Origin of the sequence: Bradyrhizobium huanghuaihaiense (assembly GCF_025200885.1) — a bacterium.
Taxonomy (GTDB): domain Bacteria; phylum Pseudomonadota; class Alphaproteobacteria; order Rhizobiales; family Xanthobacteraceae; genus Bradyrhizobium; species Bradyrhizobium huanghuaihaiense.
In genome coordinates this window covers 8,413,737-8,529,079 of sequence record NZ_CP104172.1, presented here as the reverse complement: position 1 = coordinate 8,529,079, position 115,343 = coordinate 8,413,737, and the positions used below count along the sequence as shown (strand labels likewise).

Here is a 115,343-nt window from a genome sequence, read left to right as displayed (position 1 = left end):
GTTGCAGATAGGACCGTGCTCGTGACCGGTGCGGGTGGAGGCATTGGCTCAGCCATTGCCAATGCTTTCCGTCAAGGCGGCGCGAACGTCCTGGCAACCGACGCAAATGTGGAAAACCTCCGGGACATTCTGACGCGATTGCGGTACGGCAACGGCATCCTGCCGATGAGCATGGATGTGTCACGAGAAGACGATGTCGGCAGGGTGCTTGATGAGATCGCCAAGCGCTTCGGTAGGCTCGATGTCCTGATCAACAACGCTGGGATAAAATCGGCTCAGCCGCTTCTGACCGGCAATGCCGATCGAATCGAGAAAACCATTCAGATCAATTCCGTCGCAGTGCTTCGTTGTGCCAAGCTGGCGATCGAGCGCTTCATGAAGAGCAAGGGTGGCCGCATCGTCAATGTCGGGTCCTCGTTGTCATCTCAAGGCGCGGTTTTCAACTACCAGGCTGGCGGTGCCGACTATTGCTTGTCAAAAGCCATCGTGCACGATGTGACAAAGCTGCTCGCTTATGAATGTGCTCCGCTCAAGATCAACGTCAATGCAATTGCACCCGGGATTATCGACACGCCCATGCATGGGCGTCCACGGGAGGAGACCGAAGCGCGCCATAGTGGCCGAATTCCACTCGGTCGGGTCGGATCGCCGGAGGATATCGCAGGCCTCGCGGTGTTCCTGGCGAGCCCCGCAGCCTCCTACATGACCGGGCAGATTGTCCATGTGAATGGCGGGATGCTGATGAATGGCTAGCACCGGCGCCAACATCAACTGGCCGCCAATAGAAGGAATCATCTCCGACCTGGATGGCGTCGTTTATCGTGGCAGCACCGCCATTGCGGATGCCATAGAAGCGTTCACGCGATGGCAGAAGGCCGGCGTGCCGTTCTGTTTTGTGACGAATAATTCCACACATACCCCTGAGGACGTCGTCCTAAAACTGACTGGATTTGGGCTTGCAATCGCGCCGTCACAGGTCGTAACAAGCGCCGTCACGGCTGCAGAACTCATTCGAACGAATTATCCGCAATTGACGCGAGTCTTTGTCGTCGGCGCTCCGTCGCTTGTCACGGCCATGCGCGATGTCGGGCTCGAGGTCACTGAGCGAACCCCCGAAGTTGTTGTGATGGGGCTTGACCGGGATATCACGCACGAGAAGATGAAAATTGCCGTTGAGGCGATCCTCAATGGCGCTGTCTTCATCGGAACTAATCCCGATCTTCTGTTACCGACGGCCAGCGGGTTCGAACCCGGGGCTGGTGCGACGATTGCAGCTGTGGCTGCCGCGACTCAAGTACAGCCTTCGATCGTCGGAAAGCCGCAAGTGCCCATGATCGAGACAGCGCTCTCACGCCTCGGTACGAACCGCGCTTCGACGATTATGATTGGAGACCAGGTTCCTACGGATATTCAGGCCGGAAAGAGGGCGGGGCTCGTTACGGTGCTTGTTACAACCGGCGTGCCGATGCGTCAGGACCCGTCCCTGATGGCCCCCGACTTCATCGTATCGAGCTTGCGCGACGTTGAGGTAAGTGCCGCTCGCGCGGCTCGCCCGCACCAGAGGAGGGCATAATGGCCGATGTTCGCCTGGAAGGTCTGAAGAAGGCCTATGGGACGATCGAGATCCTGCGCAATATCGACCTTGCGATTGATCACGGCGAATTTGTCGTCTTTGTCGGTCCATCCGGGTCAGGCAAATCCACGCTTTTGCGCATGATTGGCGGGCTTGAGCCCATCAGCGGTGGGCGGCTCCTCATCGACAATGAGCTCGTCAACGACATTGATGCGGCCGATCGCAACCTCGGCATGGTCTTTCAAAGCTACGCTCTCTATCCGCATATGACGGTCAGGGAGAATCTGGCCTTTCCGCTGCGCATGGCGAAAGCCTCGAAAGCTGAGATCGCCGCCAAGGTAGCCAAAACAGCGTCGCTCTTGCAGATCGACCATCTATTGGATCGCAAGCCTCGACAGCTTTCAGGCGGGCAACGCCAGCGCGTCGCAATCGGGCGCGCCATCATGCGAGAACCAAAAGTGTTCCTGTTCGATGAGCCCCTGTCCAATCTGGACACCGACTTGCGCGTGCAAATGCGGGTTCAGATCGCCAAGCTCCACAAGCAGCTCGGAAATACCATGATCTACGTGACGCATGACCAGGTCGAGGCGATGACCATGGCTGACAAGATCGTCGTGCTCAAGGACGGCAACATCGAACAGGTCGGCAGCCCGCACGATCTCTATCACAATCCCGCCTCGCGCTTTGTGGCAGGATTCATCGGCTCGCCCAAGATGAACTTCCTGGGCGGCAGCGTCGAGGCAGCTCATCAACATGGCATGGACGTCCGCTTGGACGCCGGTCCTACGATCTCCGTTCCGATCCAGCCGGACCAGATGCTGGTTGGCAAGCCGGTCACTGTTGGAATTCGCCCGGATGACTTCTCCTCGTCAAGGCCCGGGCAGCAGGAGATCTCGATTGAACTTGGAGTCGATTTCGTCGAGCATCTCGGCAGCGTCACGTACATCTACGGTAATGCCGGAAACGAAGCTCTCGTCGCCAGGGCGCCACAATCCGGTTGGCCCAAAGGCGCCTCCAAGCTCACCCTCACCGCCGCTCCAGCCGATTGCCACTTGTTCATGAGCAATGGAAAGGCGGTACGGCGGTTGCACGCACCGGCGAGTTGGAGCTAGTCTTCACGTAGAGCCGTGCGATGATGCGCGGCCCAGGATTGACAGGCGGACGGCTGAGGTGAAGGGAGCCGGTATCAGGCAGTTCTTCCGCAATTCCCGTTCGTTTGTCCTTGGTGCGGGGATCGGGTCGGGCATGACCGCCAGGGCCGCCGAGCGGGCGGGGGCCGATTTTGTGCTCGCGCTCAATGCGGGCCGTTTTCGAGCCATGGGTGGGGCCTCACCTGCCTCGATCCTCCCAATCCGCAACAGTAACGAATTCGTGGCAAGCTTCGGACGGACCGAAATCCTGCCCAGCACGAAGCTGCCGGTCTTCTTCGGCGCGTGTACCTTCGACCCCGAGCTCGATCTTGATCGTTGGCTCGATCGGATCATCAAATGGGGATTTGCCGGTGTGACCAACTTCCCATCGGTCATTCACATCGACGATGAGCGCCGGTCATTGCTCGAGAAGTGTGGTCTTGGTTACTCCAGGGAAATCGAGTTCCTCGTGAAAGCTGCTAAACGCGGCCTGATGACGATTGCCTATACGCGCAGTCAATCCGAGGCGCGTCGAATGGTCGAAGCGGGCGCCGAGGCCATTTGCATCAACTTCAATCTAAACCGCGCGGTTGAAAGCGAGTCCGAGCCGTCGATCAGCCTGTCTGAACTTGCAGCCCGTACGAATGCCGTTGCGCGCGTTGCTCAATCCGTCAACAAGAGCACCATCTGCCTGCTTGGTGGGGGCCCGATCACAAAGCCGGACGAACTCCTCGACATCTGTCGCGAGACCGGAATCCAGGGATTCATAGGAGGCTCTTCGCTGGACCGCGTGCCTCTGGAGATGTCGGTCCTCGAGGTGACGTCGGGCTTCAAGACCATCCACCTGCTGCGCGAAAAGGTGGATCTACTCGAACGGCAGCTGCAGTTGAGTGGTTTCAGGCACGGCGTGATCGCGCAGTCCTCGGCAATGAAGCGCATCCTCGAGATCACCAAACGCGTTGCGGCGACCCCCCGCCCGGTCCTCATCTGGGGAGAGGCTGGCTCTGGCAAGCGTAGAATAGCAACCCTGGTTCACGCGTTTAGCGACCGCAGGCACGCCAAGGCGGCGTTGTTTCATTGCCGCCCTGGTCCGGCGATGGATATACTTGGCCCGTTGTTCGGTGCCGAGCGTCTTGAGAGCGGCAGACGGCAATTGTCACTCCTGGAGGCGTCGAGTGAAGGTGCCGTCGTACTATTGCATGTCGAGCAACTTTCGCGCGATGGACAGGAGCGCCTTGCCGATTACCTCGAGACAGGCGGATTTACCCCTCTGAACGGGGTAACTGTCATGCGTTCCAATGCCCGGATCATTGCGACCGCGACCGTGGCCCGAGGCGCAGGCCTTGAAACGGTTCTGTGCGCGCGGCTTCTCGACCTTTTTACCGGGCTGGATGTCCAATTACCTTCGCTACCCGACAGGCTTGAAGATCTGCCGCAACTCGTTCAACACTTCACCGTCGAAGCCAAAGGAGATTCCAGCGCCCAGACGCTCACGATAGAAAACTCTGCATTCCTTGCGCTCGCCGGGCACGATTGGCCAGGCAATTTGCGCGAGTTGCGGCAGGTCGTGAACCAGCTCGTGACGCTGCCATCAAGTCACATCACCGGTGAGGTGCTAAAGCCGTTGTTGGAGCCACCTTCAGGCGCACGGCCCGCGGCCTCGCTGTCCGAGCGAGACTGGATTATCGAGGGCCTGAAGAGAAACCGGCTTCACCGCGGCAAGACTGCTCGCTCTCTCGGGCTTTCGCGCAAAACCCTCTACAACAAAATCAAGAAACTGCGGATCCTCGAATAAGGCCTCATGCCCGTCGGAGCGGCTGCTTGGCCGTGGCGGCATGCTCCAGGGAGAACTTCGGTACCGACGACGATCCCTGAGAGCCAAGGCTTACGAGCCCGATGTCCGATCCAATCGGCAGCGCAAGCGCCTCGGGTCGCAGATAGACGGACCCATCCAGTTGTGAACCTAGCCGTTGCTCGGCTGCTGTCATCCTTGCCTCGTCCGCCGCGACAAACAGGACTTTGAACCCTCGCCTTGCAAACCACTCCATACGGCGAAGCTCGAGCTCCTGACCGCGCTCGAGCGGCACTCCTGCCGGTGTCCGTTCGATCATGCAGGCAGGCGGAAAGTTCGTCACTCCGGTCATCCTTGCATCTTCCAACAAATCACCGAGATCTTCCCAGCATGCAAACGGGTCGATCATGACGATCGCCGCATAGCAGGAAGGGGGCACTTTGGGCCTCGCTTGCAAGTCTCGCAGGAGACAGTCATTCCAGTCGATGACGGGAAGCGTGGCCATGACCAGCATGGCGTTCGGTGGAAGGGTCCGCAGTGACGGCGCATAGATCGTCATCTGATCACCGCGAGACGAGCAGAGGCTTGCGGCAAGGCGACCTAAGACATTGGCTCTCACGGTTTCTACCCAACCCTACCCAATTGATGCTTCCGCCGATCTTACACGCCGCTTCATCCAGGTCTAGACCACGACGTCGATCGTTATCGTAGCACCGTCATGCTTTCTTTGGCGCAGGAGCCAGGTTCGGCTAGGAAGGGATGGTCGTCGGCGCCGTTTCCTCCTGGCTGCTTAACTGGGCTCTCCGCGCTCGTCCTGAGTGCCGGATGCGATTTGCTGCAGGATACTGAGCGAGCTCCGCTCGCGATGAAGAGGGCCCGTGAAGCGTCTCGGGTATGAAAATTTCGGGGCGAGCTTTCTGCGCCCTACGGATCCGCTAGCAGACCGGCTCGTCTGCTTCCTCCCTGACTGGCGCCGCTGCTGGAAAACTCCGGCAGCGGCATCTTTTTGACTCTTAGCGCGCCTCGCCGGGCGGTCGGGAACTGGTGTCGCGGAATTGGACGGCTCGCGATCATGCGCGAGCCCAAATCCATCAAAGATCCGCCAGCTACGCTTGCCCCAGTCGGTTCAAACGGCGAGGCGGCTTCCAATCCACACGGTTGCACTCAATCACCTCGTTTCGGAACTGCTGTACCACATCGGGCGCCTTCATCGAAACACAGAGGGCCCCGTCAGGTCGCTCCATTGCGAGCGATCCTTTCGATGATGCGGCAGCACCCGGCACACTCTTGGCTGGCTAAGGACCTCGGACGCTAATATCCCCCAGTGAACCTACCATGTGTGTAAGTTCAATGGCGTTAGATGCAGGAGGAGCACCTCCGCCTTGACGTAGCCATTTAGCGGACCTTGGGCCGTTCCGTACCAGGAGATGCCCGCTCATGGGCTATCGCCGGCTCAGTTGGAAGAAGACCGCCGACAGCTCGCTGAAGACCTCGGGGACATTCGTGAATACCTCGCACTGGGCGACATATCCGCTGCTGAGGACCACATCCTCGAAGCGCTGGATGCGTTTCAGATTGAGCTAGACCGGCAGAGCACTGCGTACTCCAGAGCCGTCCGACTGCATTGGTAGTGCTTGCTGTTATCGCCGCGGCAAAGCTGGTCCGATTCCAGGGCGTCGATGCCCCACAGCCGAATCCGCTGGCCATGTATCTCGATCATGTCGCCGTCGATGACAGAGGCCTTGCCGACAATATCAGATGCAGAAGCCGGCATGATCGAGCAAGCCAGTATCGCCGACAGCAGGAGCGCTCGCATTGCCCCTGACAGACCTTCACAGATATTCGCCATTTGTTTGCGGGGGCGAGACGCCCGACTGCTCAGCCAGATCATGGCGCTTGCGACGGGTTATGCAAGGCCCGAGCTAGCGTCCTTTTCTACACAGAAACGTCAGATAAAACGTCCAACAAGCACTCGGACATTCTTTGATGGCAACGCGAAGTTTGACATTTAATAAATCAATGAAGTTGTGCAGAAAAATCGCTACTCTCTTTGACGTTGGAATACTAACCAGAGGCTCCTAGGGAGTGCCATTCAGCGAAAACGACGTTGATCTTTTGAGCAAAATCATCGTTTTTGTCCCACCGCTCAGTTCAGTGGGACACCGTTTGCTCCCCATGCGTCCTATTCAATAGTGCGCAGCAATTCGCGGCCTAGCGGTGTGATCCTCACAAACCGCCTCTCGTTGGCGTAATCACAAAGGCGAAGACGCTCGAGATTGGTGACGGAGACTGCCACCTGGTCGGCCCGCAACCCAACAGTTTGCGCAAGTTGATCGTAATCTCCCGTGTTCAGCGGCCCTTTGGCGGGAAAGCCCTTGAGGACGACAGCGTCTAACGGGTCCATCGCCTTCACGGCCTCGATAAACACGATGCGAAATGCTCGGTTGCGGCCGGGATCAGCAGCAGCAGCTAGCAGCGCCGCCCATAAATCTTGAAGCTCGTCTCGACTTTCGTCGCCCGCGGCTATCATGATTGGAATCGCCAATGATGGCGGTGCGTCGGCATTTTCGACGTTACGGTCGGCAAGCCGCTTTTTGGCTTTCTCAGTCATCTTAACGATGTTTTCCGCACGCCTGACTTTCAGATAATCGCCACCGAGCATGCCCACAATGTCTTGAGGCAACGTCCCAAATGTTGATTGGAGAAAGCCGCCAATCCCCTGCAACGTTTTTAGCGCTTCCCGAATTGCCTTGGCCTGCTCATCCGAGATCGGAACGAGATTCCCATCAGTCATTAACACTCCTCAATTTCTTCATCGCGGAATCTGCTGTTTTCCTTCTGCGCTCTGCCTTGGTGTAGCGCTCCACCTCTTCCCAACGTTTGATGGCCCGTGATCGCCGTGATTTCGTGCGGTGTTGCACCGGCCTCGGCGAGTGCCGTCGAGGTGGCTTGCCTCCCACCTACCGGTGAGGGCGTCGGGACCTACCGGGGAATCCACGCATACGCATGCATTCACCTCAAGGAGGCCGAAGCGCTTCGCTTTTCGACGGTCGCTCGGGTAGCGCGCGGTCGGACGATTCATTGATCGCTCTTCCCTCACAGAAGATCGGTTGAAAGCCAGATCTTAGGCCGCTTTGCGGTTCTGCAAACGCCAATGGGCTTCGAGTTTCTCGCATAATTGCTGCTGGCGGGCCTCAACGATGGTAGGCGTCCAATCGTTGTGTTCGAGAACCTGCGTCGTGAGCACGAATGGCGATACGCCATCTTTTGAGAAGTATGCTTTCTTCTTGCGGTCGAAATCCCAGTTGCTGGCGGAGGCATTTTTCTTTCTCGTCAGAAGCGCGAGGTTGCCGAGAGAGTGGACAACTTCGACGCGCTTTTGTGCATCGGGAAACCATTCAGCCCACTTGCTGTCCGCTTTGGGATTCTGTGGCAGCACGTGTTCAACCGTGATTGTGTCGTAGTCGTAGCTTGCTCCACCGCCAGAGATCAGCGCGTCCAGGCGAAGAATGACAGCCGTTCGGGCGCGAGCGGCCAGAGTGTCGTACAAAGGTCCACTCAACACCTTGTACGTTGCTGCCTGTTCAGCCTGCGAAAGCTGCAAGGCCGATTTTGCGCTGGTCAGATCATCGCCGCTTTCGATTTCCTTGGTAAGCCGCGAGAACTTGTCTATGCGGTCATTGATGCTGCTCTTGCGGATTAACATTGAATACGCGAGGCGCTCCAAATCCCGGAAGAACGTCTCCATCTTCTTAGGCTGACTGCGATGGCGGACTGCAAAAGCCATGGCGGGCGGAAGCCAGTCGTTGAATTCGAGGCGATTGAGCCATTTTAGGTGCTCATTGACGATTTCCGCTTTCTCCGAACTAACGTAAGCGGAGTCGGTTAATTCGGCGAATACCTCGCCGATGGGAACGATAACATCGTCGATGAGTTGCTGGGGCTTGTAAGCCTGAGCGACGTGCTCTTTGAATTCCTTGAGAACCGTGCCCTTTGGTTTGGCCTTGCGATAGATCATGCGGATGAGGCTCAGGAGCTCGCTGAACTGATCGCGTCCCAGAGACTCTTCCAAATCCTCCCATTTCTTGGTGTAGGCGTCGCGCTGGCTGTCCTCTATGGCGCCGACAATCTCGGCCTTTAATATGTCGCCGGGCGCAAGCGGCAAGCCTCTGCTATTGAGGATGGAGAAGATACGATAAGCCGAATCAAGATCAGGGGTCGAGACAACGACGAGAAAGCATCGTGTCACTATGAATTGCGCGAGGTTCACGCGCTCAGCGACGGTCATCTCGCTTAAGCGTTCGTTGAAATAGAAAGCATTTCTACGCAAATTCTGTCGGCTGTCTGAATTCTGCTCGCCTAATGCGACGAGCTTGGCAAAGCCGCCCTCACGCTGAACATAGGTCTGAAAAAAATCGAGGTCGCGCGATCGCAGGGCCAGTCGAAACCGATCCTGTGTGCCGAGGATTTGGCTGCCCTTCTCGTAGATGAGTTGCGTTATATCTCGGCCTTCGTCGGCGGACAGGTTCGCCCGGATAGCCGAAAGAAGGAGAGTAATCGTCGTTAGCCTCTGCTGGCCGTCTACGACCTGGCAGTCGGGGACATTTTCAGGCTTGATGAGGACGATACTTCCTAGGAAGTAGGGCGAATACTCTTCCCCAGGGTCTTTGGACTTGGCGGCATCCCAAAGGTCGTCCAAGAGGTCGCGTGCCTGCTCAACCGTCCATGCGTAGGGACGTTGAAAACCGGGAATTTCAAAAACATAATCGCCGCCAAATATTTTAGAGACCGGTTGTTCGTGTGCTGAAAGTGGTGAAGCCATTATTTCCTCTCCCCAAATCGAGAAAACATGACACCCAGACCCCGGGGTTGTCGAGACTCATTTCCACAATTTTTCAGGTTTGCGATCTATCATGCTTTGCCTCTGGTCATCTCCCTGAGAATCATCAGGCGCGAAGAAATCGACTAATTGGCAGCGTAATGCGACTGCCAGTCGGGCGAGATCGGCGGCCGCTATCCGGCTAAGGCCGTTTTCATATTTCTGAATTTGCTGAAACGTCACCGGGGCGACGTAGCGGTCAGTGAAACGCGGCATCGCATTCCGGCTCCGGGGTTCGGCGCGCGGTTTCCCCCGGGGAAACTTTTGCACCAAGGCTTGTTCGTTCCTGTTCTGTTTAAGACAAGCCTAGAGGCAGCGGCAATTAAAGGGACAGTTAGATCAATGGGCCACATGGATCGCCTTGGACAAGCCCAGACAGTCTCAGAATCTAAATTTTGGGGATTTCGAGTCCTCCGCGAAGCGGCTGGCCGCTTGGCGGCTACCCAACTTTACCCAGTCGCGCTCGTATCCGGGCTTATGAGCCATTTCACTCCGATCTAGACCTCCAAGTGTCCAGAAACGTCCAGGAGGAAGATCGTGTCTCACCATTGCGCGGACGACCAGAGGTCGGTCCGGGATGGTCACCCGTCCGATCTTGCCGGCAAGGTCGCGATCGTCGCAACCCTGGACACAAAGGGCCGCGAGACCGCTTATCTCGCACGAGTGATCGAACAGTGGGGCCGCAAGACTCTTACGATAGATGTAGGCACTTCAAACAGGAGGGGCAGAAGCGAGCCGGACGGCAGGGATGCACGGGTGGCTGCACCTGCCGAGCTCTTACGGGAAATAGCTGCAAGCGCGCGTGAAGAAGTCAAGGAGCTGCTGCGATCAGGTTCGATCGACGCCATCGTAGGAGTAGCGGGCGGCAAGGGCAGCGCAGTCTTCGGTGAAGTTGTTTCGGAGTTGCCGTATGGCTTTCCGAAGCTGCTGGTGAGCAGCGCGAGGCCAGCCCTTCTGGCCGAACTCGCCCTCCACAATGACATCATCCTCTATCCGACCCTGGTCGATCTTTTCGGGATCAACGCGTTCACCGAACGCGTTCTCGATAATGCCGGGCGGGCCATTGCGGCGATGCGCCATGTGCCTGCTCGTGAGCGGCGGAAGAGGAGGACAGTTTCGATAACGGCCTTTGGGGTCACGACGCCGGCGGCAAATCGCTGTGTCGCGCGGCTGGCAGAGGCAGGTATCGACGCGATTGTCTTTCCGGCCAATGGTGCCGGTGGACGCAAGATGGAGCAACTCGTGTCCGCCGGCGAGTTCGATGCGGTGCTCGATCTGACCACAACCGAACTCGCTGACGAGCTTGTCGGGGGCACCGCCAGTGCAGGTCCGGATCGGCTCAAGGCAGCTTCTCACCGCATGATTCCGCAGCTTATAGCCCCGGGGGCCGTCGATATGGTGAATTTTGGCCCTCCCGCGAGCGTGCCTGCCGAATTCAAGGGGCGCCAATTCTATTCGCATACTCCCTTCACGACGCTCATGCGCACGACCGTCTCGGAGAACGAGCGCATAGGCAGGCTCACAGCCGAGCGCCTTTCGCAAGCAAAGGCGCCCGCCCTTGTTTTGTGGCCGGCCAAGGGAGTGTCTGACTATGACCGGGACGGCGGCATCTTTCGAAATCCTGAAGCCGACAGGGCCTGGTTCGACGCGGTCAGGCGACACCTGCCGCGCTCGATCATCGCCCGCGAGTTGGACTGTCACATCAATGATCCGGAATTTGCGGAGGCGGCCGCATCGTGGATCGTCGAACAATTGACACCAGGAGGTTCATCCCGTGCGAATGTTTGATCGGGCCGAAATACTCGCAAAGATCTCAGCTCAAGTTGCTGCTGGAAGGGCGGTGCTTGCCGCGGCGAGCAGTTGCGGCCTCGTCGCAAAATGCGCAGCTCTCGGCGGCGCCGACATGCTTGTGGTCTACAGCACCGGACTATCGCGGTTGATGGGGCTGCCGACGAGCCGGATCGGCGATTCCAATGCGCGCACGCTCGAACTCGCGGCGGAGATCCGCAACGTCGTCTCCTCCGTTCCTGTTATAGGCGGTGTCGAGGCTTGGGATCCCGTCCGGCTCGACCTCGATGATCTCTTGGACAAGTTCTGGGCTGCCGGATTCTCCGGCGTGATCAATTACCCGACTATTTCAACGATGGGTGAGAAATGGCGCGATCGTCGAGGCCGCGTCGGGCTCGGGTTTGAGCGTGAGGTCGAGATGGTCGCGGCGGCCCGCAAGAAGAACATCTTCTCGCTCGCCTATGTCGCAAGCGCGCAGGATGCCAAAGCGATGGCAACCGCGGGAGCCGACTGCATTGTCCCACATGTCGGCGCAACGCGCGGCGGAATTGTTGGTCATGAGGAGGGACAGTCGATCGAAGAGGCCATCAGGCGCATCAACGAGATCAATGCTGCGGCTCAGGCCGTCCGCCCGGATGTGATCCCTCTCTGCCATGGCGGGGCAATCGCTGAGCCTCAGGATACCTCGGAAGTCTACCGATCGACCGGATGTGTCGGTTTCGTTGGCGCCTCCTCCATCGAACGGATCCCGATTGAGCGGGCGGTGAAGGCTGCAGCCGAAAAATTCAAAGCCGTTCCGCTCCCGCGAAAGCGTCAGCATTCACTGCAGACTCTGCGCCGAGGCACGAATGAATAGCCCAATCACCAAATTGAAACCCAATTCCGCTTCCTTCTCCAAAGCGAGCAAGCCAACGCACGATTGCGATACTGACGTGCTCGTGATCGGCAGCGGCGCGGCTGGACTGTCCGCAGCGCTCTATGCGGCAAAGGCCGGACTTCGCGTGACGGTGTGCGAGAAATCTGACCGGCTCGGTGGCACGACTGCCCTGTCGAACGGCATGATCTGGATTCCATGCTCAATGCAGGCCCGAGCGGCGAAAATCGATGATTCGATTGCGAATGCGAAGATCTATCTGCAACACGAACTTGGCAACTACTATCGCCCCGAGTTCGTGGACGCCTATCTTGAAGACGGCCCAACGGCGCTCGCCAGCTTGGAGAATGGGAGTGAAGTCAAGTTCACACTGGCCTCCGCTCCGGATTATCATTCCAGCCAAATCGGCGGGATCGACAAGGGCCGGGCGCTGAGCCCCGCACCTTACGACGGACGGCTTCTAGGCAAGGATTTCGACCTGATAGGTGATCCGATTCGCGTCGTGCTCGGCGGCATGATGATTTCGTCCGGCGAGGTAAGAAGCTTCCTCAATCCATTCCAGTCGCCTGCCTCGCTAAAGCATGTCCTGCGCCGGGTCAGCCGCTACGCACGCGACCGGCTGCGCTACAGGCGGGGCACTGAACTCAGTGGCGGCAATGCTCTGATCGCGCGGTTATTGGTAAGCCTTCGCAGATATGGCATTGAAATCTGGCCAAGCTGCCCAGCGGTTGATCTGACGAGGGAGCGCGGGAGAGTCACTGGCGCAATCGTCAAGCGTGATGGCGCCGATTCCCGCATCCGCGCCTCTCATGGGGTGATCCTGGCAACTGGTGGCTTTGCGCGGAACGCTCAATTGCGAGCCCAGCTCAGCCGAGCCCACCAGCACAATGATACGCTGGCCCACAGCGATGTCACTGGAGACGGCATTGCGCTCGCAAGTAAGCTCGGAGCTGCGATCGATAATGACGTTGCATCGAGTGGATTCTGGACGCCCGTGTCGATTCTCAGGAACGGCCGCGCCTCGCAAGTGGTCCCGTATGGCTGGCTCGATCGTGGCCGTCCAGGTGTCATCGCGGTGGGGCCAAATGCCAAGCGCTTCGTCAATGAATCCAATTCGTATCATGATATCTGCCTTGCCATGTTCAACAACGGTTATCCGGCGGACAAGCGGTTTTATTTCATCTGCGACAAGGAATTCGTCCGCCTCAGGGGGATGGGACACTTGCTCCCCTGGCCATGGACATTGAGTATCAAGAAGTATGCTCGGTTGGGCTACATCGAAATTGGCCGGACGATTGCGGAGCTTGCGGCGGAATTGGACCTCGACCCGCAAGAGCTCCAAAAGACCGTTGAAGAACATAACGCCCACGCAGCTGAAGGACGCGATCCGCTTTTCAAACGCGGTGAATCGGCTTTCAACCGAACCCTGGGAGATCCCGCGGTCGGAAAGAAAAACCCGAACCTTGGAGCTATCAAAAACGGGCCATTCATTGCGCTTCCGATTGTCCCGGCGACCCTTGGAACTGCGACTGGCCTGTCAACGGATCCTGGCGGTAGGGTCCTAAATGGAAATGGCGTGCCGATCGCAGGTCTTTATGCCTGCGGCAACGACATGACCTCACCGATGCGTGGGATCTACCCTGGGGCAGGCATTACGATCGGACCAGCCATCGTGTTCGCCTACCGCGCGGTGAACAGCATCGTACAATCCATCCATCAGGGTCAGACGGCGGCAGCATCCGGAGCTTATTTCGGGGGCTGATACTTTCAGGCTAAACTTCTGCCACGGGACCCATGACGACCATGCCCGTGTGCTCGCCTCGATCCGTGCGCTGGAGCTGGAATTCAATCCGCCGATCGGCGTGCTGCAGGATCTGCAAGGCCCGAAGATCCGCATCAGCCGGCTCGATGAAGCCAAGCTCGCGCTGGATGCCCGCGAGACGGTTCGCTTCGCGCTAAGCGAAAGGAAGGCGGGGAGCAGTCAATCCCGGCTGCCTCATCCCGAAATATTCGCAGCCGCTTATCCCGACGCGCCTTATACTCGCGAAGGAGCAGAAAGGTGCATTAAAGCCTACTGGGAAGTAGTTGCGAGCCGCTCGGGGGATGCTTCGCTGGTCGGTGAAGCAGTTGGCCGGGCGAAGCGGCTTATCATGCGCCGTCATCAGGTGACTGGAAGAGTATAATGACACGCCTCCCGCCTCCGACGAGTTGCTTCAAACCCTCCAGACGCGTTTGCCGGTGCGGAATTGAAATTTACATTTCCGCTCGTGGGCAAGCCAGGTGTTCGGCCCGAATGACTTCACCCTTTTTGGCGCTGAACTAACCGCCGGCGACCATCGTGAAGTGGTGCGTCCTCTCGTCTGGTGTCCTTCATGGTTCGGCATCTTTTGCCGCGGAACGCGATTGCGCCCGCCCGCGACGGGCAGCTTAGGGCTATGCGATAGCTCTCCTATCGTTTTTGGCTGGGTCGAAATTGGGCTGGGGAGAAGTTAGGCACCGGCCGGAGGGCTCTCTTTGACGCGGGCGCAATGTCGCTTGTCTGGCGAACATTACCCAAGATTACTCAGATCTCCTTGCGTTTCTGTAGGCAATCTCGCGCCGCATGTCGTGAATGAAGTGCCGAGAGGCGGGCCGCCCAAGAAGTCCACCATCGCCTGCAAATCCCATTGCCGGGATGACCTTCCAGGAGCGCTCTCGTGACAGCAGCCCTTCGCATTCCAACGAGTAGCTCACGCCGTCAAGCGATCGGCGTGAAGAGGATGTGCTCGCAATCCCAAGGAATGTGACACAGCGGCATGGATACGCAACTTATCGCCATGTTCGAAATCTTGAGCTTCGGCGCGATCGTTGTGCTGGTCGTGCTCGGCCTCGGGATCATTGCCAGCATGATGGGTATCTTCAACTTCGCCCAGGGCGAGTTCGTCCTGCTGGGCGCCTACGTCACTTATCTCGTGCACAGCGTCGGTTTGCCGGTCCCGCTCGGCATGCTTGCCGCGCCCATTGTGGTCGGAGCGCTTGGCTTCGTCCTGGAAAAACTCGTGGTGCGCCGATTCTATGCCGCTCCAATCGTCGCCATGCTTGGAACCTATGCGCTGGGACTGATCATTCGCGAAGTCGTGCGCGGCCTGACCGGGGGGCTGTATCTGTCGGTGCCGGAGCCAATCAGTGGCTCTATCACGATCGGAAGTTTGCATTTCGCCACCTGGCGCGGCGTCATCGTCATCATCACTTTGCTGGTCATGGCCGCGAGCCATGTACTGCTCGCCTACACCTCGTTCGGCCTGCGAGTCCGCGCCTCGCTGGAGAACCCACAGCTGGCGCGTGCCTCGGGCATCTCCACGGGCACGATCTACAGCGTCACCTTTGCATTTGGTGCGGCACTCGCAGGTCTCGCTGGCGCGCTGATCGTGCCGGTCTTTTCACTGTTCGCCGATCTCGGCATCCGCTTTCTTATCCAGGGTTTCGTTGCCGTGATGGTCGGTGGCGTCGGCTCCTTCGCCGGCCCAGTCGCTGGTGCCAGCGTCATCGGCACGCTCAGTGCCTGGCTGCCTTGGCTGATGTCACCGGTTATCGCCGACGTTCTGGTGTTCGTGCTTGCCATCATCTTCATCAAGTTCCGGCCGCAAGGCCTTGTTTCGGGAAGAGGGGTCAACCGATGATCAACGCCAGCCGTCAACTGAGCCGCCGCCGATTTCTCAGCAATTGCGCCTTCGCCTCCGCCGCCATCGCGGCGGGTCCGGGCAGCTGGGTAATTCGCCCGGACTGGGCAAATGCCGCGGAAGGCCCGATCAGGCTTGGCATTGCGACCGATCTTACCGGGTCACTTGGCTTTGCCGGCAACACCGACGCCAATGTCGCTCGCATGCTGGTCAAGGAGATCAACGACTCCGGCGGCCTGTTGGGACGCCCGATCGAACTCCTGATTGAGGATACTGCCTCCGACGAATCTGTCGCCGTGGGAAATGTGCGAAAGCTGATCCAGCGAGACAAGGTCGACTTGGTGATCGGCGGTATCTCGAGCTCGATGCGCAATGCGATCAAGGACGTTATTATCTCTCGCGGCAAGACGCTCTATATCTATCCGGAAGGTTACGAAGGTAAAGAGTGCACGCCCTATCTGTTTTGCACCGGGCCGGTACCGGCACAGAATTGTGACCAGTTCATTCCCTGGTTGATCAAAAATGGTGGCAAACGCTTCGCGCTGCCTGGCTCCAATTATGTTTGGCCGCAAACAATCAACGCCTATGCACGCAAGCTGATCGAGAGCAGCGGTGGCGAAGTCGTCTTCGAAGAATATTATCCGCTCGACCAGATCGACTTTTCATCGACGGTTAGCCGCATCATATCCAACAAAATCGACGTGGTGTTCAACGCCATTGTCCCGCCCGGCGTCAGCCCGTTCTTCAAACAGCTCTATCAAGCCGGCTTCTCCAAAAACGGCGGGCGTCTGGGATGCGTCTATTACGACGAAAATTTCCTTGAAATGAACCAGGCCCAAGAGATTGAAGGGCTCGCGAGCAGCCTCGACTACTACAAGGTGCTCGCGGCGGAGGATCCGGTGAGCGCTAGGATTCAGTCGGCTTACGACAAGCAATTCCCTGCCAAGTTCCGGTTCTCGGCAGGCAGCGCCGCGACGGGCACCTATCGAGGATTAAAGCTGTGGGAGGCTGCGGTGAAGGAGGCCGGTACGATTGACCGCGACGCGGTAGCCGCAGCCCTCGACCACGCGAAGATTGCGGAAGGGCCGGGCGGGCCTGCCGAAATGGCGCCCGGCAAGCGCCACTGCAGGATGAACATGTACATTGGAGTGGCGAAGGGCGGCCAGTACGAGATTGTCGCGCGTAGCGCCGGCCTGGTCGAGCCGAAGGAGTGCTGATGTCATCGACCGGCACCGGCATACAGCCCCCGCCACACGTGATTGAAGCTGCTCGTTCGCCCGTCATGGCATCTGCCTTCGCCGCGCGAACGAAGGTGCTTCCAATTCTCGAACTGGCATTGCTGATTGCCGCTTCGATCGCACCGTTCGTCCTGCGGGATTACATCACGGTCTATGCCACGCGAGTGCTCATCCTGTGCCTCTTCGCGTTGTCGTTCGACCTGGTGTGGGGCTATGCCGGGATTTTGAGCTTGGGCCAGTCGTTGTTCTTCGGGATGGCCGGCTACGGTGTGGCGCTGCTTTCACGCGACTTCGGCGTCGGATCGATTTTTGCCGTTCTTCCGGCCGGAACCCTGATAGGCTTTGTCGCGGCATTGTTGCTTTCAGGCTTCCTGCTGCTTGGCCGTCACCCCTCGAGTGTGGTCTTCGTTTCGCTTGGTACCATGACCGGAGCTTACGCAGCCGATCGGCTGGCTCGGGGTTCTCATTATCTTGGCGGCCAGAACGGTATCCCTTCGATCCAACCGATGACAATCGGCGCGCACGAACTGAGCGAGGGACGAGGATTTTACTACCTGGTTCTCGCTATTCTGGTTCTGATCTACCTTCTGTCGCGCTTTCTGCTGCGGTCGCAGTTCGGTCTGGCACTGGCCGGATTACGAGAGAACGAACAGCGCATCGCCTTCTTCGGGTACAAGGTGCAACATTTGAAGGCGATCATATTCGCAATCAGCGGCGCGATCGCAGGGACTGCCGGCAGCCTCTATGCGTTTCACGAGGGCTTCGTCTGGACAAACATGCTGGGCGTGGTCATGTCGACCCAGGTCGTGCTCTACGTCTTGTTCGGCGGCTCCGGGACATTGATCGGTGCGGTCATCGGCACCGCGATTGTCGAGGGCCTCAGCTTCTGGCTCTCCGACAATTATCGCGATATCTGGCCGATCATTCTCGGCGTTTTGCTGTTGCTCGTCATTATGTTCCGGCCCCTCGGCTTGATCAGCCTCGTGCTGGGTGAGCGTGAACGTGTAGGTCATTTCGGCCCGGGCCTGAAGGAGAAGCGCAATGCCGCTCCTTGAAGCCGTGGGCATCTCCAAGGTCTTTGGCAAGCTCACCGCGCTCGACGGAGCGGCGCTCACCGTCGGCGAGAGAGAGTTTCATGGCCTGATCGGGCCGAACGGCTCGGGCAAGAGCACGCTGATGAAGTGTCTTGCAGGTGCGCTCGTGCCGACGCAAGGCATGGTTACGTTCATCAATAATGACGTCACCTCGTTGACGCCGCCAGAGCGTGCGCGAGCGGGCATGAGCCTGAAATTCCAGATAACCGCCGTGCTACCGTCCCTCACGCTTTACGACAACATCCTGCTCGCGCTGCAGGCCCGGTCCTCACTGCTGGATCTGGCGTTCTCGCGCAGTCGGGGACGACTGCACGAGGAGGTCATGACGCTGCTCCTCCAGTTCCGGCTCGCCGATCGCGCCTTTGATGCTGCGGCGACCCTGTCTCACGGGCAGCAGCAATGGCTGGAGATCGCGATGGCGCTCGCATGCCGGCCGCGCCTTCTGCTCTTGGACGAGCCGACCGGTGGCATGAGCCTGGAGGAGCGCCGCGTCACGGGCGAGTTGCTGCAGCCGATCAAGCAGCATTGCTCGCTTGTCATCGTGGAGCATGACCTCGATTTCATCCGCGACATCTGCGACCGGCTAACCGTGCTCGATCAGGGCAAGGTGCTGGCGTCAGGGACGGTTGCCGAGATCCAGGCCAACAGAAGCGTCCAGGAGATCTATTTGCGCCGTGCCTGAATTCCTCAATATCAAGCATCTCGACGCCGGCTATGGACGCAGCCAGGTCCTGTTCGGCGTCAATATGGCCGTCCCGCCGCGCGGCGGTGTGGCCGTCCTCGGGCGCAACGGCGCTGGAAAGAGCACGCTCATGAAGGCGATCGTGGGTGAACTGCCGGCATGGAAGGGCGCCGTGCAATTCAACGGCCAAGACATCGATCGCCGGCGGACCGAAGAGCGGGTGCGGGCGGGCATTGGATATGTGCCGCAAGAGCATTCAGTGTTCACGCGCCTGTCCGTGCGCGACAATCTCGCCGTCGGATCGCTTTTGCACCGCGATGGATCGGCAGTGGACCGGGTGATGAGGATGTTTCCAAAACTCGGCCAGCGCCTGGATCAGCCGGCCGGAACGCTGTCGGGTGGTGAGCGCAAGATGCTCGCAATCGCCCGCGCGATGCTCGGAAACCCCAAACTCCTCCTGCTGGATGAGCCGACCGAGGGTGTCTGGATCGGCGTCATCGAGGAGATCACCGAGCGCTTGATCGAACTAGCCAGAGAGATCGCCATCATCATCGTCGAGCAACATCTCGATCTCGCAATGCGTGTCGCGGAGCACGCCTATGTGCTCGATCGCGGCCGTGTCGCGCTGTCGGGCCCGTCGCAACAGCTGCGCGACGACCCGCGGCTGTTGACGTATCTAGCGCCCTAGAGGCGTCCGGCCGCCACCTCACGCCCGAAAGATGGCGCGTTGAAGTTCCTTGAGATGACTGAACAGAGAGGGACGATGTCCAAAACCATCAGTGATTTTGTGAATGCGTGCCAAGTCATCGATGTCCATGAACATCACATGCCCGAGATCGCACACAGCAGGGACGTGAATCTTTTGAAACTGTTCCGGCAGAGCTATGCGGCTTGGACGAGCCACGTGCTGCCATCCGAGCCCAAGGCGACCGGCGATATGTTATCTACCGCTACCGAGCCAACCACCTGGGAGGCCCTTGCTCCGTTCCTGGAGAGCAGCGGCTCAAATGCATTCGTTCGTAACCTCACCGTTGGTGTCGCCGAGCTTTACGGTTTCGCCGAGACCGGAATCACACGCGACAACTGGGAGGCGGTAGACGCCTCAGTGCGCTTGCGCCACAAGGAGGCGACATGGCCAAGTGAAGTGATTGGGCGCGCCGCCATCGGGAGGATCGTAACGGACCCTTTTCTCGATCCGTTAATGGATCCGCGCCCGGGCCTTGGGCAAAGTTACGATGCGGTCCTGCGGATCAACGCATTCGCGCTCGGCTGGCACCCCGAATCCCGCGACCATAATGGAAATTGCGGCCATACGTTGCTGCGGCGCCTCGGCATGGAGGTGAAGACCTTCGAGGATTATTGCGACGCAATCCGCGAGCTCGTAGCCGGCTGCGCCCGGCGCAATCACGTTGCGCTCAAAAACGCGCTCGCCTATGACCGGGATCTAGGCTTTGACGAACCGAACGAGGACCTCGCTCGGCAGGCCTGGGGACAAAGGTCTCCATCCCCTGCGGCGCGCAAGGCGTTCTGCGACTTCGTCGTCGACTTGTTTTGCCAACTCGCAGGCGAGGCCGGCCTGCCAGTCCAAACCCACCTTGGAACGGCTATCATAAGCGGCTCCCACCCGCTACGTATGACAGCGTTGATTGAGCGTCATCCTCGGACCCGCTTTCTGCTGATGCATTTGGCCTATCCCTGGAGCCGGGACTTGTTGGGAATGGCCTTTGTGTACCGCAATGTTTGGCTTGATTTGTGCTGGTCTTTTCTGTTGAGCCCGTCACATTTCAAGCTGGCTCTGCACGAGGCTATTGAAGTCTTGCCCGATGAATCGCGAATGATGGTCGGAGGAGATTGTCTTCACGTCGAGGAGACGTTTGCCGCGATACAAGGCGCACGCCGGCTCATCGGCGAGGTTCTGAGCGAAAAAGCCGCGAGCGGTTACTTTCGATCCCGCGACGCAGAGCGCTTGGCGATCAGAATCCTTGGCGAGAACGCGAGGGAGTTTTTCAGACTGTCCTGAATGCCACCCTACGTTACGCGATTTTACCCAAATGCGAGCTGAGAGGCTGTTTGAAGCCTACAAATGACGGATAGCTTTTTCGGCTACCGCGCCGCCCGGAAAGAGCAGGGCGCGTGGAGATTGGCCATGAGCCAAAGGGAGATCAGTTCGATGCTGAATGATCACCGGCAACTCAGCCGCCGCCGCTTTCTCGGCAATTTCGCCTTTGCGTCTGCGGCCATTGCGGCCGGCCCGGGCAGCTGGGTGATCCGTCCTGACTGGGCCAACGCCGCCGAAGGCCCGATCAGGATTGGCATTGCGACCGACCTTACGGGGGCACTCGGCTTTGCCGGGAATACCGACGCCAATGTCGCTCGCATGGTCGCGAGCGAGATCAACGAGAACGGTGGTCTCTTGGGGCGCCCGATCGAGCTCCTGATCGAGGACACCGCGTCCAACGAGTCCGTTGCTGTTGGCAATGTCCGCAAGCTGGTTCAACGAGACAAGGTCGACCTGGTGCTCGGCGGCATTGCGAGCTCGATGCGCAACGCCATCAAGGACATCATCATCTCTCGTGGCAAGACGCTCTACATCTATCCGCAGGCCTACGAAGGCAGGGAGTGCACGCCTTATCTATTTTGCACCGGGCCGGTACCGGCGCAGAATTGCGACCGGTTCATTCCGTGGTTGATCAAGAACGGTGGCAGACGCTTCGCGCTGCCTGGATCGAACTACGTCTGGCCGCAAACAATCAATGCCTATGCGCGCAAGGTGATCGAGAGCAGCGGCGGGGAGGTGGTGTTCGAGGAATACTACCCGCTTGACCAGATCGATTTTTCGTCAACCGTGAGCCGCATCACGTCCAACAAGGTAGACGTGGTCTTCAACAGCGGCATTCCCCCGGGCGTAGGCTCGTTTTTCAAACAGCTTTATGAAGCGGGCTTTTCCAGGAATGGGGGACAGCTGGGCTGCGTGTACTATGACGAGAACACGCTGGAGATGAACCAGGCTCACGAGATCGAAGGCCTCGCCAGCAGCCTCGACTATTACAAGGCGCTCGCGGTGGAAGATCCGGTGAGCGCCAAAATTCAGTCGGCCTACGAAAAGCAGTTTCCTGGCAAGTTCCGGTTCTCAGCAGGGAGTGCTGCGACCGGCACTTATCGAGGACTGAAGCTGTGGGAAGCCGCAGTGAGGGAAGCCGGTACAATTGACCGCGAGGCCGTCGCTGCCGCGCTTGACCACGTCAAGATTGCCCAAGGGCCTGGCGGGCCGGCGGAGATGGTGCCGGGGAAGCGCCACTGCAGGATGAACATGTACATTGGCGTGGCAAAGGCCGGCCAATACGAGATCGTCGCCCGTAGCGCCGGCCTGGTCGAGCCGAAGGAGTGTTGAATGCCGCGTGTTGCGCGGGCGAGCTTCGCCGGCGCCGCGCGCGAGCCAATCGCGGGGGCTACTTCCCGCGATAGTTCGGCGGCCTCTTCTCAAAGAAGGCGTTCATTCCCTCCTTCTGGTCAGCTGTGCTGAACGCAAAGCGGATCGCTTGCCGCTCAAACTCGAGACCCACATCCAGCGTGGTCTGAAACGCGGCGAGAACGGCCGCTTTGGCAAGTTCAGCCGAGCGGGGAGGCTTTTGCGCGATCAGATCGGCTATTTCGAGCGCTCGCGTCTGCGCCCTTCCGCTTTCGACAACTTCTGCCACAAGACCGGCCTGCATCGCACTCCGCGCCGTGATGGATTGGCCGCTCAGGATCATCATCATGGCCACTGATTTGCCAGCCACGCGTGTTAGCCTCTGCGTCGCGCCGTCGCCGGGCAATATCCCGATGTTGATCTCAGGCTGCCCAAATACAGCCCCTTCACCTGCTATCACGATGTCCGCGAGCAGTGCCAACTCGTGGCCGCCGCCGAAGCAAATACCCTCGACCGCCGCAATGAGAGGCTTGGGGAAATTGGCGACATCCCGCCAGGCAGAACGCCGCGTGGAATTGTCGATTGCCTCAAAGCCGCGCTCCCGCATCTCCTTGATGTCGGCTCCGGCAGAGAAGAACGCATCGCTGCCACAAAGCACGACACAGCGGACATCCTCATCGATTGCGGCACGGCGTAAAATGGCGCCAAGCTCCACGATCAGCTCGTTGCTCAAGGCGTTTCGTTTTGATGTCCTATTCAGCGTCAATAGCCGCACGTGGGGCGCGACAGACGTCGCAAGGATGAGATCGGGCGTCTCGGACATGGAGCGGTTCTCCTGAAAGAATATGAGAACCACGCCTTAGACTGAAATCGATTTCTTAGCAACGAGCCTTCTTGAAGCCTGGTTTTGGCTGTTCGGCACCCCGCAGCCGCGGCGTGATCCGCCGAACGCGGCGCTGACGGTGAGCGGTGAGGCAGGCCTAATTCCGAAATCAGCTTGACTCCGCGGTTACCAATGCGTATGGATTATGAAATCGATTTCAGAAATCGCACCTAGAAGTACGCGATACTGCGGGAAACCGGAAGCAATGCGACCGGCGAGTGGGCCGCATCTGAAAGATCTCATCGACGATGCGACGGGTCTTGTGACGCCGCGCTGTCCAACAAGAACATCAGCTTCTTCAGAAGCGCGCTTAGAGCAACAGGAGGAAGGCTAGCCATGGGAATGGCACGGGATCTCGCGCGCGCTTTATGCGAGCCGCCGCGCAAGTCGGAAGCAACGATGGAGGCGTCCTGCGCCACTGGGCTCGTGCAATGGCCGCTCGTGAGGCGAGGTCCGCCAATGCGTGAAGCCAGGCGGGCTTTCCGCCGGCATCCCGGGCACCTTTTGCGCCTGTGCTTCCGCGGTCCGGCATGCTCAAGGCCGCCGCTCTCGTAGACCCGCGCGGGCGCAGTTGAGCCGACACGAGCGGCCGCTCGTTCTCGCGCGACCCGCAACATCATTAACGTCATCATTAGAGCCCGAGGACCCATGAACATCATTGCTCAGCCCAGTGCTGTCCCCATCCAGCTTGACAAGCAAACTGCCAATAAGCGGATGACCGCTGGCCTTGGAGGAGGGGTGGCGCTGGAGTGGTACGACTGGAATGTCTACGGCGTAATGGCAGCGTTTCTCTCGCCGCACTTCTTCCCTTCCGATGATCCCACCACCTCGCTGCTGGCGGGACTGGCCGTGTACGGGGCGGGCTTTTGCGCTCGACCGCTGGGCGCTGTTTTGCTGGGGCCGGTCGCAGATCGCATCAGCCACAAGCGCGTGATGCTGATCTCAGTCACGGCCATGGCGGTTTGCTCGCTTTTGATATCCTTGTTGCCGACCTACAAGGACCTCGGCGTCACGGCGGCGATAGCGCTGCTGATCATGCGGCTGATTCAGGGGCTTGCCACAGGCGCTGAAGCTGGTGTCGCCAACGCCATTGCAATTGAACTGGCGCCACCTGGAAAGGAGGGACACTACCTTGGTCTGATTGGCGGCACATTCATCCAGTTGGGAAACCTCGGATCCAGCCTGGTTGCCTTCCTGGTGAGCGCCTCGGTCGCACCTGAAGCCATGCGCGAGTGGGCCTGGCGCATACCCTTTGCAGTCGGTGGCGTGCTGGGCCTTTTGATCATCTATCTGCGCACGACGGTGCCGGAAACCTTGATCGATCGAGCCATGCATCGCCAAGACGAGTCTTCGCGCATTCAGGAAACCACTGGCGGTGTGTGGAAAACGCTATGGAGCGTCCGCCTTTCGCTGCTCGCCGTCATCCTGGTGATCGGGTCGGTGCAGATCGCAAACTATGCCTGGAACACCGGTCTGCCCAACATGGCTAACACGGTCTTCAAGGAGAATAGCACGTATGTGTACGGGATCATGACGCTGATGGTCCTGATCTGGATGTCAACGGCGCCTCTTGTCGGCACTTTCGCGGACAAGGTGCGACCATCGCGCGCGTTCACGCTGCTGCGCCTGTTGCTCATCCCATGCTTCTTCCTGACACTGCTCTATTCGGAAAAAGGCATCGTCACGTTCTTCTTTGTCACCGTGTTCGGCGGCGCGATCGTAGGCTTCAACATGGCCCTCTATAACTTCATCGCCACCACGCTGATGCCGCGCGCCGTGCGGACCACCGGAGTGGCTCTCGGCTATGCGCTCGGCGTCTCTCTGTTTGGCGGGACGTCACCCTATCTGCTGGTCTGGTTGCAACGCGAGCACATCGCCTGGATGTTTCCGGTCTACGGATCGTTGATCGCGCTCCTGAGCGTGCTGGTCTACCAGATCGCCAAGAAGCGCGGTCGCCTCTACATCGGTGAATGAACACGCTCTGCCCTTGCGCTTCGCCGTGCCCGCGACGGACGCAAAGCGTCCACGTCAGGTGCAAAACATAAGAGCTCGCGCGTATCTCTTCATGCCGGGCATGAGCATGGGGTCGGCGCAAGCGTCCTTGCGCGAGCAGTCATTCACAACAAACAAAGAATGCTTGCGAGGCACTGAGTTGCTGAAACTGGAGTCCGAAGCATGAAAGCACCTTCATCGCCCCACTTCACGCCTGTGGACTTGAAGCGATATTTCAACGCCAAGCGCGCAAATGTGGGTGAAGGGTTCGCCAACCGCCCGGGTGACACCGGCTGGATCGATTCGCTTCGCGGGCTCCAGACCCATCGCGGAATGCCCTTTCTCTTCGGCAGCGCAACGGGACCGGATGTGCTGGAGCTCCGCCCCGGGGCCCCTCCTGCCGTCATAGCGTTGCCGCCGACAATGGCGAGCTATGTGCTGTTCGTGCAAGTGGCGGCAGACCGCCCCAGTGCAAGCCCCGATGGTTTCGGAGAGATCGGCCCGGCTACGCTGCCTGTCGAAGGCAATCCACTCGGCGACCGGGTGGCGACATACGGGCTCCGCTATGCCGACGGCAGCGAGACCGACGTGCCGGTGCTGCGCCGCTTCGCGATCCAGCAGAACCACATCTCCTGGAGTGCGAGTGCGTTCGCCGCACTGCCGCTGCGCGGCCCCATCGTGCATGCAAGCACCGGCGAGGATTTTGTCCTCGGCAGAGCGCCGGGGGCGAGCTTCTTCCAGGGCGAGGCCCGCACCCAATCGGGACGCATGGATCGACAAGGTGAGAATCTGTGGCTTTACGCCCTCCCGAATCCTTATCCGGACAAGGAGCTTTCGGCGTTGAGCTTGCGCGCGGAACAGGAAATCTCGCTTGTGTTTGCGGTGACCACGACAGCGCTCACCCAGCACCCGCTGCGCCTCCAGGGCCGTCGCAAGCTGAAGGTGAGGCTGCCGCCCGGGGTCCATCTGAACAAGCTTGGCGAGCTCGATGTCGACGATCGGGGCGAGCAGATCGGCATGGACCTCGGCACGGTCGTCTCCGCCCGCGCAGTGCTCGAGTACTCCAGAGCGGATTGGCTGGGCGCCAAAGTTGATGTGCAGCCCGTGCGCTCCGGGAGCGAAGTCATCGTGGAGTACTCCGCGCATCCGGACGCAAGGCTCTATCTGCGGTCCGACGATGGCCGCTTGCACATGTTCGAGCTTCGATCGTTGGAAGGTGGCGGTAACGCAGGCGCCTCGCTCAATGTGGCGACAGTCGAACCGGCCACAAGGCCGGTCAAGATCCGCATCGTGGAGAAGGGCAGTGGCGTGCGTGTTGCCGCGCGGCTGCATGTCCATGGTGCGCACGGAGAGTATCTGCCACCCAAAGGACATCACCGCAAGGTCAATACCGGCAGGTTCGAGGACTTCTCGGGCGAATTTGCCAATGGGCTGAACCAGTACGCCTACGTGGACGGCAGTTGCGAGGCCGACCTGCCGCTCGGGCCCGTGTTCGTAGAGATCAGCAGGGGTTTCGAGGTGCGCCCGTTGCGCACCATCGTCGAAATCACTGCAACGACGGACAATCTCACCTTTGAGCTCGATCGTGTGCTGCGCTGGCGCGAACAGGGATGGGTTAGCTCTGATACGCACGTCCATTTCCTGAGCCCGCAGACAGCGCTGCTTGAGGGCAAGGCGGAGGGTGTCAACGTCGTCAACTTGCTCGCCGCACAGTGGGGCGAGCTATTCACCAACGTCGCCGATTTCGACGGACGCACGACGATCGGGGCAAAGGATTTCGGCGGGGACGGAGAATTCCTGGTTCGGGTCGGCACGGAGAACCGGATGCAGGTTCTGGGGCACATATCGCTGCTCGGCTACGAAGGTGAAATGATCAATCCGCTCTCTTGCGGCGGGTCCAACGAAGCTGCGATCGGCCATGTTCTGGAGGCGACCATGGCCGACTGGGCGGAGCGCTGCCGTCAGCAAGGGGGGCTGGTGGTCATGCCGCACGCGCCGAACCCGCAGGCGGAACGTGCGGCCGACATTGTGCTCGGCCTTGTCGACGCCATCGAAATGATGTCGTTCAACCCGCGGACCGCGCAGATCAGCGCATTTGGTCTCGCCGATTGGTATCGCTACCTCAACATCGGGTACCATCTGCCGCTGGTAGCCGGCTCCGACAAGATGGACGCGGCCGCACTCCTCGGGGGCTCACGGACCTATGTGCGGCTGGGTGAACGCGACTTCACGTATCGCAACTGGATGGATGCCATACGCAGCGGGGACACGTTCATCACTGTCGGGCCTCTGGTTGAGATGACCGTTGAAGGACGTCGCCCTGGAGGCACGGTGGCCCTTCCCCGTTCAGGCGGCACCCTCACGATCGACTGGCGGATCGAATCGGTCAGCGTTCCACCGGCCCGGGTGGAGCTCATATGTAATGGCACGGTCCTCGAGGAGGTTCGATGCGAAGGCTTGTCGTGCAAGGGACAGCTCTCCCTGCCCATCAGCGAGTCATGTTGGATCGCGCTGCGCGTTCGGGGCAGTGTCGCCGGACGCGAGGCCGACATTGCAGCGCACACCAGTGCGGTATATGTCAAAGTAGGCGGAATGCCCATCTTTGCCACCGCGGATGCAGTCTCGGTCCTTGCTCAAATCGAGGGATCGATCGCCTATATGGACACGCTCGCTCCCAAGTCCGACGAAGCGCGACACTCGCGGCTGCGAGCTGCCCTGGAACTTGCGCATCATCGCCTGCATCATAGATTGCACGAATTGGGCGCCAGCCACCACCATGCGCCCGTTCATTCCGTTCACGTTGAACGCGAGCATTGAGAAGCCTCTTGTGCCATTGACGGGCGCGCAGGTGGCGCATCGCATGCTCAGCCACCTCTACTTAACGGCGAATAATGGTATGGGGCGAGCAGCTTGCGTCACCGAGTCCTGGGACACGAAGGCCAGGCTACGGTTCTGCAATACTTATCAGGACCGTGGCCCGGTCAATGATCTCGACTGCGCCCGCGACGGGCCGGACGGACGCTGGAGCGCGGCGGGGCGCTCGATGACCGCATGACCAGCCGATACGGCAACACGACACTTCTCGGGACAGGACTTCCGGCAATGGCATTGATGAGATAATCGGCGGCTCCCCGGCCGATTTCTGCTGCCGGAACGCTGACCGTTGTGAGCGGCGGGTCCATTTGCGCCGCCAGCTCCACATCGTCAAATCCTGTGATGGAAAGCGTGGACGGTACGGCCAGCCCCATCTTGCGAGCCTCTGCCATTGCACCGATGGCAAGCGTGTCGGTGGTACAGATTACTGCTGTCGTGTCCGGATGATCGGTGAGGAGTTGACGAAGGGCACTACGGCCCTGGGCAAGCGAATAATCGGCCTTGACGATCTGGCTTGGCTTGAGCGGGAGACCGGCGTCCGAGAGCGCGCGCTGAATTCCCTCGAGCCTGGCGCGGGATCTGTCGTTGGACGCGGCGACAACGTTGGCAATCGCGCCGAAACGGACGTGTCCAAGCCTTAGCAGATACTCCGTCATCTCGCGGGTGGCGCTTTCGTTGTCGATTCCGATCGCGGGGATGCCGCCGCCGGCCTTGGCAACATAGGTGGTGATGACGGGTACGCCTGCCTGTTCGATCAGGCTCCTCAGCTCCCGTCCGTGGGAAGCTCCGACCAGCACGATTCCATCGATGCCGCGTTCAATGAGACTTTGCAGCTCCTGAAATTCACGCCGCTGGTCATATTGCGAGTTCGCAATGAACAGCGTGTAGCCGCTTTCGCTGAGGCGGTTCTGGAGCGCTTCTACGCCTTCTGCAAAGATACCGAGTGCCAGTGTCGGAACGATGACGCCGACGGTCCGCATGCGTCCCGATTTCAATGCTCTGGCTGCGCTATCGCGCGTGTAGGCCAGGTCATTGATATGCCGCATGACCTTGTCGCGAAGCTCCGGCCGTACGATATCGGGGTGATTGAGAACCCGCGACACCGTCGCCGGCGACACATTCGCCTTCCGGGCGACGTCCTCGATCTTCACGCGCGGCTGTTGGCGGCCTTTTGGCGCGATTACAGGTTTCTTGTCCATTTGCGTTGGTCAACCAGGAGAAGGAGAGGGTCTCCCCTCAAAAGGGTTAAACCATCACGAGCGCCACCTTCTCAAGCCCTCTATGCGAGCCGTCGGCGCTATTTTCTGGCCCTCTCATGCGCAGATGGAGCGGGATGAAGCGAATCTCATTCGAAAGTTGGTCGATTCGCTTGACTCCGGTTCTTGCGAAGCCTAAGTCTGAAATCGATTTCAGAAATCGAGAGCCAACAGCTCGATTTCAGGTCAAACCGAAAGCAAAGATGTATGGTCGATCTCTTGACGGGCATTCGTGTCCTCAGCCTCAATCACTTTCTGATGGGTCCGGTTGGCGTGCAGTTTCTCGCCGACCTCGGTGCGGACGTGATCGCCGTGGAACCGCCCGGGGGGGCCTTTCAGAGGAAATGGGGCGGGGCGGACAAGCGGGTTGACGGCCAATCGATGTTGCTTCTGACGGGAAACCGAAACAAGCGCAGCCTCACGCTCGATCTGAAAAAACCCGAAGCCGTGGTCATCGCAAGGCAACTGATCGCTAAATCGGATGTCATCGCAGAGAACTTCCGCCCGGGTGTGCTCGACAAGCTTGGTCTCGGCTACGAGGATGCAAAGAAGATCAATCCGCAGATCATCTATGCCGCTGCCTCCGGCTACGGACCTGACGGGCCCTATGTCGATCGCCCAGGCCAGGATCTCTTGATCCAGGCGCTCTCAGGACTTGCGATGATCACCGGAAGTCGCGAGCAGGGGCCGCGGGCTGTCGGCGTTTCCGCCATCGATCATCACGGCGCCGCCTTGTTTGCGGCGGGGATCCTGGCTGCCCTGGTGAGGAAAGCGCGGACGGGGCAGGGTTGCCGCGTCGATGTTAGCCTGCTGTCGGCTGCGCTCGACCTGCAGATGGAATCTTTTACCTGCTACCTGAACGGCCAAAGGCCTGACGACGTCCGCCAGCCGGGCCCGGTGGCCGGATGGTACTATGGCGCACCTTACGGCATCTATGCGACACGCGATGGACACATTGCGATCTCTTTGGGATCGCTGGAGGCGCTCTCAGGCGCGCTTGGCCTTCCGGCCGACCAGCGAATTCCTGACGAGCAGGCCTATCGCCGGCGGGACGAGGCCTCAGCCATCATTGCGGCCAGCGTCGCCAAACGCACAACCACCGAATGCATCGTCTTGTTCGAGGCGCGTGGAATTTGGCACGCTGCGGTGAACGATTATGCGGACGTCGTTGCGGATCCGCAGATTGCGCACAACAGAAATTTTCAGGTCGTGACCGGCGCGACCGGAACTCCCATCACCCTTGTCAGCCATCCGGTGCGCTACGACGGCGAGCAGCCGGACGTGCGTTTGCCGCCGCAAAAGCTCGGTGCGCAAACGGAAGAGATTCTGAAAGAGCTGGGCTATGACGCCGGGAAATTAAAGGATCTCTACGATACTGGCGCCATCGGTGCTGCGGACTCGCATCACTAAACGAACAAAGAGGATTCTCGAAAGTAGCACGCTTCACGTCAGGAGAGGCAGGGTGAGTGGCATAAACTTGCACGCGGCTTTCCCTGCGGCGCTGCTGACGAGGCTTGCTCCTCGGCAGCGATGCAAACCAAGCACGCTTGGAAGTCTGGTGAACACTAACCGTTCACGCCAGTCCAGGATCTGTTGGTAAAGAGCTTTAAATTGCCGCCAGGCCAAAGCCGCGCGGCGAGTATTATGTTGGACCAGAAGCCATGTCGGAAAGCCAATATCTGCCCGCGCGCGAGCGTATGCTGAAGCGCATTGCCGAGACTCGGGACACTGCACGCTCGGGCTTGCCACACTGGGCGAGTGCCGCAGACGGAAAATGGACGTTTACGCCCGATGGCGATTGGACCGGCGGGGCATTTGTTGGTGAGCTTTGGCTCGCGCATCTCACTGATCCCAGGCGGTTTCCAATCGAAGACGCGCGTGCTGCGCTAAGCCGAATGTTGCCGCGTGCCGAGCGGCTTACGGCGTTCAAGGGCTTCGGCTTCTATCATGCCGGCGCCCTCGGCAGCATCCTGTTCAAGGAAGAAAACGCGCGCGCGGTGGCTCTGACAGCAGCAAGGTCGCTTCGTGATATGTTCGATCCACACCTCGGACTGATACCGTTGGGCAGGGATGCCGAGGAGGCGAGCGCAGTCGGAGCCTCCGAGAGCAGCATCGACTCGCTCCAGGCGACAGGCCTGCTCTATTGGGCCGCGGACGAGCTTTCCGATGCCCGGATGGACGAGGTCGCCAATGCACATATGCGGCGTGTCCTGGAGATCCATGTGCGGCAGGACAATTCAGTTATCCAGTCTTCCACCCTTGATCCACACACCGGCAAGGTACTCAGAACGCACACGCACAAGGGATATAGCGATATCAGCACTTGGGGCCGGGCGCAGGGATGGGCGATCCTCTACACCGCTCACGCCGCCATGGTCCGCCCGGACGAACCGCTATGGCGCGACTACGCCGTGCGCCTTCTTGACTGGTGGATCGACCATGTCCCTTCAGATCTCATTGCCTTCTGGGATTTCGATGATCCGGCGATCCCCAACACCAGCAGGGATACTGCGGCCACTGCCATCGCTGCTGCTGCGGCGCTGCGCCTCGCATCCGCGCTTGGTCCTGAGCAGGGCGCCAAATATCGATCATTTGCGGAGCGCACAGTTACTCAGCTGAGCTCGAAATACCTGACACCGACTGCTCCCGATGACCCGCGCCCGCCTGGAATGCTCACCGGCGGCTGCTTCACCCGAAAGGCGATCGTGCGCGATATCGATGCGGCCCAGAACGTCGAGCTGATCTTCGGAAGCTACTTCCTGTTTGAATGCCTTGCCATCCTGACGGATCTGGTGTCGCCTGGCTGGATCTAGTGAGGAGGCGCGAAAGGGCTTCCAACGAGAGCAAAGCCTCAAACCAATCTTGTTTGTGACGCGACGCCAGTCAATCTGTCCAAAAAGTTCGACGGCATCGGCCCCACTCCTCGGATATTTGCGATGGGCTGATCGGGTTCGACGGCAACTGACTGCTTCCTGTCTGGAATCCTCTAGATGATAAATGCGAAAACTCCCGTCTATCGCGGCCTGTTCCCGGTCGCTCCGACGCCCTTTACGGAATCTGGAGATCTCGATCTCGAAGGGCAGCGGCGCGTGCTCGATTGCATGATCGATCAAGGCGTGGACGGAATCTGCATTCTGGCCAACTATTCCGAGCAGTTCCTGCTGTCGGATCAGGAACGCGATATTCTGGTCGATCTCTGCCTCTCGCATGTCGCGGGCCGCAAGCCCGTCATGGTGACCTGCAGCCATTTCAGCACCCAGATTGCGGTGCAACGCGCCCGCTATGCGGCCGAACGTGGCGCAAGCCTCCTCATGCTGATGCCGCCTTATCATGGTGCAAGCCTCAAGGCGGATGAAGGCGCCATGATCGGGCATTTCGGCCGGGTCGCGGACGCCGCCAACATTCCAATCATGGTCCAGGACGCGCCGCTCTCCGGCGTTACATTGACGGTCCCGTTTCTCGTCCGGCTCGCTTGCGATGTGCCGCTCGCCAGATATTTCAAGATCGAGGTGCCGTTTGCGGCTGCCAAGCTGCGCAGTCTGATCGAGCTCGGCGGTGAGATCATCATTGGTCCTTTTGACGGGGAGGAAGCCATCACCATGATGGCAGACCTCGATGCCGGTGCGATCGGAACAATGTCGAGCGCGCTGTTGCCTGATCTGCTCCGCCCCGTGCTCGATCATCACAAAGCGGGCGACAGGCAGGAAGCCGCTCTTGCATATGCAAGGGTGCTGCCGCTTATCAATTTCGAAAACCGCCAGTGCGGCCTGCGCGCCGCCAAGAGCGTAATGGCTGAAGGTGGGGTGATCAAATGCGAAGCTGTGCGGCATCCGCTTGAGCAGATCCATCCGGCGACGAGAGCTGGACTGATCGAGCTCGCGCGTGAGCTCAACCCACTGGCTCTTCGCTGGGGACATTGAGGTGCGGGCATGATTCGCCGGGAAAAAGTCACGCAGGCAGAACCTGTGTACCCCAAGATCAGGATGTTCATTGCCGGCGAATGGACGGAAGGGGGTTCGGATCGCTCGGAAAAGATCCTCAATCCCGCGACCGGACAGCCAATTGGCGAAACTCCTTATGCGTCCCGCGGCGATCTTGATCGTGCGATCATAGCCGCTAAGGAGGGCTTTGAGATTTGGCGGAAGGTTTCGGCCTTTGACCGATACAGGACGATGCGCAAGGCCGCCGATCTCATACGCTCGCGCGCAGCCGGCATCGCATCGATCATGACGCTCGAACAGGGTAAGCCGCTCACCGAATCGCGTGCTGAATCGCTCCTTGCTGCCGATATCATCGACTGGCTCGCCGAGGAAGGGCGGCGTGCCTATGGACGGATCGTCCCGGCGCGCTTTGGCAATGTTGCCCAGCTCGTGACCAAGGAGCCGGTCGGGCCGGTTGCGGCATTTACGCCCTGGAATTTTCCGATCAACCAGGCCGTGCGGAAGATCTCCGCCAGCCTTGCAGCCGGCTGCTCCATCATCGTCAAGGGACCTGAAGAGACGCCAGCGAGCTGCATGGAGCTGGTGCGTAGTTTCGCGGATGCGGGCTTGCCGGCGGGCGTGATCAATCTCGTCTTCGGAGTGCCATCCGAAGTTTCAGATTATCTCATACGCCATCCTATCATCCGGAAAGTCTCCTTCACCGGTTCGACCATGGTCGGAAAGCATCTCGCAGCCCTTGCCGGCGCCCATATGAAGCGCTCCACCATGGAGCTCGGCGGCCACGCGCCTGCCATCGTTTTCCCGGATGCCGACGTCGAGAAAGCCGCAAGAATCTTGTCGGCGAACAAGTTCCGCAATGCGGGCCAAGTCTGCGTCTCGCCGACGCGGTTTCTGGTGCATGACAGTATCTATCAAGATTTCGTTAAGAGGTTCGTTGCCGAGGCCAGCGCGATCAAGGTTGGCAATGGCCTTGAAAGAGATAGCCGGATGGGGCCGCTTGCCAATTCGCGGCGGGTCGATGCAATGGAGAGCCTTGTCGCGGACGCTCTCGATTGCGGCGCCCAGTTGCGCACCGGCGGCAAGCGTATGGGCAATACGGGGTACTTCTACGAGCCGACGGTCCTGACCGATGTTCCACCTCAAGCGCGCATCATGAATGAAGAGCCGTTCGGCCCTGTCGCGCCGATTGCGCGGTTTGCAACCTATGACGAGGTTGTCGCGGAGGCCAATCGACTGCCTTACGGGCTCGCCGCCTACGCCTACACGCGATCCGCCGCAACGATGGCCGCGATCGGGGCCGATCTCCAATGCGGGATGGTATCGATCAATCATCATGGGCTTGGGCTTCCCGAAGTGCCCTTCGGAGGAACGAAGGAGTCCGGCTTCGGTTCGGAAGGTGGCCTCGAGGCAATCGAGGGCTATCTCGACACCAAATTTGTGAGCCAGGCGAGCTAGAGCCGGACTACCAGATACAAAATCGGAGCAGAACGACTTCGTTAGTGCCGCCGGATAGCACTCAAGCGCTCCGCCCTTCTCCGCTGGCAGACCGGTACGTCTGCCTTCTCCCCAGACTTGAGCCGCTGTCGGAGAAATCCGGCAGCGGTCCTTTTCTTTGCTGGAGGCACACCTTCTTGTTCTTTCAGACGGGAGCAGAATGAGATACTTTGTCCGGCAGATCAGCGCGGACGGATAACAGCTGCGTGTGCCAAAGCCCTCAAGTATCCGCGCCAATGATAGGCCGCGAGCACCACGAATATTGGCGCGGCCCAGTATGACCATCGCCTGGAATTTCTCGGCGATGACCATCTCACGCGCAGAAGCGCGCGAGATGCAGAGCAGGAAGATCGTGGAGAACCGAGAGGTCCATTTCCAGTAGACCCGATTCGACCGCATCACCAAAGGTCATATCGATAACGATACGGGCCTTGGCGGTATCGACCAATGCGTCGACGGTGATACGCAGGCCGCCATGCTCGGTTTCCTCGCGAATGCGATTGACCTTGACGCTATTTGGATCGAACTCCACTCCATCGTCATAAGAAACACCCCCTGACTTCTTTGAAGATGCGGACCATCTCGTCCCAATCATCGCTCTCGATGCCGAGGCAGTCGAGGGGGCACCACGGACTCGTGGAAAAATGGCCCGCTTGGAGCCATACCAAGCGTCTACGATCGGGCCAGATGTGGTAGGGTCAGTCCACCTTTGCCTGCGACAACTGAGAGCTTGAGTTCCTGCGCGGCAGCATCCAGGACCGGCACGGAAACGGCACTCTCGCGCGCTAGGCGCACAGCACACTCGATGTCCTTTGCAGCATTTGCAATCGAGATTGCCAGTGCATCTGGTTTCTCTCCCAACAAGAAGGCGGCGAAGGCTTGGAATATTCCACTGTTCGTAGAGCCCCGACTGATCAAAGAGCGTAGTGTTACAAGATCTATCTGTAGACTATCCGCGAATTGGCAGACCTCAGCGGCGACCGCAGCTATGCCCATAGTCATGCTGTTGTAAACAAGCTTGAGCTTGTGGCCCTGTCCGACATCTCCAACATGCATAATGGTCTCGCAAAACGCAGCAAGAATGCGTTCAGCGACGGGAAAGAGTGTTGCATCCGATCCAACCATCGCATTGAGAAGGCCGAGCTCTGCTTGCTCGGGGCTTCGTGTTACTGGAGCATCAATAAAGCTTAGACCTCGTCTTTGCGCCGTTTTCGCCAATGTAATGGTCGATGCGGGATACGAGGTCGTACAATCAATTATCAAACTTCCTCGGCGCATGTGAACAAACAGTCCATCGTGATCGAGGCACACCGTCTCAACTTCGCGGCTGGACGGTAAGGACAACACCACCACACTTACATGCTGCGCCAACTCAGCGATCGACGCATGCTCGCGGGCCCCTGCACCTGTCAGGCGATCAGCACCGAGCCGGTTCTTGTTGACTTTGATGTGGAGTTCGCTTTGCTGACGCAGCAGGCTGATGCCTATACCTGTTCCCATGCGCCCCGCTCCGATAAGCCCTATGCTCTGCTTGATCGTTTTGGGAGCCGCGTTCGCTGATGATCCGTTGCTCATAATTTAGCATTCCGAAAAGAAGCCATGGCTTTGTAGGATGGGCAACAGCTCATGATGGTTGTTGATGGTGTAATCTGGGCGTGCGGCTTGCAGGCGCGACGCCGAAACAAATCCCCCGGTAATGGATATGCTTGTCAGCCCGAGATTGCGTGCGATATCAGTCTCGACGGGCATATCGCCGATGATGAAGGTTGACGATGGCTTCAGGTTGTACCTGTGCATATAAAGGCGAAGCCGCTCTCCTTTGCTCATCGATTTGTATTGCGTGGCGCGGCTTTCAAAGGCGAGCACGTCGGTGACGTAGGCATCTACTCCAAGTCTCCTCAGCTGGAGCTGTAGAGGCGCGACTATGTGGTTGCTGAGGATGATGAGTAGCGCAGATTCTCGTCGCGCTAACTCGAGCACTCTGCGCGCCCCCTCACGTAAATCGGCTTTATCCGCAAGAGGCTCGTATGTGTCGTGAAACAGTGCGCCCTCGTCACGCTCCACTGTCTCAACCTCCTCCTGCGACATTCCGAGGCCACGATAGAGACGAGAGAGGGGAACATCAAAATGCTCTCGAAAGGTGTTTATATCGATGATCGGACGACCGAAGCGGTCCAAAATTACGTTCGTCGTTTCGAGCACCGCGTACGTGTCATCGAGCAGTGTTCCGTTCCAGTCAAATACGAGAGTGGGTTTCATGATGCTGACCTCAGACTGGGATTGATGGGAAGAGCGGCCAGCAGAGCCTCCAAGTTTCCATCCGCGCGCTGCCGTCCAGCGGGGGTCGGCATCTCCAACGTGAAGGGTGACAAATCAATGCCCTCTAGCCTGTTGGCCAATATGGATACAAGGGCCCGGAAGGGCAGATAAGTGATTGTTGCTGCCTGGATCGCCGTCGCAATGCTGCTTTCAATGATTTTGAGGGCTGACGGATCCATCCTGTGGAAGCGAAGACACTGGGCGCGTAGTTCGGGTGGCAGTCGCTTCAACGCCTGCCAGAATGCGAGCTCATCTAGCGTATCAATGCCCATGCCGTAGTAATGTGGAGCAACTATAGGCGGCGAACCAATGGCCCAATGTACGGCTTTGGCTCCAGCGGCAAGGAGCATCGTTGTGACGGCTTGGCTGGTATCACCTCGAATGAGGGCCTCGTCGACAACTATGATGGTCCGTTTAGCGACGGCAGGTTCAGACACGCGATACTTCTGAGCAATGCGAGATTGTCGGGCCCCGGCTCTGCCCAGGAGCGTTCGCTCAAGAAATTGCGTTGCCACTACGTCACTACGCTCGGCGAGCACACCCTGTTCGGCGAGAGAGTCAAACAGACCATCGGCGTACGGCCCCCCAGTATTTGGCATGGAGGACACGATTGGCGGGATCAAGAGTGGGGCTGCTTGGAGTCGCTCCGCAACGATTCTCCCCAAGGCGAACCCGATGTTGTGACGGGTCTGGCGATGTGAATGGCCCTCGACCGACGTGTTCGGACTTCCCAAATAGAGAGTTTCGTAGGCGCAGACTTTGGCCTTACATCCTCGGCTGTTCAAGGTATGGTCAACTCTGCCGCCCGTCTTGGCGTCCACGCGCTGTATGCTCCCAGGCAAGAGCTGCTGGGTCTCCCCTTCCAACCCAGCGAAAGCACAATTTTCGGAAGCAAAGAGCAACAATCCATTACTTGTCCGCATAGTCTCCAATGGTCGCAAACCGCTTCGATTGCGATATGCAACAAGATCACCGTTCTTATCCAGCAAAAGCGCGGAAATGGCACCATCGATACGATTATCAAGCTCGCGAAAGATAGCTTCGTAGTCCGCGGGCAAGCCGTGACGCCAGTATTCTCGTTCGCAAGATCGTTCAATCCACCTCAGCAAGAGCTCGGCGTCTGTGTTGGTATCTAACAGTGGTCCTTGAGAGAGCAATTCGCTCCTGAGTTCATGAGCGTTCACCAAGGCGCCGTCCAGAGAAATCGCAAAATGGCGGCTAGGAATTGACTGCACGTCGCAGTCATCACCACCTCCGCTATGGATCTGCGCGATTGCTACATGAGGCCGAAAGCGCGGATCCTGTTCGAGGCCGTCAATGCGTACTGCATTATCTTTCGAGTGAAAGGCCCTCCCGTATCGGATCCCACGCTCTTGCATGAAAGCAGAGATCGCGACACCTGCTTGCCCACGGAGTGCAAGTGTCGGAATCATTTTCTTCAGCTGATCAATAACACGCGACGATGGTTCGCTTGAAGCGCAGAGAAACGCACCGGCGACACCGGACATATAGTCACCCACTTGTTAAGGAGCCGATCTGGCGGGGCGCCTCGCATGGCTAATGTGCCCTGTGAAGGCGGAAGTTCGCTTCATCCTTAAGCAAGCGTCGTACCACTCCTTTAAAAATGCTGGCTGGTAGTTCTAGAGCGAGGAGAATTGGAAGACGAGCCACTCTCAGTGAGTGTTGTGCGTCGTTCAGGCCCTCAGACGGTGTTCAAGATGCTACGACTGTGTGCGAAAAGCGCCACACCGGAGCGACAAGGTGCGAGTGCTTGAAGTCGTTGAAAGCCTTCCTGTGAACGCGAAGCGGAACCTGCAAATCCCAATCGTGTTGTCGGGCGATACGCACCACTACAGCCGATATTCAGGCAACGACGGCGTAACGCAGTTCATCACCTCCGGCGGCGGCGGAGCGTTTCTCCGCCCCACGCACCAGCTCGAGGACAACGTGGTTCTCGATCCGAAAGACGGCAACAAGTCATGGCTCGGCAGCCGGGTGACCGAACTCAAGCTCAAAACGAAGCCGGATTCACCGCACGAAGATTGCGAGGCGGCAGCCTGCTATCGAAGCAGGACGGAAGGCTTGGAATTGCTGAAAGGCAACTTCAGTTTCGTGAGCCTGAACCCCGGCTTCTGTTTTCTGCTCGGGGCAATCTACTGGCTGGCGGGGCTCGCAACGGTGCATCTCTGGCCGGACTCGCTGGTGCTCGTTCCGCTTCTCTTCGGCCTGGACTTCTGGGCCTATACCAAGCGCCAGGAAGGGAACAGCAGGGTTGTACAGTTGATCTCCGCGGCCAATGGCGCGGTGCATTCGACGGTCGCGATCCTTGCGGCGCTGTTATTCGATTATCTGAACGGCTGGCTTCCGCCGTTTGGAGGCTGGCACTTGCCGGGCATCGTTGTCTTCCTCGCCGAGATGACGCTCGTCGGCGCATTGCTCGGGGGCTACTGCTTCGGAATATACCTGTACCTCACGTCAGCCCGCTACAAGATGAACCACAATGACGCTTTCAGCTCCATGAGGCTTGATAGTCACCGCAATTTCCTGCGGATGAGGATCACGGAAGACGAGGTGAAGATCTACCCGATCGGCCTTACGCGTCCCCAAGCGAATGGCGCGTCAACACCGAGAAGAACGGCTCGCCACCGCCCGCGTATTTCCGGTAGATCCACTGTCTCCGCATTTGATTGAAGGGGTCGATTGTCGTCAAAGCGCTGGGGAAGCCGGTCAACGTCGCCACTTCCAATGCTCCGAGCGGGAAGTCCACGGCTTAAGAAGCTCCGGCGGCTATCTGCGGCTTACGGTGAGGCTGGTGCCCGGCGCCTTGCGCGAGGGATCGTAACCGAAAGCCGGGACGTTTTGGCCCGGCGCGCCTGCGCGTAGAGCCCGGTCAGCTGTTGTTGACGCGCCAGTATTTCGCCCGTGGCGCATATGATAGGCTCACAAATTGGTGGGGTGCCGTACAAAGAAGCTGGTGGATGATCAGGTGAGAGGAATGAGACATGCGCTTCAAGCGTTCTGAAGGCCTGACGGCCTCCGAGAATTTGCTGGCAGAACTCTGCGACAGATCATTCCTGAAGCTTTGGACCTATCCCAACCTGTTCAAGAAATCACCGGGCAAAGAGCTGATTGATCTCCTGGTCGTATTCGGAAGCGACGTCATCATCTTTTCAGATAAATCGTGCAGCTATCCAGACACAGGCGACGCCGATCTCGATTGGTCGCGCTGGTACAGACGGTCGATTGCGGACTCGGCGCACCAGATTGCACAGGCGGAGCGTTGGATACGGTCGTGCCCCGACAGGGTATTCTTGGACGCGAAATGTACTGAAAAGCTTCCGATCGAGCTGCCGAACGCGAACGATATGAGGGTGCATCGCATCTGTGTCGCGCTGGGTGCTCTGGATCGTGCGGAAGTCGAAACGGGGACACGTGCACTGAAGATCGAACCAGCCGTGCTGAACGACGCCATACGGTTCACCGTAGGCCGGACGGACAAGGCGTCTGGCTGGGTACATGTGTTCGACGATACGAGCCTAACGACGATTCTTAGCGAGCTTTCGACGATCAAGGACTTTATCCACTATCTCGACAGCAAAGTCGCCTTGATGGAAACGGGCAACTTCAAGTTCGCGGAAGCGGAAACCGATCTTTTGGCTCGTTATCTCTGGCACAACCGGACATTTCCGGCGGAAGAAGGACCATACCGGATTGTGCCCAACCTTTGGGAGCAGGTGGAGTCATCGCCAGAGTTTCTGGCGGGCCGGGAGGCAAATGAGGTCAGCTATTTTTGGGATGGGCTCATTGAATACATTTCCGATCATTACCTGAACGAAACGCTTGAATTCGGCAATGAACTCAGCATGTCGGATCATGAGCGCACAGTTCGGATAATGGCGGGGGAGACGCGGTTCTTTAGAAGAATATTGTCCAAGGCTATTCTCGAAAGAGCGGAGATAGCTAAAAAACATGCGATCAGTACGTTGCTGCCGTCGGATCAAAGCGATGTCAGCTACGTGCTGTATATTGGGCGCGGTGATCAAGGAAAGGATCACGCTGCTTATCGTGCCGAGCGCGCCAAGGATCTTCAGCTGCGCTGCGTAGCTGCAAAGGCAGTGAACCCAGAGAAGCGATTTATTGTGGGAATCGCAATGGACGCCCGGGGCGTGAAAGGATCATCGGAAGACTTCTTCTTCATGGACACTGTGGATTGGACCGCGGAAGACATCGAAAAGGCTCAGAAAATGAGGACCGAACTCGGGTACTTCAAGGCCGGCAGCGCTATCATGTCCCGTCTCTCGGAGGATGAATATCCGGGCAGCCAGAAAGCGGTTGATGTTCGAAGACTGGCGCATGAGCTCTCGGGCCTGACAGTCTCCGAGTCGCTTGAGCTGGCAGCGATGCTCAAGGCGGCATGGGTTCTGCCCGATACCGGTAACTAGACCGCACGCGGAAAGAATCCAGCAGAAATGCCCCCGAAGGGGCATCTTGTGTATCTCTCCGGCGAAGGCCGCCTTGTGTAGTTTGCGAGGCGGCGTGAGGATTTGACCTTAAGTCTAGCTTTAAGGTCACGTCGGGAATGCAGGTCAATGTGTTGGGCGCCGAGCGTCGGCGGCGATGGAGTTACGACGAGAAGGTCCGCCTTGTCGAAGAGACCTTGCAGCCCGGCGAGACGGTCTGCGGGGTGGCACGCCGGCACGGGGTGGCTCATAGCCTGCTGTTCACCTGGCGTCGACAAGCGCGCCAGGGGCGACTGGGCGGAGATGCTGCGCCTGCTCTTGTTCCCGTCGAGATCACACCTGTAGCGGCTCCGATCTCGAGCGGCGCACCACAACTGGCGTCTTCACCGCCTGCGCAGCGTGCAAGGGCTGGAATCATCGAGATTGAGCTCGGGGGCGGCTGTCGTGTTCGCGTTGACCGTGACGTGGACGTTGAGGCGCTGCAGCAGGTTCTTGAGCTCTTGCGACGACGATGATTCCGATTCCGAACGGCGTCAGGGTCTGGATCGCGACCGGCCACACCGATATGCGCCGCGGCATGCGAAGCCTGGCTCTTACGGTTCAGGAGAGCCTGAAGCGCGATCCCCATGCCGGCGATCTCTACATCTTCCGGGGCCGCAGCGGCGATCTGGTCAAGATTCTCTGGCATGATGGGCTGGGCATGTCGCTCTATGCCAAGCGCCTGGACCGCGGCAAGTTCATCTGGCCTTCGGCGTCGGACGGCGCGGTATCGATCTCAGCGGCGCAGATGGCCTATATGCTGGAAGGGATCGACTGGCGGAATCCACAACTGAGCTGGCGACCGAGAAGCGCGGGGTGAGCACAAAATCCAGCAGATTTTGCATTTTTGGGGAGTCCCAACGCTTCCAATCTGTGATTCACTGTGTCGCATGGATGCTGAGCGCGACGCTGTTCCGGATGACATTGCCGCCCTGAAAGCGGCGCTGGCAGCCGAGCGCGCGAAGGGGTTGGAGATCGCCGCTGAACTTGCGGTCGCCCGTGCGAAAGCGTCTGAGGACGAAGCGCTGATTTCCCAGCAGAAGCTGCAAATTGCCAAGCTAAAGCATCAGATCTACGGCCAGCGGTCGGAGCGTTCGTCGCGCCTGATCGAGCAGCTGGCTTTGACGTTCGAAGAGCTGGAAAGTGACGCCACTGAAGACGAGCTCGTGGCAGAGCGCGCTGTGGCCAAGGCGACGACGGTGCGCGGATTTACGCGCAAGCGCGGCGAGCGCCAGACGTTCCCTGAGCATTTACCGCGCGAACGAGTGGTGATCGAGCCGCCGACGGCTTGCGAGTGCTGTGGCGGCAATCGTCTGCGCAAGCTCGGCGAGGACGTGACGAGGACACTGGAAGTGGTACCACGCCAGTGGAAGGTGATCGAGACGGTGCGGGAGAAGTTCTCCTGCCGCGACTGCGAGAAGATCAGCCAGGCCCCGGCGCCATTCCATGCCGTCGCACGGGGATGGGCCGGCCCGAGCCTGTTGGCCATGATCATGTTCGAGAAGTTCGGCCAACATCAGCCTTTAAACCGCCAGGCCGAGCGCTACGCCCTGGAAGGCGTGCCGATCGCGCTGTCGACCATGGCGGACGCCGTGGGATCGGTCAGTGCGTCGCTGGATCCCCTGCTGCGCCTGGTCGAAGCCCATGTCTTGGCGGCCGAGCGCCTGCATGCCGATGATACGACGGTGCCGGTGCTGGCCAAGGGCAAGACCGATACGGCACGGTGCTGGATCTACGTCCGGGACGATCGGCCGTTTGGCGGCGCCGGGCCGCCGGCGGCGATGTTCTACTACTCCCGCGACCGTAGGGGCGAGCATCCCCAGGCGCATCTGGCGGGGTATGCCGGCATCCTGCAGGCCGACGCCTATGACGGGTACAACCAGCTCTATCTGGCGGGACGCCACCCTGGACCGATCCGGGAAGCGGCGTGTTGGGTCCATGCGCGGCGCCCATTCTTCGCCATGGCCGATATCGAAGAGAATGCGCGTCGCAAGGCCACCGGCAAGAAGGAGATTCCGCTCTCGCCCATCGCGGTCGAGGTCGTGCGGCGGATCGATGCGCTGTTCGAGATCGAGCGCTCCATCAATGGCAGGAGCCCCGAAGAGCGTCTGGAGATGCGACAGACGCTGAGCCGGCCTCTGGTCGAGGACCTGCAGGTCTATATGCGGGAGCAGCTCGCCAAGCTGTCCCGTGGGCACGACCTGGCCAAGGCGTTCAACTACATCCTGAAGCGGTGGGCGAGCTTCACGCTGTTCCTGGAGGACGGACGAGTCTGTCTCTCGAACAATGCCGCCGAAAGAGGCTTGCGAGGCATCGCTCTTGGACGAAAATCCTGGTTGTTCTGCGGCTCTGATCGCGGCGGACGGCGCGCGGCTTCCATGTATAGCTTGATCATCACGGCCAAAATGAATGGCGTCGATCCACAGGCCTGGCTCACGGATATCCTTGCCCGCATCGCCGCCCACCCAGCTCACCGGCTGGACGAGCTTCTGCCCTGGAATTGGACGCCGGCATCAGCGTTCTCCGCTCGAGCGGCATGACCACGCACGTCAACAAGGTTCATCACGTCACCACCATCACCCAGGTCGCAAAGGACCTCGGTGAAGACGAAGACTGGCTGCGCGACATTGCCATCGAAATGGAGATCGAGGACGGCCTGATCTGGGTCTATGGCGTCGGCGAAGATGGTGTTCAGGCCTTCACCGACTTTGGCATCGAAAACCTGATCGAGCTCGTCAGGTTCTACAAAGAAAACCCCAAGCTGCTCACGCGCTGGCAACGGGAATGATCCCACCAGCCTGCGGCCTACGCCGGATGCGTACCATCTTGTCACGATTTGTCGGTTTCCTTTCTCTCGCGAATGACAAGCCTTCCGCTGACGGGTAGGGCGATCAGATCGACGTTAAAGCCCTTGCCGTCGTCATGCGGCCAGACCGCGCCGATCTTGGTCCAGAACGCACTCTCGCCTTCGCCTGTGATGACAAAGGCCTAAAGCGGGATGGGTTTAGCCTGAATCGATTTTGGATCCCCAAATCAGTCCGTTTCTGATTCACCATGCTGGCTGGGCAGGAGGCCAGCATGGATGGGCAAGCCTTATTCTCTTGATCTTCGCAAGCGCGTTGTGGCGGCAATTGAGAGCGGGATGTCCCGCAATCAGGCGGCCAAGCAGTTTGGAGTAGCGATTAGCACGGCTATCGGCTGGATGCGGCGGGTCGATGCGCCAACTACCTCAAAAATTCAGGCTATCGAACTTAATGCCATCACGCTTTAGTGACTCGGCTTCTTGGCTTTGGGTTTTGCAGGCATTTCATTCTCCAGGTTGGGAATCGCCGCGAGGCAGGACCGGCCGGAGACAAAAACGTTCTGGTGCCGGTCGTTGCCGGCACGCGGTTGACGACAGTTTCAGCGATGACGTTTCCTCGTGCAACGCAATGGCACAATCACATCAGGACAGGTGGCGCAGAGACGACACGGTTTGTCTGATCAGGCTACCCGAACGGGGGCACATATCCTCATCAAAATCGACCTTGGACACTGTGTGCGAAACGGCCAGCCGGTTCATTTCCGAAGGTAAATCGGATCTGGTGCCCGCATGCCGAAGAGCTTGGATTCGCGGTGGTTCTTCCAGCGTTTGATCCGGTTGATGAGAGTGCTTTCCAACGTTGTTCCGAACCGCTCCACGAGGGGATTAGGACCTTCCATGTCGGACCGCCTAAACCGACCGTCGAGGATCTTGCAAAGAAGAACGCTATAGCGCCAAAATTCTTCTTGGCTCGTCGCCCGCACCATCAGGTTGGCCCAATGCTTCGACCAAGTATGACGATCCATGGCATAGGAAGCGCCCTTGTATGCTCCCTGCAAGTAGCCTTTGCTGTCCTTGAGCATCTCGATTGTTTCAAGGGCCCACGGCTCATCGGGCGACAACCCAGCGACCATCGCGGCGCGCGCGCGGTGAGCCGGCTCCGGTCGATTGCGGCGGTCGAAAACATAGTCTCGAAGTTCAGACTCGCGACCAGCACGAAGGGCGGCCAGCACCTCGTTCGCCAGGTCATGATCGTTCGCCATGCGGTCAAGTCGGGAGAACCGGATGTCTCTTGTCTCATTGGTGGAATCGGCTGCCCAAACTGTCACTGCATCGATGCCGAGATGGTCCCTACCGAAGCTGGCGCGGACCGGAGGCGTTCCTTTCGAAAGACGTAGCATCAGCGAAGCGGCGCCGGCAGAGTTTCGATAGGATATCGCTTCAGCGACGGCCGAAGCGGTGTTGTGCAGATTGTCCAGGCTCTCTTGATCCATGGTCAGGAAACTATCGAGCCACTTGTCTACGGTCCGCGGAGCAACCTTGTCGATTTCACGGACGAGGCCCGAGGTAATACTCCGGATGATGAGCTGCGCGCCGGCCTCTGTGAGGTCTCTCTCAAATTGTTCTGCGGCAGCTTGGTTGCGCTTCTGCCTTTCGTACCAGGCGTCGCCAGTGTCGGCGAGTTCCCTGAGATGTTCTGGCGAAAGCGTCCTTTGGGGAGGCCGCCGATCGGAAACCCTAATGAAGGACGGCCAATGTCGATCTTCGAACAGTTGCTCGATGTCCGGAAGGTTACGAAGTATCTTGAACTTCGTGGCCTTCTCGATGGCTGTCTCAAGCCGGCCCGCGATAGCCAATGCCGCAGGTGAGCCCAGAAGCTCTACCAATCGTTGATAGGAAGAAATGTCGATGCGTTCCAGGCATGACTCAATCGAAATGAGGCCGATTTTCGACGCCGCTACGAGGGCTTCGGAACCATTCGATATCTCGGCCCGGCGAGTCGCGCTATCAAGGTCTGTCGCGGTCCAACCGCTGTCGGCAAGCGCGGTAAGGAGTGTCGGATCCTGAGTAGATTGAATAAGCCCTAAGCAAGACAAGCGGACATGACTATGAGCTGATTTCAGCAGGCTCCCCGCCAGCTCCTTGGTGCGCAAGGTCAGCGGTGTCGATGATTGTTCCGCAAATGCGAGGGCACGGAATTGCGCGACTTCGTTACCTTCAGTGATGGCGTGGGCGAGGCCTTCTTCCAATTTTATCGGATCGCACGGTTGGAAGAGGTCAGCTAGCGCACAAAGAAAGGTTGAATCTTTGGGGTGAGCAAGCAGGGCATCGAGTTGGTCGCTTCCGTCCATGTGCGGGAAAGCTATGAGCAGAGCGTACTGTGCCGCGATGTGTTTCTCATTGTTTTTGTCGCCACTCAACGCTTCGGCTGCAATCTCCGCTGCTTTTGCGACAAATCTGCGTGCAAGGGAGGCGTCTAGCGCCGACGTGTGTTGTTCGAGCGAAAAAGCCGCCATGCGGAATTCGTCGGTCGACCTGGGTAGAGCGTGGTCAGCAAAGCGGCGCATCACGTCGATGGCCGCGCTCGGCCTAAAGCGTGCCAGGCCCACGCGAGCCATCTCAAAAAAATGGTCCTCTTGCCCGTTGCCCATGTACAAGCGAAGTTTGGCTACATCTATCGAGGAATATTGCTGCGCCGTCTTCTCGATATTGTCGGGACAAGAGGATGCAGGGTCACAAGGATCGGTCGCGCAATAGTTTTCGACAAGGCGCCACCCGGCGAAGTGTTCTTGGTCTTTCGTGAGGATTTCGTAGATTTCTTCCGCCGCCGCCGCATCGTCGCTGTCTGCTGTGGCATTCAGCAAATAGACGAGAGCCCACTGACCGGTCTTGGATGTATCAGGGGCCTGGAAGAGTTTCGCCGCGGTCAATATCGCGGCACGGGTCTCGGCCCAATCGATGACGTTCAGCCGGAGCAGGGCATTGAATTCATCGTGGTGATCGCGGTAACCGCCATTGAAGGCGGCTGCGAAAGCCCAGTTGCGAAAACCATCCGCATATTCAGCCAAGGGATGGCCCGCCAGAAACTGGAAGGCCAACGCGCTGAGTTGGCTGTAATCGCCACGCTTTTGCTGAATGAGACCGTCAAGAAAGGCTTGTTCGGCCTTGCAAAGGTGCTGGACTTTGCTGGCGATTTCGGCTGCGCGTTTCGCACGTTGCTCCTTGTGCTTTTCGTCCTGGTCCCCTGGATGCGAAGGTGACATCGTGCGTTCTGGATCGTCTGAATACATACTCAGCCAACGCAGCAGTGTTTCTTTCAACGCCTTTGAGCATGCCGGCGTCGTCCGTCCGTCGTGTATGGCTTGGACAAGCCAGGATTGATTGGCGGTGACGCCTTCTATGAGGGCGGAGTTCTCAAGGGCGACGAGGAAAGGACGAGGCTCTTGCTTCAGCAGCGCCTGAAATTCGGTGTAAAGTGTCTGATCGAGGTTCTGAAGGGCGACGAACGATTGGATCAGAGCGGCGGTCACGTCCTCGGGCGTCTCTTCCAGTATTGATGCGAGGATGGCGGCGAGGAGGATATCGCTTGTTTTGTCCAGCGCGGTGATAGGGTCCAAGACGCCACCGAGCGCTTCGAGTACATTCTTCTTCTGACGCAAGGCTGTCCGCGCGGACGTTAAGAGCGACAATCCAAGCGCAAGAGAAAGCCCGTCCTCCTTCAAAGCGTACTTGCTGGGATCATCTTCAAGAATTTCGAAGAACCGGCCGGCCGACGTCAGTTCAAATTGCTCCGCCACGTTGTGCGCGGGGTGACCCGAAAGCGCATTGGGACGGTCAAAGACGGTAAGGTCGACCTGTTGATGGTCCTTCAGCCGTTCGATGATTTGATCGGCATGCTTGCGGATATCACGGACGAATTGCCACGTCGGAATCTTATTGCCATCCGATATCGCGCCGAGCCGAATGTGCTCGAACAGTAGCCGATTGACGCTCAACTCGCCGAGTTGATCGATCTTCTGGTCTTTGAGGAGAGCCGCGGCAATCCCGAACAGGCGGGGATTGCGCAAGCTTCGTACAACGTCGGCGTTGAGCTTTCCAATGGACGTCCCAAACGAAGCTAGCAGCGAGTCCAGCTCGGCGTCATTCCATTCAGGCACGACACATTTGACAACGTTACTGACGAGGCGTCCTTCCAGGTTATCCTTGTAAAAGAGGGTTCTACAGCTGATGACGACCCTGCCGCCGATTTCGGCGACGACCTCACCGAGCATGTCAATCACTTGAGCCCAATTGCCGATGTCCCGTTGATTCAGGCCATCTACAAAAACAACGAGCCGTGGCCTCTTGTTGTCCGTCTGGCGTCTCCATCGTCTTAAGTGGTCGCGCCAGCGATTCTCCGCGATGAGGTTCGACATCTCGCCGCTTTGCTCAATAAGCTTCGCAATCAGAAGATCCCGCATCGCCTCAAGGGCGGACGACGGCTTGAAGTCGTCAGGTAGAAGGATGACAGTTAATGGTTTCGGCTGCTCATGCATCCAGGACTGCGCGAATATCCAGGATTTTCCGTTGCCATCCGCTCCCAGGATCGCGACGACTGAGCCATCGGGCTTGGCGTAGATGGCATCCGCGACCTTGGCGCGAAGATCGGGCCGCTCCAGAATACCTGGTATTGATGCATCGTCGGGGGAAAGTGGCTGCCCGAACACGACGCGGGCGCGCTGTTTGTTCGCAAATGCCGCCGACAGCCAAGTGACATTGTCTTTAAGCGCGAATGCGGGGGCGAGGCTTGGCTGCTGGAGGTCAGCCTTCAGTTCAGCGGATCGTTCGGAAAACTGGGGATGCGACGCGACCGCCTGCAATTGGGCAGTAACATCCGCATGCCACGTTGTTGTTTGAGCTGAAAGGAAAGTGGCCGTTGCGTTCGGAGCCATGGCAAGCAGTGTTGCGAGCTCAGACAGGCCCGTTGCGGGCCAGGCAAGCACTTTGACGGTGACACCGAGTTTTCTGCCAGCCCGTTGCGCGGTATTGATGTGCTGAGAAGAAATGGGCCCTGTCGAAGCCAGGATCCAGAGTTCGGTCTGGCCTTCCTCATCGACCGCGATTTCTGCGATTTTCGAGAGTATCTGGTCTTTCGCCACCGCATCTTCGTAGAGCTTGCCCTCAAACGAAATCGCGCCACCGTCCAAAATTGATTGGCCGTCCTTGCCGCGTTGTGAGCCGGAGCTTGCCAATGCAAAGGTTCGCCCTGTCAATTCCGTCAACACAGCCGCCATCAGTCCCTCGAACCCGTCGGATCCAGTCGGATTGAGGTGGCGGACGGTGTCGCGGAGGTCGTTGATGGTTTGCATGGTGGGCTCTGCTAATTTTAAACCAGTTTCGGAGACCTAACGAATTATTTCAGCAAAAGGCGCAAGCCCCACCAAAAAGGCGGAGAGGAGAGCGTCAGGATGGCTGCGAACACGAACCCAGCCGCGATATTGAACATCGTGAACTTGCGCGTGGCAATGCGGGCATTGACGGATATCTGCACACACAGGTCATCGAGGTAACGCTCGGTGATGCTGTGGTTCTCTTGCGGCTTATAGCGCTCCGTTACCCGCACGTGATAGCGCGCGACCGGTATCTCGGCGATATGTCCCCAATAGAGAAGGCTTTTGTCGTCTTCATCCTGCTGATGAAAGCGGTCTAAAACCTGCGGAACGAACGACAGAATGCACAGAAGACCGGCCGCGGCGAATAGGGGCAGGGCAACACAGAAGGCTACGGCGTAACCAGCAGGTAGGGTGGCCTGCCCGGTCAGCAGGTTTATAGAGCCGATGATCCATGCTGAGCAAAACGTCAGCAACGCAGCGTTCTTTGTCTCCGCGAATTTTACGAAATCGATGTTGCGGCTAAGTTGCGTTGAGAGAATTTTCTCAAACGCTTCTTCCTGGTCGTCCTTCATCGTTCGCCATCAGGTCGTGTGTCGACGAGCGAGTAGCTGGTGCTTCTGCCGCCGGCCGCATCTTTCTTGAGGATGCCGTATGCAATCAGTTCCTCAATGTCCCTTGCCGCCGTCGCCTGGGACACCTTCGTGAGCTTTGCCCACTTCGACGACGTCAGCTTGCCCTCAAATCCATCGAACAGGCGGTTGAGGACTATCCGTTGACGTGCATTGAGCTGGCGAGCCGCGTGACGATCCCAGAAGTCCGCTTTGCGGAGGATTCCCCCGAGAATGGCATCCGCGCCATCAAAGGCGCGATCCAGGCAATCGAGGAACCACGACATCCAATCGGTGATGTCGAGGTCTCCTTTCTGGGTTTGCTCGAGGATGGTGTAATAGTCACTCCTCTCGCGCCTGATCTGCGCGGACATGCTGTAGAACCTTTGCGCGCTCTGTTCTGACCGGGCGAGCGCAAGGTCGGCGATTGCACGGGCAATACGGCCGTTTCCATCTTCGAACGGGTGGATGGTTACGAACCAAAGATGCGCGAGAGCGGCCTTCAAGACGGGATCGATGCCGGCGGCATTGCCGTTGAACCACTTCAGGAAACTCCGCATTTCCTGATCGAGACGATCGGCCGTTGGCGCTTCATAATGCACGCGCTCATGACCCATCGGACCCGAGACGACCTGCATTGGCCCGGTCTCGGCCGTGCGCCACGCGCCGACGACGATCTTGGTCATACCGCTTCGACCTGTGGGAAAGAGCGCCGCATGCCAGCCGAAGAGGCGTTCAGCTGTGAGCTCGTCCGCGTAATGTTCGGTGGCGTCCAGGATCATCTCCACCACCCCTTCGACGTGGCGGTCGGCGGGGGTGAGGGCACCAATGTCCATGCCCAGGCGACGGGCAATGGACGACCGGACTTGGTCACGGTCGAGCACCTCACCCTCGATCTCGCTCGACTTCACCACTTCTTCGGTGAGGGTCTGAAGAGTGGCTTCAGCTTTGAGCGGGAAGCCGAGACGCTCCATCCGGCCGAGCAAACGACCCTGCTTGTGACGCACGGCAACCAGGCGATCGGCAACTCCCTGCAGATTCCAGCGGAAAGTCGGCCATTGCGGTAATTCATGGATATACGTCATAATCTCATCATTCCTTGCAGAGATTATGGGGCGTATTCTCATCACCGGCAAGCCTATTCTCCCCAAAAGATGCAGAGAAAAGTGCAGCCAACCTCTGCATGGCCGAAAAGAGGGGAAAACTGCCCAAATCTGTTACAGCCGCCTTCTATCAGTTCTTCCTATGTTCTAAATATACGCGTTACGCGTGCAAGGTCAACGAGGCACCTTCGCACAGCAGAGATCAATACGCGCTGCCATCGCCGTCGCCCTTCCGGGCACCGCTCGTGCCGCGCATCCAAACGGAGCACCAGCAATGGCAGGTCGGAATTGGAATAAAGAGCGTGCCACAAAGAGGATCGATGCCAAGATCGACGGCCTTCCGCTCAAGGCGATCGAGATCAAGGAATACGTCCGCGACACGGACCTCTCAAACCTGGCGAACACGGTCGCCTACCGCGTCGATGGTGTGCATCTCTACGCGGACATCCTCAACGTCAAGGATATGCTGGCGGTCACCGATGTCGAGGGCGAGACATGCCACAAGCGCACGCTCCGCTTCCTGAACCTGCACTACCGCGCGGCGCACCGGATCATCGGGCGGGTGGATGCCATTCTGGTCGACTTCCACAACCAGCGGCTCCACTCCGTAGTGGCCAAGCCATACGACAACGAAGCCAAACGCGTGCACCGGGCCATCGCCACGGCCCAACTCATCATCGACGTCCTGGCCCAGACCGGGGAAGACGCGGATCACCCCGCAGCCAAGGTGCGGGTCGGTATCGACACCGGCAAGGCCATGGCGGTGAACAATGGTCGTCGGGGCCATCGTGAACCGCTGTTTCTGGGCGAGCCGGCGAACTACGCCGCCAAGCGTGCTGGAGGTGGGACTGCGACTGGAATCTACCTCACCAACAAGGCGCGGAAAGCCATCGGACTTTCCGAGGTCAAAGATGTTGATACGACGCCCCTCACCACTGCCGAAATTCAGGCCAGCCAGAAGGAAGCGAAGCTTGAGGTCACGGCCGCCGAGATCGTGAAGGAGTGGCAGGAAGATCTGAAAAATAATCCGATCAGCGCATTCGAGTTTTCCGGGCACACACCACCCTATTCGACGCTCGATATCGAAACCCTTTCCGGGAAGAACTCACGCCGCCAGGATGCCTGCACCGTGTACGGCGACCTGGACGGCTTCACCAAATACGTCGGCAACAACATCGCAACCGACGCGGGCGCGAAACATGTCGTTCGGGCTCTGCATGTCTTGCGCGCCGAACTCGACGCGGTGCTTCATGAGGACTTCAAGGGTGTGAAGGTCCGATTCATCGGCGATTGCGTCCATGGCTTGCTGGTGGAGGGTACCGCGCAAACCACTGATGTGGAGGAGACCATCAGCAACATGACCCTGTGCTCCGGCGGGATGCGGAGCAGCTTTGACCTGGCTCTTACCCGCCTGAAGGCGAACGGCACGGATGCGACCAGTCTGGGCTTGGCCATCGGCTTCGATTTTGGGCCGATGAACATTACGCGTCTAGGCATGAAGGGAGAACTCATCCGCTGCTCCGTGAGCCGCGGCGTGTTGGCGGCGGAGAAGGAACAGTCCCGCTGTGCCGGCACGGAGACCGCGATCGGTGCCAACGCCTATGCCAAGTGTCAGAGCCGGTGCGGACCATCTTCGGTTCGGGCCGCAAGCGCTCCGGACTAAACTATGACTCCGCGGTCGAGGAGATGTCCGCCAAGGGAGATAAGGCGGCAAAGGCTGCCAAAGCGCTTTCTGCAAGCTCCTTGCTGCAGCCGGCCTCCGCGGCCGCTCAGCCGTATCGCTTTCCAGATCGAGCGGCCGGACCCGCGAAGACGGACGGCTTCGCTTAATGTGGTACGTGACGAACCTGGCGAGGTTCAAGTCCGAGCGGGAGGCGTTGGATGGCTTGGCTGCCGACGCCGAATGGCTCAGGCCGCTAGGATGGCGCGTCGATCAATCGATGCGGTTGGTTTTCGACGCCGACATATGCGTCGGCGAGCGTGAATTCCCCATCTCCCTTCAGTACCCGGCTCATTTTCCGTATACCCCGCCGTCGGTGCTACCTCGCGGCGACGAAACCCGCTGGTCTGTTCACCAATTCGGTCCAGGGGGAGAGCTTTGCTTGGAGTACCGGCCCGACAATTGGACGTCGGATATCATGGGCGTGCAACTGGTTGAGAGCGCCCACCGTTTGCTCGCCACAGAGAATCCGGCATCAGGCATACCTCAGGCCGTTGCATCGGCACATCGTGTGTCCTTGGGGCAGTCGCTGCGAGCAAGATACCTGAGGTTCTTGGTCACGCGCGAACTGAATGGTTTCCTTGCCGGTCTCACCGTGGGGACCAAACTCACGGGACATGCGGTCATGCTTTTTCGCCCGGAGGCGATCATCTACGTCGTTGATAAGATATCGCGATCAGAAGCCGACGTCTGGACGAATGAAGCCGTTCCGGCCAGCCTCAGTACCGAGACATATGAGCGGCAAGTCTCAATTCTGCGCATTCCGAACGATGTACCTGTGCCATCCGCGGCCAACTTCGAAGAATTCAGGATCGCGGTCAGCGAATTCGGGTTCTCCGATGATGAGACGTTCCTCGTTCTGGTGCGGGATGAGCAGATCCATCCTTTCGCGGTGTTCAAAGATTCCGTGTACGCAGTCGCCACCGTGCCTCCCCAGGTTGAGGCAAAGAGGTTGGACGACGGTCACCAGCATTTGCAATCGAAGCTGGTCGGCGTCGTTGGCTGCGGTTCGCTGGGAAGCAAATTCGCCACCATGTTGGCAAGGTCCGGTGTGGGCCGTTTCTATCTTGTCGACGACGACGTGTTGCTTCCGGATAATTTCGTGCGCCATGATCTTGATTGGCGCGATGTGGGAACGCACAAGGTCAATGCAACGGCACAGCGGTTGCGGCACGTTAAGCCAACGGTAGAGGTTGCCGTACGTCGCATCCGTGTGGCTGGTCAGGAAGCAAGCGAAGATGCGGAATCCGTGCTCGGTAGATTGGCGGCTTGTGACTTGATTGTCGATGCGACCGCGAATCCAAATGTATTCAATTTGTTGGCTTCCATTGCAGGCTCTGCTCAAAAGCCGATGACCTGGGCGGAGGTCTTTGGTGGGGGCATCGGTGGCTTGATAGCTAGATCCAGGCCGAACATCGAGCCGTCGCCGCAGCTGGTGCGCAGGGCAATTGAGAACTGGTTCGGCGAAAGAGTCGCAACCCCGGTCCGGGCGACACGAGATTATGCGACTGGCGGAGAGGGCCCGCCGCTTATCGCTGATGATGCCGACGTGACATCAATTGCAGCACCCGCGGCAAGGCTCGCGATCGATACCTTGCTGAACCGCGATCCCTCGTATTTCTCTCACTCCGCATATGCGATCGGGCTCGGGGCCGGGTCCGTCTTCAGCCAAGCTTTCGAGACATACCCCATTGATCTCGGGGTCGCCCCAGAGGAGGAAAAACGGACCCTCAACACCGAGGAGGCCGGCGCACAGTTGACCGCCATTGTGAAACTGTTCAAGCCGCAATGAAGCTCATCCTGCCTGCCGCGTTGGTCGAGACATTGAAGCAGGAGTTGAGGCGAGCCGGCTCGCGCGAAATCGGCGGCGTCATGGTCGGCGAATACCTTTGTGATCAAACCTTCCGGCTGGCCGATATCTCAGTGCAAACGTCAGGCGGCTCGCGCGCTCACTTCGAGAGGGACCTGGAGCACAGTACCTCCTTCCTCAAAGAGTTCTTCGCACGGACGGGCCACGACTATAGCCGCTTCAACTATCTTGGCGAATGGCACTCACACCCTTCTTTTGCAGCGATGCCAAGTGGCCAAGATGTGGCCACTATGCGGGAAATAGTCCAGGATCCGAAGGTCGGAGTTCATTTCGCCGTGTTGTTGATCGTTAGACTCGTACGGCGCTCCGATCTTGAGCTTTCCGCGACCGTATTCCGCCCGCACGCCACTCCCATCAACGCCGAGATGGAGCTGGAAGTCTTCCAACAGTCTCAAAAGGAAAGTTTATTTCAACGATTTATCGATCTTTTTCGATAGCAAAGGTGCGCACACCCAATCGCCTGACGAGTTCGCGGATAGTTTCGCAGACTGCTTCGATCCGTTCGGCGATCGTCGCGTCTTCGCCTGCTTGATAGGGCACAAGCGTTAAGCCTTGAAGATCCGAAGGAAGCCTAAGATCCTTGATCCTCGGATGGACAAGGATGGTCCGGTACCGGCTCAGCTTGCCCATAAACAGCCCCAGCTCGAAGAGCACGTTGTCTCGCACGGTGGGCGACCGTTGACCGCGGGATTCCGTGATGTCATCAGGTTCGGCGATAGCAACGGCAAAATCCGCCTCGCCGACTTGCTTCTCAAGCGCTTCGAGGGGATAGCCGCCAGCGAAGAAGACGCCATCGTCCCATACCGTGCTGAACACGTCCTTCTCCAATCCGGTGCGAAGGGCGTGCGCGATCTTGAGCGCCTCGGATGAGGACATGACGAACAGCTTAGGGGCTTGATTAGGGAGATAGATTGTCTTGTTGCGCTGATGCAGTCGCTTCGACAGTTCTTGGGCGATCGGCAGCCATACGCCGGGAAATTTATCGCCGACAGCCATAAACGCCGCGCTGGTCAACTTGAGTGCCACGGCCTGCTCAAGAGTTGTTACCGTTGCCGCACGCGGAAGCGATGCCTCAATGGCGGCCATTTCACCCACGTGTTGCCCCGCTGAGCGAGTTGCAACGTGGGCACCATTGACGATGACGGCGACAGCTCCGGCTACCAGCAGATAAATGTCGTTATCGACGGCATTCTGGACGATGATGTTATCGCCCGGCTTGAATTCGACAAGCTCTCCGGCGTTAGCCAAGGCATTGGCGATCTCCAACTGGCCCCCCGCAAAATCCTGGCGGCGAAGGGACGCAATGAGCTGAGGGCGGTTCTGCTCTCCTTCAAATCGCTCTTTCATCTCCACCTCAGCGCATTGATTGAAATCCTTGGTGCGGACGGCCGGACTCGAACCGGCACAGGCCTCTCGGCCCCACGGATTTTCGTACCACTTCGGCTTTCGCCGCCGCCTATCCGGCGTTCGTGGTCTGGACTATCCCTTCACCCCGGCGCTTGTCCGCTGTAGGTGCTGCCCGTCTAGTCTCTACACCTTCCCCCTGGCGGGGGCTTGGCTCGGGATTGCCAGTGAAGGTTTCCCCGACTTTGAGCAGTTCTGCTCCTGGGGTTTCCCCCAGGGCACTCAATGGCTTAAGTCCGATGCGTCTACCAGTTCCGCCACGCCCGCATCCAGCCATCTATACGGCGCAAATCGCCTAAGGCAAAGAGAATACAGTCTCTATGTTGCCGGCCACGAGCGGCGGCGAACCACGCGCGGTGGGAGATCTTCCTGTTGCTGCGATAGGGCTGCGTCGCGAGCTTTGGCTCGCTGCTCGAGTTCGACGACCGTAGAAGGTCACTTTGCCGTCAGGCTCGACATCGTTCTGTTTTACAGAGCGTGTGCCCGGCGCCCAGGACCTGGCGTCGGGATCTGCTTTTGGCAAGCATCAATTTATCGATCTCGCAAATGACGAGATCTTCCAGCCACTCTCATTAGCGCACGAGAGGGCGATGGTTTCTGTCGATTCTGGGGCGAGCGGCGTCGTGGATCCCATTGGCCTCATGCCGCTCCGCAAAGCTATTGTGGAAAGGCTCGCGGCGCAGACAGGCTTTGATTGGAGTGCGGAAGAGATCGCAATCACTGCCGGCTCAAAGGAAGCGCTGCTTTATTCTGGCTTGGCTGTCCTAGAGCGGGGCGACGAAGTTATCATCATCCGCCCCTGGCAGTCCTAGCACTGGGTCACGCTGGCGCAGTACCAGTGTTCGTCGACGCCCAGCGCCCACGATATACTCCTGATGTCAACTCAATCCGAGCTGCCATTAGATCGCGAACTAAAGCGATGATTATCAATTCACCCAACAATCCGACGGGCGCAGTCTACAGTCGAACAACATTGCAGGAGGTCGGCGAGCTTGCTATCGAATTCCGAATATGGATCATTTCGGACGAGCGGTACTCAAGATTAGTATTCACTGGTTTACACCGCCATGAGTCGATCGTCGTGGCGCACCCCGCCGTGCGATCGCGAGCGATCATAGTCAATCCATGTTCATAGGTGCTGGCGCTATCAGGCTCTCGCTCGGGTTATTTCGCGGCTCCCAGGGCCATCGTCTCCGCCGCAAGAAAGCTTCAGGGCTATGCAGCGATAACACCAAGTCGAGAGGCGCAGCAGGCTACGCTGAGCCACTTTCAGGTCATCGGCGGCCGCACTGAGCGGGAGACATACCAACGGCTTTTCGAGGCTCGCGACATGGGTCTTAGCATCCTTTCTAATCTACGTGATGTCACCCCACCTCGTGCCGACGGGGCATTCTTCTTCTATCTTGATCTGAACAGGCTTGCATCTGCTTTGGAGGACGAAGGTCGCGTTGGAGTGACGGATGATTTTGCAAGCTGGCTCCTGAAGAAAACTAATGTGGCCCGCGTTGCGGGAGACGCGTTTGGCGACGTCAACGGCCTGCGACTCTCATTCGGCACCCCACCGGGGGCATCTGCGTCGGACTGAAGCGTATCGTCCAGGCGCTAAATAGCCTTAGGATCAGATAACCGCCGGTCCAGTCCCAGACGAAAGGCATGGATATGAATTCTGCGCTTCAGCTGATGACTGGCACTTCGCAATGTAAGAAGCTCCTATGTTCGTTAACGGCGAGCACCGGTTGAATTGTGACATCAAAGACCGCGATTCGTCGCCGGGTCTGGAGGTCACGTCTCCTGATCTGGTCTGAATAGAAGGATCGGTTAACGATCTAACTATCCGGTAAAGAGTTCCGCTGCACTCGTTCACTCGACGTCGGAGAAGGCACAAAGGGCCGCAGGTCGCATGCACACAAATTGTCGCCGCAGGCGGGAGTGCTTGGTCCGAAACCGAACGCGTCCGGTGTCACGAATCGGTCAAGTCGCTTCCAACTCCGACTTTGATCAGACAATCGCCAGCGATTCCTCTGATTGGAACTGGCCCAGAGCGTGCATCGTGACAGATGGGAGCCCATCTGAGTCTCGCGACATGAGCAACAGTGGCGGCGCCTTCAATCGAGTGGATCACCGACATTAGGTTCGAAGACAGTATGCGCATCTGCGGTATCAAACTGACCCATGACGGAGCAGTCGCCCTTATCGAGGACGGACGGCTTATCTTTTGTGTCGAGCAGGAGAAGCGGGGCAATAATCCGCGATATCAAAAAATCAACAATCTCGATGCGGTTGTTGTCGCCTTGGCAGAGCACGGTTTAGATCCGCGGGACGTTGATCGGTTCGTCATCGACGGATGGTGGGGCGAGGTTGAGTCACAATTTGAGGTTTTCAGTGGGACTGCACCCATTACCCTTAAAGGGGCACCGTATGTTGAGCGCGATGCCAAAGGCCTCCTCATAGCGCACGACGGCTCTGGCCTGATGCTCAACGAGAGCGCCTTCCCTTATAAAAGCTATCCGCATGTCACAGCCCATGTGGCTTCCGCTTTTTGTACCAGCCCGTTCGCCGAGGCCGGGCAGCCCGCGTTCTGTCTGGTGTGGGACGGAGCTTCCTTTCCACGTCTCTACCATGTAGAGCGCCGCGCCGCCAGGTTCCTCGAGTGCCTCTTCCCGCTGATCGGGCATGCTTATGCTGCCGCGGGCTATCACTTCGGACCATACAAGCAGACGAACCGGACCAAGTGGGACCTCGGTGTTGCGGGCAAGTTGATGGCCTACATCGCGCTCGGTTCAGTGGATGAAAGCATTGTCGAGGTGTTTCAGGAGCTCTACGAAAAGCACTTTAGCACGTTTACGGAGCCAGTCGGTCGTTGCAGCGAGGACGCTGCGCTTGAGCCTGTCCACGAGTTCTTCGATGCCAGCGCGCTACGGTTCAAAGCCAAAGCCCCCGAAGATGTGCTTGCATCTTTTCATTGCTTCCAAGAGCGTCTGCTCGTTACCAAACTCGCGAGTGCTATACAGAGACATTCGAGGCTTCCCGCGCGCAATCTGTGCATCGCCGGCGGTTGCGGTCTCAACATAAAATGGAATAGCGCACTACGAGCTGCCGGCTTGTTCGACTCTATCTGGGTGCCACCTTTCCCAAATGACAGCGGCTCCGCAATAGGTGCCGCTTGCTCTGCATTGGCGGCGGACCAAAGCTTTGTACCATTGGATTGGTCCGTCTATAGTGGTCCAGCTGTGGAGCGAGGCGACGTGCCGCCCGGATGGGGCGGCTCACCATGTAGCATGCGTGAACTTGCAGCCATTCTCGCCAGCAACAAGCCCGTCATTTTCCTTTCCGGCCGCGCGGAGCTTGGACCTCGGGCTTTGGGTAGCAGAAGCATACTGGCCGCCGCGACATCGCCGCGAATGAAGAAACGTCTCAACGACATCAAACTTCGCGAGCACTTCCGGCCTGTAGCGCCAATATGCCTAGAGGATCGTGCGCCGGAGATTTTTAGTCCTGGAACGCCAGACCCTTACATGCTCTTCGAGCACCAAACACGAGCAGAATGGCGGGACAAGATTCCCGCTGTTGTGCATCTGGACGGATCTGCGCGATTGCAGACTATTTGCAGGACCTCTCAGCACAAAATCGCCGAACTTCTCGTCGAATACGAAGGCCTCACGGGCATTCCGCTACTATGCAACACAAGCGCCAATCACAATGGACGCGGGTTTTTCCCGAGTGCGGCATCTGCCTGCCAGTGGGACCGCGTTGACCACGTGTGGTGCGATGGCATGCTGTGGACGAAACGCGTGGGCGGCGACTGAGCGCTGGCCAACGGCATCTTTCTCTCTCAGCGCGCGGAGGCTGGACCGTACAGCCGAAGATCGGATACCTCCCGCCAGAGGCCGCCTTGTTTGACGAATGCGATCGCGGCAGGCCCCAGGGGTAGTCCTAGGGGCAGCGCCATGACGATTTCGAGGGTCGAGATGATCACATCGCTAGAGCGGCGGCGCGGTGGTCGCTGGATGAGACGGAGCGGCTTGTTGCAGCATCTCTGGAGCTCGGCGCCAGCGTTTCCGGGGCGGCTCCATGGCCGGCCTTCATGTGAGCCAGCTGTTCAGGTGGCGCAAGTAGCTTTGCAAGCACGCTGAAGCGAGTATATAGCGCCTTCCTGGCGGTCGAGATTGGGTCGTCTGTGCCACCGCGGGAAGTGGCCGAAGCGCCATTGACGACGACGGCAGCGCGTCGATCGAAAGGCCAGAGCATCATCGACATTGATGCTGGTACGGGGCACCGCATCCGGATCGATGGCGAAACTGATACCGTCGCTCGTCTTTGGAGGAATCCGAAACTCGACATTCGGGAACATCATGCGGATGTTTGCAGAACTCCTGCGCGCTCGCCAGTGTCTGGTGCGCGGTGAAGATGGGTTCCGCAGAGCGCGCCGCAAACGCACGTCCATCCTCGGATGAGCCGGCCTGGACATAGACTGGCCGGCCCTGCGACGACCGCGAGACGTTGAGCGGGCCGCGCACGCGGAAATGCTTGCTGATATGGTCGATTGTGTGAATTTTGCTAGTATCGGCGAAAATGCCGGAGGCGGGACGTTGACCACCGCGTCATCTTCCCAACTGTCCCATAGCCGCGTGATGATATCGAGGTATTCCCGCGCCCGCTCGTAGCGTTCGGGATGCGGCGGATGCTCAGGCAGCCCGAAATTTGCGCCGCTTGCGGCGAGCTCGTCGTCACGATGTTCCACCCCGCGCGCCCGCCGTTGATGTGATCGAGCGAAGCGAACAGCCGCGCGAGATTGTAGGGCTCGGTGTAGGTCGTTGACGCCGTCGCGATCAGGCCGATCTTGTGCCGGACGCGATCGCGGTGAGCAGGGTGATCGGCTCGAGCCCGCGGCCGTCCTCGGAAGAATACATTTCAATCACTAGGGCGCGGCATTTCCAATGCGCGAGACTAACTTGCTCGCTGTTCGCAGACGGCCGTATCTGGGAAGAGGAACCAGGGCTTGATGCTGATCCCTTTGCGAAGCGAATACATATAGAAGATTGGAAGATTTTGCGGAAAAAGGCTTCGAAATTCGCTTCCATTGAAGGTGATGAAAATCGAGTCGGGAAATGCACGTTCGACCGCGCGTTTTTCGACCATGTTCATCCGGTAATATTCTAATGCGCCCTCTTCACAGCTTCCATTTCCACGATACCATTTCATCGCGCTAGCAAGCAGCCGCTCGAACGTCGGCTCCGGTACGATCTCATCGATTAAGGGACTTGTATCATTCGCTTCCGCGTCCTTTGTGAGGTCGCCCAACCAACAGCTCTCGAAACCGAGTTCGCGGGCGCCATCCGCAACCTCATCAAAATATTGGCGTATGTTCTGTGACGAATGTCCGTTCAATTCCGCATGGGTATCGGTGAAAATCAACTTTAGTGCCGCCCCGGGCGCATATATTTTACTGATTCGGCGGGTGAAGGCAGTCAAGTAGTTCAGACATTCGAAGTCTGGCTTGTCGATGTTGGACCGCGGACCTTTGCCCCAATAGAGCACAAACGGAACGGGATTTCTGACCGCAATTGATTTGGAAATGCTCTGCAACATCGCAACAGAGTTGTCAGGCTGCTCGCGCTTAAAAGCCCAGGTATTAAAGGCTTGCAGGACCTTTTCTGGCGCGATCTCCTTGGCTCGAGGAGTGACAGGCACCGCAATTTCGATTGATCCTTCAAATACTCCGTCAACAGCTTTGTTGCCAAAGGGTTGCGGACGAGCCGCTATTTTAGTGTTGGTTAATGCCTCTTCTTTCGAAACAACCGTATCGCAACCCGACATATGAACTCCGAAAGAAGATTTTTTATCGCGGGTTAATAATCGGTTATTTCTCTCAACGTCAACTCGGAAGAGTGGTGACCCACCTATTAAGGTTAACCCCCCACGCTCCGGTGGCCGATCAATGAAGTTAAGTCGCCTGAAATATCCGACGAGTAAGCCCTGCCAATAGGGGGCCCGTTCTCGGCATGAATTTACAAATCCTAGAGCTGCCAAAGCTGATTGCTGAGCGTCGAAGCTCGGCAATTTTCGGCCTGGTGATCATCACCATGATGTGGGCAGGAGTTGCTGTAAAATACTTCGGCGATGTTCGGGGGGACGAAAGAGAGGCGCATCGGGACGCTCATAACTTTGCGCTGGTATTCGAGGAGAATGTTCTTCGATCAATCGGAGAAATTGATAAGGCGCTCTTATACTTGCGACGGAGCATTGAGACCCGGAAAAATTCGGTTAGTTTTAGCGCTATCGCCAACTCGACCGACGTGCTGAGCGACATCATCGTCCAAGTCGCCATTATTGATGACAAGGGAATTATGCGCGCTTCGAACAGCGGTCCTCAACCCGCGCCTGCCCTGGATCTGAGCGATCGGGAGCACTTTAGATTTCATTTGAACAACATCGCGGATCAGCTTTTTATCAGCAAGCCGGTGGTTGGCCGTGCCAGCGGAAAATGGTCCGTGCAATTCACGCGGCGCTTCGTGAACAGTGACCAGACGTTCGGAGGCGTCGTCGTGGCCTCGCTCAATCCGGACCATTTGACGAAATTCTACAACAATATCAATTTTGGATCGGCGGCGGCGATCGCCCTGATCGGAAGTGATGGCGTGGTTCGTTCGAGTGGTGGGAGCGCGGTCGGTTACGCACTTGGAGACGATCTTAGCGGAACAGAATTGCTCGATCAAATGCGAACCGGGGTCGAAACTACATTTGAGAGCGTTGATCCTGCCAACAACGAGGCGCGTTTCATAACTGTCCGCAAGGTCAAGGGCTATCCGTTGTGGGTCAGCGTTAGCTTGAGTAAAAACCAGATCTTGGAAAGCTCTCGGAACGCCCTCAAGTTGAATTCGTTGGTGGGCACTGTACTTACTTTGCTGGTTCTCATTGCTCTTGAGCAGCTTCTACGGATAGACGCGAAGGCAAGACAAAAAGCGAATCAGCTTGACCTTACGCTCGAGTATATGAACCAAGGAATTATGCTGGTTACCTATGACCAGCAGATCCCGATTATCAATCGTCGGTGCGGCGAGTTGCTCGATTTGCCCGTAGAATTCATACAGAACCCACCAAGGGTCGATCAACTCGCCGAATACGAGACACCGACGGGCAGATTGACCGCGGCGTCTGTTCGGATCTTTGCAGATCTTGTCGCAGGAGAACTCGGCGTTAGCGAACGAACGATGCCGGATGGATCAATCATCGAGATTCGCAGGGAAAGTCTCCCGGATGGTGGGTTCGTCCAAACCTTCACCGACGTCACGAAAAGATCGCGCGCTGAAGCAGATGCAGTCCGCCTTAGTTCCGAGGATTCACTCACCGGTCTCCCAAACCGGCGAATGTTCCGCTCCATGCTCGACCAGATGAGCCGCCGGCAACCATCGGCAGTAGAGAACGGGCAGCCAGCGGCGGAATTCGCTGTCCTATTTCTTGATCTTGATCGTTTTAAAGCTATCAATGATACGCTTGGCCATCAGACCGGTGACTTGCTCCTGCAGGAGATGGCCCGGCGCTTAAAGAGTACGCTCGGTACAAATGAAGTGCTGGCACGCCTTGGCGGCGATGAATTCGCCGTTGTTGTGCCGACGGTTGAGTCTCGACCAACGATCGAGGCCCTGGCGAATAGTATGATCGAGGCCGCACAGAAGCCCTTTGAGATTGGCGGCCACCGAATCCGTTCTGGAATCAGTATCGGTATCGCCATTGGACCGTGCGACGGAGTAAATTGCGACGACCTTCTGATTGCCGCCGATCTGGCACTATACGCGGTCAAAGCCCAAGGTCGGGGCAGCTATAGATTCTATCATGCTGCAATGAACAGGGAGCTTAGGGAACGACGGCAGCTTGAGATCGATCTGGGCGAGGCGATCGAGCAAAATGAGATGGAATTATACTATCAGCCCATTCTCAATTTGCGGAGCAACATCATAACCGGATTCGAAGCCCTGGCGCGATGGCGCCATCCGGTCAATGGCATGATATCGCCGGCAACATTCATCGCAGTAGCGGAGGATACTGGACTCATTCAACCTCTTGGCGAATGGGCCCTGAGAGAGGCGTGCCGCTGCGCCGCGCACTGGCCGAAAAATCTTAAGATAGCGGTCAATCTTTCTCCGATTCAGTTTGCAGCTTCCAATCTCTCCGAGGTCGTGAGACACGCCCTGGCGGAAACCGGACTTCAGCCGCATCGCCTTGAGCTTGAAATTACCGAGGGAGTATTCATGACTAATAATGAATCCACCCTATCTACCCTGCGTCAGTTGAAGCAACTCGGCGTCCGTATTTCACTGGACGATTTCGGTACCGGGTATTCCTCTCTCAGTTATCTGCGCAGCTTCCCATTCGACAAGATCAAGATAGATAGGTCGTTTGTTTCTGACCTTGCCGAAGGCACCGAGCACGTTGTGATTGTGCAAGCCGTGGTGAGTATTGCTCGCGCTCTGGGAATGACGACGTTGGCAGAAGGCATCGAAAACGTCGGACAGTACGAATTTCTCGCGGCGCTCGGTTGCGACGAGGGGCAAGGCTATCTGTTCAGTCCGCCTGTTCCAATAGCAAAAGTTCCTGAAATGATTGCCAAATGGTCGCCCGGGTGCAAATTTGTCGCGTAGAGTTTGGGACCCGCTCGTTTAGCCAGCGACTTTCTCAAAACCGTACTCTCCAGTTTGTTCACCGGAGATCAGCTTCTTGGTTGGTCGCCGAGCCTCGTGCACGAGCAGGAAGAGGCCGGATGCAACAACAACGCCGGACCCGATCAGAAGAAAAAGCGTCGGTACGTCGCCCCAAACAAAAAATCCGATTGCAAGTGCCCAGACGAGCGTCAGGTAATAGAACGGCGAGACGGCGGCGGCCGGGGCTAGGTGGAGCGCTTGCGTCCAAAAATATTGTGCCGCGGCGTTTGTAACACCGCTCAAGGTCAACATGATTGCGTCAGCCGGCGCCGGCATCCGAAATCCAAACAGCAGTAAGAAGGAGTGAAAGAAGGTTATCGTAAGCATCTGCCACATCAACAGCGTCTTTGCAGACTCAGTTGCGGTCATTCCGCGAACGGCAACCGTAACGCTGCCATACATCACCGCGTTTGCCAGCGCAAACAATGCGCCAATCTGCAACGAATCTGCACCTGGATTTACAACAACGAGAACACCAACGAATCCCGTTACCAGCGCGGTCCAACGCGCGATCCCGGCACGCTCCTTAAGCCAGATAAATGACAGCAAGGCCGCCCACAACGATGCAGAGAAGTTGATTGCGATCGCTCCTGCAAGCGGCATCAGACTAACGGCGATGACAGTGAACGTCTGCGAGATCGATTGCGACAGCCCGCGCGCAAGATGGGCGCGGGGCCGCCGAGTCTTAAAGACTGACATGCCCGTTGCCGGGAGGATCAATGCCGCGCAGAGGACAAACGCAGAAACGGAGCGAAAGAACATGACCTCGCCAACTGGATAGAGAGCGGCTTGCCATTTCGATAGTGCGCTCGAGAGTGCGAACATCACGCTCGCGGCGATCATGCAGTATATTCCGCGAACAACGTCATCCTTCCGTAAGCCGGGAATGGCAATTGCGTTCTGCGGATGGCGGGCGGCGTTCGTAATATCGCTCATCATGCGTTCCATGAAATTGGAAAGATAGCGTCAGCGTTTGCCGCGCGACTCGCGGGCCACTAGCAAAAGTCGGTCTCGCTTAGCTTTAAGTCTTAAGGAAGTGTTATGGGTAACAGAAACAATTCTTGGTTAATTTTCGCGAAACATGGCGGCGTCCGATTGCCGAACAGCCGAGCCAAACACCCCTTGCCTAGCCCGTGCCGCAGGCAATTGGCCGAGGAAATGTCTAAAAGTGTTCATTTTCTTCCAACTAAATCTGGAGCCATTCGGGATAGGTTGCCGACACTGAAATCTGAATTGGGTGGGAGCGGAAATCGTGAAAGTTGAGCTTAACGACGTGCGTTCTGGCAAGGGAGGTAAAACTCTCGTCTCTTCACCCTTGATATGCTTGGACGGAACGTGGTGGGCAATTGATGTCAACGATCCAGATCTAGAAGCTCATTTGAAGCAGTCGGCTCGCTGCGGCGGTGTGCTGGCAGCTGTGCGTGAACGGAAGACCATTAATGGACCCGAACTGCCGCGCAAGGGGCGCCAGCATCGATCGGCTCAAAACCGCGGTGGTCGAGGAGCAGAAGCTCGATGTGGTCGAGATCGTGCAACAGGCGTTGATGACGACCTGCGCCGCGCGCCACGCGAGCTCGGCGAACAGTCGCGGTAGGCGCCTTATAGAGCACGGAACGACTGTCGCGGCAGGGCTTATTTGCCGAACCTGAGCTGAGCAAGTAGGACACGCCGGCCCTTCTGGCCTCTGGCTCAGACGCCCTTTTGACTGTCGCACGCATCGCGCTCCTAAATGTTACGTCCTCTTGAGCGGGCTCCACTCATTTTCCGCGGAGCTTGTGGTCTCGCTGGAGATCTCAGCCGGGTGTCGTCAGTGTCATGGATGTCGCTTCGCCTGTGGCTCTGGATCGATGCGGAACAGCGGAAGCTAAGGTCGAGATAGGTTTGACCGTCTCTCAATAAGGGGTTCCTGGCCGATTTTAGGCCAGGGACTCGTCCATGATGTACCGCGTTAAAGCTCGGATGCCATGGAAACAGCGCCTCGGTGAGGCCGTTGAGGATCGCCTGCAGAGCCTCCCGCGACGGCGGCCGCCGTGCTTCATCATCCATGCGAATGCTGTGGGTCTCCTCCCGGGAGACACGCAATTCGGCGACGATCCGGTCGAGCTGCTAGCGCTTCTGCGTCGGCTCGCGATCCGGTTCTGTACGATCAGCGGTAGCCGGCGGAGTTTCGCGTTTCATGCGGCTCTCGCTCGATGCGCCCGCCCAGAGTTGACGCTCGTCACCTGACATGGGCCAGGGGAATGCTGATCTCGGCGAGCAGGCCCAGGTCGACATCATGCTTGATCTCAATGTACTGGCCCTTCCAGTAGACCAGCCCTGAAAGTTGCGGCGACAGCGCGAAGCTCGAGATGCTGCCAACGACGATCCCGTGCGAATGCCGCTCAATGATCTCCTCGACCTGACATTCGATCGTTGCCAGGGAATTGCCGAGCAGGGGAACGCCCGATGAACCGGCGGACCAGGGCACACCCTCGAAGCGCTGCGTGCCCTTGAGCTTGCCATTGCTGAACCGGCTTGCCAGCTCCTGCTGGTCCGATCCCAGAATGTTGACGCCGAAGACCCGGTGATGGTCAATGGGCGCGAAGGAAGAGGCCTGCCGGTTGACGCTCACCAGCAGGCGGGGCGGGCTCGCGCTCAAAGAGGTCGGCGACGTCACCGTAATCCCCGTAATGTCCTTGTCGCGACCGGCGGTGATGATGCTGACACCGCCGGCAAGCCGGCGCATCACGGCGCGAAACTGGTACTCGATCTCATCGCCACCGTTGACCAAGTGAATGTCCTGTTTGCCCATCTGTCCTCTCCTTACGTCTCACCCGTCGGATAGCGGCTTCGATCTCACTCTAGAAGAAGCCCTTGGCCGGCGACGGCGTTCGTATTGCCCGATCGCGCGCGCCTTGTAGGTGGCCGGATTGTGCGAGGACAGCGTCCGCGCGTTGCGCCAATGGCGATCGAAATTGGCCGCCTTGTTGGTGGCGGAGTCGCCGCCGACGTCGAACAGCAGGCTGCCACTGCGAATGGCGAATTCGTCCGCGATGATCTTCGCCTTTGCCGAGAAGAGTGCCGCCTTGTGAGCCGCCTCGGCGGCATTGACGGTGTCCGCATCAAGTGCCGCAGTGGCGGCATCGAGCGCTTCGCTCGGTGCATAATAAAACGTACGCTTGCGCGAGCGGACCAGCTCGCTCGCATCCCGCAAGCTGCCACGGACGATGCCGGCATTGATCGCCGTCAGGAAAAGCTGCGCGAATGTATTGGAGTAGGGGGATGTCGTAGCCGGCGCGCGCATCGAACACCACCTCCTGGCGCTTGACCCGGACGTTTCGGAAATGCGTGGTGCTGGTCGCCGTCAAGCGGTTGGCCGAGGCCGTCCCAGTCGTCGAGCAATTCGATGCCGTCGCGGTTGACCGGGATCAGGGTCGCCGCGGTCGCACCGGAGGTATCCGCAGCGCGAACGAGGACGTAGTCCGAGTACAGCGTGCCGGTGCTGTAATATTTGGTGCCGTTCAGGAGAAGGTCGTCGCCGTCAGCCGTCAGGGTCGTGTTCGGACGGACGTTACCGCCCCTTGGCGTTTCTAATTCCGTCGCGACGAGCCCAATGATGGCACCACCCGCGACAGCCTTCTGCCATTCGCGATGCTGATCGTCCTTCAGACGGCGCACCAGCCGCTCGACCACGCTGAAATGGTTGCGCAGGCGACGTTGGCGTCGGCCGCGCCGAGGCGGATGATAATCTCGAATAGCGCGCGGATGGTGCTGCCGCCGCCGCCGGCCTCCTTCGGCAGACGAAGCGCGCCGAGCCGCGCCTTGCGGATGAGGTCGATCTCCTTGAAGGGAAGGTTGCGCTCCCGTTCGCGTTCGCTAGCGCCTTCGGCGATGCGGTTGAGCAGGATCTCGAGATCCGGCGAATCGGGATCGAGCTGATGCGAGGTTTCCAAAGCATGGGTCGGAGACTGGCTTGTTCATGCGTGCATCCGGCTGAGGTTGGGCAGCTGGCGTTGGTTCAGATATGAGCCAGGTAATCGCTGACCTTGACCGGCTCGGGCAGCACCTTGCGCGCCACCAGCCAGTCGGCGGCCTTCTGCAGCTCGGACAGGAATTTCTCATCCTTGACCGGGAAGTAGCGATATGTCCGGTTCAGTGCGATGAACTGATCGCGCACCTGGTCGCTGTACTTGCCAGCCTTCTGCGCGATGTACTCGGCGTCGTTGCTGTTCTCCGAGATCCATTTTCCTTCGGAGCGAAATGCATCGTTGACTGCGCGGACCAGCGCCGGGTTTTCGGTCGCGAATTTGCGCGTGGTGAGATAGGAGGTGTAGTCGATCTGGAAATCCAGATCGCGGCCCTCGAGGAAGATATCGTGCGCCTTGTATTCGAGCCGGGCGATGTCGACGCCGGGGCTCCACATCGACCACGCGTCGACCTTTCCGGAGGCGAGGGCCGGTGCCGCATCCGGCGGATTGAGGTAGACGAATTTCACCGCGGAGCGATCGACCTTGTGCTTCTCGAGCGCCGCGACCAGCAGGAATTCGCCGAGACCGGAACGGTTCACCGCCACCGACTTGCCGACCAGATCCTCAATCCTGTTGATGCCGGAATCGTCCTTCGCGATGATCGCGGTGGTGCGCGGCTCGTAGACCACGAACTGAGTGAACACGAGCGGGGAGCCCGCGATGATCGCGGCCAGCGCCGGGGTCGTGCTGCCGCCGAAGCTGAAATCGGCGCTACCGCCGGTCACCGCATGCAGCGTCGGGGCGTGGTTCGGGAACGGCCCCAGCCATTCGACCTTGATGCCGTCCTTGGCGAGCAGCTTCTCGAACTGGCCGCGCTCCTTGGCGATCAGGTTCAGGCCGCTCAAACCCCAGGTCAGGCGGACGGTGTCGGTGACACGGCCGGTCGCCGCCTCCGCGGTCTGGGACAGGTCAAAGCCCGCCAGCGCGCCGATGCCGAAGGCGGCGCCGCCGAGGAAACCGCGGCGGGAAGGGTTTGCGAATTTAGACATGACAGTGTCCTTCCGGAGAACTCAGGCAGGGATGGGGTGGGAGGCGACGACGCCGAGCTCGGCCAGCAACTCGGCGCGCGCAATCGACCGCGCATCATGACCGCCGGTGCGATGCTCGAAGGCGATCCGACCGTCGCGCATCACCAGGATGCGGTCCGCTAGCGCGATCGCTTCATCCACGTCATGGGTGACGAGGAGGACGCCGGGCCGGTGGGTGGCCACCAATTCGCGCACCAGATCGTGCATGCGGATGCGGGTCAGCGCGTCGAGCGCGGCAAAGGGTTCATCAAGCAGGAGCAACTCGGGTTCCTGCACCAGGGCGCGGGCCAGCGCAACGCGCTGCGCCTGGCCGCCGGAGAGGTTACGCGGCCAGTCGTCGAGCCGGTCACCGAGCCCGACCTCGGCCAGCGCCGCGGCCGCACGCTCGCGGGCATCGGCTGCCTGCAGGCCGAGTGCCACGTTGCGCCACAGGGTGTCCCATGGCAGCAGCCGGTGCTCCTGAAAGACCACCGCTGGGCGATGCGGTGCGGCGATGCGCCCGCCGTCGATCGGGTCGAGCCCGGCCAGCGCACGGAGCAGCGTGGTCTTGCCGCAGCCGCTTTCACCGAGCAGGGCAACGAACTCGCCGCGTTCGATGCGCAGGTTGAGGTTCTCGATCACGACGCGGCTGCCGTAGGCGCGACAGAGATTTGTCACGGCGACGGCCGGCGAAGCCGCGGTCGAAGGGGGGACAACGTGCAAGGTCACCGTGTGCCCCCATAGTTTGGATGCCACGCCAGCAGGCGACGCTCGAGAGTGCGGGCGATCGCGTCAGCTGCGACGCCGATCACCGCGTAGATCACGATCGTCAGCACGATTACGTCGGTGCGCAGGAATTCGCGCGCGTCCATGGCGAGAAAGCCGATCCCGGATTGCGCGCCGATGGTTTCGGCCACCACCAGCGCCAGCCACGCCGTGGCCAGTGCATAGCGCACGCCGGTCAGGATCGAAGGCAGGGCGCCCGGCAGGATGATGCGCCGGATCAGGTCCAGCGTGCCGAGGCCCTGGACCCGGCCGAGTTCGACCAGCTTCGGATCGACCTGCCGGATCCCCAACGTGGTGTTGATATAGATGGGAAAGGTCACGCCCAGCGCGACCAGAAAGATCTTCTCGGCTTCGCCGACGCCGAGCCAGACGATCACTAGCGGTAGCAGGGCGAGGAACGGTATCGCACGGATCATCTGAACGCTGCGATCGATCGCAGCCTCCGCGATCCGCGAAAAGCCGACCAGGGTGCCTAGCGCGAAGCCGATGCTGGCGCCGATCGCAAACCCCGTCACCGCGCGCCGAAGGCTGACGCCGAGGTCGTTGAGCAGGCTTCCAGAAGCCACCAGCTTGAACGCAGTCCTGACCACCTTGCTCGGCGCCGGCAGCACTTGCGGCGACAGCCAGCCGGCCTGCGCCAGGAGCTCCCAGACGATGAGAAGCACGACCGGAGCAAGCCACGACAACAGTAGCAAACCGCGCCGGCCGATCTCGAACGGAACCTTCCGAGCGCGTGAGACGGCATTGTCGCTGGGCTGCGCGGCATCGAATGCGACCGATGAGGCGGTCTGTTCGAGGTTGCTCAAGATGAATTCGTCCTTGTTTATCGCTGCGCACGATAGTCGTTGATGGCGTGCGGCGCATGTCTTCGTTCACCCGGTCGGCAATGTGTCGCCATTCGAATGAAACCGTCGTTCACGCGCCGCAAACTGTCCCACGATTTTCGGCGGACAGAAATAGAGTGGTTTTCCAATTGTCGTTTGTTCCGGAGTTTTCTGATTTATCCGTGTGCGCAACACGACAAGGAAAATCTTTTGATGCGGCGTCGCTTGATCTCTCGCCGCGCTTTGCGGAAAACGGGTCAACGCGAAGGAGAATTCGGGAGAGACAGCCGATGACGATACGACCGCTCCGTTTTGGCATCTGGGCGCTGGTGCACGGTTCGCGCGCTGCCTATCAGGATCCCGAAGAGCCATACGATGCATCATGGGAGCGCAATCGCGATCTCGTGCTCGCGGCGGAGGCGCTGGGTTACGATTCCACGCTGATCGCGCAGCATACGATCAATCCGCACCAGGAAGATCTCGATCAGCTCGAGGCCTGGAGCGCGGCGGCCGCACTGGCGGCGCTGACCAGCCGGATCGAGATCATCGCGGCCATCAAGCCCTATCTCTACCATCCGGTCGTGCTGGCCAAGCTTGCGCTCGGGATCGAGAACATCAGCCGAGGCCGGTTCGCCATTAATCTGGTCAATGCCTGGAATCGGCCCGAGCTCGACAGGGCGGGCATCGGTTTCGCCGAGCACGACGCCCGCTATGCCTACGGCCGCGAATGGATCACGGTGGTGTCGCGCCTGATGCAAGGCGAGCGGCTGACCTATAAGGGCGAGCATTTCGACGTCCGCGACTATGTGTTGCGGCCGGCGAGCCTCTACCGGCCTCGGCCGTTGATCTATGTCGGCGGTGAATCCGAACCGGCGCGCGCATTGGTTGCCGATCACGGCGATGTCTGGTTCATCAACGGACAGCCGCTCGAGGATGTCGCCCGCTTGATTGCCGACGTGGCGGCCCGGCCGCGTGCCGGGGCTCCGCTCCGATTCGGCCTGTCCGCCTTTGTCATCACGCGCGAAACGCACGCCGAGGCGCAAGCCGCCTATGAGCGGCTGCTCGATCTGTCGAAGAAGGATGCGCCGATCAAGGCGATCCAGAAGCAGAACACCGATCCGAAGGTCGTCATGATGCAGACCATGCAGAAATCGGCGCGGGTCGGCAGCAATGGCGGGACCGCCGCGGGGTTGGTCGGCAGCTACGACGAGGTGGCGGCCCGCATTCGGGCGTTCCATGCCGCTGGAATCGAATTGTTCATGCTGCAATTCCAGCCGTTCGAGGCGGAGATGGAGCGTTTTGCCAAGGAGATCATCCCGCGGGTGCACGCGGCGTCGCCGACCAAAGCCAACGACAGGCCGACGCTCGTGCCGGCGCCCGCTAAATGGCGCCAGTGATGCCGATGGGACACGCGTGAGAGACTGAATCGCGGGCGGCCACGAGCAAGAGAAAAATATCCGTCTCCGCTGGCCGTCCTTGCGCGGAATCTCGTGTCGCGCCTCATCGCCGTGGCGAAACATCCGGTATCCGGCGACACGGATCTTCTTCCGCCGGTGAGGGCTGAGAAAGCTTCGTCCAACTCTCTGCAAATATCTGAAATTGCCAGCGGTGTTTGCGCGCGTAACGATGGTGCTGCAACGCGATACGCGATCGAGTCAGCCCGGAGACGTGAGTCATGACCATCCAACCCCACCGCGCCGAGCGGCTATCCGCGCAGCCTGGATCCGTGGAGTTTGACGCCGATGTGCTGGTGCTCGGCGGCGGACCGGCCAGTACCTGGCCGGCGGTGAGCGCCGCTTAACGCGGCGCGCGCGTGGTGCTGGCTGACAAGGGCTTTTGCGGCACCTCGGGCGCGACTGCGGCGGCCGGCACCGGCGCATGTCGATCCGGATCCGGCGTCGCGCGAGGCCGCGATGGCTAACCGCGAGAAAATGGGTGGCCACCTCCAGGATCGTCGCTGGATGGCGCGCGTATCGTCTGGCCGATTGGGGCTATCCCTATCCGATGGACGAGCGCGGCCGGTCGCAACGCAACTCGCTGCAGGGGCCTGAATATATGCGCCTGATGCTCAAGCGCACCAAGCAGGCCGGCGTCACCATCCTCGATCACAGTCCTGCGCTCGAACTGCTCGTGGGCGACAGCGGCGCCGTTGCCGGCGCCAACGGCCTGCGCAGGCAGAAGCATGACCGCTGGACGGTCTCGCTGCACCCGAGCGACCAAGGCCACCTGCAACTGGATGACTGAATGGACGCACATCAATCCCTGACTGCGGTGCGGCCTATCGAATTTCTGCCGCCGTCGCACTGCACCGACCGCAAACGACGCCATGGTGCGGTACGAGGCGGCCTCGAAGGTCTATCGCGCCTACCGCGACAATCCCAGCGTGCAGGCGCTGCAGGACATCGATTTTGCAATCCCGCGCGGCTCGATCACCGGTGTGATTGGGCGCTCCGGCGCCGGCAAATCGAGCCTGGTGCGGCTCATCAACGGGCTGGAAAAGCCATCGACCCCAGCCAGCTTCAGCAGCTAGACGCTGGTGAGCTGACGATGGGTTCCGGCGATTGCTCGCTGTCGGTTTTGGCCAGCCGCGCGGCGAGTGCCGCACATTGGTTGCGGATATCGGGGATCGCAATGATCTCCCAGAAGGCGGCGCGGGTCAGCGGTCCGATTGCGAACAGCCGGCGCGAGCCAATGCCGTTGCGATCTATGATCGCGCAGTCGGCGTCCGTCTCGATACCAATACAGAGCGGGTCGACCCGTGCCAGGCCTCGATCGAACAGGCTGCGTACCGCTGGATTTGGCGTGGCGCGGGGATCCTTGACGATGCCGGTGCAATCGATGACGGCGCCGACCTGCATGTCGCGAATGTCGGCATCGCCGCGTCGGCGATATCTGACCCAGACACCGGCGGCATTAGGCTCAGTACCGATCACCTTCGCCGCCAACAGGGTGAGCTGCCCCTTATAGATGGCTTGGGTGATCCGCCCCTCCAGTTCGGGCGCCATACGATGGCGATGCACGTCCCACCAGGCGCGCGCGTGCTCCAGGAAGCGACGCTTGGAGATCGGTGAAAGCTCGCGTCATAGCCGCTGGGTATACGGACGGAGACCGTCGATGACACCGCGCCAGTCTCCTCCCTCAGCGATGTGGCGGTCAATGCGGTCCCGCGGCCAGCGTAGCAACCTGTTGATTCCGGCGCCGAACGGAACCTCGGTCTCCGCGATAGGCACAGCATCGACCCGGCGATGGGGTTTTGCGAGCAGGCCTCGCCGCGACATCGCGATGATCGGCCCTCGGTGCCTATCGCGGAGCAGCGACAGGACGTAGTCGACCATCGTCAGTGCCGAGGATCAGAACGGTTGCGTCGGGGGAGATGGGAGCGGCTGAAGGCGGCGCCCAGGGATCTGCATGCCCCGGACTGCTAGCTCTTGTGTCATGTCCGGTCGCGAGGACGACGGTGTCTCCGAGAAGCGCGCGGCCATCCTCCAGAGTGACCAGGACGTCGGCGTCGTTTTCGCTGATGCCGACGCAAGTGCCATGCACGATCGAGAGAGGTGGCGCGTCCGCCTGATCCGATGCCTGCTGTTCGAGCAGGCTCGCGATGTAGTCGCCATAGATGCGCCGAGGCACAAAGCAATAGAGATCTGGAAATGCGGGCACAACCACCTCGCGTGAGAGCAACCAGCGCCAGAAGTGATCCGGCTGGTCCGGCAGCGCGCTCATATTGGCGACGCGCACATTGAGCAGGTGGTCGGGGTTGCCGGTATGGTAGGCGATGCCACGGCCGATCTCGGGGCGCTGTTCGATCAAGGTGACGCGAAGTTCACGCACTGGCTGGTGCAGTAGCTGATAAGCCAGCAGGACGCCGCTTGCGCCGCCGCCGATGATGATCACGTGACGCTCGCCGGAACCCGTCATGCTGTGGCTCTACCGATCAGCCGGCCGCACACGATTGTGCGGTGCTAGGGACAATTTTCAAAGTGCCGTTACGTGACCTAATTTCGGTGCTGGATGCGGTGGCGCCAGCGTTGGGCCACTATTTCGACCCAAGCGTGGTCGAGGCGTGAGGCGCGGTTAGCCGTGCGGCCCGAATAGAAAGAGCTCGTGGAGATTATCCCGTCCGTCGGCCGCCGCCGAGCGCGCAAGTCTTCGGCGCCATCTCTGTACTCGCCGAGTCATACGACGAAGAACCTGAAGCCAAGACGCTGCCGGCTGCATAGACTGTCCTCCGCATTGCAGATGTTGTGGAACATAGCATGTCTTGGTGCGGGCCGGACCCGAATGTCGGCGGTTTCTGCAACTTTGAAACCGAAAACGCGCGGCGCGTTTCCTTGCAGGAAGATAATTCCGCCGGCAGGCGCGCCAAAGAGAAATCCATTCTTGCAGGCTGACGTAACGACGATGAGCCACGCGCGATGCTGTCGTGTTCCACGTTCCGCGTGTGACATCGGTGATCGGTTTTGAGCTGAAAATTCATGTTGGGCGGGAAGCCGGCGCGTTTCGAACAGCAAGCGGCGGGCAACCGACATCGCCATAACTTTGCTCCTTTTCGATCTGCCGCAAAACGCGGTGTCGCGCCGAGGCGCCAACTTTTGGATACCCATTTCATTGACGGTAGTGCTGTTCTGCCGGATATTGAACCGAGTAGATTGTGCTGCTCAGGGTCACCGCAATGCGAACGAAAGACGGACAGTTGATGAGTGACATGCGACGCCGCATGCCCCATCGCTGCGTCTCGGCGGCGACCGGCGTCTGTTGTTGATCGTATCGACAAATCCAAATCCATCGACAGTCAGACAGGAGCGCCGAAACCCGGCGATCGACCACACATGTCCCGAGCCTATGTCATCGAAATATCTGATCGAACCGCCGGTATCGTTGTCGCCGACGAGCGCGGTTTTTGCTTCTTCTCGTCCGAACGTGCCTTTGACAGCCTTGATGGCGGTCATTTCGGCTCCGCTCGGGCTGCCGAGCGCGCGGTGAGGGCGCTTCTTGATCGACGACGGCAGGCCGACGGCACGGTCGCAATCACTCTTTGATCAAACCTGAAAGGACAAACATGATTACGAGACGAGTTTTTGTCACCGCAGCGCTCGCGCTCACAGCGTTGGCGGTCGTCCCGGCGCGAGCGGAAGACAAGCCGACCGAGATCCGCATCGGGACGCAGAAGGGCGGCCTGTTTCCCGCAGTTCGCCAGCGTCACACCGTGGAGGACGCATTCAAGCCGCTCGGCATCGAGGTGAAGTGGATCGACTTCCAGTTCGGTCCGCCACTCCTCGAAGCCATCAATGTCGGCAGCGTCGACTTCGGTTTCGTTGGTGACGCGCCGCCGATCTTCGCACAGGCGGGGGCTGCAAAGATCCGCTACGTCGCCGCGGTGAAATCGGAAGGCAACAATCAGGCGATCATCGTACCGCCGGATTCGCCGATCAAGACCCTGGCCGACCTCAAGGGCAAGCGGGTCGCTTTCGGTAAGGGATCGAGCGCGCATAACCTCCTGGTCGTAGCGCTCGAGAAAGCGGGTCTCTCCTGGAGCGACATCACGCCGGCGCCGCTTGCGCCAGCCGATGCGACGGTGGCGTTCGTCAAGGGGGCGGTCGATGCATGGTCGATCTGGGATCCCTATCTTGCATTGGCGGAGCTCAAGGAAAAAGCCCGGGTCATTGCCTTCGACAAGCATGTGCACAAACCCAACGCCTTCTATATCGCAGGATCCGACTTCGTCGCGAAATATCCCGCGGTGGTCGCAAAGCTCAACACGATCTTCGCAGCGGAGGGAAGATGGGCCGACGCGCATCGCGAGGAGGTGGCCAGTGCCCAGGCTGAGGCCACCGGCGTGGACATCGAGGCGATCAAGCGCTTCGTCGCGCGGTCGAACTATCAGGTGGTGCCGATCGATCAGGATATCGTCAAGGGGCAGCAAGCCGTCGCCGATCGCTTCGCGCGGATCGGATTGATTCCGAAGCCGGTCAATGTCTCGGATATTGTCTGGAAATGGACTCCCGGTTCGTGAGCCGTCCAGCGGCGGCACACACAATCCAAGGTCTATGGCGACCACATCGCTGGCGATCTCATTGTAAATGGAACGCTGCCACTCGGGTAATATCGGATCGACGCGCCGTTTGCATCGGAGCGCCGCGTCGGCGCTCCGATGGCTGCGACGCTTTTGCTGCCCCGTCCCGTATCGTGGAAGGAACGTGCTGCCGTTTCTCGGCTGAAGACTGCGTTCATCGTTTTTGTTACGGGTCGATTGATCACCGCAATTCGCGTGCTCACCATGGCAGCTGCGTATCAGCTCCACATGGAGGGACCGGCGATGAGCTTTAGAGTCAAGGATGTGTTCACCGGAACGCAGGCTGCGCTGGGTGCCGATCCGGCGCAGGCACAGGCCGCGTTTCACGCGCAGTCTCGTCTCGGCGACCGCGATAGGCTCGTGCCAGGAGATCACCTATCGGCTCTACGCGGATGCACTCGGTATTCCTGTCACCGGGGTGTCGGTTCGTCTCACGGGCACAATCGATCTGCGTAGCTACTTCAACGTGCAGCAGGGCGTGCGGCCGAGGTTTCAAGGGATCGAAGCAGAGGTGATCCTGGCACGGTCTGCATCGATGTCTGTCCGCTCGACGTGCTCCGGATCAGCGATCTCACTGGCAAGGCCTATGTGAAGTATGACGAGTGCTGGTATTGCATGCCTTGCGAGACCGATTGCCCGATCGGCGCCGTGACCGTCAACATCCCCTATCTGCTGCGCTGACATGTCCATGTTCGAACCATTCGAGGCGTTCGGGGACGTCGGCGAGATTGCTGAACGGTTGGGGAGTGAGGATCCATCGGTACGCCGGCTTGCGGTGCTCGACCTTGTCGAGACGTCGAGTGAGGAGGCGGTTCCGTTGTTAGCGCGGGCCGCCCAAGATACTGCACCGGAGGTCCGACAGCAGGCCGCGCAGGCGCTCGGCGAGTTCGACGGCATCGATGTGGCCAGAGCGCTGACGGGTGCCCTCCTCGATCCGGAGGCAGACGTCGCTCAGACAGCTGCCGACAGTCTTGCGGAACTCCGTGATCCGGCGGCCAGTGATGTACTGCAGCCGTTGGCAGCACATTCCTCGGCCTTTGTGCGAGCCGCGATCTTTCGTGCGCTCAAGGCCCTCCAGGTCGATGCATCGCTCGGCCCCGCAATTGTGGCGCTCGGAGACGATGTTCCCGCCGTGCGCGTGCAGGCGGTCGGCGTGATCGGCTATCTCAAGAAGACCGAAACCCTGCCATCGCTGATCCGCGCAACCCAGGATGAATCTGGCGACGTAAGGCTCGCGGCCGTCAAGGCGTTGTCGTTTGCGGGCAATGAGTTGGCCGCCCAGGCCGCGGCCGCCGCGCTTTCGGATCGGGAATGGCAGATCAGGGCGCTGCGGCGGATGCAATCGGGTGGATCGGTCAAGCTTCGGCGGCAACGGCGCTGGTCGGCTCGCTTGCTGACAGCTATTGGCAGGTTCGCGAGAGGGCGATTCAGAACCTGGGCAGGCTCCGTGTCCGGAACGCTGTCGGCGTTATCGTCGCCTTCCTCGACGACGAGTTGCCTTCCTTACGCAAGGATGCCGCTGCGGCTCTTGGTAATATCGCCGATCCGCGCGCCTGCGACGCGCTCGCCGCGCGTGCGGGCGATCAGGATCCCGATGATCGAAAGACGGTGGTCTGGGCGTTAGGCCAGATTGGGGAAGGCTGATTATTCCCTGAACAGGATCTTCTCGAGCAGATCGACCCGCTGGCAAAATCGCGCTGAGCGGCATCATCGGCGCCGCCCCGACCAGCAGCATTACGTCGCCGCGGCCGAACCTACTGGCGCGCTAGGTACCCGCCGCCACTGCCGCCTCGAAGCGCTCGCGGGTCGAAGCTGCCAGACGCCCTAAGCCGAAATGCTCCTGTATTCCTCGGATGATGTCTTCATCCTCCTCCAAGCCTGTCGAGCGCAACGTGGCAGCGAGACTTGCCAGCTCGGGAAGCGGGATGTCGATGTGGTCGCGTTCCCCGCCGCCCCTGTAAGGAGTGCTTTCCCTCGCCGTGGCATCGTGCGGCCAGACAATCTCCCGTTCGCCGTCTTTGGTGGTCGGAAACCGATTGCGCCCGAGTGATGCGGCAACGATCTTTTGGACAGTCTCGCCCGAGCGCATAAAGCCGTGCGCGCGCGCAATTCGATCGACGAGGACGTCAAAATAGAGGGGACCTTCAATCTCGATGACATGATCGACCATACTACGCAGCGTTCCACGGTAGCCGACGTCGTAGAAGCGATCCCGGTCGGGTGTTGCCACACTGGCGGGGTCTGCCTTGATATAGGTTGCGGCGGAGGTCTTTTCTGCCTTCCGTTCTTCGTTCGATGGTCCGCGCGCGTAGACTTTCGTTGGCTCGATCAGCTGGCCGTCGTCATTTGCAGGTTCCGGCGAGACTTTAGCTTGGTCTGCTTCGGACTCCGCTTGCGTGGCAGCGGTTTCGACACGAGTCGGCTTTTCGGACTCATCCAGGGACGGTATTTCTTCCGGTAGAGGCGTGGGTTCTTCTTTAACCTCGACAATCGGCCGCGAGGCGCGGTCGGCTTCGAGATCGGCGACCAACCTTGCGTGGATCTTTTCCGTCGCGGTGGCAGAATCCATCCACCATTCGGTGCTCCAGATCCGCCGAATTCGCCAACCGAGATCCGTGAGCACCATCTCGCGCAGACGGTCGCGATCGCGCGCTGTGGCTGACCGGTGATAGGCGGCGCCGTCGCATTCAACGCCGGCAAGGTATCGCCCGGGGAAATCCGGATGAACGACGCCAAGGTCAATCCTGAAGAAGGATACGCCCACCTGAGGGTGAACTTCCCAACCCTTTTCCTGGAGAGCCCGCATCACGGCATCCTCAAAGGGCGATTCAGCGTCGCGGCCGGTTGGCGAGAAGGCCTCGGCCATAGCTCGCGCGCCGTTCTCGGCGAACTCAAGGAAGTGCTTGAAGTCGACTACGCCCTTGGCGCCGGTACGCCCCAGGTCGATTTGCTCAGGCCGCAATGTCGCGAACACCAACAGCTCGCGCCGTGCACGGGTGACTGCGACATTGAGCCGGCGGTGACCACCCTCATTGTTCAGTGAGGAGATCTGAGCCGTGACACGTCCCGTCTTGTCTGGCCCGACGGCCACCGAAAAGATGATCACGTCTCGTTCGTCGCCCTGAACATTCTCGATATTCTTGACTAGGATCGGCTCCCTGGTCTGGTTGCGGTCGAAATGCGGCTCCAGTGACGGGTCGACGCGGCGGGCCTGATCAAGCAAGTTCTCGATCAACCGTTGTTGCTCACCATTGAATGTGACGACGCCGATCGAATGAGTCGAAGTCCTCATGCGGCGGACTACCTCGGCTACGACAGCTTCGGCCTCCTTGCGGTTCACCTTGGCGCCACCGCGCTCGTAGATGCCGCCTTCCACATGGATGTAGCGGACGGCGGTATCGCGCGTCACCGGAGAGGAGAAGGTCGTCAGTTCGCCACGATAGTATTTGACGTTGGAGAACGCGATCAGGCTCTCGTGACGGCTACGATAGTGCCATGACAGCCGCATGCTCGGGATGTTCGAGGCCAGGCACTCGTCAAGTATGCTCTGCTGGCTCTGGACGATCGAACCATCGTAGTCCTCGTCGTCGACGCCACGCTGCCCAACATTCGGGGGGGGGCAGCTGTTCTGGGTCACCAACGATGACGACTTGGCTGCCGCGCGCAATCGCTCCGATCGCATCCCATACCGGGATCTGTGAGGCCTCGTCGAAGATAACCACGTCGAAGGGCTTGGCATCCGCGGGCAAGTACTGGGCGATGGATAGCGGGCTCATCATCACGCACGGGGCCAGCTGGTTCAGCACCGTCGGAAGACGGCCAAACAGCTGCCGAAGCGGCATGTGCCGAGCTTTCTTATTGATCTCGCGCGCGAGCGTGCCCCATTCTGGATCTTTGCCGAAATTTGTCTGAGTCGGCACCGCCGCCCCAATGCGCGCCTTTACGATGTCCCTGGCTAGCTCTCCGATCTTCTTATCAGCAGCGACAAACGCTTCAATCGTGGCCTCGTGCTTCTCCGCAAGGAAACTACTGAGGACCTCGTCCTCATTCACGATAGCTTCGGAAATCCAGCGCGCATAAGCATAATCGAAAACGCTCGTAAGAGCCGCCCCATCTACGACCCCATTTTCGACAGCGTCGACAAGAGGTGACAGCCCCGCTAACCGCGCCGAATGAGCAGCCCAACGCCAGGTGGCCCACTGCGGAGCCTTGATAACGTTTGATTTCCAATTCGTGGTTCGCTGGAGGAGGGCGTCAAGCCAGCCCGTTTCGATTTTGACGATGTCCTCCGGGTCATCGAGGCCGATGCATGCACCCAGCTCTTTGGCCGTCCGATGCATAGTCGGAAATGCCTTGTACATCGCCTCGAATGCATGGCGGACCTGTCCGCTCGGTCGAAAGCGAGAGTTATCGCGGAGCAGCAGATCCTGAACATGCAAGAGCAGCTGATCCGGCGCTATACCGTCGACAGGATAGGCATCAACCGCATCGCGCAGGCTTGTGGCCCAGTCGATCAGTCCTTGAAAACGAGACACTTCGCTTTGCGGCCCGCGCCAGAGGCGCTCCATGCCCCTGAAGCGAGGCTTTATATTTTCAATTTCACGTAGCAAGACTGCGAGCTCTTGCAAAACAACAATGTCTCGACCAATGTCGTCGGGCACTTCCCCGGCGCAGTATGGCTTCAGCGCCAATCTGACTTTCTTTTTCCGGCTACTTCGCACCAGAACATTCGATGCGCACGCTTCCGTCCAATCACGCTCAAGCGAGGGCAGATCGAGCAGCGTCGCTCTGAGCTCATATTGGGTCGAAAGCTGTGAGTTCTTTTCGTTTAGCCGGCCTATGGCATCGGCAAGATCATACAACGCGTTTGCGCGTTCTGGTGCGTCGGCCGAGAGCAAAAGCGATCCATCCACGGCGTCGGCGTGCAGCATCAACGAGACGAGCTTGATCAATTGCGGCAGCAGACCATCGTCGCCAACAGCGCCATCGAGCCCAATAGACAGCACCAGATCGTCGGCAGCCGTCCTAACTTCCTGGAGAGCGAGGTGAAGGCGATCGACCAGCTGCTGAAGCGACTGCACCCACGCAGGGCTCCATTTGGTCTGCTCGATTCCCTTGAGTGGATGGTGGACGGGATCACCCACAGCCTCGAGCGCGGTACGGATATCCGAGCATATCTCGCGCATCCGAGCCAGATCTTCGGAAGAGTGTACCGTGCCGGCAGGCCATGTCAGTCCGACATCAGGAAACCGTTCGCGGTCGGCGATCACCCGTCCGAAAGCCTCATATGCCGTCATCCCATTGGCACGACGTCGATGCAGCGCGGAAACTAACTTGTTCAATTGGTCGCGCCGTCGTTTCAGCTCGCTGGCGGCTGCTGTCCAATGTTCTTCGGTCACAACATTGCGTTCGCGCCAAGCGGTAGCAAGCTGCTCGAGCACGCTGGACTTCTGAGCCTTGGTCGAATGAACCTCGAGACAGTAATTGCCGAGGCCAATTGCCTGCATCCGCTGTCTTACAACTTCAAGCGCCGCGGTCTTTTGCGACACGAAAAGCACCGTCTTTTGGTGAGCGAGGCAGTTCGTGATCATATTCGCGATCGTTTGGCTCTTGCCCGTACCTGGCGGGCCGAAGAGCACGAAATCACCTCCACGCTGCGCCGCGAGAACGGCGGCGATTTGGGAGGAATCGGCCGACAGCGGCGCAAAAAGCTCGGCGGGATCTATGACCTGGTCGATAGTGTTCTCTGCGACAAAGGCGGCCCCCGAGCTGTTATAGGTGTGGGTAGGGGTATCAATTAAATGTCTGACGACCGGATTTCGCTTCAAGATCTCGGAACGGTCGACGAGATCCTTCCACATCAGGTACTTCGTAAAAGATAGTGTCGCGAGCACGATCTGCTCGGTGACCTCCCAGCCCTTGATGCTCTTGATGTGGCGCCTGATTGTCTTCCAGACGCCTGCAACGTCGACACCCGCCGCGTCTTCCGGCAATTCTCCTTCGAGCTCGGGCATCGAAAGGTCGAAATCCTGCTTCAACATTTGCAGAAGTGTCGGATTAAATCGAGGCTCGTCCTCATGCAGCGCCAGGCGAAAGCCGGATCGCACACTTTTGCGCTCGAGTTGGACAGGGATGAGGATTAGCGGTGCACGGTAGGGGCCGGCGCCGTCCTGGGGCGTCCATTTCAGGAACCCGAGGCAGAGGTACAGGATATTCGCGCCGCCTTCCTCAAAGGCGAGGCGGGTAGCGCGGTAGAGGTCTGTTAGCCGGCCCTCGAGCTCGGCTTCTGGAACGGCGGTGTGAAGTTCGCCGCGGGCCATAGCGTCGCTGATGAAGTCCTTGCGGGCGTCGTCCTGCAGCCGCTGCGCGAGGAGCGCAGTATCGCGCCCATCGCTGCCGTCGAGCACGTTGGCCCTTCCGAGCAGTTTGAACCGGTCTCCCCCCGAGAGCTTGTCCTCCAGCATCGCGGCATCCGGGCACTCGATCGCGATGGTGGATTTCGAGTGCTTGAAGTTCAGCAGACGGTTTCTCAGCGTAAGGTCTAGCAGATTGCGCTTCCAAACCTCGAGCCGATCTGGGCTTCTTTCAGAGACGGGCTCGCGGGGCTTGTCGAGATCCTCTTCAAATTTTGGGATCTCGCCGACCTCATGTGAGACGGATGGTGTGCCAGAAGGCGCGATGGTCGGCTCAGCGCCCCCCGATAGATCGAGTGGCCGGATCTTGGCGCTTCGCGCGCGCTTGACGTCAATGGCGAGCTCGAACAGGGACGTTGCGTCCTCGGCAATAAGCTTTGCTCCGGCATCGACGGCTTGTTTGAACCTCGCTGGATTGACCCGGTGAGGACCGTGGTCTCCACGAGCACCATCTCCTCGAGCTGTACGCGCTTGCGCAGCATTTGCGGATCGTCGATGACAAGGCTCGAAAAGTCCTCATCGACGAGCCACACGCCAACAAAAGCGTGGCCTTCGGTCAGGACGAGCACCGGGTTCAGACCTGCCTGTTCGAGACAGGACGCGTAGAGGAGAGTAAGGTCCAGACAGGTACCGACCTTGCGAGACAGGATCTCGCTCGGCCCCCGAATCTGTTGGCCCGAGCGCTCGAAACTCTTCGGAGGAAGGACGTAGGCGATCGAGTGTGAAACTAGAGCGGCCCATACAGCATCGGCGATTTCCCAGGCCCTGGTCTTGGTCTTCTTGCGATAGCCGTCCATCGCGTCGTCCCGGCCGGCCGCGGCGAGCTTACCCGATGCTTCCCGCAGGATAACGTCCACGCTGGGATCGGTCGGCCTGACGAAGGCCGCCAGTAGCTCAGGCGCTGCGTTAACGCCGCCCCAGTGCGAGGGCGGGAGCAGATTGAGCTCGACAATCTTTTCGACGAGCTTTTCGCCAGCGGCATGCACATGTATGCGCAACTGGGCTCGCATCGACGCATTGATGCCAGCCAGGAATGCCGCGTCCAAATTCAGATCTAAGCTGCGGATGTGATGGGTAGCTTGGTTGGCGACGTGTTGGATTCGCCACACACCCGGCGTGATAAATGGCGGATCCGCTGTGAGGTGCACCGAAAGATCGGAAAGATCACGACCAATCGCATTTTCGATCGCAAGTTCGCGGATGATCGGAACTGCGTTCTGGTAAAACGCGATGTTGACGTTGTCCGCAGCGGTGCAATTTACTTTCAGTTCGCCGGCTGCTTCACCGACCTCGGTCTGGTCCGCCATACTCTGCCCCCGAAAAATTTCGACCCCGCAATCATCTCAACCAAAGAGACATCCCATGTAATGCTCGATCTGGCTCGCCATCATTGCGTCTGCCTGGAAATCTGCCATGATGGCCAAGAGCGTCTTGTACGCGTTTTGCGGGACTGTAAAGTACGCACTTCGCGTGTTCGTGCGGAACTAATGTCTTATGCTCCGGATTTTGGTGTGTGCCGCATCGATGCGCTCGGCGGCGTGCCGCGGGAGCATCGCAGCGACAGCCTGTCGGCGGCGTTCCGCAATCTGGCGGCCGACGCACGGGAGGATCTGACACAGCGCTACGCCGCGCTAATGGGTCATTACGGCATGACACCAACACGCAACAATGCGGGCATCGCCCAGCCGCCGATGATCGCCGACGAGCTGCGCCGCCAAGCCGACGTGTTCACCGATCTTGCGGAGCTCCAAGCCAAGATTGGTCGCAATCCGTCTGAACGCCCGCCGTCGCGCGAATGCGAGTCGCGTTATCGCTCGCAGCAGCTCCCAGAACATGAGACCACCCGAGGGCTTAAGGGAAATGATAGCGTGCTCGAGGACTGACCTCCGAGGCGAGCCGCAAATGCAATCCGGTACTGGGCTCGGAAGCCGGCGCACGTAGTCCCGGAGACGAGCGCGACGAAAAGCCCGGCATTTCCGCAGGGCTGATCGCCAATATCGTTCGGTTCTTAGCAACGGACGATTTAGAGAGCAATCCACGCGTCCGGTCGGTTCGGTTTCTGACATTTGCAAAGTGCCGCTCGCGAGCTTTGCATCTCGCGTTGCCATTCCAGGCGCTCCACGGCACTAGGTCGCCATGCGCGGAAAGTGCGCCTTGACGCCAACAAGGCGCCCACAAACAGCATGGGAACGGATGTGAAAGCCCCAGCCGAAACTAGCTCCGACCCGCTGGGTTGTAGAAGCGAGAAGAATCGGCGAAGACGGCGTTCCAAGAGCAAGAACCATGAGGGCAGGCTCAACGTGAACTCGAAGGAGGGCGCACTCCGAGCTCGGGTTTGCACGAGGCTCTCTGACTTATTGGAGATTTTGAAGAGCGGGCCCGTTTTGCCTGGGAGCCCGGAGCCATAGTCTCTAGCGACCCGAGTGCCACGTTGTTTGGCTACGTGCTAACTTTATGAAAAATGAACGAAGCCGGGTTGCGGTACGTCAAAAGGCACGGGCAGTGAGCCACTTCTAACATGGATTAAATGCTTGCCGCTTTTTCCCGGCCTGCTGTAAAATCTTCTTCGTGTGAGGATTTCGAGGGGATAGCGTCCGTTCAGCTCCAGATTTCGCAAATTCATTTGAAGTTCTGTAGGGGACATTGCGATGGCAAAGCCTTCCGTTTCCCGTGACGCCTTTCGTGGGTTGTTCGCCTTTTACGCGGCCAAGGCCCATCATGATCATAACGATGTCGCCGAAAGCCGGCTCCTCAATCTATTTGGATCGAGCGAAGACATCCCCGACGCGCTGTTGGAGTTGTGGTCATCACGGACCGAGCTGTTTGGCCTTGAAGCCGTTGGCAATATAGTGTCACCGCTCGCTCATCAGATACTGGACGGCGGCGCACAATATAACCACGCCAGCGACTTCCTTCATCGGCTGTTGCGCGAGTTAGACCGAGACGTCCATTAGCCCCGAATGCGAACTCCAACAACTGCAGGGACGGGCGCTAAGCGACGCGGACCCGTCGGGCTGCCTTCGCTGCGCCTTGCGGAAGGTTGTATATTCGTGCAGCACGACTAACTTCTACCGCCTCCAAGGCGCGGCATTCTTTCAAAAAGCTTGTCATGCAGCCTCTCTTGACCATCCCGCTGTCGATTGTTCTCGTCGCTGATCCTCAACCGACCAACATTTCACCGTGGCAAGCCACCATCCCGCTATTCGCAGCTATAGTAACTGCCCTTTTCGGCTTCATTGGCGTGCTTGTTGGGCTCAGATGGAATGCTAAGCAAGCAGAGAAGACGGAGCAGCGCTTGCGTAGAAACAAGCGTGAGGTGTTGCGCATATCTCTTTGGGCGGAGCTGAGCAGTTTGGCTCACGTCATAAAAGAAGAGATTAGCTACGTTGAAGAGAACACTTTCACGTGGATTCCGTTGGTTGAGAGCTTCAAGATCTACATCGAAAATATCGAAGAACCTAGGCCTGCTCACGCCTACCGAGGTCGAGAAAATTACAGTAGCTTACTATCGATACCAAGAAAACGCTGGATACTTAGCTCGGATAGCAAAGGATCAGCCAGAGAAGCCGGCGATCGGTAGGCACATCGAAGTTGATTTCAATAAACCTACTTACCCCAATATGAAGAAGGACGTGCTGGACACACTTCGAGGTATCCTTGCATCGCTGACAGACGCCATAGGGGGCAACCGAGCGGGAGTTGGAGTGTACTGACTGGTTCGCGCGAACAAACAGAGTCAGCAGCGCGAGCGCGTCCGATCAGCGAGTGTGGTATAGCTAACCCAGCGGCGAGGCAGGCCTTCTACTCAGGGTTTTCGTTGGATGTTCCGCCTTGAAACACCGCGACGAGCCGATCGCCTTCCCAAAGCTCGACGTCGTGCTCGCCACGCATTTGTTCGGCTCGACGTCTCGCAGCCTGCTCGTCGATGCAGTCGAGCTTTGCCGCGCAGATCACTTGCCGGCTGCTGTCCACCACGAACACTCTGTACCGCACGATGGCAGTCCCTCCTAAGGGGAACAGCCATCGTAGTCGAATGCTCGTTTAAGGCAGCGCCAAAGTAAGTACAGGTGCCAGGAGCGTTTGTACGTGTGGCAATTCGGCTATACCAGCGCCTGAAGCTCTTCGATCCCGACGATGCGTAAGGTATCCCTGCCCAGTGCAGCGCGCCTCAGTAGCGTAATCTGACCGCGTGCCGAAGCGAGCGGCTGGAACTTAAGATGGAGAGCATCCCAAGCATCATCAGCAGTACGCCGAGCCAAGTTGCGGTCCGGCTCTGCGCCACGTTACGCGCCTCCGCGGTGAGCACGAGCGCGCCGGTGGGCAGAGTTGGAGGATCGGACGAGGTCGCCACATCGTTGGCTGGCGTGGCCACGAGAAGTTGCTCAACGTCGACTTGACCTTGGCTCGGAATGGTGGGCGTGGTCCGAGGACTGTGCTGGGCAACGAGGGCCGCCGACATCCGGGCGGTGCTTGTGCCGAGATCAGAGGCCGCATCAGCCACCTTGACTTCCGGATGAAGCGGCTGAGACGGCTCGGCGTGTGCGGAGCGCAGCAACTCCGCCCGCGCATCAACAACGGCGCTTTGCCGCGGCCGCGCGGTCCCGTTCTCGTCCAAACTGGCGGTGCTAGCTTTGGGCACACGGCGAGCGGTCTTCTTCACCTTCGCGATACCCTCGGTCAGGAACCAGCATTTGCGGTGCCCGTCCATTCGATAGACCCAATGCTGGTCGTCGGGGGTCGAATTGCCGGGGCGTCCCAAGCATTCCGCTTGCGGTGGAGAGCTTGCCGCAGGTTGCGGCGCAGCGGTATTGAAGATGTCCGCAAGAGGATTGGAGGACGCCGGCGCCGTGGAAAGAGTTTCAACAAGAACCAGACCGACGAAGCACCATCGCAAATAACCGGACATCGAAAACTCCCGGTGTTGCGCCCGCCCAGGCGCGACCCTTCGCGGCGACATGGGCCGCCATGTGGCTCAAATCCGGCGGCCCGGCGGATTCATTGTGCTCCTGATGTGAGATCTGGGTCGAACGTCGGGCCCGTCCAGCTCGCGGTCGCAAAACACAGTCCGGCCGCCATTTGGCCGAACTTCCGGGTGAGCGCCATCAGCACGCGTTTAGTTTCTTGCGCAATCCACTTCGCTCTTATTCGTGCTGAGGGCATCGGCCGTTAAGGGTTGGTTTAGTTCCCAGCATAATCATTGGGGACCACAAGGGGATCTTCCTCCTCTGTAAATCCGGAGAAGTTTGCCACCTGACGCAGCGCCTCGGGCTTTAGACAGTCCGGTAGCTCCGCAACGCCAATCGTCATCATGATCTTGCCGCCGCGGAACGTCTGCCGAAAGGCGTCGTTGAGAAGGGCGATCTTATTCATCATCGCGTTCCTCCGCGTCTTCGCTTTTGTACGGGGACATGTGTTGGCCGCCGTAATGCGGGCAATCCTCGTCACATTGCACGGACGACACGTCGCTCCACTCGCGGTTACACTCTGAGCAGTGGTAGTAGTTCCGGACTTGCATAGCGGCCTCCTAGATCAGGCCGGCGAGGACAAGCACTGACACGACGGTGTTGCCGCGGCCGAAAGATCAACTCTGAGCCAATATTCGCCCTCAACTCCGGTCCGGTGGAGACGCGAACTCGTGTCAGGCCGGCACGGGAAGTCGGAAGCGCGAGAGTTTGGCATTTAGCCGAGCTCCCGCTGGCAGAAAACTCTATGCAGTTTTTCTGTCTTTGGCCGGGCCGTGCGCGGGAAACCCAATGATGGTCGATCTCTGCCTTTGGCAAAGACCACAGGTGGCGCAGGTTACCTTCTCGTGCGTGATCGCGGGACATATCACCACCTTCCTCCTCTCGGGAGTCTCCGTGTCGTTCATCATGTCTGATGGCACGACGACGTGACGGGCGCGATCTCGAGTGCGGCGAGCTGATCCGCCTCAGCCAGAGCGTCGGCGCTGAGATTGATCGTGAACCCGTCTGCATTAGCGTCAGCGATGGCGAGCCGGTTCTCCTCATTCGAGAGAACGTCAAAGTGAGTGTACGTAAATCCTCGCCGACCAGAGTTTGCGGCGGTCAGTGCCATCAGTCGCGGCCGGGAGATCGTTACCTGATCGTCACTCGGTAAATCGCCCGCTTGGTTGTGGCTCCAGAGGGTGTTCAGCGGTTCCGCACGATCGCGAGCAGTTCATCGAAGCTGTAGACGGGAATGCGGCCGCTGATCTTTTGACCAGCCTGTGTTCGGTCCAGCCCGGTCCAAATGTAGTGACCGAGATACCCGTGCTCGGCATAGCAGACGCCTGCTTCCTGGCCTGTGGCGCCCTTGCGCAGCGGACAAGCTAACGGGCAGGAGGAGCGAGGACTGGTTGTGATAAGGATCGGGCCGGTTATGCGATTTCCAGAGTTAAAGGCAATAAGAAAACGCTCCATCTGTGGGTGTCTCCGTTTCGGGAGACCCCAAATAGATTTCAAAATTCATGCTGTAATCGTGAGCCATGTGAGGCTGCGGAGGTCGGCGGTGCACGGTGTCGCACCGTGCATCGACGATCACATCTTGTTGTCGTGCGCCATGCGCAACCTTGCAGAGGCGATTTCGCGCAAGCAGGATTCAATCGACGCAGCGTGGCACGTCCACACCTCTCGGATTGTCGGGCAGCTGCTTGATGATAGAGGTATGCATCCGCACAATCTCACGCACCGACTTTCACGGCGACGAGCAAGTCTTCGGTATTAGGGACGAAGACCGTTTTTCTCATGTCTACATCATCGGCAAAATGGGTACCGGGAAGTCGACATTGCTCGAGACGATGGCACTCCAAGATATTGAGCGCGGGCTGGGGCTTGCGCTCATCGACCCGCACAGCGATCTGGTGGAACGCATCGCGGCTCAAGTGCCGGCGAGACGTGCGCCGGAGGCGATCTATCTGAACGCCAGTGATCTGTCGCAGCCGTATGGATACAATCCCCTGCGCCGCGTCCGCGAGGATCGGATCGCTCTTGCTGCTTCTGGATTCATCGAAGTCTTCAAGAAGATGTGGCCCGAAGCCTGGGGCGTGCGTATGGAGCACATCTTGCGAAATGTGCTCATGCCGCTCCTTGAGCAGCCGCACGCCACGATGCACGACGTGCTGCGAGTCTTGTCGGATCGAAAGTTCCGTGCAGCGATTGCGCGACATACAAAGAATGAGACCGTTCGCAGCTTTTTTCTGAACGAGTTTGAGCGCTTTTCGTTCGGGTATCGGGCCGACGGCACGGCCCCCATCCAGAACAAGGTGGGCGCTTTTCTGTCAGATCCGCTATTGAACAGGTTCTTGACCGCTCCCGAGCGCGATCTCCATGTCCGGCAGATTATGGACGAGGGCAGGGTGCTGCTGGTCAACCTAGCCAAGGGACGGATTGGCGAGGATAGCTCGTCGCTGCTGGGAGGCTTGCTGGTGACAACGCTTGGACTTGCTGCCTTCAGCCGGGCAGAGTTGCCGGCGCATGAACGGCGAGACTTCTATGTGTACGTTGATGAGTTTCAAAACTTTACCACGCTTGCTGTCGCGAACATGTTCGCGGAGTTCCGCAAGTACCGTGTCGGCTTTACCGTCGCCCACCAATACCTTCACCAGCTTGAGCCGGACGTGCGCCACGCCGTGCTCGGAAATGCAGGTACGATCATATCCTTCCGAGTTGGCTCGGAAGACGCGACGTACCTGACACGGGAATTCCAGGAACGGTTTGATGAAGCGGATCTGTTGCAGCTGCCCAATTGTCGCATTTACCTGAAGCTGATGATTGATGGGACGCCGTCGCTTCCATTCAGCGCCACTACGTTGAGTCCAGATAGAGTCTGATCGTTTCAGCCCAGCTGATGAACGAGCGAAAGTGGGTTCGCTCGCTAGGGCAGAGTGGCTGTCTATTCTGGAAAAGGGATGTAGCGTATAGTTAAGCCCATCCATCAATTGTATTTGAGATGGAGGCTGTCATGCTCAAATTTGTTGCGGCCCTGATCGTCTTTTCGTTTTTCGCGACTGGCTCTGCTCTGGCGCAAACTGCTCCAGATGCCTCACAATACCAACCGGGCACCACTAATATACCGAACACAAATCTCCTGCCTCAAGGTTCCAGCACAGGCAGCGCTCTCAATGGCTACACGCACCTGTCTGTGCCGCGTGGGGGTAATGCGTATGGATTTGGACAAAATGCTTCGACGCCTCCGTCACCAGGGCAGCCAGCAGGTGTTGGCGGCGTAGTCGGGGTGGGTACAACATTCAAGTGAATTACTGATCCGCGTTTCGTGCGCGCGATAGCAGAGCCAGACCTCTGGACAAGCAGAGGCCTGTCAATCGACCGCGCAACTTTTCAACTCATAGGAGGATGCGATTTCATTTCATGTCTCTATTGTGCGAGAACCTGCGCAGGCACATGAGCACGGTATATACTTCTCATTTCGCGATACTCACATTGAGTTCGGACGGTATTTCTAATGCGGCGTTCGCGGGTGGTTGGAGTGAAGACAAAGGCTATTTGGGTGGAGCAAGCCGAACCAGTGACTGCTATCGGATTTCCACCTCGAGTTCACGCCTGTCGTTGAAGATGGGGCAAACATGACTGTTTTACATCGTTGCCTTCTTGTAGCTGGCCTATTATTTGGGTGCTTTGCCACTACGGCAAATGCACAAGTTTCGGCAACCTGGCAGGAGTTTCCCCGGAAGGAAGTGAACTTATTTAAGCCCACGTATAAGGGAAACTTCCAGCCGACGGTTGTGAAGAGAGACATTTTTATATTTCAGAAAAAGGTCGTCATCAACTCTTTGCTCCATTCGAATGGAGGAGACGTCCTAATTGTTGCTGACGAACTCGTTTTGAATGCGCCAATTGACACTCGCGTCTATCTTCAAATGGGAGAGAATTATTGGGTAGACAAGCCACCGGGGGTCGACGTGTGGGTGTCCTCCCCATTGCCTTGGATCCTGCAGGATTCTCCGAAGGCTCAGAAAGCATTCGACCAGCGTTATTTGTGGCGTCAATATTATGACGCGGGCAAGAAAAAGTATGTTTATGGAGTGGGGCCCCGCCCTAAGGGCAAGAGCTATTTGGAGTTGCCGCAACTTCCGTCCGGTCAGGTTCCGTTGTCTATTGTACGGGGGTTGTCGGATACAATTCCCAACAAAGTGGGTTCAGATGGAGCAGACGCGCCCGATAACGAAATGGTATGGGAGAATGTACGTTCCGGATCGATCCGGATTTATGCCTCCTCTGTAAAACTATGCGGCGACTGCGCGAAGGCGGTGAAAGAAGGCGCGTCGCGTCCGCCTGAAGGAGACGCGTTTGATGAAGTCAAAGGTCTATTCTTTCAGGTTGGCGGGCTTAAAGGTGGGCGGGGTGGCGTCGGCTCGCTACCCGGCTGTTGGTACGATCACCCATGCGACCCAAACGCGAGGTTCTGTCAGACGTGTGGGCCGTTGCCCAGTAAGAATGGCGGATTATCCGGTAGACCCGGCAAAGGTGGTGATGCTGGATCCATAGAGTTTCATTTCATAAATAGCGATCCGTCCGCTCCAGATTTCAACTTGCTCGCGGAAGCAAGCGATGTTCGCGGCGGCAGACCCGCGGACATGTTTCGCCTTCGCACGCGCTCTTACAGTTACATCAAAGCAAGTACCAACGCTCGCGATGGGTTTACTCCAGAAGGAGCTGCGATCGACTTAAAAGAGCTTGTTGGAAAAGACGGAAGTATTACGTCTGAAAGTATCGACACCGTGAAAGCACTCATTCAAAGTTCTGCTCTCTTACTCAAGGCGGAAATTGAAGGCAATTATGATATCAATCTCATGTTGAACTCAGCGCGGAGTAATCCGGCGCTTTTTTCTATTTCCCCAACGGATGTGTTGGTGGCGTTTCTCTCCGCCGAGCTAAATAAGTTGCAACGCGACTTGATAGCGCAAGCAAATCCATTTCTTGCTGGCCAGACCACTCATTTGGAATACTCAAAAATCTTCGAGACGTTGTCCTGTCAATCTAAAGACTACGTCGGGCTGCCTTCGAGGGCGCTCGAGTTCATATATCATCTGTGCGCTTTCCGAGACGTGTTATTGAGCGGAAACGGAAATTCAGTGCGCGGTTTTTTGCTTCGGACTGGCGGACTCTTTCGGTCCGGACCCATCGATGTGAATATCGATCTACGCCACGGCGAACTGATGGCCGAACTCAACCGGATCCAACAGGTAACAGCAAGCCTACTTGCCGAAATCTCGAAAATTCATCTCCTCATGTATGGTAAGGTGTCCGACCAGCAAAGAGATCGCATGGGTTCAGCCCTTAAGGATCTTGAGCGCCGGCTCGCTGCGTTGGTTCCTCCACCCACAAAATCACCAGACCTCTTTGAGCAATTGGGGAAGCTAGGAGAAATTGCGTCCCATTTTGGTAAGGCTTATGTGAACGTAATAGCTGAAAATTGGCCAGGGGCCGCGGAGGAGGCGTATGGGGGTTTGAAGTCGTTTAATGAATGGTACGACGCAAATGGCTCGAGATTTGTCCCTCCTGAGAATCGTTGGGACCTGGAATTTGCGATAGATCAAGCAAAGACGGCAATCAGTGATTTTAACAACGAGGTAATTGAAGCGAAGCGGCAGATGGTGGAGCTGCAAAATGATAACCTAAAAGAACTTTTGGCGTCGCGAGGAAGACTCATCAAAATAAGAACTTCCGCGCAATTTCGATTTGAAGAAATTGTGCGCGCCGTAATTGTAGACTACTTACAAACGCCAGCCGATAGAGTGGGCAGACTCAATTCAAATTTAGACCGTATAAGCGCATTCTTGCAAAATGAGGACTCAGAACTTGGAGCATTGAAGTTACAGCCGTTGAAAGATCTATGTGTTGGAAATGCCAGTGCTCCGGATTTTTCTCAAATTGTGGGAGTTATAGGATGCGCTTTAATAGAAAGGCGATCTACTAATCTTGCTATTTTTCCAAAGGCGGGCGCTCTAAAACAGTTGTTGCCGTTGGTCGTGATGTCATCCGGTTCTGACCGGCTACCGATCTCTTTTGGATTACTGTTCGATAAGGAGTCCCTGGAAGAAGTCGACGTGTCGATTGTGGACTGGCAGTAGAAAAAAGTTGCATAGTTCAATGGTAGAACGGCAGCTTCCCAAGCTGCATACGAGGGTTCGATTCCCTTCGCCCGCTCCAACACTTAGCCGAATTTCGCGAGACGGTTTTGTCGCCGGTTTTGCAGGATTTGTTCATTCTCTGGTCTCCAATTTCCTAATTCGCTCTTTAATCGCGGCAGAGCGACCGACATAGCGACGAATGATTTTCTCGACCGAGTCCTCTTCCCAAGCGAGCGTTTCGGCGATCTCGCGCATGTTGAACCCGGCGATGTAGAATTTCGTCGCCGCAGTTCCTCGCAAGTCGTTGAAGTGCAAGTCCCTCTCCGACATGCCGGCGTCGATCTTGGCCTTGTTGAAAGAGCTACCGAAACCGTCGGCCGTCCACGGGCGCCGCCGGCTGCTGGTCATGACCTGCCACTGCATTTTCATCCAGCGGCAGTTAGAGTCTCGCGGTTTTGTACGCCAAGTGGCGCGGATGGAGCAACGGACGATCGGCGGAGCTGGTCGGGGTTGCGCAGCCGATCGTCCGTTGCGGTGAGGTGGGCGGCGTAGGCCGCGGGGGTCAGGTATTTCAGCGACGAGTGGGGACGCTGGAGATTGTAGTCGGCGACCCAGTTGGCGATCTTGGCGCGGGCGTCATCGAGATCGAAGAACAGGGTCTCGTTGAGTAGCTCATCGCGCATCCGGCCATTGAAACTCTCGACGAAGCCGTTCTGCATCGGCTTTCCCGGCGCAATGAAGTGCCAATCGATGGCTGCGTCCTTGCACCAAGCGAGCATGGCGTTGCAGGTGAATTCGGTGCCATGGTCGGACACGATCATTCCTGGCTTGCCGCGTCGCTGGACGATTGCCGTCAGTTCGCGGGCCACGCGCCGCCCCGAGATCGACGTCTCCGGAATGGCGCCCAGGCATTCCTTGGTGACGTCGTCGACGATGTTGAGGATGCGGAAGCGTCGGCCATTGGCGAACTGGTCGTGGACGAAGTCCAGCGACCAGCGCGCGTTCGGCCTCGCCTCGACCAGGATCGGGGCACGGGTCCCCACGGCCTTGCGGCGAGCCCGCCGTTTGCGGACGGTGAGCCCTTCCTCGCGGTAAAGCCGGTAGATCCGGTTGATCCCCGATGGCTCGCCCTCCCGCCGCAGCAAGACGAACAACCGGCGATAGCCGAAACGCCGCCGCTCGTTGGCGAGATCGCGCAATCGGCCACGCAGAACTGCGTCCGGCGGGCGGCTGGAGCGATAGCGGATCATCTTCCGATCCGCCCCCACAATCGAGCAGGCCCGCCGTTCCGACAGGCTCATGACGGCCTGCAGATGCGCGATCGCAGCGCGCTTGGCGGCGGGCCCTACCATTTTTTTGAAAGGAGCTCGCGAAGTGCGGCCGCATCGAGCATCTGCTCGGCCAGAAGCTTCTTCAGCTTCGCGTTCTCCTCTTCCAAGGCCCTCAGCCGCTTCGCTTCGGAAACGTCCATACCGCCGAATTTGGCCTTCCAATTGTAGATCGTCGCCTCGGAAACACCGTGCTTGCGAGCCAGGTCGGCTGTCTTCGCCCCAGCCTCATGCTCCTTCAATACCGCGATAATCTGCTCTTCCGTGAACCTTGCTCGCTTCATCTGTCCGTCCTTCTTCGGGCCGGACTCTAACTCCTTCTGGAGGAAATACGCAGTGGCAGGTCAGTCAGGATCGTGGTCGCGCGCTTTGGAATGCGGGCGAGGACTTCCCGAAGTGCGCCGTATAGCGGGATGATCGCTTCGCGGCGGTGCCGGCTCTTGCCGGTTGTGAGCACGATCGAATCGGTGCCGACGTGCGACCACGACAGGCGCAGCAGATCGCTTAGCCGCAAGCCGGTATGGCCTGCGAGGTCTACAGCGTTCGCGATTTCAAGCGAGCAGGTTTTCTTAATGTGCGCGATGTCGGACTCGGTCCAAATGATCTCGGAGCGATCATTGTTGTAGAGGTGCTTGATGCCCTCGCAGGGGTTGCCTGCGATCCTACTGAGCTCGACAGCGTGGGCGAGGACGCGCGATAGCACTTGGAGCGCATAGTCGGCGGTGCGTGGAGTGTCGGCCCACCGGTTGCGCCAGCGGCGGATCACAGGTCGAATTTTCTCAGGCCGATCGAACTGTGCAATGCGCAAATCGCCGAAATAATCCGCGATGCGATCGAGCCACTTGCCCCATTGGTCGCGCGTCGATTCCGCGAGCCTCTTGTACTCCCTGCTCGCCTTGTAGTCCGTCACGATGAAGCGGAAGCGGTTCTTGTCAGGCGTGCGCCGCTGCTCGACAGCTTCATTGTAAGAAGCGATGAATTCCGGCGAGCCGGGCTCGCCGCGCAGCCGCGGGCCGCCGCGCCACGCGTACCAATAGGTGCGGCCCTTCGCATTGACTTTGGCAATTCCCTTAAGATCAATCCTGACCATGACGCGCCTTGAAAGCTGCCAATTCTAGGTCGAGTTCGTCCGCAAAAGTTTGGGTACCGTGGCTGGTCGTTACGAGGACAATCTTTCCAGCCCCGTCGATTTCGACCCGCTGAATCTCAATGCCAGCCGCTTTAGCTCCACGCAATGCGCGTGTGACGTCTCGCTGCTTGAATGTGCAGGGACGACGGGCCATTTTTAGGAGGCCCGCCGAAGACTGGATGATCGAACGCAAGAATTCGGCATGATGCTCCAGAGGTGTCCGCGCCCCTGGAAATTGCCGCGCGTGCAATCCAGTGCGCGGCATCTATGTGTACGAGGTGAGAAAGGCACGAACAAGCGCCAAAAATAGAATGCTTCTTCGACATTATCTCAGTATTTTCAAATATATGAGCTTTGTAATCGTGCGGTCGTGCAGGTGGCGCCTGCACGAATTTGAAGGAATTTGCAGTTTCGCCTGCACGGATTTCACCTGCACGGGCGATAAGGTGGATTTCAATGACTGACCGCGACATGAGTCAAGATTTCGAGACGTTTGGCACCTGGTTCATTCCAGAAAATCCAGACAGACGAAGCGCCGGAACCTTAGCTTGTCGATCCGAACGAATAGAACTTGCATTGAGCGATTCTCTAGCGCCCATGCAGAGCGGGCCGATTCGAGCCGAGTTCGTAGAATATCCGGTCGTCCACGGCATAAGTCGGGAGCAGGAAGCAATCTCGCTCTTCCGGTGCGTCAGAACTGGTTACTCACTAACGTTTGCTAGTGGTGGATTCGGACGGCCCGAAAAATATTGGAGCCACCTAGCTGTCTTTGGTGCACATGTGAAACCAGGGCAGCTCTATCCGGAGCTGAGATGTCGTGTGCCGGGCTTGGAGATATGGTTGTCGCCTCGCTCTATTGAAACGGTGCGAGATGAAGCGGGTATCTCCTTCAGAGTGAAGAAATTTCCGTCAGAGAAAATCGCGATTCCGAGTATTGAGAGCGAGCTAGAATTTAACATCTATGGAATCGGTTCTCCGGCTCATTCCAAAGCTACAATCACAGCGTCCGGATGGCTAAGCATTAAACCCAGTACACCGCGGACGCTGGATTGGTATTTGGATCAGCTTTGGAAAGCCTGCGGATTGCTGGCTTTTTTCGCAGAGAAGCCGATGCCGCCTGATCGGATAGAATTGAGAATAGATAGTTCTCATGGTTTCGTCCTGTCTGTCCTGACAGGGCGCCCCTCTGCGAAATATTGCGATCACTCGGAGCACCATGATTTCTTTGCAAGTCGTACCCGACTTGGCGATGAGTTGGCCAGTGTTGTACCAACATGGTTTCAATTGTTTCCGCAGGTAGAGAGGCCGGCAAATCTTGCGTTGAGCACGATGGCTTCCGAACAGATATGGGCACACGTGCTATTCCTATCCTTGATGCAGTCCCTCGAAGGGCTACACCGCGCATTGTTCCCAGGGCTCTATTTGGACGCAGCGAAGTACAAATCCGTCCTTCAGGTGTTGCTTGACGCTATTCCGAAGTCTTTAGGCCAAGATCATCGTGCTTCCTTGGAAAGTCGCCTGCGTTATGGAAACGAAATTTCCCTCGCGAAGCGACTGGCCCAACTTGTTGAGTTGCTTCCTGTCGAACTGCGAAAGCGCATTGTTGGGGCTGAAAAAGTTCCACGAAGTTGGGTTGATACCCGCAATTACTACACGCATTGGGATGAAGGGATTCGCTCCGACATTTTAGAGGGGCAGGCGATGTATGATGTGAGCGTGCGGCTAACTATCCTGCTTCGAATCCTCTACCTGTACAAAGCCGGCGTAGGCGGCGCCACGCTTGCCTCTAGCCTTGATGGAAGGAGTGCAGCCGCGCTGCATTTGGCGCAGCTCAATGCAAAGCAACAGAGCGAAGCTGACGACGATTTATGAAGCTTGGAAGACGGTAGGGTGCAGGTGCCTGCACGGCGGATATCGGTTTTCTGCCTCTCCAAAACACTAAAGTGTTGCAGGGTTGCAGGAGGTCACCATTTTGTCTTTTGGAAATTGAGTTAAGTCTCTGGTGAGTAAGGCGTATCGGGCTAGTCTTACATACACAGTTGGACGCGCTTGCGAAATGGAAGTGTCTTATACATCGAGGCAAAATTATAGGGGCGCACTGTAGGACGGTGTCATGCGCGGCCGAACTGCTGAACTGCGGCCCTGTCTTACGGTGTCTTACAACGTCATTGAAGATTTTTTTTGGATTTTTTTGGAGACCTACAAATACTGCGGATCTATCCGCATCTCTCGGTTTTCGATGAAGGGTGGGGGATCTGACTAGCAGGGGCTGCTGATGGTTGATTATTTCATCTATGAAAATTGGACGCATGATCGGGCTCGCATTCACAGAGCCGAATGCAGATACTGCAATGATGGCCGTGGGACGCAGGCCGGATCGTCGCCCCGTAACGGAAAATGGCATGGTCCGCTAAGCCGCGACGACGCATATCGATTGGCTGCGAAGCTAAAGCGTGGCAAACAGTTAATGTACCGCCGACCTGACGCGGCCCACGTCAGCTAAATAGCTGGCGCGGAAGTTTTTGCGCCGGCATTCTAAACGAGGCGCAAAAGCTTAAAAAGGATATTCGTTATTCTGACGTAGGTGAGCAGCGATAGGGTGCCGGCGAATATCCAAACAATTTGGAACATCTTAAAAAGATGATGCTGCCACAGGACAGAGTCGTGGTCGACGAAAAAACCTACAATCGAGCAAGAGGCAAACAGAACTGACGCGAAGATGCCATCTCGCAAATAAGAGAACAGAATGGGCGTATAGTTTCTTTGCTCAAGAATCTTGAAGGTGGGCGTTCCCTTGATTGTAAGAATGATTGCTTTCGACACCCCCAGAAAGCTCGCGAAGATCGAAGCAACCGTAGCCGCCGCTCCAAATAGCCCATCCGGATTAGCGGGGAAGGGTCGGCCAACCTGATACCAGACGGCGCAAATGATTGCGGCGCCGACCAGAGGCCAGACCTCTTCCCAGAAGGGGCCGATTCGCTTCATACGAAATGCCCATTAGTATTCCATGTCTCGAAGGCCTGCCGAAGTGCAGACCATCTCTCCTGCCTTCCGAACCTACGGCCTACCTTTGCGACAGGAATATCGGCTTCCAACCGAGCCTCAAGCAGATCGACCGGCTCTTTCGGTGCGTCTTCGGTTTCTTGGGCCGTTATTTTGAGCGCCTCTAGATCGTCTCTAGCATTGATCAGATCTGATACGATCTGTCTGACGTGATTGACCGCAAGTGATCCGGCCCGGGCACGCCCAGCTGCTAGCTGAATGCGGATTCTATCCGCACTCCCAACCAATGGGTTGTCGAGAAACGAGCTAAGGGACTGCCGAGTTTCGTTCGGCTGAGCCATTACGCCCGGAACGTAAAAAGAAATTTCGATATTCTTAACTATGCCCATGTGGTTCAGCCTATCTGCGGCGTCCGCCTTCAAGACAGGCGCTAAGCCAAATCCATATTGCGTGGGGTCAAGTCCCTCGCCCGCAAGGCGGCGCGCGAAGTAGTAGAGATAGGTTTGTATGCGGGCAACGCGAGGGCCGTAGTGATTATATTGCAGCGTCAGAAACCCTGACGCGCTGTCGTAGTACATTGCCGTCTCATGACCGAAGCCCTCTTCGTCCTCTAGATCGAAGTCCTCGATTGGTGCATCAATCGATGCGCGCCCCGGCCCTTCGTGCTTTATTGCGGCGAAATCCACAGCCCATGTCGAGCCGCCAGGTACAGATTCTTCAACTCGAAGCGGGGTACCGGAGACGTCGCGCAATCGTTGATCCAATGGCAAGCCATGAATTTCTTGCAAAACTTGGCTCAACGTAACCGGCCCCGTCTGGATGACGCGATACGCATGAATTTTCATGTGAAATATCCTCAACCCAACCCATGGTTGAAGATAGCTGATCAGCGCGGCTTTGGCGACTTGGACTTTTTGCGGGGACCTTGCTTCGTAGGCTTATGCGGCTTCGGCTTCGTCTTGAGCATGCGCTCCAAGACCTCGTCCCGAGACGGACTGTCCTGATCTTCTCGCTTCGTATCCGGCAAACTACGGGCTCCCCTTGGGGAAAAGCGGGATTGGCACAGGAATGATTGTCATTGGCGTGGACTCACGGAACGGGGAGCCCCACCATGCAGTAGTGAGTCGGCACGCCGATTCGCAAATGTGGTGGCGGGCCGGTCTGCCCTGAGAAAGTAGCCGGCTCCGCACCACGTGGCGATTCCCGCCCTTGAGCGGGACCCGGCCGCCCCTTCCACAAGGGTGGCCGTCTACACCTCCGGCCCCTTCCATAAGGGCCACTCCAGCTCCCCCTCCCGTTCGAAAGCGAGGGGTTCGAAGCAAAGGCCGTCCGGTCCACCCCGGGCGGTCTTTGTGCTTTTGAGCGACCGAATCACAATGGTTGCGACCATCAGAAGCAAGCACAGCGTATGCATACTGCATTACGCCATCAAGTCGTATTAAGTCATCAACTCCGCCAATCCCCTATCGCGACTAAAGCACCGGCCTTGTCACGCAGGTAACACCGTAGGGCGCTGACCCAGCCTTTGCAGGTACATTGGGAACTTGCGCGGCGGACTGCCGGTGTTCAATGCTCCGCCGTCGTGGGCTGCTCGTCCAGGGGCCTGCACGCAAGACATCGGCTTGAAAAACCAACGTTGGCTGTGGAGCGGCATTAGTTATTTCCTTCTCTTAAAGAACGGACGAAGGTTGTCACATGTCGGATCAATGCGTGGGTGACGCGGTTCGAAAACATCGTGATAGCGGTGTGCCTGTGAGGCGGATGGAAACGCACCTTTACCGGCTGCGCAGCCTTCCTCGGCTACTGTCAGGAAATCACGATAAATTTGTCCATAAGGCGTTCCATCCGCAGCAATTCGCACATCAGCCGCATTCGCCGCAGTCGAGAGCAACAGTGCAAGTAAGACGATGTACCTCATGGCTTCCTCCTGAACGGTAGCGCATTTCCCGTGTCATCGAAGGGATGGCGGTCCTGAGTGACTAATTGAAATCCATCCCCGTGGGGCAGAACGTGGTAGCTGAACGGTGGTCAGCGCGACGCAGTGGATGGCCACCTGCCAATGGAATTAGTTGCATGGTGTCCCCGGATTTATCCGGCTAAGGACAGACTTCACTTGTGCGGCCGACCACTTGCCGCCCCGACAGGCCGTAATGCCCTTGTCATTCAGGACGGCTGCTATTCCTCGCAAGGAATGGATACCTTCCAATCGGAGTTGACTGATGATTGGGGCAAGATCGATTGCTCTGCTACGGGCCGCTAAAGCCCGTACGGCTCTCGCTTTGGCTAGATCGGTGCAGGTACCTGCACGCCCCCTGAACCCACCCAGCGTCCTTCCCCGGGCTTTCGCGGCCGCCAATGCAGCGCGGGTCCGCTCGGATATCAGTCGCGTTTCATTTTCGGCCACGGCGGCCAGTATGTGGATAGTGAGCCGGTTCGCCTGAGGAAAATCGCAGGCCACGAACTCGACGCCGGAATCCATGAGGGCGGACACGAAGCTGACGTTGCGGGCTAACCGGTCCAATTTGGCAATGACCAGCACTGCCCTGTGGACCCGGCAGGCAGCTAGGGCTTGGGCGAGCATTGGACGGTCGGATTTCCGTCCGCTTTCGACTTCCAGAAACTCCGCTAGAGGCTTGCGCCCGGTCAAGTAGGCCGCGACCGCCTGCCTCTGAGCCTCAATCCCGAGGCCGCTCCGCCCCTGTCGCACCGTGCTAACGCGGAAATATGAAATGAACCGGGTGCCGTCCGAAATATTCATGTGGTGTAACTTTATGAGCTACGTTGGTTGCACGAAATTCAACAGGCCACCTATCGGGATCTCCTGCAATCCTAATTTGGAGTTTTCGACGCGCAGTGTCGCGGCCCTTACTCTGTTGGTCATAGACGAAACCGGCGGCGCTCTTTCAGTGGCGATCTTAGAGCTTTGGAACACTGCCCTTGCTTTGTTGTTCGCGTAGATTTTTGAGTCGCTTTTCTTCCTCGTCCTCCCGGACGCGCTCCGTGATTACCGCGTCGGCGGTTCTCTTGAAGTCAACAAGGAGGACGTCCATGCTCGCTGCGAGACCCGAAGCAATGTTGGCATCTCTAATCAATGCGATGGCGACGAGACCGCAGCTTTCGCGATTGAATGCACGAGTGTAGAAGGATTGATATTCTCTGCGTACTATTGGAGCCTTTTCGCGCCGCATCTTCACGTCGCCAACCCATTCACTCTCGATACGTTGTGGGTCTATTGTTCGCGGATTGATCAAACCGTACAGATTTTCTCGCAAATCCGTCGCTTCGCACGGTTTGGTCGCATGATCGCTAATAGGTCCAGCAAATCTCCAAACATATCTTGTGTAATGGCCCTCGTAGTGATCCTCGTATTTGCTGAAAGGCTCTTCAGTAGGTTTGCCGAACTTGTTAATCAAAGCATCTTGCAGCTCGCGTGTCGTTGGACGCGTACCCTCTTTGAAGTCAAAGGTCCTTTGTATTCCCAATATGTCGTTGCTTGCGGAATAGGACGAGAAGATAACCGCCAACGTCTCGCGTTGGGGACAAATAGTCTGGCGGGTCTGAAAACATTCCCGACAGGCCGATATACGATCTGTCCCCTATTGGATCGATGAAGCTGTGCTCGAAATATCTGCCATTCTGTTTGGCGTACTTCTCAATGATGCCTCTGGCATCTTCGAAGTTCATACCCGGCTTCAGCGAAAGAATATCGACTGTCTTGCCATCGACCGAGGAGATATTCGCTTCTTTCGGTTGGCCGCCTCCACCGCAGTTGGATAGGGCGAGAATAACGGAGAAAGCGCAACTGAGCCGGTAAGGCCGTTGCCTCAATCGGCTTGCGCCCATGTCCGGTCGAATGTGCCTGTTAGTCTGGATCAGACTGAAACGCGATATCCTACCCACTATGCTCCCCCAGTCGGCGGCGAATATATATTATAATAATATAGAGACCAAACCTCGCTTCCAGTCGCATCCCGCGCATGGATGTGCGGGCAATCTTCGGGACCAATATGAGGCGGTATCGCCTTGCGGCTGAGCTATCGCAGGAGGAGTTGGCGGCTCGGATGGGAGTGGAGCAGTATTACATCAGCGGCTTAGAGGCCGGCCGCCGCAACCCGACATTAGAAACGGTGGCCCGAGTAGCCAAAGCTTTAGGGGTGAAGGTTGGGCAGTTGTTCGAGGAGCGGGCGCGGGTCAAGGGACCGCAGGTTGGGTCACGGCGGAAATCGACTTAGTGGATCGACCTTGCCGTGCAGGTAACTGCACGCCTGCAATGCCATCGCCGCCCTCAACCGGAGTCGCGCGTTCAGAGGCATTCGGGGCAGGGATTTCCTGACAGGCTACGGAGGTAGCGGGGGCACAAAATAACGCATGTAGACATGCAGAAACCACCTGTTAGAGCCGTTTTACGAACCTTCCGGTTTGGGTGGTGCCAAGACTCACTTCGACTTGAGCCGAAAACTATTTTGCAGATTGCTGATATCAAGTGCGGTTAGCTTCCCTTCCCGCTGACGCCAGCAAAGTTCGTCAACTTTGGAGTCGGGCAGGGACAGCATGATATCGATCCCCATCTCGCCTAACCGCTTGATTATTTCGGCCTCGTACCTGCCCCGGTCTTTGAACCAGATACCGCGAGAAATTCGGGTTGATTGTGATTCCGGCGGTGCGGCGCTCGAAGAGCGCCGCATTTCTTCCTTTGCTAAGCCTTCGGCGTTTTCCACAACCAACCCCGTTGGGGGTTTGGGGGAATGACGGTTCTGTTGATTGTTAAACGGGGCGACCGCAGTGGCACCCCTAGGGGTGACAAACGACCGAAGTTTCCCACCATGACGCGAGCCGTGGGGTGACAGCCTGTCACCCCCTCGGTGCTCTCGCCGCTGGAAAGTGGCTCCGGGGATTTGCAACCAGTAAAAGCTTGAGTCCTGGCGGCCCTTGATGAAACGAGGTTCCACCTTCACAAGGCCTTTCTCCTCCAAAACCCGGATATAGCGTTGGACGGATCGGATCGAGCACGAGCACTCATGAGCTATGGTCTCGATTTTCGGCCAACACTCACCGGTCTCGTGGTTGGCATGGTTCGCCAGTGATACCAAAACCAACTTCGCGATCGGAGTCGGGATGTACTGCTCGAGCGCCCAAGCGACGGCCTGAATACTCATCGGCTCGCCTCCACCAAATACAGCGGAGTAGCCCGGTCAGCATGTTGCTGCATTAGACTGCCAAGCTGACGCAGGTTTTGCTTTCGCCGGCTAACCGATTGATGATAATGAATGCCGATAGAGCTGGTTTTGTAGCTAAGGGTTTGAGAGAGCTGAAAGACGGCTAGCTTCCCAAGCTGCCTACGAGCGTTCGATTTCCTTCGCCCGCTCCAGTCCACTTTCTCTTTTAAAATGCGGCGCCCCCTTGACGTTTGCGTCGCGGTTTCTTGCGTTCGCGAAAAACTGCCGGAATCTGGCGCGCCGGCAGGCGGATGATCATCGCAGCCGGCATCGTCGACGTCGAGTCGGCATCGGCATCATCATGCTGACATGACCATGATGATCGCGGTCCGACCGCGGTAACTACTCGGCCTGCCTGAAGGAGATGTTGAAGGAGGCGTCCGGCGAGCCGGCGTGGGTCCGCTCGGCGGAGAAGCCCAGCGCCAGCGCCGCAGCGATCAGCATGCCGTTCGCGACGTATTCTCCCGCCTCGCGCTCGACGTCGTGCTTCAGCCCGCAGCTGCTGCACTTGAGGTTCATCAACTTGCGCCGGCCGAACTTTCGGAGGAACTCGGCGGCACGGACGAACTCGTCGACGCCGTACTCGCCGCGCATCCTCTCGCGGTTCTTCAGGAAGCGTGCCTCCACCTCTTCGGGCGTCTCGCCGCGGTCTCGCGTCACGGGGTACCGAAGCCGCCGAGTTCGGGCGTGAATCCATCGCGCTCCGGAGACCGGCGTACGCGAACGCCCGCAGCAGCGTACCGCTAGGCCCATCGAACGAATGCCGGCGCAGGTAGTCGAGAAAGGCGCCTTCGTCGCGGACCGGTCGCCGCAGGCGCCGCTGCCAGCGCCGCGTGCATCGACGCGTTCGTCGCCCAGCGCAGGCCGCGCGCGAGCGCCTCGACGCGGTGGGACGACTTGACGTCGGGGAGCGATGCCCGAAGGGCATACTTCATGTATTCGATATCGTTGGAGCGGGCACCGTCCCCATGAGTCCGCTAGTCTTTGCGGGCGTCGCGGTACTCTTCTTCTGGGTAGGCATGTCGACGCCCTGCAGAGTGTGTTCCAGCCAAAGACAAAAACGACTGATCTGCCCGAGACCGGAGAAAAGCGATGACGCCACAGAAACTCCTGGCGGAGCTGCAGAAAACGACCGAGTTGCTGGACTGGATACTGTGATCTTCAAGTTCATCCCACATGAGGTCGATTTGGACGCAAGCCGGTCCGACGGATAGAACGTCTAGCGCCCGCTCAAATCGGCCGCGACAATCTCAATCGCTACGTCCCGACCCGGTGAATATCCTGGGTAGCACCCGGCGCGACTGCAACAGTTTAAGGTGCTCCCATTTCCAGCGACCAGGAATCAGTTCAGTCTCTCAGGTAATTGAGCATACTGTTACAGGCGTCCTTGGCCTCAGCGAAGCTCTGCAGCGGCGAGCCGAGCACCCTGATCGAGCCACGGCTCTGGTCAAGCGGACGCCACGAAGCAACGTAGCCGAACCTTCCGCGAAAGCCAGGACCGGTCGGGCTCTGCAAGCTTATAACGAACGAGTAGCCGCCGCTGCATGCACCCCAAATTTCCATGTTTTCGACAGCGCGGTGGAACTGTAGGGACATCATGCACCGTTCGCCTGGGCAACCCGACAATGAAATTCTTCCGGCGGATCCATTGGCGTACAAAATCCGAGGCTCTAACTGCTATGAAGGCGCAGTGACAGGTCAGTTGGTCTGCCAGGCGAAGCTGTCGTCTAAGTCCTCTTCAATCACCCCGGCCGCGTATAACTGATCGAGCAGGTCGGCTACTGCGAGCACGCTCGCTCCGTCGGTCGTGACCTGCCTAACCAGCTCCGACGCTGTGCACTTGCCGCAGGCGATTAGATGGCCAACGGAAGTCGGAGCGATGTCGTCAAGCACCCGGTGTTCCATGTTGCGTGAGCGGAGATGAAAGCATCGGTTCCCGGCTTTGTATTGCAGGTCCCTGCGGAAGCGGATCGGCAATTTGGGAGCTGGACTCTCGAACATATGCTGGTCGATCATGTGCTGCAGCCCCTCGCGGAACTCGTCAGGCGTCCTGAAGAAGCGTTCACTCAAGACGCGATAGCCGAGAGGCCAGCGTTTGCTACCCGGCACCGGCGTCACCAATTGTAAACGTCCCTGCAGCATATTTACGAGAAATCCGGAAACACAGGCGATGGTCGTGTGATCGCCCTCCAGCAGGGCCCTAAGTTTCTCGCTCCGCTCGCGCGCGTCCAGCAAAAGCCTTTGCAGTCAGCGCCTCCTTGCCCTGCAGGACGAGTTCGACACCGATCAGCTCCTCAGGCGAAAACGCCATGTGAATCTGGTCGAGATGTGTTGTGCTCAGCACGGAAAAACGATTCGTCACGGTGCGATAGCGCTTGAACAGTTCGAGCACGCGCGTGGTGAGTGCGCGATCCCTGAGCGGGGCCGCCGTCGTTGTTTGTGGCAATGCGCCCGTGATCTGATAGTAGTCGAATAAGAAAGCGGTCGTAGTGGGGGTTGTCCATAGGCTCTGTGGCCCAGTAGCAGAAACCAGTCCGGGCTGCCGAACCAAACATCTCGCTCGCGATACCGACCACGCCGCGCCAAAGCGCTGCATGCTCTTCGCTATATTCGTAATAGCCTTTGAAGGGGTCGGCCGAGAGGCCGCAAAACCAGCAACCCACGGTGCAGCCGTCGCTCAGCTCGAAAGCGATGATGGGGTACGTGACCGACGCCGCCGTTCCGCCCAATTCGTCGTTGCAGCGCCGGATTTGGCGCTCACGCCAAGCATGAAAGCGAGGGCTGATCGTTGACATTTCGCCCTCTTCGCGCAGGAGGTCGCGATGGCGCAACATCTCGCAGATAAACTCGTCCCACATCATTGCCAGGGGCCAGGGCGTAGACTCCGGCTTGAAGCGGTATTTCAGGTGGCCGCCGCGCCAGAGCGGCAGCATTTTCATTGGGTCAACTTCGATGCCGTAGCGCTCTGTTATCGCTCGAGGGGAATCAACGTTCTCCGAAAGCGCCCTGCGGAACTCCAAGTCACCAGTTAGCCGCTCCATGAAGCGCTTGACGTGTGACAACGTGCGCAGTTGCTCGGAGGTGCGCCGGTCAAAAATCTGTCGGCAGTGTTCGGTGGCAGTATGCGTCATACGGTACGGGTGAGTCCTGAAGCCGCATCTCTAAGCCTGAAAGCAATGATTTCACTCCTGACGAGGCGTGCTTTCAGTTCTCTTGGGACCGGATCGTCTCCTTGAGGACGAGACAATGGGATCAGAGCTAAAAACATGTCAGGCCGCGACCGCTACAACAACTACAATAAGTAAAACGATAGCAACTAGGTCACGGCCCGCTTCCGCGGCTTGCAGGGCGCTCGTGGGTGCCTCCGACGTGGAACTAGCTAACGCAGTGGTATGCACAATCCTGCTAAAGCCCGCACCGCTCAAACCCTGCTTGCCGCCGACAATCGCGTCGAGCTGCATCAACTCGTGTCGGCCCGGCGCTCGGATGCAGCTCCTAACCTCGTCAAGCGTGAAATCGTAGCCGTGGCTCTTTCCGACCGCTACAATCGGTGCCAGGCCTGTAGCACTCTGTTTAAGGTTTTCGAGCAGACTACCCTCTTTCGCTAGATTCTTGACAAAGCGTTGTACCTCAGCCTGCGACATAGCCGGGCCTCTGCTAAATATTGTTACCTATCCGTCGCCTTAGAAGGGATCGGTGATGACGCCGTAATAAAGCAATCCGCATACCAAACTGAAATTGCTGCTTTTGCGCTTTGTCTGACCGTGCGTATCGTCAACTTGCCGACATTGGTCTCGAACCTAACAAGCGCTCAGTAGAGCGGATCTCGTTGTCGGGAGCTAGCCCAGCAGCGCAAGCGGTCGCCATCTACAACGCTCATGTAGGAGCGATCAACTCCAATCGTAAGCCAATTGCTCTCGCGGAATACCGCGCTGGACGCGGATCCGGCGCACATTGTAAGCCACAAACGCACGAGCTCTCATGCGCGAAAGCAGCCATTTCGACGGTCATCAAACCACTGGCTATAATCTACCTAAAAACATCACCGGAAGGTATGCGAGCCACCGTATCGCCTTTCCCGGACGCTACTGGGGCGACCCGCACAAGCGCCAATATGTTGACCGTCTTTCAATTCGCGGCGGCGCAGGTTTTCTGGGCGCTGGCCGAAGCTCACCCGAACTGCTGCCTCGGCAGCGGTTCGATTCCGCTGCCCAACTCGCACGAACGGCCTCGAAGCAAGGAAAGATGCTGACTGAGCGAGGCGCTGCTCCTCCATTTCATCGAAATGGAGTTGCAGCTCCGATGAAATGAGCCGGCGCAGACTATCGCGATCGCAGCGACAGCCGTTCAGCCGAGGTTATAGTGGCTTTTATCGTTGGATAAGTGCAGACAGCGCGTTTCAGGGATCCTAATCTCGTTCATTCTCTGGACTCGGAGAATTTCGTCTACTGGTGTGGACGTTCCGCACGCCCCCATCAGCCATGATACAGAATTGTAGGCTCTCCCGTCCGCTCAAGAGGCACGACGGCGAACTCTCTTAGCTGAGGCTCAAGGAACGCGCGCCGGTCGGGTTATCAAGTATAACGACCAGTTTAAATCAAACGCGTTACGGCAAGTCGTAACCTACTTTGGCAGCAGCCATTGACTGCACAAGAGTGGCGTCTGGAGAGCAAAGCCTCGCAGTATCGGCTTGGAACGTGCGGGCGATACCGCGAGGGAAAGCGGCGAGATGTCGCGAATTGGATCCGCCACTATCAAGTCGAACAGATGGCCACGCGTATCGTTGCCCATCATGTATGAGCCCGAACGAATTGGGATTCGGCGCGCGGCTGAGGCTGAGAGGTTACGGCTTGGGCGTTGTCCGGACCATTCGAACGCCGCGGGCCGGCATACCCCAAGATCACTCAGCTGAGAGACTTCGATGTTGCCCAGCGGTGCCAAGAGAGACGAGGGTGTCAGGAAAGAGTTGTTGCCGAACACGGAGAGCAGCGCAGACGCGACTGGCGCCATGGAACGAATCCGATGCTGCTCCTGCCAGCCGCTATGCTAGCGAAACTAGCCGGTGGCTCGGCGATCGGGTAGTGAATCCCTGAAAGCGCTGTTCCTGGCCGATGCCGCAAGCCTCTGTGTCGCTGGCCACGTTTGCTCCCGTGAGGGCAAGCCCCCTCCCGGTGCTACCAAATGGTATTGCCGAGAGGTACCGCTGGCCACCTACCTTTAATAGTGAGCAAGCCTTCAAAGACGCTGTCCCTACCGCGCCAGCGACGTCAAGGGTTAACGGCGACGTGACTCGGCGCCCAATCCCTGGAAGGCGCTGTCCCTACCACGCGCCGCTAACCTTGGCACCAGCTTTGCCCCATTCGGTATCAACGCTGACTCTTCGCCCTTCTGGGGTGCCGCCAAGTTGTAGGCTTAGTACGACTGCCAATCACCTACCTGAATTGGTTGGATCGTCTGCTACTTTTTACGCTGGTCCGCTACCTTCGGGAGAAATTGGAGATGCCAGCATGCTAAACCGCTCCGATGCATGAAAAAGGCTTGCACGCTGCCGCTCATGACAGAGCCAAAGAATGTTGGCGGAGTAAGACGGGAGGCATGGAAGCGATCGCTTGAAAGACCACACGCGCCGCTAAGTTTAACGTCGTCAATCTCCCTCGGAACAAGCGGACCGGGTGTCCGTGCCTGGTCGGCCGGCGAGTTGTTCAAATGACGAATACACATTCGTTGACCGCATCCCCACAGCGCCCGGAAGTCGCAGTGGATCACCGTCTCCATTAACGGCCAGTCGCGAGGAGCGGGTTCATCAGGCGCGAATAAAGCTCAGGATCGTCAACCGGCCATCGATGAGTCGAGGCGATATCACATGGCCCCGGGCACGCGCCGCCCCGTTTTCCGAGGAGCAGCCAACGCCATCGACTCCGATCGGTTCGATGCGACAGCATCGGGTCTGCGAACTAACGCGCGCCACCGCGTAACATAAGAGTGCTGTCAATTGTCACTACCAGATCTGGGTGTTTGGGGAAGCGGTACTTGCATCGTAAGGTTACGGAAAGGTCGGATGCACATATGCGTGTTCCCATCAAGCTTCGAGACGCGCAATGCCATGGCAAACATGAACCTGAGCTCCCAATCCTTTGCCGACGCATGCGCGCGACAGCCGACCGTCACCGATCAAAAACTCACCAAATTTAGAGCACTGGTCCCGAGACGTGCAGGTTTCCAGATGAGACGTGTCATGAAGCCAATAGCGCGGGTCGCAGCAGCAATAAAGCGCGCTCGGGCACTCTCCGATCTCGACCGGTGCTGCGCAATCTGGTGGCTCTATCGCCTCCATTTCGGCATCAACCGCGACGTGATGTTCGGCCTTGCCGCGGTCACGATCTCCCAGGAGAGATCGCGCTGCGGCATTTAGGCCTCGTGACATCGGCCACCTTTCATGCGAGCAGCTGGGCTGCCCCACCAAACCTGCCAGCACGTTGCGCATTGGCTTGCGGACAAAAAATCTCAGCCTAACGCCAAACGTCTCAAGTCTCCCCCAGCCCACTAAGGTTGCAATTACATCTAGTACCGGCGGACTGCCCGGGGGCACAAATGGCGCCTGGAAATACGGTGAGGAGACCGCACAAGCCGACCTAGTGCTCGCCGTTCGCAGCATCAGCAGGCTGAGATTTGTGGCGTGGATGATGCTGCTCATGCAGTCCAGCATCGTTGAATTGACGGGCCGAATAGCTGAGCGGAGAGCGCCAAAATCGGACCGCTTCATTTTTAAAGTCTGCCGATCGGGAGCAAGGACGCGACGCTCGCATTTCACCAGATGATCTTAAGCGGAAAGGAGTATGCCGCGCCCGAGACCGCAAAGGTCATGGAAAGTGGTCGAGTAGCTCATCAAGCAAGTCTGGCGAGCGCATTGCGATGGATTAATCCTCACGCGAGGCCGCCCCTGGTCAGGCTGCGTCTCTGTCGATCGAAGCCTCCATGAGCCATACGTCCCTGCGGACGGCCAGCCGCTCAACCGTGCGCCGCCCGGGAAATATGCCCTCGGCGCCTATCCACAGCGGTTTGTGCTCGCCCCCGGGCGCTACGCGATGATACGACGCCTCAGTTTCCAGCTCGGGTTATCTATAGCCATAAATCAATCTCCCGGAGCTATTCGGATTTAGGTGACGAGGTGATCGGGCGCTTTGCCGGTGCCGGTACTTGAATGACCTCAAGGCCGTGCTTGGGACTGCTGCTGCGAGCTTCGATAACTCGTTGCAATGTTGAGGCGCCGCCGGGTCCTTGTTGCGGCGATCACCGGCTTGAACACCATCGGTCTGGCGGTGGTTACGGTAAGAAGCCTTTCGTCCGTACAAGCTGTATCGCCGGGGTGGCCAACACGCTCTCAATGGGTTGGTGGTGCCGGCTCAAGTGCCGGGAAATCGGACGATTACGCTAATCACAAGCCGTAACGAGCCTGTGGGCGCGTTGATTGCGGGTGCCATGCAGACGATGGCAGGTCCACTACAAGAGGAGGTAGGTGCCAAAGTGGACGCGGGGTCCTAGCGTCCTTCTGTTCCTCTGCCGATCATCGAGCCAGAAGCGAACATCGAGAAGGTCATATCGACAAAACCTTACGACATGCGGAATCAGGGTGGCTGCGCACGCACACCTCGATGACGAGCTCCGGCGTTCCGATTTGGGCGCCGAAGAAGGCGACGAATGGCGGGGCACGTGCCTACGGAAAATCAATCAGGCAAGAAGCAGTCTATGGAGCGTCAACCGGTTGACGCGGTCACGGCGATCAATCGGCTTGCAGGTTCGGATCCGGAGAGAGTTGCGCTGAGGCACGGCGCAGACGAACTCACATATGAGGCGCTACGATCAAGATCGGATACCCTTGCAAGGACCTTACGAGAGCAGGGTGCTCGCGGCGCGGTTGTCGGCTATTGGGGAGGGCGGGACCTCGACTGGGCGACGGCGGTCATCGCAATTTTGAAAGCTGGATCAACGTACCTACCGCTCGATCCATCGTTACCGGCTGCCCGTACATTATTCATGGTCGAGCAGAGCCGCTGCGCTCTGGTGATTGGCCGAGACGAGGCGTCGCTGAGCCTATTGCAGGCGAGCAGCAAAGGCGCCACGCAATTCGTAGCGATAGCGGCGGCGCTGCGCCAGGGCCAGACTTCGTCTGTGGTGCCCTCGCCGAGCGAGGATGGACTCGCCTACATTCTGTTTACGTCTGGTTCGACGGGCCAGCCTAAGGGCGCAATGATCGAGCGCGACGGCCTAAACAATCACTTGGCGGCAAAGATCGATGCCCTAAGTCTCACTCGGACGGATTGCGTCGCGCAAACGGCATCGCACTGCTTTGACATCTCGCTTTGGCAGCTTCTCTCTGGGCTTTGCGTCGGAGCCTCTAGCGCGATCATCGATGATGCAACATTGAGATCGCCATTGTCCCTCCTCAAAGCAATTCAAGGAAGCGGCGTTTCGGTTATCCAATTCGTTCCGTCAATGCTGGCGGTGTTTGTTGAGTATCTGCAGTCGCTTGCTCCGGCGGAGCGAGCTCTGGATGGTTTGCGGATTATTTCTACGGTCGGAGAACCGCTAACACCCGGATTGGCGCGTGCGTGGCTCGGCTTATATCCCCGCGTTCCCATTCTTAATCACTACGGGCCGACCGAGTGCGCGGACGGCGTTACGCATCATCTGGTTTCCGTGCCGCCTGCGCTGGCTGAGCTTTATGTACCGATCGGCAGACCGATTCATAACGTTAAGGTTTACGTCGCCGACGGACTGCGGCTGTGCAACGTGGGGGAGGTCGGCGAAATCTGTGTGAGTGGCGTTGGTGTCGCTGCCGGTTACGCCAATGACGATGTCCGCACCAAGGATGCCTTTGGGCCGAACCCGTTCTCAAAGGACCCGTCGTTCCGGCGCCTGTACCGGACAGGTGATCTTGGCCGCGTTCGTTCCGACGGGCTTCTGGAATGTCTCGGTCGACGGGATCGTCAGCTCAAAATTCGCGGGCACAGAATCGAGCTGGGAGAAATCGAAGCTCGTTTGTCCGCTCATCCCTTGGTTCATGGCGCCGTCGCAGTCGCCTCTGTCTGCGCAGGTGTAAAGCTTACGGCGCGAGATATAGCTGGGTCGGAGGCGCAAGCCGAATCGCGGCGGCTTGTTGCGTATGTGTCGGCTCCAGCTGAACTGGCGGAAAGCGAGCTTCAGAATTTTCTTGCTGAGGCGCTCCCCAGCTACATGCTTCCGGAAAGAATCATTCGCGTCAGCAGTATTCCACTGACCAGGAACGGAAAGGTCGATTTTGCGGCGTTGCCTGACCCGGCCAGTGTTCGGCCGTTATTGTCAACGCCCTTCGTGGAGCCGCAATCAGACCTCGAAGCCCGGCTACGTCAAATCTGGTCCGGCACTTTGCGTATCGAAAACATAGGTGTGAATGACCAATTCATAAGCCTCGGCGGAGACTCGCTCCGCGCAATGCTTATATTGGGACAGCTGCAGACCTTGCTCGGAGTGAAA

97 protein-coding genes and 8 pseudogenes (2 of these 105 cut by a window edge) are annotated in these 115,343 nt (G+C 58.5%); 55 read left to right on the top strand and 50 right to left on the bottom strand.

Annotation, left to right across the window (positions count from 1 at the left end):
- The 4 genes from N2603_RS39885 to N2603_RS39870 all read left to right on the top strand — a co-directional run.
- Positions 1-753, top strand: the 3' portion of a protein-coding gene (locus tag N2603_RS39885) for an SDR family NAD(P)-dependent oxidoreductase (protein ID WP_260386489.1). The gene continues 18 nt to the left of window position 1, outside the view; 753 of the gene's 771 nt are visible here — the last part of the coding sequence; its start codon lies beyond the left edge, outside the window; it ends in the stop codon at positions 751-753.
- Positions 746-1,573 (top strand): HAD-IIA family hydrolase, encoded by an 828-nt coding sequence (locus tag N2603_RS39880; protein WP_260386488.1) that lies wholly within the window; start codon positions 746-748, stop codon positions 1,571-1,573. Before N2603_RS39885 ends, N2603_RS39880 begins: the two co-directional genes overlap by 8 nt.
- Entirely contained in the window at positions 1,573-2,685 is a 1,113-nt protein-coding gene (locus N2603_RS39875) for an ABC transporter ATP-binding protein (protein WP_260386487.1), read from the top strand. Before N2603_RS39880 ends, N2603_RS39875 begins: the two co-directional genes overlap by 1 nt.
- 133 nt (positions 2,686-2,818) lie before the next feature.
- On the top strand, positions 2,819-4,498 hold the full coding sequence (locus tag N2603_RS39870) for a phosphoenolpyruvate hydrolase family protein (protein WP_260386486.1): 1,680 nt from the start codon (positions 2,819-2,821) through the stop codon (positions 4,496-4,498).
- A 4-nt stretch (positions 4,499-4,502) separates the two neighbouring features.
- On the opposite strand, the gene N2603_RS39865 is transcribed toward N2603_RS39870, so the two are convergent.
- From N2603_RS39865 to N2603_RS39845, 5 genes are all read right to left on the bottom strand, one after another.
- Positions 4,503-5,054, bottom strand: a complete 552-nt coding sequence (locus N2603_RS39865; protein ID WP_260386485.1) for a hypothetical protein — start codon at positions 5,052-5,054, stop codon at positions 4,503-4,505.
- A gap of 1,011 nt (positions 5,055-6,065) precedes the next feature.
- Positions 6,066-6,386, bottom strand: a complete 321-nt coding sequence (locus N2603_RS39860; RefSeq protein WP_260386484.1) for a thermonuclease family protein — start codon at positions 6,384-6,386, stop codon at positions 6,066-6,068.
- A gap of 291 nt (positions 6,387-6,677) precedes the next feature.
- On the bottom strand, positions 6,678-7,289 hold the full coding sequence (locus N2603_RS39855) for an Abi-alpha family protein (RefSeq protein ID WP_260386483.1): 612 nt from the start codon (positions 7,287-7,289) through the stop codon (positions 6,678-6,680).
- A gap of 330 nt (positions 7,290-7,619) precedes the next feature.
- The gene (locus tag N2603_RS39850; protein WP_260386482.1) at positions 7,620-9,317 is read right to left on the bottom strand and encodes a DUF262 domain-containing protein; all 1,698 of its coding nucleotides are present in this window, start codon (positions 9,315-9,317) and stop codon (positions 7,620-7,622) included.
- A gap of 57 nt (positions 9,318-9,374) precedes the next feature.
- Positions 9,375-9,590, bottom strand: coding sequence for a helix-turn-helix domain-containing protein (locus N2603_RS39845; RefSeq protein ID WP_260386481.1), 216 nt, complete (start codon positions 9,588-9,590; stop codon positions 9,375-9,377).
- A 321-nt stretch (positions 9,591-9,911) separates the two neighbouring features.
- On the opposite strand from N2603_RS39845, the gene N2603_RS39840 reads away from it, so the two are divergent.
- The 11 genes from N2603_RS39840 (at position 9,912) to N2603_RS39790 (ending at position 22,100) form a co-directional block, all read left to right on the top strand.
- On the top strand, positions 9,912-11,162 hold the full coding sequence (locus tag N2603_RS39840) for a Tm-1-like ATP-binding domain-containing protein (RefSeq protein WP_260386480.1): 1,251 nt from the start codon (positions 9,912-9,914) through the stop codon (positions 11,160-11,162).
- Positions 11,163-11,214: 52 nt separating this feature from the next.
- Positions 11,215-12,018, top strand: a complete 804-nt coding sequence (locus N2603_RS39835; protein WP_260386479.1) for a phosphoenolpyruvate hydrolase family protein — start codon at positions 11,215-11,217, stop codon at positions 12,016-12,018.
- Entirely contained in the window at positions 12,011-13,798 is a 1,788-nt protein-coding gene (locus N2603_RS39830) for an FAD-dependent oxidoreductase (protein WP_260386478.1), read from the top strand. The genes N2603_RS39835 and N2603_RS39830 overlap by 8 nt, the downstream gene beginning before the upstream one ends.
- Positions 13,799-13,847: 49 nt before the next feature.
- On the top strand, positions 13,848-14,219 hold the full coding sequence (locus N2603_RS39825; RefSeq protein WP_260386477.1) for a hypothetical protein: 372 nt from the start codon (positions 13,848-13,850) through the stop codon (positions 14,217-14,219).
- Between the two features lie 612 nt (positions 14,220-14,831).
- Complete coding sequence (locus N2603_RS39820; protein ID WP_260386476.1) at positions 14,832-15,695, top strand: branched-chain amino acid ABC transporter permease; 864 nt, start codon at positions 14,832-14,834, stop codon at positions 15,693-15,695.
- Complete coding sequence (locus N2603_RS39815; RefSeq protein ID WP_260386475.1) at positions 15,692-16,912, top strand: substrate-binding protein; 1,221 nt, start codon at positions 15,692-15,694, stop codon at positions 16,910-16,912. Before N2603_RS39820 ends, N2603_RS39815 begins: the two co-directional genes overlap by 4 nt.
- Positions 16,913-16,977: 65 nt before the next feature.
- Entirely contained in the window at positions 16,978-17,988 is a 1,011-nt protein-coding gene (locus N2603_RS39810) for a branched-chain amino acid ABC transporter permease (RefSeq protein ID WP_260424377.1), read from the top strand.
- Positions 17,975-18,709 (top strand): ABC transporter ATP-binding protein, encoded by a 735-nt coding sequence (locus N2603_RS39805; protein WP_260386474.1) that lies wholly within the window; start codon positions 17,975-17,977, stop codon positions 18,707-18,709. The genes N2603_RS39810 and N2603_RS39805 overlap by 14 nt, the downstream gene beginning before the upstream one ends.
- Positions 18,702-19,397 (top strand): ABC transporter ATP-binding protein, encoded by a 696-nt coding sequence (locus tag N2603_RS39800; RefSeq protein ID WP_260386473.1) that lies wholly within the window; start codon positions 18,702-18,704, stop codon positions 19,395-19,397. Before N2603_RS39805 ends, N2603_RS39800 begins: the two co-directional genes overlap by 8 nt.
- A gap of 75 nt (positions 19,398-19,472) precedes the next feature.
- Entirely contained in the window at positions 19,473-20,729 is a 1,257-nt protein-coding gene (locus tag N2603_RS39795; protein WP_260386472.1) for an amidohydrolase family protein, read from the top strand.
- Positions 20,730-20,879: 150 nt separating this feature from the next.
- Positions 20,880-22,100 (top strand): substrate-binding protein, encoded by a 1,221-nt coding sequence (locus N2603_RS39790; RefSeq protein WP_260424376.1) that lies wholly within the window; start codon positions 20,880-20,882, stop codon positions 22,098-22,100.
- 58 nt (positions 22,101-22,158) lie between these two features.
- On the opposite strand, the gene N2603_RS39785 is transcribed toward N2603_RS39790, so the two are convergent.
- Positions 22,159-22,941 (bottom strand): enoyl-CoA hydratase-related protein, encoded by a 783-nt coding sequence (locus N2603_RS39785; RefSeq protein WP_260386471.1) that lies wholly within the window; start codon positions 22,939-22,941, stop codon positions 22,159-22,161.
- Between the two features lie 708 nt (positions 22,942-23,649).
- Here N2603_RS39785 and N2603_RS39780 point away from each other — a divergent pair.
- Entirely contained in the window at positions 23,650-24,975 is a 1,326-nt protein-coding gene (locus N2603_RS39780; RefSeq protein WP_260386470.1) for an MFS transporter, read from the top strand.
- Between the two features lie 201 nt (positions 24,976-25,176).
- Entirely contained in the window at positions 25,177-27,810 is a 2,634-nt protein-coding gene (locus tag N2603_RS39775) for a CehA/McbA family metallohydrolase (protein ID WP_260386469.1), read from the top strand.
- Between the two features lie 164 nt (positions 27,811-27,974).
- Here the strand turns inward: N2603_RS39775 and N2603_RS39770 are convergent, their stop codons facing one another.
- Positions 27,975-29,066 (bottom strand): LacI family DNA-binding transcriptional regulator, encoded by a 1,092-nt coding sequence (locus tag N2603_RS39770; protein ID WP_027574674.1) that lies wholly within the window; start codon positions 29,064-29,066, stop codon positions 27,975-27,977.
- Between the two features lie 264 nt (positions 29,067-29,330).
- Between N2603_RS39770 and N2603_RS39765 the strand changes: the two genes are divergently transcribed.
- From N2603_RS39765 to N2603_RS39750, 4 genes are all read left to right on the top strand, one after another.
- Positions 29,331-30,533, top strand: coding sequence for a CaiB/BaiF CoA transferase family protein (locus N2603_RS39765; RefSeq protein ID WP_260386468.1), 1,203 nt, complete (start codon positions 29,331-29,333; stop codon positions 30,531-30,533).
- A gap of 251 nt (positions 30,534-30,784) precedes the next feature.
- Complete coding sequence (locus N2603_RS39760) at positions 30,785-31,936, top strand: hypothetical protein (RefSeq protein ID WP_260386467.1); 1,152 nt, start codon at positions 30,785-30,787, stop codon at positions 31,934-31,936.
- A gap of 177 nt (positions 31,937-32,113) precedes the next feature.
- Complete coding sequence (locus tag N2603_RS39755; protein WP_260386466.1) at positions 32,114-33,043, top strand: dihydrodipicolinate synthase family protein; 930 nt, start codon at positions 32,114-32,116, stop codon at positions 33,041-33,043.
- 9 nt (positions 33,044-33,052) lie between these two features.
- Entirely contained in the window at positions 33,053-34,519 is a 1,467-nt protein-coding gene (locus N2603_RS39750) for an NAD-dependent succinate-semialdehyde dehydrogenase (RefSeq protein ID WP_260386465.1), read from the top strand.
- A gap of 352 nt (positions 34,520-34,871) precedes the next feature.
- Here N2603_RS39750 and N2603_RS39745 read toward each other — a convergent pair whose 3' ends face one another.
- The 4 genes from N2603_RS39745 to N2603_RS39730 form a co-directional block, all read right to left on the bottom strand.
- Complete coding sequence (locus N2603_RS39745) at positions 34,872-35,090, bottom strand: hypothetical protein (protein WP_260386464.1); 219 nt, start codon at positions 35,088-35,090, stop codon at positions 34,872-34,874.
- 140 nt (positions 35,091-35,230) lie between these two features.
- On the bottom strand, positions 35,231-36,133 hold the full coding sequence (locus tag N2603_RS39740) for an NAD(P)-dependent oxidoreductase (protein WP_260386463.1): 903 nt from the start codon (positions 36,131-36,133) through the stop codon (positions 35,231-35,233).
- 3 nt (positions 36,134-36,136) lie between these two features.
- The gene (locus tag N2603_RS39735) at positions 36,137-36,817 is read right to left on the bottom strand and encodes an HAD family hydrolase (protein ID WP_260386462.1); all 681 of its coding nucleotides are present in this window, start codon (positions 36,815-36,817) and stop codon (positions 36,137-36,139) included.
- The gene (locus N2603_RS39730) at positions 36,814-38,385 is read right to left on the bottom strand and encodes an amidophosphoribosyltransferase (RefSeq protein ID WP_260386461.1); all 1,572 of its coding nucleotides are present in this window, start codon (positions 38,383-38,385) and stop codon (positions 36,814-36,816) included. Before N2603_RS39730 ends, N2603_RS39735 begins: the two co-directional genes overlap by 4 nt.
- 259 nt (positions 38,386-38,644) lie before the next feature.
- Between N2603_RS39730 and N2603_RS39725 the strand changes: the two genes are divergently transcribed.
- The 7 genes and pseudogenes from N2603_RS39725 to N2603_RS39700 all read left to right on the top strand — a co-directional run.
- On the top strand, positions 38,645-39,568 hold the full coding sequence (locus N2603_RS39725; protein ID WP_260386460.1) for a hypothetical protein: 924 nt from the start codon (positions 38,645-38,647) through the stop codon (positions 39,566-39,568).
- 311 nt (positions 39,569-39,879) lie between these two features.
- Positions 39,880-41,319, top strand: coding sequence for a hypothetical protein (locus N2603_RS39720; RefSeq protein ID WP_260386459.1), 1,440 nt, complete (start codon positions 39,880-39,882; stop codon positions 41,317-41,319).
- Between the two features lie 137 nt (positions 41,320-41,456).
- Positions 41,457-41,852, top strand: coding sequence for an IS66-like element accessory protein TnpA (gene tnpA / locus N2603_RS45135; RefSeq protein ID WP_074132534.1), 396 nt, complete (start codon positions 41,457-41,459; stop codon positions 41,850-41,852).
- The gene (tnpB, locus tag N2603_RS39715) at positions 41,849-42,196 is read left to right on the top strand and encodes an IS66 family insertion sequence element accessory protein TnpB (protein WP_247278613.1); all 348 of its coding nucleotides are present in this window, start codon (positions 41,849-41,851) and stop codon (positions 42,194-42,196) included. Before tnpA ends, tnpB begins: the two co-directional genes overlap by 4 nt.
- Before the next feature lie 70 nt (positions 42,197-42,266).
- A complete protein-coding gene (gene tnpC / locus N2603_RS39710) occupies positions 42,267-43,916 on the top strand; it encodes an IS66 family transposase (protein WP_260386458.1) in 1,650 nt (549 codons plus the stop codon).
- A complete protein-coding gene (locus N2603_RS39705) occupies positions 43,913-44,164 on the top strand; it encodes a hypothetical protein (protein ID WP_041751139.1) in 252 nt (83 codons plus the stop codon). The genes tnpC and N2603_RS39705 overlap by 4 nt, the downstream gene beginning before the upstream one ends.
- A 294-nt stretch (positions 44,165-44,458) precedes the next feature.
- A pseudogene (locus tag N2603_RS39700) lies at positions 44,459-44,605 on the top strand (IS630 transposase-related protein); the annotation flags it as partial.
- Between the two features lie 329 nt (positions 44,606-44,934).
- Here N2603_RS39700 and N2603_RS39695 read toward each other — a convergent pair.
- From N2603_RS39695 to N2603_RS39685, 3 genes are read right to left on the bottom strand one after another with little or no spacing between them, the layout of a single operon-like run.
- Positions 44,935-49,527, bottom strand: coding sequence for a hypothetical protein (locus N2603_RS39695; RefSeq protein ID WP_260386457.1), 4,593 nt, complete (start codon positions 49,525-49,527; stop codon positions 44,935-44,937).
- Positions 49,528-49,571: 44 nt separating this feature from the next.
- Positions 49,572-50,123 (bottom strand): Pycsar system effector family protein, encoded by a 552-nt coding sequence (locus N2603_RS39690; protein ID WP_260386456.1) that lies wholly within the window; start codon positions 50,121-50,123, stop codon positions 49,572-49,574.
- Positions 50,120-51,244 carry a Fic family protein gene (locus N2603_RS39685; RefSeq protein ID WP_260386455.1) on the bottom strand — a complete coding sequence of 375 codons (1,125 nt, stop codon included), beginning with the start codon at positions 51,242-51,244 and terminating at the stop codon, positions 50,120-50,122. The genes N2603_RS39690 and N2603_RS39685 overlap by 4 nt, the downstream gene beginning before the upstream one ends.
- Positions 51,245-51,536: 292 nt before the next feature.
- On the opposite strand from N2603_RS39685, the gene N2603_RS39680 reads away from it, so the two are divergent.
- The 3 genes from N2603_RS39680 to N2603_RS39670 all read left to right on the top strand — a co-directional run bounded on the left by N2603_RS39680 (position 51,537) and on the right by N2603_RS39670 (position 55,289).
- A complete protein-coding gene (locus tag N2603_RS39680; protein WP_260386454.1) occupies positions 51,537-52,925 on the top strand; it encodes a transcriptional regulator in 1,389 nt (462 codons plus the stop codon).
- A gap of 166 nt (positions 52,926-53,091) precedes the next feature.
- Positions 53,092-54,774, top strand: a complete 1,683-nt coding sequence (locus N2603_RS39675; protein ID WP_260386453.1) for a ThiF family adenylyltransferase — start codon at positions 53,092-53,094, stop codon at positions 54,772-54,774.
- Complete coding sequence (locus N2603_RS39670) at positions 54,771-55,289, top strand: Mov34/MPN/PAD-1 family protein (protein WP_260386452.1); 519 nt, start codon at positions 54,771-54,773, stop codon at positions 55,287-55,289. The genes N2603_RS39675 and N2603_RS39670 overlap by 4 nt, the downstream gene beginning before the upstream one ends.
- Here the strand turns inward: N2603_RS39670 and N2603_RS39665 are convergent.
- The gene (locus tag N2603_RS39665; RefSeq protein WP_260386451.1) at positions 55,270-56,199 is read right to left on the bottom strand and encodes a TIR domain-containing protein; all 930 of its coding nucleotides are present in this window, start codon (positions 56,197-56,199) and stop codon (positions 55,270-55,272) included. The two genes, N2603_RS39670 and N2603_RS39665, sit on opposite strands and share 20 nt — an antisense overlap.
- A gap of 497 nt (positions 56,200-56,696) precedes the next feature.
- Here N2603_RS39665 and N2603_RS39660 point away from each other — a divergent pair, with 497 nt between their 5' ends.
- The 4 genes from N2603_RS39660 to nodU all read left to right on the top strand — a co-directional run bounded on the left by N2603_RS39660 (position 56,697) and on the right by nodU (position 60,062).
- On the top strand, positions 56,697-57,068 hold the full coding sequence (locus N2603_RS39660; RefSeq protein WP_260386450.1) for a hypothetical protein: 372 nt from the start codon (positions 56,697-56,699) through the stop codon (positions 57,066-57,068).
- Between the two features lie 26 nt (positions 57,069-57,094).
- Positions 57,095-57,391: an aminotransferase class I/II-fold pyridoxal phosphate-dependent enzyme gene (locus tag N2603_RS45130; protein WP_425248955.1), complete on the top strand. Its 297-nt coding sequence runs from the start codon at positions 57,095-57,097 to the stop codon at positions 57,389-57,391.
- The gene (locus N2603_RS39655) at positions 57,392-57,841 is read left to right on the top strand and encodes an aminotransferase class I/II-fold pyridoxal phosphate-dependent enzyme (RefSeq protein ID WP_260386449.1); all 450 of its coding nucleotides are present in this window, start codon (positions 57,392-57,394) and stop codon (positions 57,839-57,841) included.
- Between the two features lie 559 nt (positions 57,842-58,400).
- Positions 58,401-60,062, top strand: a complete 1,662-nt coding sequence (gene nodU / locus N2603_RS39650; protein ID WP_260424375.1) for a nodulation protein NodU — start codon at positions 58,401-58,403, stop codon at positions 60,060-60,062.
- 561 nt (positions 60,063-60,623) lie between these two features.
- Here nodU and N2603_RS39645 read toward each other — a convergent pair.
- A pseudogene (locus tag N2603_RS39645) lies at positions 60,624-61,139 on the bottom strand (LLM class flavin-dependent oxidoreductase); the annotation flags it as partial.
- Between the two features lie 64 nt (positions 61,140-61,203).
- Complete coding sequence (locus N2603_RS39640; RefSeq protein WP_260386448.1) at positions 61,204-62,073, bottom strand: isocyanide synthase family protein; 870 nt, start codon at positions 62,071-62,073, stop codon at positions 61,204-61,206.
- A 185-nt stretch (positions 62,074-62,258) separates the two neighbouring features.
- On the opposite strand from N2603_RS39640, the gene N2603_RS39635 reads away from it, so the two are divergent.
- Positions 62,259-64,895, top strand: a complete 2,637-nt coding sequence (locus tag N2603_RS39635; RefSeq protein ID WP_260386447.1) for a bifunctional diguanylate cyclase/phosphodiesterase — start codon at positions 62,259-62,261, stop codon at positions 64,893-64,895.
- A gap of 18 nt (positions 64,896-64,913) precedes the next feature.
- Here N2603_RS39635 and N2603_RS39630 read toward each other — a convergent pair whose 3' ends face one another.
- Positions 64,914-65,891, bottom strand: coding sequence for a DMT family transporter (locus N2603_RS39630; RefSeq protein WP_260386446.1), 978 nt, complete (start codon positions 65,889-65,891; stop codon positions 64,914-64,916).
- Positions 65,892-66,207: 316 nt separating this feature from the next.
- Between N2603_RS39630 and N2603_RS39625 the strand changes: the two genes are divergently transcribed.
- The gene (locus N2603_RS39625) at positions 66,208-66,549 is read left to right on the top strand and encodes a hypothetical protein (protein ID WP_260386445.1); all 342 of its coding nucleotides are present in this window, start codon (positions 66,208-66,210) and stop codon (positions 66,547-66,549) included.
- Positions 66,550-67,173: 624 nt separating this feature from the next.
- Here N2603_RS39625 and N2603_RS39620 read toward each other — a convergent pair.
- From N2603_RS39620 to N2603_RS39590, 7 genes are all read right to left on the bottom strand, one after another.
- Positions 67,174-67,746 (bottom strand): flavin reductase family protein, encoded by a 573-nt coding sequence (locus N2603_RS39620; protein WP_260386444.1) that lies wholly within the window; start codon positions 67,744-67,746, stop codon positions 67,174-67,176.
- Positions 67,747-67,764: 18 nt separating this feature from the next.
- Positions 67,765-68,238, bottom strand: coding sequence for an acyl-CoA dehydrogenase family protein (locus N2603_RS45125; RefSeq protein WP_260386443.1), 474 nt, complete (start codon positions 68,236-68,238; stop codon positions 67,765-67,767).
- Positions 68,181-68,612: an acyl-CoA dehydrogenase family protein gene (locus tag N2603_RS45120; protein WP_260386442.1), complete on the bottom strand. Its 432-nt coding sequence runs from the start codon at positions 68,610-68,612 to the stop codon at positions 68,181-68,183. Before N2603_RS45120 ends, N2603_RS45125 begins: the two co-directional genes overlap by 58 nt.
- Positions 68,600-68,887, bottom strand: a complete 288-nt coding sequence (locus tag N2603_RS45115) for a hypothetical protein (RefSeq protein WP_260386441.1) — start codon at positions 68,885-68,887, stop codon at positions 68,600-68,602. Before N2603_RS45115 ends, N2603_RS45120 begins: the two co-directional genes overlap by 13 nt.
- Positions 68,888-68,952: 65 nt before the next feature.
- The gene (locus N2603_RS39600) at positions 68,953-69,951 is read right to left on the bottom strand and encodes an NrtA/SsuA/CpmA family ABC transporter substrate-binding protein (RefSeq protein ID WP_260386440.1); all 999 of its coding nucleotides are present in this window, start codon (positions 69,949-69,951) and stop codon (positions 68,953-68,955) included.
- A 21-nt stretch (positions 69,952-69,972) separates the two neighbouring features.
- Entirely contained in the window at positions 69,973-70,698 is a 726-nt protein-coding gene (locus N2603_RS39595) for an ABC transporter ATP-binding protein (RefSeq protein WP_260386439.1), read from the bottom strand.
- Positions 70,695-71,465, bottom strand: coding sequence for an ABC transporter permease subunit (locus tag N2603_RS39590; protein WP_260424374.1), 771 nt, complete (start codon positions 71,463-71,465; stop codon positions 70,695-70,697). The genes N2603_RS39595 and N2603_RS39590 overlap by 4 nt, the downstream gene beginning before the upstream one ends.
- 404 nt (positions 71,466-71,869) lie before the next feature.
- On the opposite strand from N2603_RS39590, the gene N2603_RS39585 reads away from it, so the two are divergent.
- The 4 genes and pseudogenes from N2603_RS39585 to N2603_RS39570 all read left to right on the top strand — a co-directional run.
- Positions 71,870-72,976 (top strand): LLM class flavin-dependent oxidoreductase, encoded by a 1,107-nt coding sequence (locus N2603_RS39585; protein WP_260386438.1) that lies wholly within the window; start codon positions 71,870-71,872, stop codon positions 72,974-72,976.
- Between the two features lie 278 nt (positions 72,977-73,254).
- Positions 73,255-73,380 carry a hypothetical protein gene (locus N2603_RS39580; protein ID WP_260386437.1) on the top strand — a complete coding sequence of 42 codons (126 nt, stop codon included), beginning with the start codon at positions 73,255-73,257 and terminating at the stop codon, positions 73,378-73,380.
- 134 nt (positions 73,381-73,514) lie between these two features.
- Positions 73,515-73,823 (top strand): hypothetical protein, encoded by a 309-nt coding sequence (locus tag N2603_RS39575; protein WP_260386436.1) that lies wholly within the window; start codon positions 73,515-73,517, stop codon positions 73,821-73,823.
- A pseudogene (locus N2603_RS39570) lies at positions 73,824-74,088 on the top strand (ATP-binding cassette domain-containing protein); the annotation flags it as partial. It lies immediately after the preceding gene.
- A gap of 10 nt (positions 74,089-74,098) precedes the next feature.
- Here N2603_RS39570 and N2603_RS44820 read toward each other — a convergent pair.
- The 4 genes from N2603_RS44820 to N2603_RS39555 form a co-directional block, all read right to left on the bottom strand.
- On the bottom strand, positions 74,099-74,584 hold the full coding sequence (locus N2603_RS44820; RefSeq protein ID WP_311740829.1) for an FAD/NAD(P)-binding protein: 486 nt from the start codon (positions 74,582-74,584) through the stop codon (positions 74,099-74,101).
- Between the two features lie 295 nt (positions 74,585-74,879).
- On the bottom strand, positions 74,880-75,497 hold the full coding sequence (locus N2603_RS44815) for an FAD/NAD(P)-binding protein (RefSeq protein ID WP_311740828.1): 618 nt from the start codon (positions 75,495-75,497) through the stop codon (positions 74,880-74,882).
- 257 nt (positions 75,498-75,754) lie between these two features.
- Positions 75,755-76,114, bottom strand: coding sequence for a hypothetical protein (locus N2603_RS39560; RefSeq protein ID WP_260386435.1), 360 nt, complete (start codon positions 76,112-76,114; stop codon positions 75,755-75,757).
- Between the two features lie 129 nt (positions 76,115-76,243).
- Complete coding sequence (locus N2603_RS39555; protein WP_260424456.1) at positions 76,244-76,528, bottom strand: hypothetical protein; 285 nt, start codon at positions 76,526-76,528, stop codon at positions 76,244-76,246.
- A gap of 110 nt (positions 76,529-76,638) precedes the next feature.
- On the opposite strand from N2603_RS39555, the gene N2603_RS39550 reads away from it, so the two are divergent.
- The 4 genes and pseudogenes from N2603_RS39550 (at position 76,639) to N2603_RS44805 (ending at position 79,296) form a co-directional block, all read left to right on the top strand.
- Entirely contained in the window at positions 76,639-77,592 is a 954-nt protein-coding gene (locus N2603_RS39550) for an aliphatic sulfonate ABC transporter substrate-binding protein (RefSeq protein WP_260386434.1), read from the top strand.
- 582 nt (positions 77,593-78,174) lie between these two features.
- A pseudogene (locus tag N2603_RS39545) lies at positions 78,175-78,333 on the top strand (4Fe-4S dicluster domain-containing protein); the annotation flags it as partial.
- Between the two features lies 1 nt (position 78,334).
- A pseudogene (locus N2603_RS44810) lies at positions 78,335-78,919 on the top strand (HEAT repeat domain-containing protein); the annotation flags it as partial.
- A 44-nt stretch (positions 78,920-78,963) separates the two neighbouring features.
- Positions 78,964-79,296, top strand: coding sequence for a HEAT repeat domain-containing protein (locus N2603_RS44805; RefSeq protein WP_311741575.1), 333 nt, complete (start codon positions 78,964-78,966; stop codon positions 79,294-79,296).
- A gap of 121 nt (positions 79,297-79,417) precedes the next feature.
- On the opposite strand, the gene N2603_RS39535 is transcribed toward N2603_RS44805, so the two are convergent.
- From N2603_RS39535 to N2603_RS39525, 3 genes are read right to left on the bottom strand one after another with little or no spacing between them, the layout of a single operon-like run.
- Positions 79,418-81,160 carry a DUF3320 domain-containing protein gene (locus N2603_RS39535; RefSeq protein ID WP_260386433.1) on the bottom strand — a complete coding sequence of 581 codons (1,743 nt, stop codon included), beginning with the start codon at positions 81,158-81,160 and terminating at the stop codon, positions 79,418-79,420.
- Positions 81,161-81,188: 28 nt separating this feature from the next.
- The gene (locus tag N2603_RS39530; RefSeq protein ID WP_260424373.1) at positions 81,189-84,143 is read right to left on the bottom strand and encodes a DUF4011 domain-containing protein; all 2,955 of its coding nucleotides are present in this window, start codon (positions 84,141-84,143) and stop codon (positions 81,189-81,191) included.
- Positions 84,144-84,193: 50 nt separating this feature from the next.
- Complete coding sequence (locus N2603_RS39525; protein ID WP_260386432.1) at positions 84,194-85,372, bottom strand: transglutaminase-like domain-containing protein; 1,179 nt, start codon at positions 85,370-85,372, stop codon at positions 84,194-84,196.
- A gap of 372 nt (positions 85,373-85,744) precedes the next feature.
- On the opposite strand from N2603_RS39525, the pseudogene N2603_RS45110 reads away from it, so the two are divergent.
- The 3 genes and pseudogenes from N2603_RS45110 to N2603_RS39510 form a co-directional block, all read left to right on the top strand.
- A pseudogene (locus N2603_RS45110) lies at positions 85,745-85,948 on the top strand (LabA-like NYN domain-containing protein); the annotation flags it as partial.
- A gap of 765 nt (positions 85,949-86,713) precedes the next feature.
- Complete coding sequence (locus N2603_RS39515) at positions 86,714-87,019, top strand: hypothetical protein (RefSeq protein ID WP_260386431.1); 306 nt, start codon at positions 86,714-86,716, stop codon at positions 87,017-87,019.
- A gap of 167 nt (positions 87,020-87,186) precedes the next feature.
- A complete protein-coding gene (locus N2603_RS39510; RefSeq protein WP_260386430.1) occupies positions 87,187-87,645 on the top strand; it encodes a hypothetical protein in 459 nt (152 codons plus the stop codon).
- Between the two features lie 221 nt (positions 87,646-87,866).
- Here N2603_RS39510 and N2603_RS39505 read toward each other — a convergent pair whose 3' ends face one another.
- The 5 genes and pseudogenes from N2603_RS39505 to N2603_RS39485 all read right to left on the bottom strand — a co-directional run bounded on the left by N2603_RS39505 (position 87,867) and on the right by N2603_RS39485 (position 90,484).
- Positions 87,867-88,040: a hypothetical protein gene (locus N2603_RS39505; protein ID WP_260386429.1), complete on the bottom strand. Its 174-nt coding sequence runs from the start codon at positions 88,038-88,040 to the stop codon at positions 87,867-87,869.
- Positions 88,041-88,233: 193 nt separating this feature from the next.
- A complete protein-coding gene (locus N2603_RS39500) occupies positions 88,234-88,971 on the bottom strand; it encodes a hypothetical protein (protein ID WP_260386428.1) in 738 nt (245 codons plus the stop codon).
- Between the two features lie 272 nt (positions 88,972-89,243).
- Entirely contained in the window at positions 89,244-89,438 is a 195-nt protein-coding gene (locus tag N2603_RS39495; protein WP_260386427.1) for a hypothetical protein, read from the bottom strand.
- Positions 89,439-89,772: 334 nt separating this feature from the next.
- Positions 89,773-90,158 (bottom strand): annotated as a pseudogene (locus N2603_RS45105) (DUF7227 family protein).
- Positions 90,159-90,214: 56 nt separating this feature from the next.
- The gene (locus N2603_RS39485) at positions 90,215-90,484 is read right to left on the bottom strand and encodes a DUF7227 family protein (RefSeq protein WP_260386425.1); all 270 of its coding nucleotides are present in this window, start codon (positions 90,482-90,484) and stop codon (positions 90,215-90,217) included.
- A gap of 233 nt (positions 90,485-90,717) precedes the next feature.
- Between N2603_RS39485 and N2603_RS39480 the strand changes: the two genes are divergently transcribed.
- On the top strand, positions 90,718-91,893 hold the full coding sequence (locus N2603_RS39480; RefSeq protein WP_260386424.1) for a type IV secretory system conjugative DNA transfer family protein: 1,176 nt from the start codon (positions 90,718-90,720) through the stop codon (positions 91,891-91,893).
- Positions 91,894-92,646: 753 nt separating this feature from the next.
- The gene (locus N2603_RS39475; RefSeq protein WP_260386423.1) at positions 92,647-95,154 is read left to right on the top strand and encodes a hypothetical protein; all 2,508 of its coding nucleotides are present in this window, start codon (positions 92,647-92,649) and stop codon (positions 95,152-95,154) included.
- Positions 95,155-95,286: 132 nt separating this feature from the next.
- On the opposite strand, the gene N2603_RS39470 is transcribed toward N2603_RS39475, so the two are convergent.
- The 3 genes and pseudogenes from N2603_RS39470 to N2603_RS39460 all read right to left on the bottom strand — a co-directional run.
- Positions 95,287-95,577, bottom strand: coding sequence for a site-specific integrase (locus N2603_RS39470; protein ID WP_260386422.1), 291 nt, complete (start codon positions 95,575-95,577; stop codon positions 95,287-95,289).
- Positions 95,578-95,579: 2 nt separating this feature from the next.
- Positions 95,580-96,766 (bottom strand): IS3 family transposase gene (locus tag N2603_RS39465; RefSeq protein ID WP_260386094.1). Its coding sequence is split into 2 segments (ribosomal slippage): positions 95,580-96,514 and positions 96,514-96,766, totalling 1,188 coding nucleotides; the frame shifts between segments, so codons are not numbered across the junction.
- Between the two features lie 59 nt (positions 96,767-96,825).
- Positions 96,826-97,572, bottom strand: a pseudogene (locus N2603_RS39460) (phage integrase central domain-containing protein); the annotation flags it as partial.
- Between the two features lie 495 nt (positions 97,573-98,067).
- On the opposite strand from N2603_RS39460, the gene N2603_RS39455 reads away from it, so the two are divergent.
- A complete protein-coding gene (locus N2603_RS39455; RefSeq protein WP_260386421.1) occupies positions 98,068-99,483 on the top strand; it encodes an ApeA N-terminal domain 1-containing protein in 1,416 nt (471 codons plus the stop codon).
- 663 nt (positions 99,484-100,146) lie between these two features.
- On the opposite strand, the gene N2603_RS39450 is transcribed toward N2603_RS39455, so the two are convergent.
- The 5 genes from N2603_RS39450 to N2603_RS39430 form a co-directional block, all read right to left on the bottom strand.
- On the bottom strand, positions 100,147-100,596 hold the full coding sequence (locus N2603_RS39450; protein WP_260386420.1) for a hypothetical protein: 450 nt from the start codon (positions 100,594-100,596) through the stop codon (positions 100,147-100,149).
- The gene (locus N2603_RS39445; protein ID WP_260386419.1) at positions 100,593-101,459 is read right to left on the bottom strand and encodes a DUF6731 family protein; all 867 of its coding nucleotides are present in this window, start codon (positions 101,457-101,459) and stop codon (positions 100,593-100,595) included. Before N2603_RS39445 ends, N2603_RS39450 begins: the two co-directional genes overlap by 4 nt.
- A gap of 812 nt (positions 101,460-102,271) precedes the next feature.
- Positions 102,272-102,532 (bottom strand): hypothetical protein, encoded by a 261-nt coding sequence (locus tag N2603_RS39440; protein ID WP_260386418.1) that lies wholly within the window; start codon positions 102,530-102,532, stop codon positions 102,272-102,274.
- A gap of 147 nt (positions 102,533-102,679) precedes the next feature.
- The gene (locus N2603_RS39435; RefSeq protein ID WP_311740823.1) at positions 102,680-103,372 is read right to left on the bottom strand and encodes a recombinase family protein; all 693 of its coding nucleotides are present in this window, start codon (positions 103,370-103,372) and stop codon (positions 102,680-102,682) included.
- 157 nt (positions 103,373-103,529) lie between these two features.
- Positions 103,530-104,138: a hypothetical protein gene (locus tag N2603_RS39430; RefSeq protein ID WP_260386417.1), complete on the bottom strand. Its 609-nt coding sequence runs from the start codon at positions 104,136-104,138 to the stop codon at positions 103,530-103,532.
- 453 nt (positions 104,139-104,591) lie between these two features.
- Here N2603_RS39430 and N2603_RS39425 point away from each other — a divergent pair, with 453 nt between their 5' ends.
- Positions 104,592-104,846 (top strand): helix-turn-helix domain-containing protein, encoded by a 255-nt coding sequence (locus N2603_RS39425; protein WP_311740821.1) that lies wholly within the window; start codon positions 104,592-104,594, stop codon positions 104,844-104,846.
- A gap of 204 nt (positions 104,847-105,050) precedes the next feature.
- Here the strand turns inward: N2603_RS39425 and N2603_RS39420 are convergent, their stop codons facing one another.
- The 5 genes from N2603_RS39420 to N2603_RS39395 all read right to left on the bottom strand — a co-directional run bounded on the left by N2603_RS39420 (position 105,051) and on the right by N2603_RS39395 (position 109,474).
- Positions 105,051-105,770 carry a helix-turn-helix domain-containing protein gene (locus N2603_RS39420; protein WP_260386416.1) on the bottom strand — a complete coding sequence of 240 codons (720 nt, stop codon included), beginning with the start codon at positions 105,768-105,770 and terminating at the stop codon, positions 105,051-105,053.
- A gap of 402 nt (positions 105,771-106,172) precedes the next feature.
- Positions 106,173-106,490: a hypothetical protein gene (locus N2603_RS39415; RefSeq protein WP_260386415.1), complete on the bottom strand. Its 318-nt coding sequence runs from the start codon at positions 106,488-106,490 to the stop codon at positions 106,173-106,175.
- 1,038 nt (positions 106,491-107,528) lie between these two features.
- Positions 107,529-108,065 (bottom strand): hypothetical protein, encoded by a 537-nt coding sequence (locus tag N2603_RS39405; protein ID WP_260386414.1) that lies wholly within the window; start codon positions 108,063-108,065, stop codon positions 107,529-107,531.
- Between the two features lie 59 nt (positions 108,066-108,124).
- Positions 108,125-108,961, bottom strand: a complete 837-nt coding sequence (locus tag N2603_RS39400) for a hypothetical protein (protein ID WP_260386413.1) — start codon at positions 108,959-108,961, stop codon at positions 108,125-108,127.
- A 138-nt stretch (positions 108,962-109,099) separates the two neighbouring features.
- Positions 109,100-109,474: a Nif11-like leader peptide family natural product precursor gene (locus tag N2603_RS39395; RefSeq protein ID WP_260386412.1), complete on the bottom strand. Its 375-nt coding sequence runs from the start codon at positions 109,472-109,474 to the stop codon at positions 109,100-109,102.
- Positions 109,475-109,811: 337 nt separating this feature from the next.
- Between N2603_RS39395 and N2603_RS39390 the strand changes: the two genes are divergently transcribed.
- From N2603_RS39390 to N2603_RS39380, 3 genes are all read left to right on the top strand, one after another.
- Positions 109,812-110,141 carry a hypothetical protein gene (locus N2603_RS39390; protein ID WP_260386411.1) on the top strand — a complete coding sequence of 110 codons (330 nt, stop codon included), beginning with the start codon at positions 109,812-109,814 and terminating at the stop codon, positions 110,139-110,141.
- A gap of 1,792 nt (positions 110,142-111,933) precedes the next feature.
- Positions 111,934-112,242 carry a hypothetical protein gene (locus tag N2603_RS39385; protein ID WP_260386410.1) on the top strand — a complete coding sequence of 103 codons (309 nt, stop codon included), beginning with the start codon at positions 111,934-111,936 and terminating at the stop codon, positions 112,240-112,242.
- Positions 112,243-113,528: 1,286 nt separating this feature from the next.
- Positions 113,529-115,343, top strand: partial view of a non-ribosomal peptide synthetase gene (locus N2603_RS39380; protein WP_260386409.1) — the 5' portion only. The gene runs 4,656 nt beyond the window's last position; 1,815 of the gene's 6,471 nt are visible here — the first part of the coding sequence; it begins with the start codon at positions 113,529-113,531; its stop codon lies beyond the right edge, outside the window.

Coding starts and splice junctions, on each gene's coding strand:
- N2603_RS39680 (WP_260386454.1), top strand. CDS start 51,537: ATGGCAGGTCGGAATTGGAATAAAGAGCGTGCCACAAAGAGGATCGAT.
- N2603_RS39620 (WP_260386444.1), bottom strand. CDS start 67,746: ATGGGCAAACAGGACATTCACTTGGTCAACGGTGGCGATGAGATCGAG.
- N2603_RS39675 (WP_260386453.1), top strand. CDS start 53,092: ATGTGGTACGTGACGAACCTGGCGAGGTTCAAGTCCGAGCGGGAGGCG.
- nodU (WP_260424375.1), top strand. CDS start 58,401: ATGCGCATCTGCGGTATCAAACTGACCCATGACGGAGCAGTCGCCCTT.
- N2603_RS39685 (WP_260386455.1), bottom strand. CDS start 51,244: ATGACGTATATCCATGAATTACCGCAATGGCCGACTTTCCGCTGGAAT.
- N2603_RS39795 (WP_260386472.1), top strand. CDS start 19,473: ATGTCCAAAACCATCAGTGATTTTGTGAATGCGTGCCAAGTCATCGAT.
- N2603_RS39555 (WP_260424456.1), bottom strand. CDS start 76,528: ATGACCGCCATCAAGGCTGTCAAAGGCACGTTCGGACGAGAAGAAGCA.
- N2603_RS39730 (WP_260386461.1), bottom strand. CDS start 38,385: ATGTCCGGTGTCGCCGGTGCGTTTCTCTGCGCTTCAAGCGAACCATCG.
- N2603_RS39815 (WP_260386475.1), top strand. CDS start 15,692: ATGATCAACGCCAGCCGTCAACTGAGCCGCCGCCGATTTCTCAGCAAT.
- N2603_RS39870 (WP_260386486.1), top strand. CDS start 2,819: ATGACCGCCAGGGCCGCCGAGCGGGCGGGGGCCGATTTTGTGCTCGCG.
- N2603_RS39395 (WP_260386412.1), bottom strand. CDS start 109,474: ATGTCGCAGGCTGAGGTACAACGCTTTGTCAAGAATCTAGCGAAAGAG.
- N2603_RS39535 (WP_260386433.1), bottom strand. CDS start 81,160: ATGCGGCTGTCATGGCACTATCGTAGCCGTCACGAGAGCCTGATCGCG.
- N2603_RS39770 (WP_027574674.1), bottom strand. CDS start 29,066: ATGGACAAGAAACCTGTAATCGCGCCAAAAGGCCGCCAACAGCCGCGC.
- N2603_RS39805 (WP_260386474.1), top strand. CDS start 17,975: ATGCCGCTCCTTGAAGCCGTGGGCATCTCCAAGGTCTTTGGCAAGCTC.
- N2603_RS39500 (WP_260386428.1), bottom strand. CDS start 88,971: ATGTCCGGTTATTTGCGATGGTGCTTCGTCGGTCTGGTTCTTGTTGAA.
- N2603_RS39470 (WP_260386422.1), bottom strand. CDS start 95,577: ATGCAGTGGCAGGTCATGACCAGCAGCCGGCGGCGCCCGTGGACGGCC.
- N2603_RS39425 (WP_311740821.1), top strand. CDS start 104,592: ATGGATGTGCGGGCAATCTTCGGGACCAATATGAGGCGGTATCGCCTT.
- N2603_RS39600 (WP_260386440.1), bottom strand. CDS start 69,951: ATGTCTAAATTCGCAAACCCTTCCCGCCGCGGTTTCCTCGGCGGCGCC.
- N2603_RS39785 (WP_260386471.1), bottom strand. CDS start 22,941: ATGTCCGAGACGCCCGATCTCATCCTTGCGACGTCTGTCGCGCCCCAC.
- N2603_RS39775 (WP_260386469.1), top strand. CDS start 25,177: ATGAAAGCACCTTCATCGCCCCACTTCACGCCTGTGGACTTGAAGCGA.
- N2603_RS39550 (WP_260386434.1), top strand. CDS start 76,639: ATGATTACGAGACGAGTTTTTGTCACCGCAGCGCTCGCGCTCACAGCG.
- tnpC (WP_260386458.1), top strand. CDS start 42,267: ATGGATGCTGAGCGCGACGCTGTTCCGGATGACATTGCCGCCCTGAAA.
- N2603_RS39450 (WP_260386420.1), bottom strand. CDS start 100,596: ATGAAGCGAATCGGCCCCTTCTGGGAAGAGGTCTGGCCTCTGGTCGGC.
- tnpA (WP_074132534.1), top strand. CDS start 41,457: ATGCAGGTCAATGTGTTGGGCGCCGAGCGTCGGCGGCGATGGAGTTAC.
- N2603_RS39760 (WP_260386467.1), top strand. CDS start 30,785: ATGTCGGAAAGCCAATATCTGCCCGCGCGCGAGCGTATGCTGAAGCGC.
- N2603_RS39580 (WP_260386437.1), top strand. CDS start 73,255: ATGACCATCCAACCCCACCGCGCCGAGCGGCTATCCGCGCAGCCTGGA.
- N2603_RS39880 (WP_260386488.1), top strand. CDS start 746: ATGGCTAGCACCGGCGCCAACATCAACTGGCCGCCAATAGAAGGAATC.
- N2603_RS39485 (WP_260386425.1), bottom strand. CDS start 90,484: ATGGAGCGTTTTCTTATTGCCTTTAACTCTGGAAATCGCATAACCGGC.
- N2603_RS39440 (WP_260386418.1), bottom strand. CDS start 102,532: ATGAGGTACATCGTCTTACTTGCACTGTTGCTCTCGACTGCGGCGAAT.
- N2603_RS45125 (WP_260386443.1), bottom strand. CDS start 68,238: ATGCGCGCGCCGGCTACGACATCCCCCTACTCCAATACATTCGCGCAG.
- N2603_RS39390 (WP_260386411.1), top strand. CDS start 109,812: ATGCGCGAAAGCAGCCATTTCGACGGTCATCAAACCACTGGCTATAAT.
- N2603_RS39385 (WP_260386410.1), top strand. CDS start 111,934: ATGGCAAACATGAACCTGAGCTCCCAATCCTTTGCCGACGCATGCGCG.
- N2603_RS39705 (WP_041751139.1), top strand. CDS start 43,913: ATGACCACGCACGTCAACAAGGTTCATCACGTCACCACCATCACCCAG.
- N2603_RS39735 (WP_260386462.1), bottom strand. CDS start 36,817: ATGAAACCCACTCTCGTATTTGACTGGAACGGAACACTGCTCGATGAC.
- N2603_RS39720 (WP_260386459.1), top strand. CDS start 39,880: ATGCGCTTCAAGCGTTCTGAAGGCCTGACGGCCTCCGAGAATTTGCTG.
- N2603_RS39400 (WP_260386413.1), bottom strand. CDS start 108,961: ATGACGCATACTGCCACCGAACACTGCCGACAGATTTTTGACCGGCGC.
- N2603_RS39515 (WP_260386431.1), top strand. CDS start 86,714: ATGGCAAAGCCTTCCGTTTCCCGTGACGCCTTTCGTGGGTTGTTCGCC.
- N2603_RS39845 (WP_260386481.1), bottom strand. CDS start 9,590: ATGCCGCGTTTCACTGACCGCTACGTCGCCCCGGTGACGTTTCAGCAA.
- N2603_RS39420 (WP_260386416.1), bottom strand. CDS start 105,770: ATGAGTATTCAGGCCGTCGCTTGGGCGCTCGAGCAGTACATCCCGACT.
- N2603_RS39670 (WP_260386452.1), top strand. CDS start 54,771: ATGAAGCTCATCCTGCCTGCCGCGTTGGTCGAGACATTGAAGCAGGAG.
- N2603_RS39850 (WP_260386482.1), bottom strand. CDS start 9,317: ATGGCTTCACCACTTTCAGCACACGAACAACCGGTCTCTAAAATATTT.
- tnpB (WP_247278613.1), top strand. CDS start 41,849: ATGATTCCGATTCCGAACGGCGTCAGGGTCTGGATCGCGACCGGCCAC.
- N2603_RS39855 (WP_260386483.1), bottom strand. CDS start 7,289: ATGACTGATGGGAATCTCGTTCCGATCTCGGATGAGCAGGCCAAGGCA.
- N2603_RS44820 (WP_311740829.1), bottom strand. CDS start 74,584: ATGGCGCCCGAACTGGAGGGGCGGATCACCCAAGCCATCTATAAGGGG.
- N2603_RS39635 (WP_260386447.1), top strand. CDS start 62,259: ATGAATTTACAAATCCTAGAGCTGCCAAAGCTGATTGCTGAGCGTCGA.
- N2603_RS39525 (WP_260386432.1), bottom strand. CDS start 85,372: ATGGCGGACCAGACCGAGGTCGGTGAAGCAGCCGGCGAACTGAAAGTA.
- N2603_RS39435 (WP_311740823.1), bottom strand. CDS start 103,372: ATGAATATTTCGGACGGCACCCGGTTCATTTCATATTTCCGCGTTAGC.
- N2603_RS39765 (WP_260386468.1), top strand. CDS start 29,331: ATGGTCGATCTCTTGACGGGCATTCGTGTCCTCAGCCTCAATCACTTT.
- N2603_RS39740 (WP_260386463.1), bottom strand. CDS start 36,133: ATGAGCAACGGATCATCAGCGAACGCGGCTCCCAAAACGATCAAGCAG.
- N2603_RS39455 (WP_260386421.1), top strand. CDS start 98,068: ATGACTGACCGCGACATGAGTCAAGATTTCGAGACGTTTGGCACCTGG.
- N2603_RS44805 (WP_311741575.1), top strand. CDS start 78,964: ATGGCAGATCAGGGCGCTGCGGCGGATGCAATCGGGTGGATCGGTCAA.
- N2603_RS39860 (WP_260386484.1), bottom strand. CDS start 6,386: ATGATCTGGCTGAGCAGTCGGGCGTCTCGCCCCCGCAAACAAATGGCG.
- N2603_RS39480 (WP_260386424.1), top strand. CDS start 90,718: ATGATAGAGGTATGCATCCGCACAATCTCACGCACCGACTTTCACGGC.
- N2603_RS39475 (WP_260386423.1), top strand. CDS start 92,647: ATGACTGTTTTACATCGTTGCCTTCTTGTAGCTGGCCTATTATTTGGG.
- N2603_RS39445 (WP_260386419.1), bottom strand. CDS start 101,459: ATGAAAATTCATGCGTATCGCGTCATCCAGACGGGGCCGGTTACGTTG.
- N2603_RS39695 (WP_260386457.1), bottom strand. CDS start 49,527: ATGCAAACCATCAACGACCTCCGCGACACCGTCCGCCACCTCAATCCG.
- N2603_RS39790 (WP_260424376.1), top strand. CDS start 20,880: ATGCTGAATGATCACCGGCAACTCAGCCGCCGCCGCTTTCTCGGCAAT.
- N2603_RS39830 (WP_260386478.1), top strand. CDS start 12,011: ATGAATAGCCCAATCACCAAATTGAAACCCAATTCCGCTTCCTTCTCC.
- N2603_RS39585 (WP_260386438.1), top strand. CDS start 71,870: ATGACGATACGACCGCTCCGTTTTGGCATCTGGGCGCTGGTGCACGGT.
- N2603_RS39810 (WP_260424377.1), top strand. CDS start 16,978: ATGGCATCTGCCTTCGCCGCGCGAACGAAGGTGCTTCCAATTCTCGAA.
- N2603_RS39865 (WP_260386485.1), bottom strand. CDS start 5,054: ATGACGATCTATGCGCCGTCACTGCGGACCCTTCCACCGAACGCCATG.
- N2603_RS39820 (WP_260386476.1), top strand. CDS start 14,832: ATGGATACGCAACTTATCGCCATGTTCGAAATCTTGAGCTTCGGCGCG.
- N2603_RS39630 (WP_260386446.1), bottom strand. CDS start 65,891: ATGAGCGATATTACGAACGCCGCCCGCCATCCGCAGAACGCAATTGCC.
- N2603_RS39875 (WP_260386487.1), top strand. CDS start 1,573: ATGGCCGATGTTCGCCTGGAAGGTCTGAAGAAGGCCTATGGGACGATC.
- N2603_RS39690 (WP_260386456.1), bottom strand. CDS start 50,123: ATGAAGGACGACCAGGAAGAAGCGTTTGAGAAAATTCTCTCAACGCAA.
- N2603_RS39755 (WP_260386466.1), top strand. CDS start 32,114: ATGATAAATGCGAAAACTCCCGTCTATCGCGGCCTGTTCCCGGTCGCT.
- N2603_RS39560 (WP_260386435.1), bottom strand. CDS start 76,114: ATGGCGATGTCGGTTGCCCGCCGCTTGCTGTTCGAAACGCGCCGGCTT.
- N2603_RS39780 (WP_260386470.1), top strand. CDS start 23,650: ATGAACATCATTGCTCAGCCCAGTGCTGTCCCCATCCAGCTTGACAAG.
- N2603_RS39750 (WP_260386465.1), top strand. CDS start 33,053: ATGATTCGCCGGGAAAAAGTCACGCAGGCAGAACCTGTGTACCCCAAG.
- N2603_RS44815 (WP_311740828.1), bottom strand. CDS start 75,497: ATGACGGGTTCCGGCGAGCGTCACGTGATCATCATCGGCGGCGGCGCA.
- N2603_RS39665 (WP_260386451.1), bottom strand. CDS start 56,199: ATGAAAGAGCGATTTGAAGGAGAGCAGAACCGCCCTCAGCTCATTGCG.
- N2603_RS39495 (WP_260386427.1), bottom strand. CDS start 89,438: ATGATGAATAAGATCGCCCTTCTCAACGACGCCTTTCGGCAGACGTTC.
- N2603_RS39640 (WP_260386448.1), bottom strand. CDS start 62,073: ATGTCGGGTTGCGATACGGTTGTTTCGAAAGAAGAGGCATTAACCAAC.